We start from the raw sequence: 115,343 nt of genomic DNA, 5'->3' as shown, positions 1-115,343 counted from the left end.
TCGCCGAACGTCTGGCTGTACTGTCCGAGTATGGCATGCATGCCGAATTCAAGGAGTTTGAGGGGGAAGGGCATCTATCCGTGCTGCCGGTCCTCATCAGCAGAGCATTACGGTTTGCCCTTCATCCTGTACAGGAAGGAGATGATCACCATGGAGAGCACAGGCATTAGAGGGAAAGTAGCACTCGTGACCGGTGCCGCCCAAGGAATAGGCGAAGCGGTGGCACGGGCCCTTGCCCGGCAAGGAGCCGTTGTAGCCGCCTGCGACCGGAAGGAAGACGAGCTGCTCCGCCTTGCGGCCGACCTATCCGGCTCAGGCGCTCATGCCGCGGCTTACAAGGCGGATGTGAGCCGCAGTGCCGAGGTTGAAGCGATGGTCGAACGGGTTGAGGATGAGCTCGGACCGATCGAGATTCTCGTCAACGTTGCGGGAGTGCTGCGGGTCGGCGGGGTCGAGTCGCTTACAGACGAGGATTGGCAGGCCCACTTCAACGTCAATACCCACGGCGTATTCTACACGTCACGCTCCGTCGTGAGACGCATGGCGAGCCGTCATTCCGGAGCTATCGTGACGGTAGGCTCGAATGCGTCCAAGGTTCCGCGGTCCCAGATGTCGGCCTATGCCGCCTCCAAGGCGGCGTCCACGATGTTTACGAAATGCCTGGGGCTCGAATATGCACGCCACCATATCCGTTGTAACGTGGTTTCCCCGGGCTCTACGGACACAGAAATGCAGCGTTTGTTATGGATGGATGATCAAGGTGCAAGGCCCATTATCGAGGGGGCGCCGGACTCCTTCCGCCTCGGCATACCGCTTGGCAAAATCGCGCTCCCTTCGGACATTGCGGATGCGGTCATTTTCCTCGTATCCGATCGGGCCGGGCACATGACGATGCAGGACGTATGCGTGGATGGCGGCGCGACGTTGGGATGCTGAGCATTTACGAGTTTTCATGCTTGATGATTTTCTAAATTCAATATACTAGGTAGGCTCATAAGCAGAGAGGAGACTGAAATGTTACACTATGATGCTCCAACCGCAGCGGAGGCTGCGCAACTTATGGAACAATACCAGGTCGGTTCGTCTTTCTTCTTCTCATCACCTCGCAAGACGCTGTTGACGCATGGAGAGTATTCCAGATTGCCGGTTTCCTCGGGGACCGGGCACAGAACGCTGCCGGAACGCGTCCGTGAATTGCTGGAATACGCAAAGCAAGCGGGACGGCCGGATGCCGTTGTTGTTGGCGCCATACCTTTTGACATTCGAAAACCGGCCAGTCTGTTTATTCCGCTTTCGGCCCAGTGGCACGATTCCCTTCTATTCTCTGAAGGCAAGGATCCGGAAATGCCCCGAATTTCCAGTTACAAGGTGCTTTCCGTTCCGGAGCCGCCGGCGTTCGAGAAAGGCGTGAACCGGCTGCTGGACCTCATTTCTCAAAAGAAACTCCATAAAGCGGTGCTTTCCCGAACGCTGGATATCACGCTTCCTCATGCCCTGTCCATTCCACAGATATTGACTCATTTAGCTTATCATCACTCCCATGGCTATACGTTTGCCGTACCGTTGGCACCCGAATCGTCCCACACTTCAAGCCCGGATGCCGTTGCATCCACCCGGACGCTGTTTGGCGCAAGCCCCGAGCTCTTAATTACGAAGAAGGGTTCGCGAATCAAAGGAAATCCATTGGCGGGCTCTGCGGCACGAAGCGCCGATCCCGCTGAAGATCAGCGGCGGGCGGCAGCCCTGCTGTCATCCGCCAAAGACCGATATGAGCATGCCATCGTGATCGATGCCGTGGCATCGGCCTTGCAGCCTTATTGCAGCAAGCTGGAGGTTCCCGCCGAACCTTCGCTCGTACAGACCAAAGCCATGTGGCATCTATCCACCGAAATCAACGGCGTCCTGAAGGATGAATCGGTATCGTCATTGGAGCTTGCCCTGTCCATGCACCCGACGCCGGCAATCTGCGGCACGCCGACCGATGCGGCCCGGGATGCCATACAAGAGATCGAGCCGTTCGATCGCGGCTTCTACTCGGGAGCCGTCGGTTGGTCGGATGCCAACGGGGATGGGGAGTGGGCGGTGACGATTCGCTGCGCGGAAACGGAAGGAACTTTATTGCGGGTGTTCGCAGGCGCAGGAATCGTGACCGGTTCCATAGCGGAGGCGGAGCTGGCCGAGACTTCGGCCAAATTCCGCACGATTCTGGCCGCGATGGGCTTGAATGAACAACAAACAACGATGTTGGAGGAGGAATGAGGAATGTTGGCAGGTTGTAAGGCTTGGCCGGAGGAATTTGCGGCCCGCTACCGGGAGGCAGGCTGCTGGCAGGGCGAAACCTTTGGAGAGCTCTTGCGGAAACAGGCTGCAGCGCATGGGGAACGGGTTGCGGTCGTGTGCGGCGACCGGCACGTAAGCTACGCCGAGCTGGACAACCGGGTGGATCGATTGGCCGCGGGATTTCTTAAGCTCGGCATCAAGGCACGGGAACGGGTTATCGTTCAGCTGCCGAATATCGCTTCATTTTTCGATACGATATTCGCGCTGTTCCGCATCGGGGCGCTTCCCGTCTTCGCTCTGCCCGTTCACCGCCGGAACGAAATCGTATATCTATGCGGCTTTAGCGAAGCCGCCGCGTATATCATTCCCGATATGGAATCGGGCTTCGACTATCGCGACCTGGCGGCTCAGGTTCAGGCATCGGTCCCTTCCCTCCGCCATGTCATCGTAGCCGGCGACCCGGGTCCGGGGGCGTTCGTATCCCTGGACGATTTGTACCTCGATGATTCGGAGTGCTCTTCGTACGGATCAGACGCGGAAGGCCCTGATCCCGGTGATGTCGCGTTTCTCCAGCTGTCGGGCGGGACGACCGGACTGCCGAAGCTCATTCCGCGCACGCATGACGACTATATGTACAGCTTGCGCATGAGCGCCGAAATCTGCTCGCTGGATAAGGATAGCGTTTATTTGGCGGTACTGCCCGTCGCGCATAATTTCCCGCTCAGCTCGCCGGGCGTGCTCGGGACGCTGTATGCCGGAGGCAGGGTTGTTCTTGCCCGGTCAGCGAGTCCGGATGCGGCATTTCCGCTGATCGCTTCCGAGGGCGTCACGATAGCGGCGGTCGTTCCGCCTCTGGCCATGATTTGGCTTGAAGCGGCACCATCCCGTACCGAAGACCTCTCCAATCTGCAGGTGCTGCAGGTAGGCGGGGCCAAATTCAGTGCGGAGGCGGCCCAACGCGTGCAAACGGTGCTGGGATGCAAGCTGCAGCAAGTGTACGGGATGGCGGAAGGCTTGGTGAACTATACCCGGCTGGATGACCCCGAAGACATAACGGTGCATACGCAGGGACGGCCCATGTCCCCTTACGATGAAGTGAAGCTGGTCGATGAGGATGATGTCGTGGTAGCCCCCGGCGAAGTCGGGGAATTGCTGACACGGGGGCCTTATACGATTCGCGGCTACTATAAAGCGGACAAGCATAACGAAAAGGCTTTTACCACGGACGGCTTCTATCGCACAGGTGACCTTGCCAGCATGACGCCTTCAGGTTATCTGGTGATCCAAGGCCGTTCCAAGGATCAAATTAACCGAGGGGGGGACAAGGTTGCGGCCGAAGAGGTGGAGAACCATCTGCTTGCCCATCCCAGCGTGCACGATGCTGCCGTGGTCGCCATGCCGGACGAGTATCTGGGTGAGCGGACCTGCGCCTTCGTTATCGTTCATCATGGCGCGGTTAGCGGCAATGAGCTGAAGGCGTTTCTCAGAAATAGAGGGCTCGCTGCGTACAAAATCCCGGATCGGGTGGAATTTATGGATTCCTTCCCCCACACGGGTGTCGGCAAAGTAAGCAAAAAGCAGCTGCGGGAGCTCGCGGCTCAGAATCAGGACGCACGGCTGAATCTTTCCAAATAACTTTGAAATGAGGAGATATGGATGGCACTTCCTAAGATTTTACCTTATCCCATGCCAGGGGAGACCGACCTGCCCAAGAACAAGGTAGCATGGACGGCGGATCCGAACCGTGCCGTGCTGCTCATCCACGATATGCAGCAATATTTCATCGACGCGTTCACGCCTGATCAATCGCCGGTCGTGGAACTGATCGCCCATATTCAGAAGCTGCGTTCCTGCTGCGCGGAGCTTGGCATTCCCGTGATCTATTCGGCCCAGCCCGGGGGCCAGGCACCGGAGCAGCGCGGCCTGCTGCAGGATTTCTGGGGATCCGGCATCAACGACGGTCCCTACCAGAAAAAGTTCGTGGACGCGGTAGCGCCGTCGGAACGGGATATGCTGTTGACCAAATGGAGGTACAGCGCCTTCCAGAAGACCGATCTCCATGAAATCATGCGCGAGCTAGGCCGCGACCAGCTTATGATCTGCGGGATCTATGCTCATATCGGCTGTCTGTTGACCGCCGGCGAAGCTTTCATGAAAGACATACAGCCGTTCTTCATTGCGGATGCCCTTGCGGATTTCTCGTTAGAGAAGCACCGCCTGGCACTTGTTTATGCAGCGGAACGCTGCGCCGTTACGCTGACCACGGAACGTCTGATCGCTTCGCTGACGCCGGCGCATCACCCCGTCTCGGGTCGTTCCGAAGCTCCAAGCGGAGAGGGAAGACCCGCAGATGCTGAGGAGGAGCAATCGCCGCTGACGCTGCAAACGTTGCGAGAGAACGTAGCGGAAATGCTGCAGGAACGGCCGTCGAGCATCGGCGAGGATGACCATTTGATTGAATACTGGGGACTGGATTCCATTCGCATCATGAGTTTGGCCGAGCGCTTCCGGCGCGAGGGCTTGGATATCAGCTTTGTGGAGTTGGCCGAGCAGCCGACACTGGCAGGCTGGTGGGGATTGCTGTCGGACAGGCAGAACGTGCGCGTGTCACCGCCCAATTATGATTACTATACGGTGTAAAAGGAGGGAATTCGTATGTTTGAGCAAAAGAGGGAGCGCTGGTCCCTGTCCGGAGCGCAGCTGGGAATTTGGTATGCCCAGCAGCTGGACCCCGACAATCCGATATTCAACACGGCAGAATGCATTGAGATTCGAGGACCTGTAGATCCGGTTCTCTTCGAGAAGGCTTTGCGCCAAGTGGTGGGGGAGGCCGATGCTCTGTTTGCCCGCTTCGGCGAAGATGCGGACGGTCCTTGGCAGTCGATCGAACCGTCTCCTGACTGGCCTCTATGCGTGATGGATGTCAGCGGGATGGAGGATCCTCATCTTGCTGCCCAAACCTGGATGGAGCATGACCTTGCCCAAGCTATCGATCTAAGCCGAGGACCGCTGTTTACGGAGGCGCTGTTCAAGCTCGCCGCCGATCGCTACTATTGGTACCAACGCATTCATCATATCGCGATCGACGGATTCGGCGTATCGCTTCTGCTGCAAAAAGTTTCCGAGGTCTACACGGACTTAACGGGCGGGGGCGCTTCCGGCATAGGCGCGTTCGGCAGGTTCCGGACGATCCTGGAAGAAGATGCGTCCTACCGTATGTCGCAGCAGCTCGGCTCGGATCGCCAATTCTGGCTGCAGCGCTTTGCCGATGAGCCGGAGGTGGTCAGCTTAGGGGGACAGGCACAGCGTTCGGCAAGGAGCTTCCTGCGCCGTTCGGCGCAGCTTCCGGCCTCTTCAATGCAACGCTTGCAGGCGGCAGCGCAAGCTGCAGGGACAAGCTGGCCGGATGTGATTGCGGCTGCCGCCGCTCTATATGTCCATCGTATAACAGGCGCCGAGGAGGTTGTGCTTGGATTGCCGGTGATGTGCCGCCTAGGCTCGTCATCCATCCGCATTCCGGGCATGGTCATGAATTTGCTGCCGCTCCGGGTGCGCGTTAGGCCCGATATGACCCTGATCGACCTGCTGCGGCAGGTCGCACGGGAGAACCGCGAAATCAAGCGGCATCAGCGGTACAGGCATCAGGACATCCGGCGTGATCTCAAGCTGCTTGCGGACAACCGCAGGTTATTCGGACCGCTCGTGAATGTGATGCCTTTTGCGGAGGAATTGAATGTTGGCGGTTTCCGAGGCAGCGTCCGCAATCTTGCGTCCGGTCCCGTGGATGATTTGACGATGAACGTGTACGGCGGATTGGGCGGGCACGGGCTGAGAATCGACATGGATGCCAATCCGATGATTTACGGCGCAGCGGAGTTAGAGTCCCATTTACAACGCTATTTGTATCTGCTGGACAGCCTTGCCGAAGCGGAGCCGAATGATCCCGTCGGGGGCTTGGTCTTTATTTTGCCGGACGAACGCGAGAAGGCGCTTGTTCGGTGGAACGATACGACCCGCGCGTTGCCGCAGCTGAGCGTACCGCAATTATTTGAGGAGCAGGCTGCGCGTACGCCGCAGGCGGAAGCGGTCATATGCGAAGGGTTATCCCTTTGTTACGAGGACCTGAACAGGCGGGCGAATCGCCTGGCCCGCTTGCTGATTGCCCGGGAAATAGGGCCTGAGCGAATCGTTGCTCTTTCGCTGCCACGGTCGGTGGATATGCTTGTTGCCATCCTCGCCGTGCATAAGGCCGGGGCGGCATACTTGCCATTGGATCCGGACTATCCGGATGAACGGATCGCTTATATGCTTGCCGATGCCAACCCGGCATGCTTGATAACGACCCGGCAGCTGTCTGAACATTTCGCGTCTGTCATGGAAGATAAGGGCGTAATCCTGTTGGATGCCCCGGCTACCCTTCAGCGATTGGAGCAGCAGGCCTTTCATAATCCTGTCGATGCTGATCGCGTACGTCCGCTGCTGCCGCTTCACCCGTCCTACGTTATTTATACTTCCGGATCAACCGGCCGACCCAAGGGGGTCATGCTCACGTTCGAAGGCCTAGCCAATCTGCTGTCGGATATGCGCGAACGTTTGGGCATCGGGGAGCGGGACCGCTGGCTGTCGGTCACCACGATGTCATTCGATATCTCGGTCATGGAGATGCTGCTGCCCCTGGCATGCGGTTCGACGCTCGACATCGTGATGCGGGATACCATTCTCGACGCAGCGGCGCTCATACGCCGAATTCGGGAGACGAGAACCACCATCATGCAGGCGACCCCGACGTTATGGCAGTCGATTGTCGCTTGCCGCCCAGGGAAATTTGAGCGTCTCAAAGTCATTACCGGGGGCGAGGCGCTGCCTGTCAGTCTTAAGCTTGCGCTTCAGGACCTGAACTGCGAAGTGAACAATCAATATGGTCCGACGGAGACAACGATTTATTCGACGGCGGCAAAACTCGATCAAGCACCAGAAAAGCCATCCATCGGAGGACCGCTGTGGAATACGAGACTGTATGTGCTCGATTCTTCGCTCTCACCGGTTCCGCCAGGCGTAACGGGCGAGCTGTATATTGCGGGCTTGGGGCTTGGCCGGGGGTACTTGGGAAGACCCGACTTGACGGCGGATCGGTTTGTCGCCGATCCTTACGGCCCCCCGGGCTCCCGGATGTATCGAACAGGCGACCTTGCCCGCTGGCAGGAGAACGGCTGGATCGATTATTTGGGACGCGCCGACCATCAGATCAAGCTGCGCGGCTTCCGGATCGAGACCGGCGAGATCGAGTCCGTGCTTGTGGCTCATCCGGCAGTGGAGCAGGCCTTTGTCATGGTTCGCGAGGATCGGGTCGGAGATCGCCGGCTTGTGGCTTATATCGTTCCGTCGTCAGACTGGCCACATCCCATCGATTCGGCAGATTTACGGAGTTATGCCGCAGAGAAACTGGCGGAGTATATGGTGCCGTCTGTCATCGCAGCCCTTGAAGCGCTGCCGCTCACGCCGAACAAGAAGGTGGATCGCAAAGCGCTTCCCGTGCCTGATGTCCGGCTGGCGGCCGGGCGTATGCCGCGAACGCCGCAAGAGGAGATGCTTTGCACGATTTTTGGTGAGGTGCTGGGCTTGCCGAGGGTTACCATCGACGATGATTTCTTCGAGCTTGGCGGTCATTCCCTGTTAGCCGGCCGGGTCATGGTCCGTATCCGGGAAGCATTCGGCGCAGAGCTAAGCATTGGCAGCCTGTTCGAAGCGTCAACGGCCGCGAGTCTCGTCAAACGGCTCGATCATGCGCAAGCAGCCAGAGAGGCCGTGCGTCCCGCGGCAAGATACGAGCGCTTGCCGTTGTCGTTTGCGCAGCAGCGGTTATGGTTTTTATATCGGTTGGAGGGTCCGAGCCCAACCTATAATATTCCTCTTGTGGCCCGTTTGTCGGGTGACCTCGATCTGGCATCGCTGCGTATGGCACTGTGGGATGTAGTGGCTCGGCATGAGTCGCTGCGCACGGTGTATCCTGAAAACGACGGGGCTTCGTATCAGCGCATTTTGGATGCCGAGAGGGCCCGGCCGGAGCTAATGGTAACCGAGATCCGCGAAGCGGAGCTTGCGGATCGATTGGCCGATGCCGTCAGGTACCGTTTCGAGCTTGCAGCCGAAACTTCCCTTCGGGCAGAGCTATTCAAGCTGGGCGATCAAGAGTTTGTCCTGCTGTTGCTGCTGCATCATATCGCTGGAGACGGCTGGTCGCTTATCCCGTTGGCGCGGGATCTAGCGGATGCCTACGCGGCAAGGTGCCTGGGGAGTGAGCCGACATGGACTCCGTTACCGGTACAATATGCGGATTATGCCATGTGGCAGCAGAAGCTGTTTGGCCGCTCGGGCGACGAGAACAGCCTGATGGATCGCCAGCTGGCATATTGGACCGAAGCGCTGTCCGGCTTGCCGGAGCAATTGGAGCTGCCTACCGACTTTTCACGGCCCGCCGTGGCCAGCTATCAGGGCGGCAGCGTGCCGTTTTCGATATCCCGTGAGCTGCATCTGCAGTTGAATGGGCTCGCGCAGAGCAACAGGGCGACGTTATTCATGGTATTTCAGTCCGCGATGGCTGCGCTGTTTACGAAGCTGGGTGCAGGTACGGACATTCCGATCGGTAGCCCCGTATCGGGTCGGAATGACGACAATCTGGATCATTTAATCGGTTTCTTCATCAATACCCTTGTGTTTCGCGTGGATACGTCGAACGATCCGACGTTCGATGAGCTGCTGCGACGGGTGCGGGAAAAGAGCTTGGCAGCCTTCGAGCATCAGGACGTGCCGTTCGAGCGGCTTGTCGAGACATTGAACCCTCCGCGTTCCCGGGCGAGACACCCACTCTTTCAAGTGATGCTGGTGCTGCAGAACACGCCGGAAACTTCGCTTGAGCTTCCGGGAATCAGCTCGAAGCTCCAGCTGCAAAGCGTGGGCACGGCGAAGTTCGACTTAACCTTCGAACTGACCGAGCGGCGGGATCAAAACGGCGAGCCGGCCGGAGTGGACGGCCTCATAGAATTCAGCTCGGATTTGTTCGAGCGCGGCACGGCGGAAGCGATGGCGGAACGATACGTGCGCGTATTGGAAAGTGCTGTCGTTGAACCAAGTAAATCCATCAGCAAACTGGATATTCTAACCGTGGATGAACGGGAGGATATTCGTCAACAATGGAGCGCGCCGCTGCCAGTCACCGAGCAGGCAACCTTGTCCGAGCGGTTTGAAGCGCAGGTCAGCCGCTCGCCTCAATCGGTCGCGATTGTCCATGACGGCCAGTCTCTGAGTTATGAGGAGCTGAACGAACGCGCCAACCGGCTTGCCCATTTCTTGATTGCCTCCGGCGTCGGTACGGAGCAGATCGTAGCTCTAGCACTGCCGCGTTCGGTGGATATGGTCGTCGGCATTCTGGCCGTGCTTAAAGCGGGAGCCGCTTACCTGCCTCTGGATCCGGAGTATCCGGAGGATCGATTGGCTTACATGATGGAGGATGCTTGTCCGGTATGCGTCATGACGAGCGTTCACGTGATGGATCAGCTGCCGAGTTTCGGACGATGGCTGCGCGTTGTCATCGATGGACCTGAAGAGGCTATGCAATGGCAGCGTTATTCCAAGGAGAATCCAAGCGACCGTGAGCGTCTTGGAGGGCTTATGCCGCAGAATGCCGCTTATATCATTTATACCTCCGGTTCCACCGGCAAACCGAAGGGCGTGCTGGTGCCGCATCAGAATGTCGTCAGGCTATTCGATTCCACCCGGCATTGGTTCCAGTTTAATGAAACCGATGTATGGACTTTATTCCATTCGTATGCCTTCGATTTCTCGGTGTGGGAAATATGGGGGCCGCTCTTGTCCGGCGGCCGGCTCGTCGTGGTTCCGCATACGGTCAGCCGTTCGCCTGAAGAGATGTTAGGCTTGCTGGTCCGGGAAGGCGTGACCGTGCTGAATCAGACGCCGTCGGCGTTCTATCCGTTGATTCAGGTGGATCGGGAGCAGCCGGAGACGGGGCGGCAGTTGTCGCTAAGGCACGTTGTGTTTGGAGGCGAAGCCTTGGAGCTTGGCCGGCTTACGGATTGGTATCGGCGCCATGCCGACGATGCCCCGCGTCTGATCAACATGTACGGCATAACGGAAACGACCGTGCATGTCAGCTACATGGAGCTGAACCGAAACCTGGCGCTGCCGGGAGCCGGCAGCCTGATCGGCGAAGCGATCCCGGATCTGCGGGTGTACGTGCTCGATGACCGGCTTCAGCCCGTTCCGTATGGCGTCATCGGGGAAATGTATGTCGCCGGCGCAGGATTGGCACGCGGGTACTGGGGACGTCCCGACCTTACCGCCGACCGGTTCGTGGCGGACCTATACGGCCCGCCGGGGACAAGAATGTACCGAACCGGCGATTTGGCGAGACGTTTTGCCGACGGCACGCTGGATTATTTGGGACGGTCCGACCATCAGGTGAAGATACGCGGCTTCCGGATCGAGCTTGGCGAAATCGAATCGGTCCTCGTGCGTCATGAGGCACTCTCGCAGGCGGCTGTCATCGTGCGTGAGGATCAGCCCGGAGACCAGCGGCTTGCGGCTTATGTCGTCGGCAATCCCGGCGAGTCGCCTTCGGGTACGGAGCTGCGCCGTTATGCCGCCTCGCTGCTTCCTGATTACATGGTTCCTTGGGCCTTCGTCATGATGGACAAGCTGCCGCTTACGCCTAACGGAAAGCTGGATCGCAAAGCGCTGCCGGCCCCCGATATGTCGCCGGATGCGGATGGGCGCAATCCGCGAACTCCGCAGGAGGAGGTGTTATGCGAGCTGTTTGCCGAAATACTCGGCGCCAAGCGGGTCGGCATCGATGACAGCTTCTTCGAGCTCGGCGGTCACTCTTTGTTGGCGGTCCGGCTCATCAGCCGGGTTCGCGAAGCGCTCGGCAAAGAATTGAGCATTGCAGCATTATTCGAAGCACCGACGGTAGCGGGGCTAGTCGACAAACTTGAGATGGGCGGCGGGAAAAGCGCGCTGCAGGTCGTGCTTCCGCTTCGGTCGCATGGAGATCAAACCCCGCTGTTCTGCGTGCATCCGGCAGGAGGATTAAGCTGGTGCTACGCCGGTTTGATGAAGCATCTCGGCATGAATTATCCGATTTACGGCTTGCAGGCAAGGGGCATTGCCCATCCGGAGGAGCTGCCGGGATCACTGGAAGTGATGACGGCAGACTACATCGGCCATATCCGCTCCCTACAGCCAGCGGGGCCATATCGGCTGCTCGGCTGGTCCTTGGGCGGCAATGTCGCTCAGTCGATTGCGGTACAGCTGCAGGAAGCGGGTGAAGACATTGAATTGCTCGCTATACTGGATGCTTATCCGAGCCATTATTTGCCGATCAAGGAGAAACCCGACGAAGACGAGGCTTTGACCGCGCTGCTGGCGCTTGGAGGCTTCGACAGGGAGAGCATTGAAGCGGGGCTTGGAGACGCGCCGTTAACCATTGCAGCTGCCCTTGAACTGCTGCGTAACGAGAGCAGCGCGCTCTCGTCCCTTGAGGAAGAAACGATCATGAATCTGAAGACGACCTATGAAAATTCGGTTCAACTGCTAAAGGCTTACGTTCCGAAGCGGTTTGAGGGAGATATGTTATTCTTCCACTCCACGATCATCCCGGATTGGTTTGACCCCATCGACCCGGAGATGTGGGAGCCTTACGTGGGCGGCACAATCGAGCGGCACGATATCGAATGCCGTCATAAGGATTTATGCCAGCCGGGACCTCTGGATGAGATCGGCAAGACTATTCTAAACAAGCTTGAAGAAATGGCATCTAAAACAGAGACGACGAGGGACAGGAGGGAACTGATCTATGACCAATCCATTTGAGCAAGCCGACGGCAAGTTTCTTGTACTGATGAACCATGAGGGCCAATATTCGCTCTGGCCGGCGTTCGCGGCTATTCCGGCCGGCTGGAACCAGGTTCTGGGACTTAGCACGCGGGAGGAATGCGTCGCCTATATCAACGAGAACTGGGTCGATTTACGGCCGCGGAGCTTGTATGCCGATGCGGGAGCAAATCCGGAACCTGGACCATGAGCCATGGGCTGAATCCAAAAAAAGTAGTATGCATCGTCTATGTGGCCGCGATGTTTGTGGTTGCCATGGACGCCACCGTGCTGAACGTGGCGCTTCAGACGATCAGCAGGGAGCTTGAAGTGCCCCCTGCGGCTTCAGGCGTGCTGAATGTCGGTTATTTGGTCAGCTTGGCCATCGTTCTGCCGATGGCGGGCTGGCTTGGCGATACATGGGGAACGAAGCGTACGTTCCTCCTGGCACTGGGCCTTTTCACCGGAGCATCCGTATTGTGCAGCTTTGCAAACAGCTTGGCAGCGTTGACGCTTTTTCGCGTGATCCAAGGCATCGGCGGCGGCTTGCTGACCCCTGTCGGCATGGCGATGCTGTTCCGCATGTTCCCGCCGCAGGAGCGCGCGAAAATCTCTCGGGCGCTCATCCTGCCTATCGCGATTGCGCCTGCAATCGGCCCGGTTGTGAGCGGGCTGCTTCTTGAATATTTGACGTGGCGGTGGATCTTCTTCGTGAGCTTGCCGGTCGGCATTCCCGCTCTCGTGTTCGGTTTATTCTGGCTGAGTGAGCATCGGGAGCCGGATGCCGGCAAGCTGGACGTGCCGGGCCTGCTGCTGTCCGCACCGGGGCTTGCCCTGCTGATGTACGCTTTGAGCCAGGGGCCGCTGCACGGGTGGGACGCCCCGCAGGTATGGGGCGCCGGCCTGGCCGGCATCCTGCTGCTTACTGCTCTGGTGAAGGTGGAGCTAAGGACTGCGAAACCGCTGCTGGATTTGCGGCTGCTGGGCAATCGCTTGTTCCGAACGTCGGGTTTCATCGCGATGTGTGCATCAGCAGGTCTGCTGGGCATGCTCTACGTATTTCCCTTAATGTATCAGAACGCCCTCCACGTTTCCGCCTTGGATACGGGGCTGACGACGTTTCCCGAAGCCATCGGGCTGATGGTTGCCTCGCAGCTCGTACCCAGGACATATCCAAGGATGGGCCCTAGGCGAGTGATCATCATGGGATTTGCGGTTACCGCGCTGATTTTTATTATGCTCAGCATGGTGGACGCCGGGACGAATCCGTGGTTTATTCGGGCCCTGCTGTTTGGCGTCGGCATTTTCCTTGGTCAGACCGTGGGATCCGTTCAGATCGCTGCCTTCGCCACCATCCCGCCTGCTTCGATGGGGCGCGCTTCCACCTGGTTTACGGTGCAGAACAGGCTTGGTCCCGCCATAGGGCTGGCTGTTCTATCAGGCATCTTGGCTGTCGTTGGAACGGAGACCGTAAATGCGGCGGGGGAGATGGGGCCGAATCTGACGGCATATCGAGCAGCATTGCTTGGGGCCGCTGGCTTCCTGCTCATCGGTGCAGGCGCGGCGTTATGGATACGGGATGCCGATGCGGCGTCCACGATTCGCAAACCCGCCACAATACCAGCCAAGGAACAGGCGGCTCCAGCCGAGAAATAATCGTGCTAAATATCCGGATGCCATAGACGAGATCCCCTTGGATTTAGTGGAAATACGCTTAGTTTTCGGCGATGGCCGGATGGCCGTAAAAGCATTTCAAATGAAAAAGGGGCTGTACTCCTGCATGCTGGTGCAGAAGAGTACAGTCCCTTTTTACGAAATGAATCAGCAAGCACGCAATCGTCTGCTAATTTGATCTATTGGCCTTATCGTAGGCTCAATGTAATTTAAAATCGTATCCGTTGTATCGACAGTCTTTCTCCGTTCGCCACTTTATGAGGGATTAGAAAGGGGCGTTACTTGGGATTGCGCAGGCCCTTGGGCAGGTGATTCTTGAGCTGGCCGCCGCTGGCTTTGCCCCAGCCGAGGGGGAGTCCGTCCGTAGTCACCAAAGTCCAGCCCCGATATTCGGAAGGAATAGAGAGCACCTCTCCCCGCAAATAAGCAGCCGTTTCGGCAGAATCTGAAGGCAGATCCCAGCTTCTGGCGGCTTGGCCTGGGTTCAAGGACATGGCAAGGGCATGAGTCGGCTCGATCCGATTCTTCTTCAGGTGGGCCAGATGAAGGCCGGCGCGCGGCATCTTCAGCCCCTTCAGCTGCTTATCGTGCCAAGGGACGCTCTCGCTGACCGGCAGCCAATATAATTCTTCGCCGAACAATATCGGCGTGCCGCCGCCAAGCTCAAAGCCGGGGAGGTCCTGTTTCGCCCAGTCTTGAAAGTCGGCCAGGGCGGAAAGCGCAGGAGCCTGTTTGCCGCCCCGGTTTGATTTGGCCTGAGCCTTACCGCTGTTAGTAAAGGTCTCTTGATCGTCGCTGTAAGCCTCGGCCGCCGGCGTTTTGACCAAGATGGCAACAAAATGCCCCTCGCCCCGCTCCAAATGTGGCCATAAGCGCTTCATTTGCTGCAGTTCCAAATCGGGATACTGCGAGAGAATGCGCTCGATCATCTCCTCATTTTCCGCCGTGTTGAACGTACAGGTGGAATACGCCAACGTTCCGCCTGGCTTGAGCATCCGGTAAGCCTCCTGGACAATGTCCCACTGCCGCGCAACGCACAGATCCACGTGTTCAGGCGACCATTCGGCAATCGCAGCGGCATCCTTTCGAAACATGCCTTCACCGGAGCATGGCGCATCTAGCATGATCCGGTCAAAGCAGGCAACGAAACGGCGGGATAGCTGATCCGGCGCCGCACTCGTAACAACGGTATTCGTAATTCCCATACGTTCCACGTTCTCGGCCAGAATGCGCGCCCGTTCGGGGTGGATCTCGTTGGAGACGAGCAGTCCCCGGCCCATCATGTTCGAGGCGATATGGCTTGTCTTGCCGCCGGGAGCCGCTGCAAGATCCAGGATGGTCTCCCCGGGCTGAGGATTCAGCAGTTCCACCGCGGACATTGCCGAGGGCTCCTGAATATAATATAGTCCGGCGGCATGATAAGGGTGCTTGCCTGGACGAACGCTTTCATCATAATAGTATCCGGTATCACACCAGGGCACAGGCGTCAGCCGGAAGTTCCGGATGAGTTTTTTGACGCTGTCTGCGGCATGAACCGCTTTCAGCCGGTTAAGACGCAGCCCATGGGTGCGGGGCGAATCGTAGCTGTCCCAAAAGTCACACGAGGCATCCCCAAGAATTTCGTTTATGCTGGTGACGAAACCGACAGGCAATAGTTCCTTTCCCATTCGTTGATAGCTCCTTCTTTAGAATAAGGTTCATGTTGCTGCGTTAAGGCAGTTAATCCCTGTTCAGAGCTCATTTCTTCTTTAGTCTCTAAGGAATCGGTCATTAGTTTATCACGTTGCCGCAGGGGGAGTAAAGAAATGTCAAGCAAAAAAAAGACCGCCCCTTCATATCGTGGGCAGTCCGCGCCAGTGTTATCCGGCGGATTCCGTTGGTTCGGTGGATGAGGTTTTGAGGGACCGGTAATCGGATACCTTGTTTTTGCCGGTCGTCTTGGAATGATACATGGCTTTGTCCGCCTGTTTCATCAGTTCATCGCCGCGAACGCCTTTGCGCAGAACGCTGTATCCGATGCTGATGGTTACGATGCTCTCGCTCGCCACTCGGGCTCGGATCTTCTCGGCGACCTGCGCGGGTTTGGCTTTGCGGTCAACGACCAAGGCGACCAATTCCTCGCCGCCATACCGGCCCGTAATTCCGATGCCTTCAAGCTCTTCCTCCATGATGGCGGCGACCTGCTTCAGCACTTCATCGGCTCTGGCGTGTCCCTGGGTATCATTCAGCTTCTTGAAATTGTCGATGTCGCAGAAGATGGCGGATATCTTCAGCTCCTGTGCCGCGTAATGGTCCAAATGCTTCATAAAGTGCCTGCGGTTGTAAAGCCCGGTTAATCCGTCCGTAATGGCGGACCGGTAAATGGACTGCATCAGCTCCACGATGCGCCTGAACAGAATGAAGAACACGATGCTGTAAAAGAGCACAGGCAGCGCGAGCGCCAGTCCCTGAAGCGCAGGCGACAGGCTGCCGGAATAGGTATGTACCGCTTGCAGAATCGTCCAGATGACGTAAACGGCAAGCCCGAGCGCGTATTTGATCGGCTGTCCGATCCGCGGGGTCACTTGTGTGTAGGCCAGGTAGAGCGCAGCGAGCTGCAGCACGTCAAAATATATGCTTTGCCATATCGGGTCAAGGGTGTATGGAAGGAATGAGGGAAGCATGAATGGAAGCATAAGCAGTGCGGCCGACAACAAGGGAAGCCAATAATGCATGGTTTTGATTTTGCGGTACAGCATGACAACCGAGATGTTCAGCAGAACGAACGAAAATAGCTGGATGAAACGCAGAACGTCCGACTCCGGTGAGAAAACAGGTTTTCCCGTCCATGCCGAATGGATGTTCAGACCCTCGTATGTCATAATGAAGAAGAAAGCTGCCGCCATATATATGTAAGCATTCTTGCGTTGCTTGCTGTACATAAAGAGACACATGATCAGCATCATGAGAGCGATATAAGCTCCGCATACGGCAAATATGGTGGGTAGTGGAGAAGTGGACCAGTAGTTCAATTCATAAGACAAATCGATTCACTCCTAAATAGGGATAGGTTTCCTTTGCATGAAACATATGTTCTAATATATCATATCGAAAAAGAATCTGAAAAGAGATTTAGAGAAAGGGGGATCCCCATGAAACTTCTTCAGGCGTTATTCTTCCCTCCTGAACAGCCGGGCGGCGTCTCGTCCATGATTCCATATTTGCAGGAGCGCTTTCACTCCTCCCGCTGGGAGATGGAGATGTTCTGGCTGCCTAAGCGGATCCGCAACAAAGGCCAGGAGGATCCGGCATTCCACACGTTTGATTGGAGAGAGTTCGAAGGGAGCCCGATCGTGGCCAAATACCTTCAAACCTACCGGGATTATCTGTGGTGGACCCGTCTGCGCATTCAAAAGCCTTATGATCTTATCCATAGTCATCATCCGATCGCAGGCATGTCGATGAAAGCCGTATTCCCCGAGGTGCCGCTCATCCAAACCGTGCACTCCAGTTACGAGCGCGAGCTGATCCTCAACGGAAGAATCAAGGAGGGAGGGCTGGAACACAGGTTCCTGGTGTCTTTGTACAAGGAGCTAGAGCATATCAGCGACCGACTGCTGACCGTGTCGAACTCCTTCAAGGCGTATATGTCTCCCTACGTGAACACGCCCGAATCGATCGGCGTCATCCATAACGGATTCGATGATAAGAGATTCAAGCCCGTTCCCCATGAAAATGCGGTGCCTCAGCTGATTACGGTATGCCGTCTGGTGCCAGCAAAAGGATTGGATATTCTGCTCCAGGCCTGCGCGGAACTGAAACGGAAGGGATATGATTACGTCCTTCATATTATCGGCGACGGACCTTCCCGCCAGGAGCTCGAGGAGATGGCCAAAACGCTGGGCATCTACCAGGAGACGATTTTTTACGGCTACACGCTGCATCCGGAGGAGTTCATGCCGTTCTTTGACATCTTTGTCCTGCCTTCGAGAGCAGAGGCGTTCGGATCGGTGTTCGCGGAAGCGGCGCTCAGCTGTCTCGCCTTGGTAGGGACCGACGTCGGCGGCATCGCCGAGCAGATTGAGGACGGGGTCAACGGTTTGCTTGTACCGCCTGAAGATCCGATGGCGCTCAGCGTGGCGCTCGAGAAGGTCATCAGCGATCCGCTCTATCGTTACGAGCTAGCCCGGACCGCTTCGGATAAGGCAAAGAACCAATACTCCTTGTCCAGATCCGTGAACGAACTGAAAAAAATGTATTTAAAATTTCAACCCCAGATAGAGAGTTAGGGATCGGTTATGGCTTCTTTTCGATTTATTCACGCTGCTGATTTGCATCTGGACAGTCCGTTTATCGGAATCAGCGGACTCGATGAGGATCTGCGGTCCTTCGTTCAGGAATCGACCTTCCGTGCGCTGGAGCGGCTTGTGCAGCTCGCCATCGGGGAGCAGGTTGATTTTATCGTCATCAGCGGAGACGTCTACGACAGCTCCAACATTTCGCTGCGGGCCCAGCTTCGCTTCCTGGATTCCCTCAACCGCTTGGGGCGGGAAGGGATCGCGGTTTATGTGATTCACGGCAATCATGATCCGCTCGACAGCACGAAGCTGTCCATGACGCTTCCCTCCCATGTCCATGTCTTTGGGGCAGAGCCTGCAGCCGTAACGGCTGTTCGCCGTTCGGACCATCAAGAAGTGGCGGTCATCGCCGGCATGTCGTACCCGACCTCGAAGGTCACGGATAATATTGCGATCCGCTATCCTGCTCCCTCACCGGGGCTCTATCATATCGGACTTCTGCATGCGAACGTGGACGGAGATCCCCAGCACGAAACCTATGCTCCCTGTACGAAAAGGGAGCTGGTTCAGGCCGGGTTCCACTACTGGGCGCTGGGGCATATCCACTCCCGCCGCACCCTGCAGGAATCTCCTTATATTGTGTACCCGGGCAATATCCAGGGACGCCATGTCCGGGAGACGGGCCCGAAGGGATGTTATGTCGTCGATGTGGACGGCAGCTTCAACACGAAGCTCAGCTTCCATGAGCTCGATTCGATGCGATGGAACATCGTTGAAGCGCCTATCGATGCTTGCCGGGACGTCGACGAATGGCGACGCTCCCTGGAGTCCATCCTCACCGAAACAGCCAGAGCGAACGCGGATCGGCTAAGCATGATCCGCGTTCGGATTACGGGACGAAGTCCGGTTCATCGTCAGCTGGAGGGCGGATACGTGCTGGACGAGCTGCTGACCGATCTGCGGAGAAGAGAGGCCTCAAAGGGCAAGACATGCGGCTATCGGGGCTGCGTCTGGATCGAGAGCTTCTCGCTTCAATCCGGGGATGCGATCGATACGGAGAGGCTTCTGGCGGAGGACAGCTTTACGGGGGACTTGCTTCGTCTTATCCGGAAGGAGCAGGAACGAATTCATGATCCGGACGGGGTTGTTGCTAAGGGGTTGGAGCCTCTTATGGAACATGCGGAGATCCGCTCGTTGCTTGACGAGACGAGTCCGGAGGAAATGCTGGATTGGGTTCGCAGGGCGGAGGAGCTGACTTTAGGGTTATTGCTGCGAGGCCGTTCGCGGGAGGAAGGTGCCGGAAGATGAGGCTGGAACGGATGAACATACAAGGTTTCGGAGCCGTCCGGGACATGAGCATTTCCATCGATGCCCCTGTAACCGTGCTGTATGGACCGAATGAAGCGGGGAAGAGCACGGTCCTGCATTTTATCAGCGCCATGCTCTACGGGTTTCCGGGCAAGGGCTCGCCGGCGGAACGCGGAGAGCCCTCCGGGGAAGGTGTTCACGGAGGCGAGCTGCGTTTTCTTGATAAGGAGGGGATACCTTGGGTGGTCCGGCGCTATAACCGGTCCAGGGACGGGGATGCCGCCTCCGGCAAGGGCGAACGTGTACATATTCATAAACAAGCGGATAACGGGCTCGTGATCGAGCTCGGGCAGCAGGAGCTGGAACAATACGCCTTGGGCGGCGTGTCCAGGGACATGTTTCGCCAGCTGTTTGCCATCTCGTTAAGCGAGCTGCAGGAAATCCGCAGTCTCCAGTCCGCCGAGATGAGCGGCTACCTGTTCCATGCCGGGATCGGCGGCGGAGCCAACATCCTGGAGGCCGAACGCAAGCTGTCCCAAGAGATGGACAAGCTGTATAAGCCTCGCGGGAAGGTACAGCAGACCGCCAAGCTGCTGCAGTCCATAGAGGATTTAAGAACCCGGGTTGCAGATAGCCGGGCTTACGTATCCCGCTATAACGAGGTCGTAAGCTCCATTCTGGATATAGAGCGCCGTTTAAACTTGCTGGAGCAGGAAGGTGCCAGGGCTGGCGAGGATTTATCGCTGCTTCGCAAAGCGCTGGAGATCCGTCCGGCTTGGCTGGAATGGCAAGAGGCCGGGGTGGAATTGAAGGACCTGATGGACAGCAGCCATTTTCCCCCGGATGGAATGCCCCGTTATGACAAGATGCTGGAGGAAGAGCGGGTCCTCCTTGCCCAGTCCATCCGCGTTGAGCAGGCGATCGAGGATGCGGAGGATAAGCTGGCGGCTCTACCCGTGAACGATTTCTTGGAACAATACGGCGAGCGGATTGAGGAGCTGTGGGCAAAACGAAGTCTACATGAAGCCGGGAACCGCGAGCTTGCCGAGCTAACGGCCGAATATAAAGCTCAGGAAAACCGGCTGGAGCAGCTGCTCCGGGATATCGATCCGGCATGGACCCGGCAAGAGCTGCTGTCGTTGCCGGTGTCCGCCTCAGACCGTGAGGAGGTACGGCGGATCGGTGCTGCCTTTGCCGGGTACGATCGCCGGATGGAGGCGCTGTTCATTGAACAGCGCGGGGCCCAGCGCTCGGCGGCTGCAGCCGAATCGGCGCTGCGGGAAGCAAGGCGGCAGCTGCGCGAGGAGTCGGAGAGGGGCCAGGAGGCCTTTGCGATGATTAAGCCTGCTGTGCCGCAGGAGACGGCTGCGTTGTGGAATCAGCTGCAGCTGGAAATCGAGCGTTGGCGCGAGCGCAGACTGTCCGGTGCCGGGCCCGTGCCTGCTTCGACACGCCGGCCGGGGAGAGGACGACTCCCCCGGATGTATGCGGGGCTGCTATCGGGCATGGCGGTCATGACGCTGCTGCTTGCAGCCGTGTTGTTATGGACGGGAGCCGCGGAAGCCGCCGTGGTCTCGGGCATCGTGATGCTGCTTGGTATGGGATATATCTACTGGGGCGCTCAACGCGGGCGCGAGATTCAGGATGAAGCTTCGGAAGGCACTTCCATGCTGGACGGTCAGGGAACGGAACATGTGGACCATCTTTACTCCAGTCTGGTCTCAGCTCCCTATGCCGCGGCAACAGGGAGCACGATTCCGGGCAGCCGAAGGGATCGAAGTGCTGCATTGACTCGTGACCCCCTCATGGTGGAGGCGAGAATGCGCGAGCTTCGGTCCGTGATGGAGGGCTGGCAAGCCTGGCGTCAGCGGCTCGATCGATTGACGTCTGATTGTGCGGCGGCTGAGGAGAAGTCTGCCCTGCAAGCAGCTGAATTAAAAACGATCCACGGCGCCATCGAGCAGGAAGAGAAGCGGTATTTGGAGCTGGAACGGCAGTGGGAGTCCTGGCTGATGTCCCGGTCACTCCCGCAGAGTCTGTCGCCTGACGTGATGCTGGATGTATTCGTGAAGGTTGAGCAGGGACAGGAGCTGATCCGGCAGCAAAAGTCGCTTGGTCTGAAAATGGATATCCTGTTAAGAGAGGCAGAGGATTATATCGTCCAATGCCATGAGATCACGGCGGCGGATCCAGATGCCGACTCTGACGGCAGCCGAAATCCGGGCGTGGCTGAACTTAGCGGCATCCATTCCCGATGGAAGGCGTACCAAGAGGATTCAAGGCAGCGTAAAGTCCTATCCGAGCGAATCCAGGAGCTGCGTAAAGAGGCGGCAGCGATGGAAGAGGAGCGGGAAGGGCTGCGGCAGCGCAAAGCGGCCTTAATCGCATCGTCCCGATCGGCGGACGAGGAAACCTTTCTTCGCATGGGAGCTGCTGCCAAGCGTCGGGAGGAGCTTGTCCGCACGATCCGCCATCATGAAATTACCATGTTCAGCGGGTGGGACGAGACGGGCCGCAGGCAGCTGGTGCAGCTGCTTGAGCTCACCGATGCTGCCGAGCTCGAAGCTCAGTGCGTCGAGAAGGAGGAGGCCGCATCGGCCGCGCACCGTCTTCGAGACGAGCTCCAGGAACGGCGCGGGCGGCTGCTTCAGGAGAGGGAGTCGCTGGAATCGGCGGGTAACCAGGATTCCGCCCTGCAGCAGCTCGAGGAGCACCGATCCGCCCTGCGGGAACTCGTGTCCCAATATGCGGTGCGTTCGATGGCCTCCGAGTTTATCAAACGCACTCGGCGCATGTATGAGGAAGAGAAACAGCCGCAGGTGCTGCAGCTGGCTTCCCGGTACTTCTCGATGCTGACCGGCGGTATGTACAGCCGGGTTGTGATGCGCCTGGGAGACCAGATCCTGCTGGCTGAACGCCCGACGGGTGAGCTGGTGGAGAGCAGCCGATTGAGCCGGGGAACGGCGGAGCAGCTATATTTGGCCATGCGGCTCGGTTTGATCCAATCGATGCCGCATGCGGCGGGGCTGCCGCTGCTGCTTGATGATCTGTTCGTTAATTTCGACGGCGATCGGCTGCGGCATGCGCTCGGGGCTATCTCGGAACTGTCCCGTAATCGGCAGGTTGTCATGATGACGTGTCATCGACATGTCGCCGAGCAGACGATGGAACTCATACCGGATGCACGGCTCATCCCGATGCAGCCATAAGATAGGGCTCCCCAAAGGCAGGCGTTACGCACCTTTGGGAGAGCCCTTTTATTTACCCCTGATTTCAGGTGTTCCGAATAAAGTCAGCCGGAGCACCCAGAGCAGGCACAATCCCCCGAACATCGGATAGAGCAGAGAGAGCAGGGAGCTGAAGCCGAACTGGCTGAAGAAATAACAGAACACCATGATGCCAAGGGTGATCACTCTCGGGGAGAGCGAGGTTCGCTGCTGAACCTGGAGGGTGATGCCGTAAATATTGGCAACGAAGGTGCTGAAAATTTCAAGGAAGATCAGGATGAGATAGATGATCTGTACGAACCAGCCCAGCTGGTTGGCGATGCTGCCCATCGGAATCTCGTATTGGCTAATGCCGGGCATATGGGCGGACATCGCAAAATGCGCCGCCATTAGCATAAACCCTACGCCCGTTCCTCCAATGATGCCCCCCCAGGTTACGGTTCGCGCGCTTTCGGTCTGGCTGCCGAGCGGGACCAGCACCGGCATCGCCATCACCAGGTTAAAGGCGGTGTAGAGCAGCGGCGCAAGCCAAACCGAAGGCAGGCTGTGGTCGGTGGTCAAGGTTAAGAAACGGGTGGCGCCCGGGGACTGAAGCGTTTGAGAGATCACCGCCACCGATAAGGTCAGCATCATGGGCACGACGAGACTGTTCATCGTCATGATGGACTGGATGCCTTTTCTGAGAATAAAAAAAGTCCCGATCATCGTGACAAACAATCCGGTCTGATAACTCAAATTCAGATGCTCCACAAACACAGATCCGGCACCGGCAAGCATGATGCTGTTCACCCCGAGCAGAATGACAAACATGAAGAGGCTGATCCAGACGCCGGCTTTCTCGCCAAACAGGAATTTGTTCAAATCCTCAAAGGATTTGGCTCCGATCCGCCTGGATATTGTCATGATTTTCGTGCCGAGCCAAATGAATAATCCCGTCGTAAGCACAATGGTCAGTGTAGCCCAGTGGCCGTACTGGGTAAAGAATTGAAGGATTTCCCGGCCGGTAGCAAAGCCCGCGCCAACGACGGTTCCGATATATGTAAAGGCGATCTGTAAAACACGCATAAAATTACGCAAGCCTCGCGTCCCCCCTTGAAAGTTAATCGTTCTGCATAGTACAAGGTATGCTTGGCTGAGCCGGGACATGACTTTAACTTGTCCAAGGCCTGCGTCTGGAGGGGATTTGGAGGCATAGCGCCAAGCAGCGGAAAGCTATGTCAGGAATTGTGACGGGAACTAGCAAGTTAAATGACGGAGCATCCGTTTGTACTTGCCGTACAGGGAGGAATATGTTACTTTTACGACAAAGGAATCATGGGAGGTCTTTGGGATGGATTGGTTAAAGGAGCGGATTGTTAAAGAAGGCGTCGTGTTGTCGGATCAGGTGCTGAAGCTGGATGCCCTGCTGACGCATCAGGTTGATCCGGCATTGATTATGGACATGGGCCGGGAATTTGCGGCGAGATTTAAAGAGAGCGGCGTGACCAAGGTCGTTACGCTGGAATCCTCCGGCATATCGGTTGCCTTTGCCGCAGCGCTTGAATTGGGAGTCCCCATGATATTCGCCCGGCGCAAAAAAACGCTGCTCGCCGATCCAGACGCCTTATGCGAGCGTGTGCCGTCTTTCACCAAAGGCATTGTCACGGATATCATGGTGTCGCGCCAGTTTATCGGCGAGGGCGATAAAGTGCTCTTCATCGATGACATTATTGCAAACGGAGACGCCGCGAGAGGGCTGATCAAAATCATTGATCGGGCCGGGGCGGAATTAATCGGGCTTGGCGTCGTGATCGAAAAGAGTTTCCAAGCCGGGGCGAGAACGCTGCGGGAACAGCATGTTCACGTGGAATCGCTTGTCACCATATCGTCGCTTGAGGATGGGAAGATTTCGTTCAGCTAAAACTAAGGGGCTCCTTAGGCTTGTCTTCGATCGCTTGTCACGGGCTGGGTCTTAGGTCATGAACGGTTGTACCCTAGTCTAAGCGAAGAGAAAAAATGGTAATTTGAAGTAAATGATAATGGGATTTCCGCCTAAAATCTCAACTAAATCTTTTCGCCTCCGTGATTTTCGCTTATAATAAAGAGGTAGGCAAGAGAGAGGAGGCAGCACCATGGGGAAACAACCTGTAACCGAGCCGTTTTTGATTGAGAAGCTGTATGAAGCGAAGGTACATTTTGAACGTGCTTTGGATTGTAAACATACGGAGTTTGATGATCTATATCCCTATATGATTGAACATCCTCAGTTCTTCTGGTACAAACGCTATGTTGCCTGGTCAGAACTGCTGACGATTGCCGGATTGTGCGAGGAGGTTTCCTTCGAATGGAAGGAACAGTTTACGCCTCAGCAGGTCGAATATATCGAGAAGCGCGTCATGTCTTCCACCGTGCTGGATTATTGGTACGAGAAGAATGACAGCATCGAGCCGGCTCAGCGTTAATGGGTATATAGAACATCTCTTAATCGGGATGTTTGTCGATATCGCAACGCATTCAAAAGACCTAAATGATCTCATTTAGGTCTTTTTTTGCACAGTAAGTGATGAAGGAGGAATGGCGATGATCAGCGATGAAAGACTCAATGAGCTGCGGCTCTCCGGCGAACTGGTCCGGGTTGTGCGGGATGGGCTGGAGACCAATGATATTATAGGGTTCGTCGTAGCCTGGGACCCGGAGCAGGTTATCATCCGCCGCAGAAACCGGCGGGTCGTTAAACTGGATCGGCGCTACAGCTACCAGCTCAAAAAAGAGCCAAGAGTCAGCCCGGTCGAAGAATAAGCATAGATCTCGAATTCGTCGGACAACTTAACCTCGGAACTATTTTTTCGGGAAGAGGTGCTTTTGGTTATGGAAATGTCCAATGACAAGGTCTCGGCATACAAAAATGAAATTCAGAATTTGAAGCAGAGCATGCCGGACATGGCAGAAGCGTATCATCAGTTCACCGGCGTTTGCTTTCAGGATGGCGAGCTGGATGCGAGAACGAAGCAGCTGATCGCGCTGGGGATCGGATTGTTTGCCAACAATGAGCTGTGTACCTTCTACCATATGGAGGAGGCCCGTGCCAAGGGAGCCTCGGATGCTCAGATCATGGAGGCCGTAGCCGTGGCGTCTGCCGCCAGCGCGGGACATGCTCTCTCGCAGGGACTGACCCGCGTGCAGCATAACCTTCATTGATGTGTATGATAAAAATAACCGTCTCCCCCGCAGCGCTTGTTCAGTCGGGGAGGCGGTTATTCTTTCGTTTAAGGCACAGCGATGCTAGCGCGCGAAAGTAAAGCAGCGGCAGGAGGTTGGGCTTGCTCGGTGGACTCGCTCTCAGGCGGAACGAGCCCGAGATAGGCTCGCATGCGATCCATCATCTCCTCACGGAAGGATGGCCATAGAATGTTCATCGACCCAATGTATCCCCGACAGGCATATCGTGCCTGAATCCCGTCCTGGCTTTGCCCGATGTCATAAACCTTGATCGCCCGCTTGGTGAATTCCTGCTTCACCTCACGAAGGAGCACTGCGGCACGTTTGGCGCCGTTTCCCACAACCTCTACGTACAACTGAGGGGTTTTGAAAACCCCGCTCTCCTGTATGATACGGCAATCCCGCTCAAACACCTTATGAATGAACATCAGCAGCAGGTAACTCTTGATCAATGCCCGTTCTTCCGTTGTAACAGCCTGTATGGCCATCAACATCACCGCCTTTATATAGAAAATGGATATTGAATGAGAACTTATGTTCTTATTTTAACCGAAAACAAGGTTTTTAATCAAGTTCAAAAAAAGTGTTGACTCGATTTATTTAGCGTGATATTATATATCTTGTCGCCGCTGATAAGAGCTTGGCTCGAAGGTGGACAACATACATGCGGTCGTGGCGGAATTGGCAGACGCGCACGGTTCAGGTCCGTGTGGGCTTACCCCCGTGGAGGTTCGAGTCCTCTCGACCGCATCTAATGAGAAAGCTCGTAAACTGTTCTTGCAGTTTGCGAGCTTTTTTGCTTTGGGATTCTCTGGGACAGGATGAATGACTTAAACAAATACGAAGCATTCGCGTATTATATTAAATATTGATATGAATAGTTGAAAGAAGGGATTGCCTTGCCAGCCAAGTCATGGAGTCTCCAAGAACAGCTTGCCGCCTATGCTTGGCTGCAAGCATTGGGAACGAATATCGCCGCTCTGGGTCAAACGAAAATGCTGTCCAAAAGAAAGAAGCAGCAGGATGAAGGACAAAGGCTCTCCATCCTAGGGAACGCGATGCAATCGATCGCCAATGCGGCTCAGGCCGAAATTACCGCGGAGCTGCGCGGCACGGCAACGAATAAGAAAGCCAACGATCTTACGGTGGCCGGCAATCTTCTGCAATCCGTCGGAAATGCGCTGCAGGTGATTGCGGGAGCGGAGGATTCCTGATTAAACCTCCTTTTGGCTTTCGAACGAATCTGAGACGCAACTGAAAAAATACGAACAAGACGTTTTCCCAGCGACCCGGAAGCGTCTTGTTTTAATTTCTTGTGCCGGCCCCCATGCGGAATACAATCATTTATGCCTGTAATTACATATTTGAATAGCTTTTCTCAAACAATACGGTTAGGTAAGGCTATCATGATGATGAGTGGAAAGGGGCGTAGCAATGCGGGAAAGATATAGAAAATCGATGATCTTGCTGTGTTTGGTATGGGGGATCTTGAGCGGAGCACAGATCGGGTACGGGGCGGGGGTGGTTAATGCTGCTGATTCGTTCAACCATGATACCCGAAACGTGCACGAAGAATCCGGTCACGGCAGATCCGCGCAGGAAAAGAAGCCGAATAAGCTGGCCGTCATTATCGATGATTTTGGCAATGATCAGAAAGGGACCGAGGAAATGCTCAATCTGCCTGTCAAAATCACGGTAGCCGTGATGCCGTTTTTGCCGACGAGCAAGAAAGATGCCGAGGCCGCGCACCAGCAAGGGCATGACGTCATTATTCATATGCCCATGGAGCCTAAGCAGGGCCGGTCTTCCTGGCTTGGACCGGGTGCTATCTTAAGTTCGCTCACCGATGAGGAAATTCGTAAACGCATGGAGGAGGCAATCGATTCGGTTCCTTATGCCGTTGGGATTAATAATCACATGGGCTCCAAGGTTACCGGGGATGAACGGGTCATGTCCATCGTGCTCGACGTTTGTAGGGAGAGAGGGCTGTTTTTCGTCGACAGCAAAACGAATTACTACAGCGTGGTCGGCAAACTGGCAGCATCGATGGGAATGCCGTCCATCGCCAACGATATCTTCCTGGATGACGTTCATACCGTACAGCATGTGAGCAAGCAGCTGCAGACCGCGGCGCAGCATGCGGTAGAGAGAACTTCCTGCATTGCAATCGGCCATGTTGGCGTATATGGAATCCGAACGGCAGAGGCGCTGAAAGGCACGATCCCGGAACTGCAAAAAAAAGTGGAGTTCGTCGGGATCAGCGATCTCGTCAGGGAGCACTCAAGCTGGCGGCCTGATCCGCTGCGCTCGTATTAGATCTTCCTTGAGCACCCGAAACAGGTCCGGAATCGAGTGACGAGACCGGTGGAAGGTTCAACCGTTAAGATCAGCCGAGACCGGGTTTGAATATAAAACGAACGGCCTTCCGCGCAAGAGTCCCGGTGATTCCGAGTTTCATGCTTGGAAGGCTGTTTATATGCTGCGCTCCTCCGTTTTATCGGATGCGGGCTTCGGTGAGTTTGAATTGACCTACCAGCTGCTGCATCGATTTCGCTATGGCTTCGACATTGCCTGAGGTGTACCTTACGCTTTCGATTTCCTGCGACAGCTCCTGCACTTTGCTCTCCACATCCTTGGAAATCTTTCGGTTCTCCTTGCTGACCGAAGCGATTTTCTCCATCAGCTGAACCACTTCATCTACGGCCTGGTGCTTGCGCAGATCGTCTTCGGCTGCGGCGGCAAGCAGCTCGGAAGCCGCGGAAACCAGCAGATTTCCTTCTTCCACGACCCGGGTCCCTTCCTTCATCGATAGCACGGCGTGCTGGGCGTCCTGATAGATATGGCCGATAATCCGGTGGACCTCTTCCGTGGACTGTCTGGTCAGTTCGGACAGCTTGCGGATTTCGGTTGCAACGACGGCAAAACCTTGTCCGTGTTCTCCGACCCGTGCCGCTTCAATGGAAGCATTCAGGGCCAGCAAATGGGTTTGGGAGGATATTTGTTCGATCGCGTGCAGGACGCCTGTAACTTCCTGAACGGTTCCCATGAACGTGCGGATGGTCTGATTTGTTTCCTCGACTTTCGCAGAAATATGAGACATCTTGTCTCCGATCCGGACGACTTCATTCTTCGCCACATCAATCTGCTCATTCGCTTGGCGTTCCAGCTGGCGGAGCGTCTCCCGCATCCGTTCCGCGCTGTCCTTCACGGCATCGATATCCTGCAGCTGGCTGCGCATGCTGCGGATCATCTCGCTAATGTTGCTGCTGACACGCTGTGCGGAAGTAACGGTGACGGCGGTGGTGTCGTTCATTACCTGTTGGCTGGAGGAAACATCGCCTGCCGTCAACTTCACCTGCATCATGATGCTTTCCAGCGAATCGATCATATTGTTGATCCATTTGGCTAATTCGCGCGTTTCATCCTGATCGAATTGGCGGGGGTCCAGCCGCTGCGTCAGATCTCCGCTGCCTTCGGCATTCATGCGGATGAAGCGGTTGAGGCTGCGTAGACGATCCGCGATTCGCCCGATTTCTTTACGGCCGACCAGGGAAGAGGTGAGAAGGCCGGTGACCAAGCAGGCTAATCCTCCCGCCGTGGCTGCGAATGCCGGAGATAAATAAAGAGCCGTAATAAAAACAATGACAGCCGTCAGGAGGCTCGAGACAAGGGTAGACAAGCCGTGGAGCTTAGCGTGTCTGAAGCGGATGCCGCGAATGCGGTAAACCTCTTCGAGATCGCCTTCGCACATCATCCCCCAAACATCCGGACAGTGGGGCAGGCGGAACGTCACGCCTTTGCCGATTACCGGGATGTGGCGGTAATCGGAATAACCGGGGAAGTCCACGAACAGATTGCTTCCGTTCGCGATGGTGTTGGCTACGCCTGGATGAAGCTGACCCGTTGCCGGGTCGGTGAACATCAGCTCCAGCTCCGTATGTTCGTGAACCGATACGGTCCCCCAGTCGGTCGTGACGCCGTCCTTCAGGTTCTCGCCGTGCGTGAAGGTCCGGTCTTCAAAGCGGCTTCTGGAAAGGGCCGTGCCCGGAGCAATATGCCGATTCATCTCGGGCTTGGCCATGAATATATAGTTGTCGCCGGAATCGGGATAGACGTGGCCGGATTCCCGTTGAATTATATCCCCGATCACGTCGTTTGGCACCCGGCCGCACAGGATGCCGGCGAACGTATCGTCGACGTAAAGGGCATTCATGAACAGCAGCGTCATTTTGTCGTGAAAAGCAGAGGAGCGGGGACCGATAGTGAACGTGACGGGATCCGCATACGGCCCGAAGAGCAATTTACCGGTATCCGAGCCGGCGAGATGAATGATTGCGTGGCCCAATGGACTGCTCTTGCTGTAGCTGGTTCCAACGTGCGAAGCGTATGTAGAGTACGTGACCTCACCCGAAGGGTTCAGCAAGAATAATTCCGTGAAATCGGCAGCGCGCGAGTACAAAGCGGAGAAGAGCTGCTCCTGGTTCAATGGGCTTGTAGAGAAGGGATGAGGATGCTCGCTGCCGACTGTTGAACCATGGGTCTTGTCCTTGTTCAGCTGCTCCTTCAATCGGTCCAGATGTCCCCAATATTCATGGCTCCAGGAGAACAGCAGCTCCTTGCGCGTCTCGGCAATGCCTTCGAATATGTCCTCGATGTCTTCCTTCAAATTACGATTCAGACGCCATGAAATCCAAAGCGGAAGTCCTTGGCGATACCCAAGCCAGTCAAACATACGATCTCCCCCAATTCCCATTCGATTCATCTATCTTAATTTATGTTAGATATACTATCATAATTTTCGGAAAAATCTAGTAAATATTTCGAAAAAAATGATGCTTTTTTCATATTGATGTTAGTTTTTATAACATAAAAATGGGTTTAAAGGCCTGGAATCAGGATTCTGTAGGCCAGACGCCCAACAAAAAAACAGCTCCTATTTAAAGAGCTGTTAAATAACTGATAATCCCGTCAGCGATGGCTTCGGCAATCATCATTTGGCCGTTTCGGCTGGTCAATAATTTCCGGTCCTCCATATTGCTGAGGAAGCCGGTTTCCACGATGACGGCAGGTACTTGGGTTTGATTGAGCAGATAATAAGGCTTGCCTACGATGATGCCATTGTTGCTGCGATATACCAAATTCAATTGTTCTTGAATGGTTTCCGCGAGCAAGGTGCTTCGGCCCTCGGATTGATGCAGTACGATGCCGCCGCGCTTGGACGCATTTTTCCCCCAATTCACGTGAACGCTGACTACCAGCTTGGTCGGGATTTCGCTGCTGAGCTGCTTGCGCTGCGACAGATCGCGGCGATGCCTGGAGGAGGTTCGATGCCAGCGGTTATCGTCGCTTAGCGCGTAATCGGCGTCGCGATTCAGCACGGCATGATAGCCTTCCTTGCGCAGCAGCATGAACAGTCTGCGTGAAATGGCCAGATTGATATCTTTTTCGAGAATGTCCCCATACGACGTTCCGCCGTCGATTCCGCCATGGCCCACATCGATCAGCACGACATCATGTGCAAATGGGTGGAGGTGCCTAAGATGTGATTGGTCGATTTCCCGTCCTGAGGAATGGGTTGATTCCGGCGTTACGGAAAGCTGGGCTGCCGGCATCACTTTCGGATGAACGGCATGTGCTGGAAGCTTCAGGGCTTGCTTCTTTACTGGGCTTGCTTCCGTGACAGAACCGGGGAGTACCAGCGTCAAGAGAAGCAAACATACGCCTGCTGACTTAATCATGATGGATTCCTTCTTTCACGTAAAAATTTCGGCTTTATTAGAATGTGCATTAGGCAGAAAAATCATGCCGTTAAACAGGAGTCTAGAATCGGTCGGAATGGAGCACACTGATACTGGGACGTGGATAAACCATAAGGAGTTGATTCGTATGGCAAGCGGAGATGAATTGATCAAATATATTACCGAGCGCGTGGTTAACTATATAGATACGCCTAAGGAAGTTCGGCGCAAGGCGAAGGTGAAGGAATCCTGGACCACAAGGTGGTTCGGCATGATTCCGTTCTCCATGTCGCTGTGGAAAGACGACGTATCCTCCAAGCGCAAAAAAAGGCAAAAGTAAAGCTGCTGCTGTTCATTTGCCGTATGTTCCTTAATGGAGTCAGCTATTGTAGGCGTGCGCACGGCACCCTGTACAGCCGGATGCCAGACTTGGGGCATGTTTTTGCATGGTATTGGCTGGCAGTCGACGCTAGGAAGTACGCACTGAAAAAAACCATGTGAAACGATGAAGGACGCGGGCCCTGATAAGGGCCGCGTCCTTTTGTCCGTCTGGGATGCTGAAGGAATGAGGGCTTATGGTTGGTTCGCATGAATGACGGACTTGTTAGCCCGCTTACTTGCACTTTCGCGTCATTTGGGTTGAGCATAGAACTGGCCTTGTCCGATCAAGCGGGATGCCGGCAGGAAGCGGAGGGTATCCGTGTTACGCAATGGAACCGACACATAGAGCGCTGCAGGATGCTTCCGAATCCCTGTCGACCAGCGGTGCCACCCGTTTAAGGTAAAAGGAGCTCCGTATGCGGCATTGCTTTTTTTGGATTTGAATATCAGGCTGGAGTGCTCCTGCAGTAGATTCCGCAGATCGGTACTGCTTCGGGCCGTCAGATTGCTTGAGGTCAGCCACAGCAGATTATCGTAAGGATCCCGGGAATCGCCGGCTGCAATGGTTGGCGCACCGGCAATCCAGCGAGCGGATGAAGTTACCAATCCCTTGCTTGCCGCCGGCATCGAAGCCGATACCGGCTTGACCGCCGTCGTTGTCTGCTGGAGTTCATCCGGAAGGACTTCGCTATTCAGTGCACTGATATAAACCGGCTTCTTACCGGGAAGCTGAACCTGCCAGACAGGGGATACGTCATACAGCTTGCACACGCTGCTTCCCTTCGGCAAAGATCCACCGGCCTTCAGAAATCCCTCGGCCGCAAGCCGTTCATTCAGCGGTGCTTGACTGTAGGGAAGGGTGGAGCCGATCCCGTATTCGCTCAAGATATATCCACCGTCTTCTCCTGCGCTGATAATCATGTAGCCCTGAGGCAGTCCCTGATCGGAAATCGTGACCAGCCATCCGTGCGTGCCCGGACCGAGGGGGGTGAATTCCAGCTCTGCTCCGTCCCAGGCAGTAAATGGCGCATGCACCGATAGTTGATCCACGGTCTGTTCTGCATAGTCCACCAAACTTTCCGGTACTTGAGCCTGGATGCTGCTGTAGGCGAGGCTGGACTGGACTGCAAGCAGAGCGTCTGCCGCACGGACGCCGCTCGCAGGATTGGGGTTGTCTGCTTCACGAGCAGCAGCCATGCCTGCCTGCGGGTGGATCGTGCTGAACCACAGCAGTGCCGTTACGATGAAGGAGGCAGACCACCTTCGATATTGGATAAAGCGTTTGTTGTCGATTGATTTAGGTTTGCGCATGTTGTCCTTGTCATCCTGGTAATGGGGTTCCATGTTCCACAGCTTCAAATGTTTAACCGCCTTTCCTTGGCCCTTACGCGCCATGGATGTGATGGAATCATCATATCGGACAAGCTCTGCAAAGGCTGTTGCAAGCTGTCGCGGCAGGGGAAGGGAGAATGGTTCTTTTTTTGCCTGCTTTTGTAGAGAGGCGTCATGAAGACGCGCCCACGGGCGAACACAGATGAAACAGACCGCAGGTTATGGCGGACAGGCTCACTTTCGGCTCGTACTGCCACTGCATTTCCGACCGGCGGTTCTTGTACTGCTCCTCGATCTGCGCCTTTTTCTCTTCGTCCTGCTCTTTGAGCAATTCCTCGTAGTAGCCGTCGATGACCATGAGTTCGTCTTTGAGGCGTTCCCTAGCCTTCGCCGCCCAATCGTAATCCAGCTTGCTCAGCTTGTTGATCAGATGATTCTCCAGGGCAGCTGCGGCCTGCTCCAGGGTGAGAGCCGCCGGTCTGACGTGAACGCTCTCCGGAAGGCGAGGAGTCAATTCGCGCCCATTCAGAATGGCAGGGAAGTCTTCGGTAATCGAGCGGCCGGACAGCGAGATTCCGAGAAAAAACAATTCCTCCCGCTTCAGATCGCAGCTGAACTCCACCTTGAAGCAGACGCCCAGCCACTGCTCATAAGGCGTGGAACGGCCCCTGGGACGCGGTTCGGCATCCCGCTGCTGGAACAGATACACGCATTTGCCCTCTTCGCGGGAGGCATTCCAAATCTGGGCGAGCCGGCTGCTGCCGTAACCGATATTCTCCCGCTGAATGCGGCCTGGCCCCAAGATCGGCAGTACCGGGGCGTTCCCGTAATAGCGCGCCAGCAGCGGATCCTGCGCGGGTGCGTTGAGCTGGGTTTTGGCTTTGGCTTCTTCGGCCTTGGCGAGCCGTTCGTCGTATTTTTCCGGATCAAACACGAAGTTGAACGACAGCGTTTCGGCGGGAGCTCCGGTACGTTCCACGAACCCCCAGTAATAGGGGCGGTTGGTGAGCATTTTGTCGGCCTGCGGCGACAGTTTCACGGTGACATGCTCAGGCGATTTTTCGATGACGGTGCATTCGGTGGCTTCCAAATAGGCCATGAAGTGCTGCTGCACCTCCTGCGGCGTCATGGTCATATTAGGCTTCTTCCTCTCTGAGAGTTTCTTCGGCCGTGCTTTCCAGCTCGATGTCCTGCTTGATATGGTGAATGGAGTCGCCCAATGTGCTGATGCGCTGGCGGATTTCATCATCATTGCCGGACTCCAGCATGATTTTGTACAGGCTCTTCTCGATCGATTCCTTCTTCTCGAAGCGCTCCAAGATAACGTCCAGCCCGCCGATGACCATCTCAAACATGTTGATCTTCTCGTGCAGCAGGTTCAGGATATGCTCCTCGATGGTTCCCGAAGTCGACAGGTTGTAGATCTTCACGTCATTGGTTTGGCCGAGACGATGCACGCGTCCGATCCGCTGCTCGACCCGCATGGGGTTCCAGGGCAGGTCAAAGTTGATCATATGGTGGCAGAATTGCAGGTTGATGCCTTCGCCGCCGGCTTCCGTCGCGATCATGACCTGCGCCTTGCCGCGGAAAAGATCCATCATCCAGTCCTTCTTGCCGCGGTTCATGCCGCCCCGGTACGGGACGGAAATCAGCCCGTGATCGCGAAAATAATTGAGCAAGTATTCCTGCGTGGCCCGATATTCCGTGAAGACGATGACCTTCTCGTTCATTTGCTGAATGAGCTCGATGGCTTTTTCCGCCTTGGTGTTAGCTTTGATGGCCTTGATGAGATAGACCAGTTCCCAGATTTTATCGCGCAGCGGAGAGTCCTCCGGCAGCTTCTTGGACAGATTAACAAGGGTTACGAAGACGGCATCCCGGCTGCTGCATACTTCCCGCTGCAGGGTGACGAGCGACAGCATACTGCTTAAATTTCCCCCAGCTGCCTGATACTGATCTTTGACGAAGGACGTAACGCCGTCGTATAATGACTGTTCTTCAGGCGAAAGGCTGAGTCCCACGTTGCGGACGGACCGCTTCGTGAACTTCACTTCCCCCTCGCCCCGGCGGTTGCGGATCATGACCTTGGACAGCTCATCCTTGAGCTGGTCCTGGTTCTTCGGTCTTCGTTTATCCACGACAAAATTAGCGGCAAACTGTCCTTGGCCGCCAAGCTGGCCCGGTTTCAGCAGCGTGATGAGATTGAAGAGCTCGCTGAGATCGTTCTGCACCGGCGTGGCGGTGAGCAGGAGACAGTATTTTTTGCGCAGCTTTTGGATGAATTGATAATTGGATGTTTTCTTGTTCTTGAGCTTGTGCGCTTCATCGATGATGAGCATGTCGTATTCCTCGTTCAGCAGAAGCTCCTGATGCGGATCGCGCTTGGCCGTATCCATGGAGGCGACAACGATGTCATTGCCCCAGGAGTACGCTTTTTTCTGCGCGACCGCGGGAATGCCGAACTTGGAGTTCAGCTCGCGGACCCATTGCAGCACCAGGGAAGCAGGTACGAGAATCAGCACTTTGGATACCAGTCCGCGCACGATGTATTCTTTTAAAATAAGACCGGCTTCAATCGTCTTGCCAAGTCCCACCTCATCCGCCAGAATGGCTCTGCCCGACATCTCGAACAAAACGCGTCTTGCGGTATCGGTCTGATGGGGGAGTGGGGATAAACCGCCAAGGTGCTTGAGGCACTGCAGTTCTTCAAAGCTTGTAACGAGGCGCGATTTCTCGCCCTCAACGGCAAGCTGGGCCAGACGATAGTCACCCCAAGGACCTCCTTTGTCCAGTCGGCCAGAGAGATCGTCAAACCAAGAACGGTCGATCTGCAATGGAACGGGAAGGCGCGGGTCGAAAATCATGCCTGAGTCGGCAGATGGCTGTTGGTTCATGTCGATCTCCTCCTGTGATGAAAGATTCCGGGCCAGCGGTGTATATGTAGTATGGACGAAAAAAGAAGTCTTCATAACCTTGCACGGATTCGGGAGCCGCGGAATACCCTATAGAGCGCACGGCTGCTGGAATTGGATATTTTCATCCTTTTTTTTCATAGGGATCAGCGAAAAAGAGAGCGAGAGGAAGAAAGCGGAAGCTTGCGCGCGGGAGCTTGGAACTGTCGGCTTAATTTTCACATTATCGGCATAGTTAACCTATATATAGTGTAGTATAATGAATAAACAGCACTATATGTGGTGTATATAGTGGTTTTAGATGTTTGACCGGCTACATAACAGGTTATGTTGTTGGTGAGCACATACTTGGGAATCTTTTTAATTTTATATCTTATATAGGAGGTAGTTGCACTTGAGTACGATGCAGAATCAGCGGCTGGAAGGTTTAAGCGAGAAGATCTTTTTGGACCGGTATGCCTGGAAGGATGCGGACACCAACAACGCCAAGGTCGGCGACGTGGTGCTCGTGCTGACGAAGGATGATCCTAAATTTCCGACCAAGGAAGTTGGCGAAATCGTGAAACGCGAAGGCCGCAAGGTCACCGTAAAGACACGGAAGGGCGAGCTTGTGGAGTCGGATGTGGAGAAGCTGACGTTAACCATCGAGAAAACGCCGGAAGAAATGTGGGATCGACTCGCAGCCGCCATGTCATCGGTTGAGGCAACGCCGGAACTGCAGGAAGAGTGGCGCGGGAAGTTCCGCGAGATTCTGGATGATTGGAAGCTGGTGCCGGGCGGACGGATTGCGGCCGGAGCGGGTGCAAGCGATGAATTGACGCTGTTCAACTGTTACGTCATTCCTTCCCCGAAGGACAGCCGGGGCGGCATCATGGAAACCCTGAGCGAGATGACCGAGATTATGGCGCGCGGCGGCGGTGTCGGCATCAACTTGTCTTCCCTTCGTCCTCGGCGCGCGATCGTCAGAGGTGTGAACGGGTCCTCCAGCGGTGCGGTATCGTGGGGAGGATTGTTCAGTTATACGACAGGCCTGATCGAGCAGGGCGGAAGCCGCCGCGGGGCGCTCATGCTGATGATCAACGATTGGCACCCGGACGTGGAGGATTTCATTACGGTGAAGCAGACGATGGGACAAGTCACGAACGCGAACCTGTCGGTATGCGTCAGCAACGATTTCATGAAAGCCGTGAAGGAAGATCTGGACTGGGAGCTCGTGTTCCCGGACACCACCGATCCCGATTACGATGAGCTGTGGGACGGCGATTTGGATAAATGGAAGAAGGCCGGACGCAGCATCATTCCATATAAAACGGTTAAAGCACGCGAGGTATGGCACACCATTATCGAGTCCGCATGGAAATCGGCAGAGCCGGGCGTCGTCTTCATGGAATACTACAACCAGATGTCCAACAGCTGGTATTTCAACCCGATCATCTGTACCAACCCTTGCGGCGAGCAGGGACTTCCGGGCTGGGGCGTATGCAACCTGTCCGCGATGAACCTGTCGAAGTTCTACGATGAAGCGAATCATGACGTCGCATGGGATGAGCTGGCTACGACGACGCGTTACTCCGTGCGTTTCCTGGATAATGTCATCGACCGGACGCCTTACCATTTCGAAGAAAACGAATTAAACCAGAAAAAAGAGCGCCGCGTAGGCCTCGGAACGATGGGTCTGGCCGAGCTGATGATCAAGCTGAACATCCGTTACGGCAGCCCGGAATCGCTGGAGTTCCTGGATAAGCTGTATGGCTTCATCGCGCGCGAAGCGTATCTTGCATCCGCGGATATTGCCGAGGAGAAGGGCTCGTTCCAGGCATTCGATGCCGAACTGTATCTGCAAAGCGGCTTCATGAAAAATATGGCCGAGGTGTATCCGGAAGTTGCCGAAGCGGTCCGCAAAAAAGGGGCCCGCAACGTTACCGTCATTACCCAAGCACCGACAGGCAGCACGGGTACGATGGTTGGAACGTCGACGGGCATCGAGCCGTACTTTGCCTTCAAATACTTCCGTCAAAGCCGTCTCGGCTTCGACGAGCAGTTCGTGCCGATTGCTCAGGATTGGCTGGACAGCCATCCGGGCGAAGAGCTTCCGGACTATTACGTCACGGCGATGAGTCTCTCCGCCGAGGATCACATCCGCGTGCAGGCGGCGATTCAGCGCTGGGTGGACAGCTCCATCTCGAAGACGGCGAACTGTCCGGCGGACTTCACGGTTGAAGATACGAAACGCCTGTATGAGCTGGCATTCGATCTGGGATGCAAAGGCGTAACGATCTACCGCGACGGCAGCCGCGACGTGCAGGTGCTGCAGACGGAGAAAAAAGAAGACAAAGCCGCCGAAGCGACGACAGCTTCTACCGCGGAAACGGCGCTGGAGCAAAGCGCGGCAGGCCAAGCCGCTGAGGAAACGGCGAGCGTGGAGCCGGCTGCTGGAAGCGTGGCTGTAACAGCCTCGCCGAGCAAGAGCGGACTGGATAAACAATACAAGAAGCGTCCGCAAGTGCTGCGCGGCGCAACCTATAAAATGAACACGCCGTTCGGCATGGCGTACATCACAATCAATGATCTGGACGGCATTCCAAGCGAAATCTTCCTGAACGTCGGCAAAGCCGGATCGGATGTGTTCGCGATGGCGGAAGCCCTGGGCCGCGTATGCTCCCTGTTCCTCCGTTACGGGGACCACGGCAACAAGGTGGAGCTGCTGATCAAGCACCTCAAGGGCATCGGCGGCACCGGCGCGATCGGCTTCGGCGCGAACCGCGTCGAGTCCATCGCCGACGCCGTGGCGAAGGCGCTCGAGACGCACGTGGCCAACAACGCCGAGGCGGATCATGACCATGATCCGGCACCGGTTGCAGCCACGATGGCGCCTGCCGATGCAGGCGAAGCCGAGGCAACGGCAGCCGCGGGCAACGGCGGACATGGCGCGCATGCAGGCGGCAGCATGTCGCTGGATCTGTGCCCGTCCTGCGGCGGGGCGTCCTTGATTAACATCGAGGGATGCAAGACGTGCGGGAACTGCGGGTATAGTAAGTGCTCTTAAGGAAGTCGTAGGGAAGAGTTAAACTACACCCACGCAAGTCAACGAATACGATAGTTCAATAAAACAGCGGCAGTCTAGGACATTATTTTCTCGTCCATGGCTGCCGCTGTTTCCATAATTAGAGCATGGAATAAAACGCTTACACCATTCGTAATGTATATATTAAACATATTGAATGAAATGTGGTGATTCGGTTGAGCTCTACGGATAGAATGCCTTTGTATCAGAGGGTTCAAGAGTATATACGCGAGTTGATATCGTCGCAGGTACTGAAGGTTGGAGACCGTATACCTACGGAAAAGGAACTCATGGAGCGCTTTGGAGTAAGCAAGATTACGGTCGTTAATGCCCTGGCCGGCTTGGTTAACGAAAAAATCATAACCAGGGTGCCCGGAAAGGGGACTTTTGTAAGCGAGCCCGAATCTCAAATGCCGGCCACTCCTCCGATAAGTGCCGTAAAACCTGTCCATAAAACTAGCGGAGCAATGGGGACACGGTTGATAGGGCTCATTATGCCCAGCATTTATGATTATTTTACGATTCGACTTATACAAGGTATACAGCAAGCGCTGAATGAGAACGATTACCGCTGCGTTATCTATTTATCAGAGGGCGATATTGATAAGGAAAAAGAGGCGATCCAGACATGCAGTAACATCGGAGTGGAAGGGTTATTGATTTTCCCGGTGGACGAGGAATTATTCAACGAGGAAATATTAAGCATGAAATTTGCGGGGTTTCCGTTTGTTCTCATTGACCGTTACCTTCCGGGGGTGGAAACTCACTATATCGCATCGGACGGCAGGCTTGGCGCTAACATGGCGGTAAATTACCTGTGGGAACTGGGGCATCGTGAAATCGCCATCTGCTCCGATTCGCCCATACAAACCGTAACCGTTCAAGAACGGATCGATGGATATATGAATGCCTTCAAGGAAAAGGGAGCACTCATTAACCCTGCCCACATCGTAACCGGTTTTGAAATCGGAAGCCTTGAGCAAGCTGAAACCCATCCATTGTACCGCTATATCAAAAATCGAATGGCAACGGCTTATATTACGCTTAACGGAATTCTTGGAGTAAAAATCTATCAGATTGCGCGTCAAGCCGGATTGAAGGTGCCTGAGGACATATCCATCATCAGTTTTGACGATCCGACTTCCATCATCGAAGGATACGGCGCGTTCACGCATGTTAAACAATTTGAACGAGACATGGGCTACCGTGCGGCTTATACGCTGCTAGAGGTCATTAACAGTGATGACGGGCAAGACGGAAAATACTTTAAAACCCTAGTGGAGCCGGAATTGGTCATTGGCGAGACGACGGGAAAAAACGTTGCATCCACTTTCTGATACCCACACCCGCTTCTTCCTATATATGCAACCTAATAACGAGTCCGATGCGCTTTCTATCGGAGCCTGACAATGGAGAGCGATGGCTGCACGGACTCTTTTACTAGGTCAACCACTCATGAAATCCTCCCCCCATAATATTCCCAAAATCAATTCGATAAAGAAATCCAGCAGAAGCTCTTCAAACCCTACCACAGGTCGCTACATCTCAGAATATTACTTTTTATCAGACCATTTCATAAGGATATATTGAATATAATGTATCCTTGCCAAGGAATAAAAACACCTAAAAGAAGGTTGGGGATAGGGGCTTTTGCCCCGTTTATCTATAACTTAAGGTTACTTTTTAACCAAATGAGGAAATTGTGGAATGATTCCTACACCATATTGAATATATTTAAACTATAAAATTGAAACCGCTTGCAATGGAGGAGGGGGAGACAGTCGCTATATACCGTACGACGAAGATGTAGGAGGTGTTCGGAGAATGGTACCAAAGGGTGCTCTTATCCCTGGATTTGAACAATTAAAAAAGAATAAGAAACTAACTAGAATATGGTATTTCAGGCACATATACTTATTTTTGCTTCCTGCTATTATCTGGTTCCTGGTGTTTGCTTACTATCCGATGTACGGCATTATCATCGCATTCAAAGACTACAAATTCAATTTGGGGATATTGGGGAGTCCGTGGGCAGGATTTAAATATTTCGAGCAGTTTTTAAACGATTCCAGTTTTTATGATGTGCTCCGAAATACGTTATCCATTAGTGCCCTTAAACTTATTTTCGGATTTCCAGCTCCCTTGATCCTAGCCTTAATGCTCAATGCCGTCATGCACAAAAAAATCAAACGAGTGTTTCAAACGATTTCCTATCTGCCGCACTTCGTTTCGTGGGTCGTTGTCGTTACCTTGCTTCAAAAAATCCTGTCTCCGAACGTAGGGCTTATCAATGACATTCGGTACCAAATGGGTTTGGATCCCATCTTTTTTATGGGAAAGCCGGAATTATTCTATCCATTGGTCCTCATATCCGACATCTGGAAAGGTGTAGGCTGGGGTTCGATCATTTATTTAGCCGCGTTAACGAATATCGATCCACACTTGTATGAAGCTGCGGAAATCGACGGGGCTGGAAGGTGGAGCAAACTATTCAAGATCACGCTTCCATGTCTTACGCCAACGATCGCCATATTGCTTATTTTCTCACTCAGCGGAATACTGAACGCGGGTTTTGACCAAATCTGGCTGATGCAGTCCCCGGCAACCTTAAGCGTCTCGGAGATTTTAGACACTTATGTCTTAAAAACAGGCCTCCAACAGGGGCAATTAGCATATTCCACGGCCATCGGTTTATTCAAATCTGCGATCTCGCTGCTGCTCATTGTTGCTGTCAATAATATATCCAGACGCGTGAGTAACGTATCGTTATGGTAATCAGCTAGCACTGAAGATAAGGAGGTGTGTGTTATGGGTGCAAGTAGGCTGTCGCCGGCAGACAAAATGTATATGACGCTTAACTATGCGGTGCTGCTTTTATTCTGCGCTACGGCGCTATATCCATTTATCTATTTTCTAGCCCTGTCTTTCAATGACGGCTACGATGCGATGAAGGGGGGAATCTATTTTTTCCCTAGAGTGTTTACATTAGAAAACTATGCAAAAGCTTTTAGCAACACTTTGATCCTAAATTCCTTCTATATTTCCATTACCCGAACCCTTGTGGTTACGGTTGCCTCCGTATTTTTGACGGCCTTATTAGCCTACGCCCTTTCGCGGAAAGGTTTGCCGGGAAGAAAATACATCGTATTCTTCTTTTTCTTCACCACGTTGTTCAGCGGCGGACTGATTCCGACGTTCATTCTGTTCCGGCAAATCCACATCCTGGATACGTTTTGGGTGCTGGTGCTGCCGTCCCTATATAACTTTTTCAATGCGATTATCATGAAAACCTTCTTCGACGGGATCCCTGAAGGTCTGTCGGAATCGGCCCGAATCGACGGGGCAAGCGAGTTGTCGGTATTTGCAAGAATCATTCTGCCTCTATCGATGCCGGTGCTTGCTACCATTGCCTTGTTTGTCGGGGTGGGCGTGTGGAATGACTGGTTTACCGGTCAGTTTTTCATACAGAATGAAAAGCTGCAGCCTGCCGCTACGTTTCTTAACAAGATGATCAGCGAAGCGTCTTTCCAGTCGATGACGTCGTCGTCGGGAAATAGCGGATCCGCCATTCAAAACATGACCGAGACGCAGATGGAATTGCGAGGAGTAACGCCGGAAGCGTTGCGGATGACGTTCGTCATCATTATAACGACCCCGATCATCTGTGTGTATCCATTTCTCCAGAAATATTTTGTGAAAGGCGTATTGGTAGGTTCTCTTAAGGAGTAGTCGGTATAAAAGGCTATGCCTTTTATATAAAAAAACTTCCAATGGAAGGGGATTGTAGGATGAGGAAGAACAAGCGCAGGAGTGTTCTTGGCATGACACTAATCGCTTTACTGCTTTTAGCAACCATGACGGCATGTACGGGAAAAGGCGGAGGGGAGGATGCAGGTACGGTTGACACGGGTCCGAAGGAGCAAGGTACTGAAGAAATAAAACCGGTGACCTTGTCTTTCCTCAGTGCTTGGAACGGTGGCGGAGCCGGTTTCCCGCAGGACCAGGAGAATAATCCCGTAGCCGGGCAGATCAGGGAAAAAACCGGGGTCACGTTGAAACTGGAATCCATCACGACAAGCGAAGTAGAAAAGCTAAACACCATTTTTGCTTCCGGTACGGTTCCGGATATCGTTAACGCACCTTTCTGGTCTACGACAGGAGGAGAAGGACAAGTCATCAAGAAGGCGGCCATGGAAGGACAGCTTCTGGATTTAACCCCTTATCTCGATAAATACCCGAATATTAAAAGACTTGTGACTACCGGAATCGCGAAGGATTTTGCCGAGTTCGATCTCAATAGTCCCGAATTTGAAGGCAAGACGTATCTCATTCCTACGGAGACCCCGGACGGTACCCCTGAGAGCATTCATAATTGGAATTACGGCCTTTTTGCCAGAGGAGATATCCTGAAAGCTTTAAACGTAAAAGCGGAGGATATTGATACGCAAGAAGAACTAGTCGATCTATTGATCAAGATCAGAGACGGCGGTTTCAAGGATATTGGCGGGAAGCCGGTCATCCCTGCCGGAACGATGTGGAATGGATGGGATTACGGCCAATTCCTTGCCGGGTGGACGGATTACACGATTTCGGACTACCGTGAAGTGGATGGAAAACTGATTCACTGGACGCAGTCCAAGGATCATGAAGCTAGATTGTTATACATGAGGAAGTTATTAACGGAAGGTTTGTTTGATCTTGAAGCCTTCAACAATACGAGTACAACAGCGAATGAAAAGCTGACGACGGGCAAGCTTGCCGTATTCGGAGCCCAGCCTATGTTAGCGGATTTACAAAAAACGCTGTATAAAACGAATCCGGAAATGCAATATGAATTACTCGGACCGATGAAGAATAAGAGCGGAGAGATTCGAACGCAAGTGGAAAAACCCGGCCGTTCCGGATTCCCTGCCCTTTTCTTAAGCGCTAACATCAAAGATCCCGATGCGGCCTTGCGGTACATTGATTATGTCAACAGCGAAGAAGGCCGATTGCTTGCGTATTTCGGGATCGAAGGAACGCACTACAACATGGAGAACGGGATACCTCAATGGATTCCGGATGTGAAAAAACAATTCGATGAAAACCCGGATCTGAAGAGAGACGCAGGGCTCAATTATCTTCCAGGCAGGTTCATCGGGGCATTCTCCAATGAAGTCACTTGGCCTACGCCCGAAGATCAGAAAACGGAGTGGCAAAAGCTGGAGGAGAGCTTCTCGGCAAGATTGCCGATCAAAATCATAGACAAGGTAAGCGCCAGCTACCTTGCAAGAGAGTGGCCTAAATATCAGGAATATATCGATAAAACCAGCAGTTTGAATTTCGATGAGGAATTTAAGAAAGCGTTTTTTGCAGGGTCAGATGAAGAAGCTCTCAATATGCTTCATAGCGTTCAAGAAAAATTCAGAGCGGCCGGCGTGGAAGAAATGGCGGAGTTCGTGGCTCAAAAAGCTGCAGAACGAGATGATGTCGGGTTCTAGTAAAGGAAGTTTATCCAATATGGGATGGTGTCACTGCCATCCCGAATATTTCATGAATATTAGGTCAATCGCAAGAGAGGGGACAACTCATGTTAAACCCGGTCGTTTCAGCAGGCGCCTTCACTGAACTCGATAAGTTTATGTTCGAATCGTGGGGTTATTTTGTCATTCCGAATGTGCTGTCGAAAGAGGAGGTCAAAGAATGCCTGCAGGCATCCATTCGACTTCATGAAGCGGCAGGTACAGTCGGTTGGGGTCAAGTCGGCAGAGGGTATGAGTCTGAACACGCTCTTGAAAACTTAATGGATCATCCATCGGTTTTACCGAAGATAAGGGGTTTACTTGGCGATCGATTCATTATGCAGTCCGGGTGGAATACGATGCAGCCGGCGAGGGGGAGGATGGGGGGCTGGCATCAAGACGGATCCAGCGCTTTCGATTTTAGGAATCTGGGGTACCCAGTCCCCCTTATTCAGCTCCGTGCTTCATTTTTATTGACCGATCAGGAAGAACCCGGCATGGGGAATATGGAGCTCATTCCAGGCAGCCACCGCAGTCTCGTTCCACTACCGGATTCGATCCGGACAGCAAATTCGGGTACGCCGATCAGCCATGTGATATGTGCATCTGCAGGATCAGTCCTGGTGTTTCACAACGCCGTGTGGCATCGGGCGCACGAACATAATTGGGATTACGACCGCTATACCATGCATTACATCTATAGCCCTCCGTGGGTAAAGCCCTCGGACCGTTTTCATAACGATGTCAACTTTATGCAAAGAACTACGCCTGTGCGAAGAGCTTTAATGGGGGATTTTTCAAGGCCTGATGCGCCATTTGGAGCAAGTTATACGCCACCTCCCTTTGAAGAAAACTAAAATCTTGAAAAAAATATAAACGATGACGGAGGGGAAACGCATGTTGAACGTTGCGATGTTAAGTAAGTGGCATGTGCATGCAGATGATTATGCAAGAAGGTTGCAATCTCACGGTAACGTTAAACTCACCGCGGTCTGGGACGAACAGCCTGAACGGGGAAGCGAATGGGCTGCCCGATTGGGAACGGATTTTGAAGCGGATTTGGATACGCTGCTTGAGCGGGAAGACATCGATGGCGTCGTGGTGGATGCCCCTACAAGCATGCACGCTGACGTCATGGTAGCTGCCGCTGAGGCCGGCAAACACATCTTTACCGAGAAAGCCATGGCTCTTACCGTAGAAGAATGTAATCGGATTTCTGCAGCGGTACGCAAAGCAGGCGTCAAGTTCTGCATTTCATTTCCGGCTCGCACAAGGCCTCACCAATTGTTTGCGAAGCAGCTGATCGATGACCATGTATTAGGGGACGTGACGCTTTTGCGCATTCGGAACGGCCACGACGGCGCATTGAACAATTGGCTCCCGGAATACTGGTACGATGAGAAGCAAACCGGCGGCGGAGCGATGATGGATTTGGGATGTCATCCGATGTACTTAGCCAGTTGGATGTTGGGTCAGCCCAAACGAATCACCTCCATGTTTCATTATTTCACCCATCGTGCAGTGGAAGATAATGCGCAGTGCTCCATTGAGTTCGTCAACAATGCGGTCGCACTGGTCGAAACAAGCCTTGTGACGTACAGAACCCCTTCTGCACTTGAGATTTACGGTACGGAGGGCACCTTGATGATCTCAGATGATACCGTTAGAGTCCTCTCGAAGAAGCTCGATTCCCCTTTTTCCGGATGGATCTCACCCACTCAACTCCCTAAAGAGCAGCCGCTTCCGATCATCCAATGGGCGGATGCCTTGATTCATGACAAGCCGATGCCCTTCGGATTAGAAGAGGGAACGAAATTGACGGAGCTATTGGAAGCGGCATACATCGCTCATAAGGAAAACCGAACGGTAGAGTTCAAATAACGCGAGGGAGGGAATTCCATGAGAACCGTAAAAGTAGGGATCATCGGTTGCGGAATGATTGCGAACGGCAAACATATGCCGTGTTTGTCCAAGGTAGACAACGTACAGATGGTGGCCTTCTGCGACTTGAAGCCGGAAAGAGCCGAGGAAGCCGCGAAAAAATACGGCACGCCTGAAGCAAAGGTGTTTACTAATTACATCGATCTGCTTGCCATGGAAGAGATTGAGGTCGTGCATGTGCTAACACCGAACAGCTCGCACGCGACGATTTCCATTGATGCGCTCGAGAGCGGCAAACATGTCATGTGCGAAAAACCAATGGCGGTCACAGGTGCGGAGGCCAAAGCGATGTACGAAGCCCACTTGCGAACAGGCAAGAAGCTTACCGTCGGATACCAGAATCGTTCCAACGCCAAAAGCCAGCTGTTAAAAAAGATGATTGCCGATGGGGAACTTGGAGATATCTATTTTGCAAAAGCGGTCGCTACCCGAAGAAGAGGCGTTCCGACATGGGGCGTGTTTCTGGATAAAGAGAAACAGGGTGGCGGTCCCATGATCGATATTGGAACCCACTCCCTGGATCTGATCCTATGGTTGATGGATAACTATGAGCCGGAGAGCGTCGTCGGCAGTGTCTTCCATAAACTGAAGTATACCGAAAATGCCGCGAACGAATGGGGGGCCTGGGATCCAAACGAATTCGAGGTAGAAGATTCGGCCTTCGGGTATGTGAAATTTAAAAACGGAGCGACGGTCATCATTGAAACCAGTTGGGCCCTTAACATTGCGGAAGGTGGCGGCAACCTGCTGTGCGGAACGAAGGGAGGAGCGGATTTTGCTAAAAATGAACTGCGGATCAATGGCGAGAGGGACGGGAGCTTGTTCCTGAATAAAATCGAGGTGAATCCGAATGCACGAGAACAATTCAGGGGAGAAGAGTTGACCGATTTCGAGTATGAAGCCAAACAATGGATTCACAGTATCGTGAACGATACCGAACCCTTGGTTAAACCGAGGGAAGCGATGATTGTTTCACAAATATTAGAGGCCGTGTATATATCCGCAGAAACAGGAAAAACCGTTTATTTTGATAAAGAATAAAGACCAGGAGATTTCCGCGAAGGCGGGGATCTCCTTTTTTACGTACGTCCAGGATATCTGGATGGTGGTTAACCTTTTGGAACCGCCGAATGCAGACTTGCATGTACGGTAGTGGTGAGAGCTACTCGAATTTCGAAGGAGGTACGTTGTAATATTTCTTGAACGCTTTCGAAAATGTGAACGGATCGGGATAACCGAGGAAGCCGGCGATCTGTTGGATCGTATATTTTTTTTCGTATAGATAATCTCTTGCTCGGTTCATTTTGATTTGGGAAATATATTGCCCTGGCGTGATGCCCACGGTTTTTTTGAAATAGGAGATAAAATACTTCTCGGAGACGCCGGCAATTGTCGCGAGCTCGTTCATCCGAATGGTACGCTGCAAGTTCGCATCCACGTATTGGAATACGTCCTGCAGGACATCCAGGCTTCCCTCTGTTTTTCTCGGCTTCCTGCCGTTCAGAAATTTGCCGGCGTAGGCACCTTGCCCGTGAAGCTCGAGAATCTTAGCCATCACGACGAGAAGAGAGGCTTTTAAGTAGAGTTGGTTTCCCGACGTACCGCTGCCTTGCTTCAACCGACGATAGGCCTTGGTGAACAGCGCTGCCTCTTCCCGGATCAGGTCGCCCGCCACAATACCCGGGAGTTGAAACTCGCCCAAAATTCGCTGCTGTTCTCCGATGCCGAAATCGAAATGTATGTATAAGAATCGGCAAACATCCCCGGTCGTCGAAGCGATATAGGGCATATCGGGGTAAAAAAACACCACGTCTCCCGGGACAGCCGTATGTTCGAACCCGTCGATGGTGATCTTCACCGAGCCCGATTGAATGAACCAGAGATCGTAATCGGGATGCGACTTGTGTTCGATCCAGCCCGGATCATGAGCTTGTTCTGAATAAGAGCTCATCCGGAGGCTAATATACTCCGAGAGTTCGTTGATTATACTCATGTTCATTTTCTTGGCGCACATTGAATATCCACTGTCTCCTCTACCGTATGACATTCTTTAGTTTAAGCAAGTATACTAAAGAATTTATGAGATGTGAATAATCATACTATATGACATGTTTTGAAAACTATCGTACATTCCGCTTTCCGGCCACTCTCCTATAATGGACTTATATCCTATGAGGAGGGTTATTCATGAATGGTTCCAACATGCAGCAGCCGAAGGTGGTCGTCATCGGGGCAGGCAGCCTTTTTTTCGGTCGTCAGTCCATATGGCAGATGGTCCACTCCCCTTACCTGAATCGGGGAACGCTTGCTTTGGTGGATACGGATGAGGAAAGGCTGTCGAAAATGGTGAGACTTGCCGAGATGGTGGCCAGGGAGAACAACGTCTCCTTGAAGGTGGAGGGCTCGACGGACCGAAGACAGGTGCTTCCCGGGGCCGACTTCGTTGTACTTAGCTTCGCCGAACAATCGGTGAAATATCGGGGCATCGATTGCCAAGTGTCTTTGAAATACGGCATCCGCATGTGCTCCGGAGATACGATTGGACCGGGCGGGATATTCCGAGCGATGCGGGAGCTGCCGGTCATTATGGAATGCGTCAAAGACATCGAGGAGTTGTGCCCTGACGCTTGGGTGATCAACTATATTAACCCATCTACCGTCCATGGTATCGCATTACACCGATATGCGCCGAAGCTAAAATCGTTCGCGCTGTGCGACAGCCATCATATGCCGCATAAGAAGGCCTATTATGCCGTGCGGGCCGGCATTATCGGAGACAGAAGCGAGTTTACCGAGGAGATTGACCGGAAGTTCGACTTCCGCGTCGCCGGCGTCAATCATTTCACTTGGCTGCTGAAAGCGGAGTTCGAAGGAAAGAATGTCATGCCTGCGATTGCGGAGGCCATGCGCAAGGCAGCTGGCGAAGAGAACAACGGCGGCGACCACGGCGCAAAAGCGCTTCATAACGACGCCATCACGTATGAACTGTACGACATTTTCGGGTACATTCCTACCTGCACGGCCCATACAAAGGAGTATGTCCGGTACTGGCAGGCTCTCGGCAAGACGCGGGACTCCATTCCGCCGTTATCGATTTGGGAGACGGAGGACCGATATCAGCGTCACGACGAGATGTGGCGCCAGGTGGACGATTTCCTCTCGGGGAACATTCCGATTGCCGATTACATGAGCACCTTCGGCCCGGATCATGCGACGGACATTATCGAAAATATGGTAGGAAATCTGGGGAAGCGGTTCTTCATCAATACACTCAACCGCGGGGCGGTAACGAACATGAGCGACGACTCGTTCCTGGAGCTCCTGTGCGACGTAAGCATGGAAGGGGCAAAGCCGGTCCACGTAGGCGAAATGCCGCGGGGAATTCGAGGCATGCAGGAGCTTGTGCTGGATACGCATGAGCTTACGGCTGAGGCGGTCGTGGAACAGAGCTACGAGAAGCTGAGGAGAGCGATGATGACGGATCCGCTCGTGAATTCCATCAGCGACGCGGACCAGATCATCAAAGAACTGCTGGTACTGGAGCGTGAGATGATCCCGGACGCTTGGTACGAAGATTGACCTGAACTTAAAGTTTACGCGGAGTACATCAAGACCCCGGTTATAAGGAAGCCTTTCGTTCTAAGTGAAGCATTTGCTCTCAGGTTTCCGCCGAAGCTAAAGAAGCGGAGCGATAAGACCACAAGATTCCCTTACCAGGAATCATGTGGTCTTTGGTTTTGATACTGTCGAATTGCGTGGAGCCGGCACGCCATAAGTGGCAGCTTTATTTGCTTGCCCTGCCCGGAATTTTGTTTCTTTATGATTTCAGGTGTTCGAATTTTATAAAATTGCGTGAGCCTAAGATGGATGAAATTTAACATTGAGGACTTGGACTGGAAAACTGCTCTGCCATTGTTAACGGTAAGGGGGCAAAGCAGAAAGAAGTTCTTTAATACAAATCCTAATTACTCGATGTACATTAAATCTGATATGGGAATATTCGAACTTGTACATCTTGAACATAAGAACGGCAAGGAAATAGATACATACGACAGTCAACTATATCCTAAACCAAAAATAATTCTTGAGTGAAGAAAACCAGCCGTTTCTAATAGAGATTCGGCTGTTTTTTCATGGGGTGGAACGTTATTCACGGGTTAGTGGATGTTCTAATTGGGCGACAAACGTATTGCCGTATTTGTCGGAGTCATCCTCAAATAGCAACCCCTGCAATAACTCAAAAAGACATAATATGAACAAACAGAAACGGACTAGTCACGCTAGTCCGTTTCATTTCTGCTTGTATGTATCCAAGTTCCAGTAGAATCAAAAGGCTTCATTCCTTTTCGACAGGAAATCAAGTCAAGTACTATTTGATTGAATTCATGAGGTGTCTCGACAAAGGGGAGGTGGCCACAGTCTTGCATGGTTATTTTAGATGAACGTTCTATTCGTTTATGTATAGTTTCGACAGCCTGTTGTTAACTCCATGATTTCACAATCATACTTTACAGTAAATTTATGCTCCCTTAATCGAGTTATCAAGGATTATTAGACTATTTAGTCTAACTTAAATATAATATAGTATTTGCTAAGCGACGAACGATAAGCATATAAAGACTCGGTTTATAGAATAAAAGTGGAGATTTACACTAAGAGGGGGAGACTGGCGAATGAAAAAATCACTACTTCAATGGGTTATTACGCTATCGGCAGTATACTGTATAGGACATATCTTATTTGATTTTAAAGAAACGCGATGGATGAGGATCCTTACCGGGGCAGTTGAAATATCCTTCTTTGGAAGCATACTTCTCTATATATATTTGAAAAAGCGAGAGGATAAGACGGCACCTTCAACGAAACCGAAAAAGTAACCCTGCTGCTTAACTGCAGTCAGGCTATGGTGGCAACCGAGACGCCTTTTCCGCTGCGCAGGACAATCACTGGCAGAGCAGCGAAAGATGGTATATCAGCTTAAGGGGTAAATACTTGGCGTAGCCTATCCAGAGTAAAGGGTGAAAGAGTATCCCGTATCGCATTTCGCTTTTTATGGCGTGATTGATCTCGAAGTAAGAAAGACAAGTGATCGATGAAATAAAGAAATGATATGGTTCTCAGTAATTTTTACCCGTTAGGAAAAATAAGGATAAAGGAGAAGGAGGGATTAACAATTTTATGATGAACAGATTGTAACGAACGGAGGGATTATGATGATGGTAGCTGTTATAGGAAGTGCAGCTTTTTTCGCTGCATCCGTATTATATATTTTTCTTGCATTAGGATTTCCCTATGGAGAGTTTGCCATGGGAGGTAAGTATAGAATTATGCCGACCAACATGAGATATATGTGTGCCTTTTCCGTATTGATTCAATGGTTTGCCATATTAATCCTTTTACAAACAGCACGACTTGTCCCTTTGTTGTTTTCAAGTGGAATTACAAGAGGAATTTGTTTCTTCTTTGCAGTCTATTTATCCATAAATTCCGTATTGAATGCGTTCTCTAAAAGTAAAAAAGAGAAGTACATAGCTACACCGTTATCCGTGATTACCGCAATATGTTTTTGGATTACAGCTTTTCTTGGATAGTCTTAGCCTGAAAAACAATGACTTAACTGAAATTGATACATTTCTTGACCGGGGGTTTAACAAATGAAGCACGAAAAATCTTTACATGCGTATCTTCAGGAATCAGAATATATCAATTATTCTAATATTCAAATTCAAGAGCTCATAAGGTCGTTTAAACAAGATACTGAAATGGAACGGATAAAGGCAGTGTTCGAATATGTTCGTGATGAGATCGATCATTCATATGATGTAAAAAAACAGGAAGTAACAAGACGAGCTTCCGAAGTTCTAGAGAAAAGGCATGGAATTTGTTATGCCAAGTCGCATTTGCTCGCGGCTTTATTAAGAGGAATGGATATTCCCGCGGGTATTTGTTACCAGAGATTAACGCTATTTGACAAACCAGAAGACGGATACTGTATTCATGCTCTAAATTCCGTATATTTAAAAGACCTAGGCAAATGGGTCAGAATAGATGCAAGAGGTAACAAGGAAGGGATAAATGCTCAATTCTCCATTGAAGAAGAACAACTAGCATTTCCGATCCGAGTAGAGTACGGAGAAATAGACTATTCAACAAATTATTATGAACCCCATCCAGATATTATTAAAACACTGGAAGAAAACAATAACTGTATACAGATGTATCAGAAAGGTTTACCAGAAGAATTGAGCGTTTGAATCGAAGACGATAACAACCTCAGTTAACAAAGCATTCACGCATTGCTGAAGAAAATTTATAAACTCTGACGTCAGGAGAGAAAGCACATATGGGCAAGAAGAAAAAAACCTTACCGAAAAATTTTGATGAGCTAATTAATGCAGGCGATATATCCGCATTAAAAGAGGTATTTACCCGATGCGAAGTGGATGCCCGTGGCGGTTACAGTAAATCAACAGCCTTGAGCTTTTACCAAGTACCGAATGAATTGGTTCGCTGGCTCGTGGAACAGGGTGCTGATATAAATGCTAGAGACAATTACGGAGCAACGCCTCTGCACAAACATGCCATGAGTTGGTGTGGTCATACGGAGCTGCTGCTTGATTTGGGTGCAGATCTAGAAGCCGTTGATTATCAGAACGAGACACCTTTGTTTGCCGCCGCAAGTTCATTTAAACCAAAAGCGGTTCAGACGTTGGTTGCCAAAGGCGCAAATATCAACGCAATAAATAAGATGAGACAGACTCCATTAGAAAAAGCTTTGGCCATGTGCAGGAACGCGGATATTGTCAATATGGCGGAAGCTGCCGATATTTTGCTTAACGCTGGAACAACTGTAACGCCGGAGATGCAGGACTCTATTAAGCGAATCGGAAACAACTTTGAATTTCACAGAGAAGGTTTTAATAAAGAGTATTTGAATCAAACCGATGAGGCACTTTTACGTCTATATGAGTTATTTGATGTTCCACGAGTAGAGAAGCGAAAGACGCATGACGGCGCCTCTTCGATAACAGTATCAGCAAAGGGATGGCAGGCGCAACATCACGAACTCTGGAATTTACTCATTCCTTCAAAAGGACATGCGAAAACCGTACAGGGTGAGGTTATCCGGATTACGGGTAAAGTGTCATACGAAATTTTAGATAACGGCGGTATGAACTGGGATCAGCAATATCGTAAAATGCTCAATCGTTTGATACATTACTTTAGCTTGGGTACACCATTAGATCCCGCTTCACTTCAGGAGGCAGGAATATTAGCGAAAGAACTTCACAACGGAAATGGCAGCGATGAACCTGCGAGACTGTGCGAGCTGGCAGTGCATTGGGTCCTCAGCAATCCGAATCCTATTACTCTGGAGCAGCCTGACTATAGACGATAACGAAAAAGGGGATATTATTTAAATTTAATACATGAAGAAGTCAGTTCAGGCAGACAACTCTGCATCACCTAAACGCATGGCAGCCAGTTGCTCTGCTCCTTTAAGGGGTTAGGATTCGTAAATACGAGAACGTTATAGGATATCCGTAAAATATTAAAGAAAGGGAGTTTTTTATGGAGCTTCAAGAAATCAAACAAAAATTAGAAGTAACCAGAGTCGAATTACTCGGAATTCTTGACGGTTTGAGTGGAGATCAATTAAACCAACAGAAAGACTTAAACAGTTGGAGTATTAGTCAGGTTTGTCAGCACCTTTTTAAAACAGAGGAATTATATGTCGTAGCTATAAAGAAAGGGTTAAAGAGCAAAGAAGATTCATTTATAGAAAATAAATCAGTAGAATTTCTACTTGATAGAAGTCAAAAGCTAGAAGCTCCTGACATTGCTAAACCAACGGATGAATTTTTAGAATATGAAGAGATCATTGAGAAACTAAACAATTCAAGACAGAAGTTACTTGAACTATTAAATACAGTAGAAGACGAGTCAGTGCTGAGCAGAAGACATTTTATACACCCAGTCTTTAAAGAGATGTTATTAATTGAATGGGTTAAGTCACTGTACTTACATGAACAAAGGCATATTAATCAAATAAATGAAATTATAGATAGACTTAAGTAAATAAGCTGCATATTCGAAAAAAGGTGGATACAACCTATAGTTGGACGTCGTGAATACATTAACGTTAGCTGAAATAACAAAAACTTAAAAGAAAGGGGTTACCTTTAATGTTATATACATTAGGACAAAAAATCGGAGAAGGTGGATGCTCTGAGGTTTTCGAAGTAGGGAATAATAGAATCATAAAACTAGCCAAAGAGAATACAAGTTTCGAAGCTTTAAGAAGAGAGTATTTGAATAATTGCATCGCTTGGGAATGTGGACTCCCTATTCCTCAGCCTTTTGAGTTAACGAAAATGAGTGGAAGACCGGGGATTGTATTCGAACATATTACAGGTGAAACTATGATGGAGCGTTTTTTTAATCAGGTTATCGTTAGCCAGAACAACGAAGTTAAACAAGCCGACGTTCAGCTTACAGCTCAACTACTATTTCGCGTTCACCAAGCATTAGCTGAAGGTAAGGAATTGCCTTGCCAGAAAAGCATAATAAAATCAAACATCTTGAGTGTTCATTACCTGAGTGCCAGTGAAAAAGAGAGCGCAATTTCCTTATTAGAATCGCTAGAAACGAAACAATGCCTGTGTCATGGGGATCCAAATCCACGCAACGTAATCGTTAAGGATGACGGAGAAGCAATCTTGTTAGACTGGATGAATGCAACCATAGGGAATCCTGAAGCGGATATTGCTGAGTATATTGTAATGATTCGATATGCCGTATTGCCGTCCTCCTTTCCCGAGGAAACTAGAGATATGTTTGATTCGATTCGTGAGGATCTAATTGACCTATTTATAGACGAATACTATAGACTCTCTGGGATTTCTTATGATGATGTAGTGCCTTGGATAATACCGATTTTAGCAAGGAAATTGTCTGCTGATGCCATATCTGATGTTGAGAAGAAGAAGCTAGTTGCAGAGATAAGAAGAACCTTAGGGAAACAGAAAAATCGAGTGTAGGCAATTCTTTCACGCTGGGGGCCATCCGGCCCTCGGTCCGGCAGAGGGTTTTCGAGAACCCTGATAACAGATTGCCCCGTCTTATTCAAGTAATCCCTTACTTATTTTCGTAATGAGATACCTGCTTATTTCTACCCATAGCCAGCTGTAGAAAAGCGAGAACACATAAACGATAGAGATCGTACTTAGGCTAACTGTAGATGAAACTGCAGGGCCCAGAACAGGAAATCGAAAAACGTAAAGCAACAAAAGGATTCCCGCCCACAAAGAAAACGATCCGGCAATCACGGCCGGCAAGCGTAATTTCAAATATAACAGCGAACCGCCAATCCCAAGCCCCAATAAACCTGTCGTGAATGGAAAAACGATCAGTTCGCTTGGTTGGATAATAAAGAGAAGCAGCATCGCGAGCAAATAGGCGGTCAGACCGGAACCGACGGAAAGGATCGTACATAACACAATGGGGGCTGTGGCGAGGGGACTAATCAAGTAGCCTATCCCTGGCAATAAGCCTCCCATGGATTGAAAAATAGCGGATAACGAGGCAAGAAAAGCGACCGTAATCATTTTTCTTGTGGCAAATCGTGCCGCTCCATAACGGGTGTGAATCTCTGAAGCTTCTGCACTTACAGGCTTTAGCCAGTAATTTTTCATGGAATTCATCGTTCAAAACCTTCTCCTTTCAACAGCATATGGATCAGTAGCAGAGCCAGCGCAGAAAGGATCGTCATCCAATCGCGCCAACTATACTGTAAACGACGTGCCCGGATTATATTTCCCGGTAAGTAACAGCGAGCGTCCATCGCGAGAGCCAGTTGGTTCGCACGGCGAAGCACGGCAACGAACAGAGCAACGAGAAGCTGGAGAAGAGATTGTGTTGTGGTTCGAAGACCTTCGCCTTTATAACACGCGTGTTTCACTTTTTGCGATTTCAACATGGAGTCGGTTTCATCGATAAAGAGCGGAATAAACCGGAAGGCCACCGAGATCATAAATACGAAATTCTGAACCGGAAATCGAACGAGAGTAAGCGGGCGTAGGATGGCCTCTAGACCGTCTGCCAGCTTGGTCGGAGGGGTTGTTGCATTGAGCGCTATAGCCGTTGTTATAAAAAAAATGAGCTTGCAAGGCAGGAGAATTGCATTTTTAAGATCGCCTAACAGCATGTGGAAACAAAACAGCGTGAGCAGTAGGGGGAGCAAACCAAGCAAACCGTTCCATAAATAAGCTAGAGGCAATCGGGCGGCGAGAACCAACAACAATCCAACGATTGCATAGAAAACCACGCTGAGAAGATCATTTGAGATGGTAACCAAAGATAAATATGTCGCTGTAAAGATAAGTTTTGAACGAGGATCCAAGTCTTGCACAAAAGAGCGCGTGTTCATAGACGGCCCGAAAGACAGCAGCTTCAACCATTGCATGTCACAGTTCCTCCCTAGAGAGAGTTGTGATGAATGATATCAATTGCTCCTCTTTATATACACCTTCGAGCAGTTTGTTGGCGGACCGTTCTTCGAGTGAATCTATAAAACGGAGCAGGGGCGTTTTCACAAAACCGATTCGCTCCAACTGCTGCCAGTGATCCCGAATGTTACAAGGGTGGAAATCCGCGTATAATTGACCATGGTCCAACACGAGAATCCGATCAGCGTATTCGAGGGCCTCTTCAAGCCGATGAGTCATGTAGAGAACCGTCATTTTTCTCTCATTATGAACTTGCTTTATATACGATAACACTCTGCTCCGTTCCCAGTTATCCAGGCCTGCTGTCGGTTCGTCCAGAATGAGAATTTTCGGTTCTGTAACGAGCACCCCTGCCAGTGCGATCCGCCTTAATTCACCGCCGCTGATTTGAAAAGGCGACCGGTCTTTGAACTGCCAAAAGCACAACCCTACGGCTTCCATCGTCTGTTTCACTTGCTCGGCAACCCAATCCCGCCTCGTGCTTAGTCGATGTAGTCTGGCTCCGATATGGTTGAAAACCGTATCCTCTATGACTTGGTGCTCGGGGAATTGGAACAAGAATCCGATTGTTTTCCAAAGGCGGAGGCGGTCGGACTTTTTATGGACTCGGTAAGGTCCGATCCGTATTACCCCTGATTGAGGGAGGATCAGGCCTCCCATCAACTGTCCCAATGTGGTTTTTCCGCTCCCGGTCGGTCCCATAATCGCCATGAACTGCCCTGCAGGAACATGCAGCGAGATTCGATCAATGGCTTTTGTATTAAAAGGGGTTCTGGTGGCAAGCATGCAATTGACGTTCTCTAAAACAATATCCATCACTCATCCCCGAATCCAAATTCATTCGTAGCAGGTACATTCAGCCCTTTTTGCTTGGCAAGATCACGCATTCGAACAGAAAACGGAGGGAGAAGGCCGGAGTCCGTAAAAACGCAAGAATTTGCCGCCGCTTCTTGGGGCGTTCCATCGAACCGGATCTTGCCTTTTTGCATCACAACAAGACGATCGGCAGTGAAAATCTCTTCGACCTCATGGGTCACCTGGATAAGCGTGTATCCGTTACGATGCAGTTCGGACATAATCTCATGAATTTGCCGGGCGCTATGGGGATCGAGCATGGAAGTGGACTCGTCAACAATGATCACTTTGGGCTCCATGGCCAGAACTCCGGCAATCGCGAGCTTTTGTTTTTCCCCGCCGGATAGAAAATATGGAGGACGATCTTTCAGTTCATAGAGCCCAAGCAATTGCAAGACGGATCGGCACCGGGATTCTGCTTCTTCCGGGGAAACGCCGATATTATACAAGCCAAAAGCCGTATCCTCCTGCACGGTCATGCCAACAATTTGATTCTCCGCATTGGGGAACACCATACCCACAGTTTGACGAATATCCCATAAGTTCCGATGGTCGCATGTTTTCTTTCCGTAAACGGCGACTTCTCCCAATGTAGGTTGGAGCAGGCCGTTAATCAATCGAACTAACGTTGATTTTCCGGAACCGTTACCACCCACGATCGTTAGCCATTCTCCTTCATCAAGGGTTAGATTGATTTCCCGAAGTGTCCAATCCTGGCGCGAATCGTACTGGAACCATACGTTATTGAACGAAACAACGTTTGCCATTATTCTGGCCGGATTTGGTTCGTTATGAATCATGGAATAATTTCAAAAACGGTACCTTGGTTAGCATCAGCCACTTTCATCGAGCCATAAACCCCTAAATAGAGTCTGGTTTGATTCAGATTCGTTCCCAGACTAACATAATACGCGGATTGAGACCCAAACGGATCATCGGTTTCAATAACATGAAAATCATTTAGCTTACCATCCGTACTTACCTTGGTGTAAGCTAAGACCCCTCTAACGGGAAGTTGAGATTCAGCCCCTCGAGCCAGATCGGTAAACACAACGTTTCCCGATAGAGAGGGGATTCCACATCCCATATAGGGCTGCACTCCTGTAAGTGCAGTTGCTCTAAACTTATCGGTTCGGGAATCTTCATGAAAATAACTTGTCAGAGGCTGAAGACGCCGTACGGAAGTTCTTACGGCTTCCTCGTAATAAGCAATGGTTTTCTCGTTCAAAGCCGGATTTGCAGAGCAGCCGGTTATGATCGAGGTCGGAAAAGCACCTTCCCACCCGCGCCAGCCCAAGTTAATAAATCCTTCATGGTCAGGTTCCGTTTTCATTAAAGAAGCTTGTATAAGCTGAGTAACCGGTATCGGTTTATAATGAACGAACGAAAAAATCGACTCTACGAGATCCTGTCCGACATTTCCTACGTATTTGATATACTGATTGTAAAACCTTTGAAATGAAATGCCGGGTATATTGCGAATGCCTTTGGCGATTACCGTAAGCGTTTCCTGAATGGGTACGGGCAGTTCATTAAAACGCGTAACTACGGGCGGATTATCGATATACGAATTCTTAACGACATCAATTTCGATGATTTTACCTGCGATTTCCATATCGTCTTGGCTTAAATTGAACGGATCATAGCCTGATCCGCCATCACCGGTTGTCAAAACAAGCTTTCCTGTTTCAGGGGAAAAGTTTAGGCTATTGACACCGTTATGATTTAAAAATGGCCTTCTGATATTAAGTAACGTCCGCCTTTTGTGAGGTTGGCCATTCGATTGGAGAATCCATTCTTCGACTGTATCGATATGATCGTATTGATGTTCTCTATTTGCCCACTTTAGGTTTAAGGTGCTAGCATCGCACGGGTTAGGCTTAAAAGATTCAGGAGGAGCACCTGGAAGGGCCCCTGGACCTTGGGTTCCAGCTGCTGAATAATGGAGATAAAACAGACGATTATAATAAAATTGGGGATGAAATGCCAGCCCTAGCAGTCCCCGTTCATCATATCCGCCGCTAGAACCCCCTAGTTTCAGGACTCGCGGACGAATATCTAAGAAAGTCTCTATAACTCCGTTTCCTATGTAAAAGATCTCTCCTACCTGAGTCGCAATAAATAATCTTTCGATGGAGTCGCCCGGAAGAATCGTTGTTTTCAACACAGTGGGTAAATTTAGCTTGCTAACAATGGGCCGTAAACTAACTTTAACTTTCGTCAATTCACTTAACCCTCCTTTTATGGCTTTCTTGTATAAGCTTATGATTAGAACCGGTTTTTATTCCGGAGGAGCGGTTAGTAGAGTCCATATAATTGTGCACTATGGTCCATGAAAAAAAGACGAGCAATGATAAAAATCCTCGGAGAAATATGAGCGCAAAACTATAGCAGCACATCCTTTCTTTTAAGGAGAGATGTGCTGCCAATGTAGAAAAATGTAGTATATATTCCTATTCACTTAATCCAGCACATTTCGTCATACTCTCTCTATATTTACCGGGAGTAATGCCTTCGACCTTCTTAAAAACCCGAATGAAAACAGTATCGCTTGTATAACCGACCATCTTGGCAATCTGTGCGTTGGTCAGTCCAGAATCCGACATCAGTTTCTTAGCGTGATCCATGCGTACGACAGTCAGGTAGTCGTTGAAGTTCTGTCCACTCACTCTTTTAAAAAATTGTGAAATATATTGCGGCGTGATCTGCAAATGCTCAGACACTAAATTCAAGCTCATATTTGGATCGGCGTAATTCGCTTGAATGCAGGTTTGAATTTGCAGCAGGAGCTGTTCATTGTGATCGCTTCGTTCCAGTTTGAACGATTCGGCGGCCGATACATACAGGTCCTTCGCTTTTTCAAACATTTCGTCGGTTGTTTTACAGGAAAGCAGGAAACGCACAGGGTGGATGTCACCTTCTGTAAGCTTCCGGTAGGCCAGCGTATCCGAATCAGATGCCAGTATACGCAGCAGGGTACCGGCAAGACTGAATAATAGGCATCTCCCAAGCTCCGGAGTGATGGATTCGTCGCGAAAATTTCGATCGAACAGCTGTGTAAGCAGTTGGACCACTTGCTCTGTATCGCCGCTTCGAATACAGTTGATTAACTGCAGCTCGGTTTCGACGGGGTAATAATACTGCAGCTTTTTCTGGCGAATGTCATGGTAGTAAAAGGTCGATAGCTGCCCATTGACCATCCTGTACTCCAAGGCGGCAGCCGCTTCCAAATAGGCTTCTCCAATCTGATGCTGGCCCTTATGAACGCCGCTTATGGCTATGCTGATTTCCAGCTTGAACCTAGTCTCCAGCATGCGATGCAATCCGGATGCGATGTCCTTCACCCGGCAAGTCGGATGATCCATCTGATCCGGCATTAGATTAACGAGCAGGGCCAGCCGGTCTTTCTCCAAGTCGATCGTATGTATCGTATGGCCTTCATAGACTGTATCTTCAGCCAGATTGGAGATGATAAATCGCACCAATGCCCATTGTTTTTCACTTTGGTTCGGTGCGAACCGGGTCATGTCGTCCACTTGAACGAGAATGACAATAAAATGAGGAAACGGAAAATGGATGCCCATAAATTCCAGCGATTGTTTCATTTGCTCTGGAGGCTCAAAGTAGCCTTGAAGCACACGATGTAAATAGTTAGAACGCAGAATGGGCAGTTGTTGAGTCAGTTTGTTTTTAATATGTCTTTCCTCGTCCCAGGAAATTTTCATCATTTCCAGGATGTAGTCAAATTCATTCACAGCCGGTTTACGTGGATGAGACTTTCCGGCCTGAATCGCCTCTATCATTCTTTTGATTGGAAAATAGTTTCGATACGCGATTCCATATGCAGCCGCGCTCCCCGCAAGGATACATAGCAAGAGAAGCCACAGCGCAAGTTGCTCCATTTGTTTCACTTTCTGCAAATATACATTCAAAGGCATCACAGCAATATAGTACCATCCGACTTGTCCCGAGGTTGTGAATGATACCGTTACATCTTGACCGTTCAGATTGTAATTGCGTAAACCGGAGTTCGACTTCAGTTCATTCAATATCGAGTTTGATAACGGACTTGCACCAGGGGTACTGCTGATGAGTTCATGATTTTGGTTCACGATATAAACGGAACTCCCGTTTGCGGACTCAATTTGTCGTGTCATTTCGTGAATCTTGGTTTCATCAATCAGAACCGTAAGATTCCCTTTCATATTGGATGTTTCTTCGACCGGCAACGATTGCATAAAGGTAATCACTTGCATGGGGTCATCCTTCAGGTAGCCGTTTCGTTGTAAGGTGGAGGACGGCAGGTAGGTTTGACTATGATAGCTCTTCATCTGCTTAAGCCATTCTTCATAGGTCAGATGTTCAAAGCGATAATATTTATCATAAAAATTGTGAGAATCGGTTACGAGATTCGGTTTGATCACAGAATCGCTTCGGTCCAAAAAAATATAGAAATCGTACACAAAATCCTTGGTCATTCTCGAATGCATTGTTAAATAATCTCTTGTAAACTGGACCAAATGATACCGTTCTGACAAGTCTTTGATTTCCGTATCTAATAAATAACGCAGCTTCGGATTGAGTATAATCTGATGGGATAACTGTTCAATTTCTTTGAAATGGCTGTCTATATTGAGACGCATCTGCTCCAACATGCCGAGATTGGACCGTTCCGCATTGGATTTCATGATATGTTCAATATTGGTATAGAACACAAACCAAATCAGGATGGGAAGCAGGAGCAGAAGACAATTGGATACGAGCATCCTGATGAACAGGCTTCTTCTTCGGCTCTCGGCATTCTTTCTTCGAATGATTGATAACATGGCGATCACTCCTAATATAGAAAAGCTTGCTCAGTCCCATATATTTCGGGAAGAGCAAGCTTGCTCCCTTCATTGGATGACCGATTCGTGTGATGATCATTCTTTTAACGCACCGATCAGGACACCGTGCACAAAATACTTTTGCAGAAACGGGTATAGGCATAATATCGGAAGTGTAGAGATGATAATCGTCGCATATTTGATCGTGATCCCGATGTCCAGCCGGTCTGTGGCTGCTGCGCCGGTCGTCATGCTGTCCGTACTGTTCGAGATCAGAATTTCACGGAGCACTAACTGCAAGGGAAATAACTCCCGATCACGCAAATAAATCAATGCGCTAAAGTATGAATTCCAATGTCCCACTGCATACCACAAAACCATGACGGCAATAACAGGCATCGAAAGAGGAACAATGATTCGGCTCATAATGATCCAATCATTGGCCCCGTCGATCCGCGCGGATTCCTCCAAACTAACGGGTACCGCTTGAAAGGCGGTCCGCATAATGATCAAGTTAAATGAACTGATAGCCCCGGGCAAGAGAAGAGCCCAAGGCGTATCCAGCATGCCGAGACTGTTCACCAGCAGAAAGGTTGGAATGAGGCCCCCATTGAACACCATCGTGATCACGATGATGAGCATGATGGAATTGTTGAAATAGACGTTGCGGCGAGAAAGGGCATAGGCACCGAGCGTTGTCATGATTAGGTTGATGATTGTGCCGCCAGCGACATAGAAGAGGGTGTTCCGGTAACCGGTCAGAATCATGGGATTATCCATGACGGCTTTATACGCATCCAGATTAAACCCGGTAGGGAAAAACAGCATGCCGCGAAATCGGGCGATTTCTGCAGGATCGCTTAAAGATGCGAATAATACGTACAGGAACGGATAAAGCGTGACGAAGCAAAGCAGGAGCATGAAGCATGTATTGACGACGGAAAATATCGATTCACCCAGGCTGCGTTTGTGAAACATACCGTTCCTCCCTTACCACAATTTATGTTCACTCACTCGTTTGCTAATGGAATTGGCGAGTACAATCAGAATGAAGCTGATGACCGAATTGAATAGCCCAACGGCAGCGGTATAACCGAAATCGGCTCCCAGTATACCTTTCCTGAATACATAGGTAGAGATGACATCGGCCGTCTCATAGGTCATCGGATTGTACATCAAAATAATTTTCTCGCTCCCAACGGAAAGCATGGATCCCATGTTGAGAATGAGCAATATCACAATGGTCGGCATGATCCCGGGCAGGGTAATATGCAAGGTCTGTTTCCATCGTCCCGCTCCGTCAATCCGGGCCGCATCATAGAGCGTCGGATCAATGTTGGCTATGGCGGCGAGATAGATAATAGAGCCCCATCCGATTCCCTGCCAGACGCCGGAAGAGACGTACATGAAGCGAAACCACCCCGGCTCCTGCATGAAGGCAATCGGTTCAAGTCCGATCATGCCAAGAAGTTGATTCACCAGACCGTCGCGGGCAAAGAAATCGATCATCATCCCGACTACAACGACGATGGAGATAAAGTGCGGGAGATAGCTTATCGTCTGGACGATCCGTTTAAAAAAGCTCCTGCGAATCTCATTAAGCAATAAGGCAAGTATGATCGAAGCGGGGAACGCAAACAGCAATTCATAGATATTGATCAGCAAGGTGTTCCGAATCAGTCTCCAAAAATAGTAGTTTCCAAAAAAACTTTCAAAATGATCGAAACCCATCCATGGACTTCCCCAAATTCCGTCGGCAAGTCCGTAATCTTTAAAAGCGATTTGCAGACCATACATGGGTCCGTAATGAAAAACGATGTAGTAGGCAACGACGGGCAGCAGGATAAGATAAATGTAGCGGTTCCGAATGATGTCCTTTTTTATCATGCTCCATTTCTTCTCTGCCCGGTTCCCCGTTGTCGTCTTCACAATGTTTCTCTGTACATTAGGCATGGTTTACTCCTTCTTTGAATACTGGAGAACGGCAAGCTGCAAGCTTTCCGTCTCCAGTGTAGTAGGCCTGTTATCGGTCGTTGTAGCGTTCCAATCCGGATTGCTGCATTTGAATTGCCTCGTCGATACCCATGCTTTTCAGGGTAGCGACATACTCATCGAACTTATCCAGCGATTCTGCGCCCATAATGAATTTAACGATCATTTCATTTTTATACGTATCGATATCGTTCATGATCGAGGCATATCGGCTATTGTTTTCCCGGGCGATGGTGATCGGAGGCATTCTTTTTTCATTCGAAGGTTCTGCCCAGACGGTTAAAGCTTCTTGCTGCTCCGGTCTGGCCGCATATTGCTCCATATAGCGTACATCCTGCAAGAAAGGACCGGCATCAGCGGACAAGACATGCTTTTTAACGGATTGGGCAAGCGGCAATCCTTCCGGATTGTTCATGACGGAGTCCGTATACTTCGGATAACCGTTATCCATCGTATAGGATACGCCTTCTTTACCGAAGTTCATGATCATTCGTCCTTCTTCACTATAGAAGTAATCGAAGAATTTTACAGTTTCAGCAACGTGCTTGTTGCTTCCGGTTATAGCAGTGAATATGCCTACAATTTGATTGTCCATTTGACCGAATATCGGTTTATCGCCAGATTGCAATGTCGGATAGGGTGTGGCAACAAGCTTGAATTGCGGTTCCTTGGACTCCATTAAATCCATAAACCTGCCCATCCCTCCGCCTACAGCCATAACAGCCGCACCGACCTGATTGCCGGTTATTTTGGCATCGTACATTTTGCTGTCATTGGCTGCAAAGTCTTTGTCCAGCAAGCCCTCATTGTACCAACGGTTCATGGTTGTAAGGTATTGCTTATATTCGGGTTGAACGGGGCCATATTTGACCGTATTTCCTTCGTGATAGAAGCCGTTCGGGATGCCAAAAGCGCCAGTAAAAGCAAGCTCGCCTGCTCCCATCATGATCGGAATTTCATCCGCCTTTCCGTTTCCGTTGGGATCTTGTTCCTTAAACGCTTTCAAAACGGTATACCATTCGTCGATGGTTCTAGGAGTAGGCAAATCCAACTTGTCCAACCAATCTTTACGTATAACCGGGCCGGAGTGGGTTTGCAGTTTTCTCACGGGGCGGATGAATGGGAAACCGATAATATCGCCATCGTCCGTCGAAGCCTGTCTTCTCCATTCCGGGTTTTCGTCCAGCAGCTTTTTGAAGTTAGGCGAATCGTCCAAATAGTCGTTTAATGGAATGATTTTACCATCCTTAATCGCTTTTTGAGCGCCTCCCGGATAATTATTCCACGTATACTCAACGACATCGGGCAGCGATTTCGAGGCCATCATCAAGTTGAATTGTTCGCCAGCTTGGCCTTGGGCCGGGTGTTGGTAATCGATTTTGACACCGGTTTTATTTTCGATTTCTTGAATAGCGGTAATCTCACCATAGCTTTTCATAATAGCGGCTGCGTCGGAATGCATCTGTTTCCAATACGATAAGTTGCTCAAAGGTTGGGTGAACTCTGTGGATTCCGTACTCCCCTTTGGCATTTCCTCACTGCTGCAGCCGACAATCGCTGTGGCAGCCAGTCCCAGACATGTTATAACAGGTATAAGCTTTTTGATGATGTTCCTGCTCATCTGCATAAACCGTAGTTCCTCCTCCATTTTGATGTGCTTTTGACATATTCAGCATAAAGGATGGTTGTTTTTTCCGGAATCATATAAAATCAGGAAAGGGTTGCCATTATTAAGATCAGGCACTGGCGAATATAAAACTGAATCGACCATATTAAAGATTGTCCCTTCTACAGTGGGGAGAGATTGCAAATCTTTGGGGCTAAGCAGCGAGCCGCAAGCCCCCAGCCAATCTTCGCATAGTTCCATCAAGTTAAAGCCGGAGATGTGCCATAAACAAAAAACACGGGTGAAAGGAGGTGCACGCTAGATGGTGCTCCCCGTGATCTTCTGTTGGATGCTCGGACGGCTTGCTATGCAAGTAAGGAGGGGAAGAAAATGACATTTGTTTATTTAATGACCAATCAGAAACCGTTAAATAATGAAATTATTAAGAGTCATGTGAAGTATTTAAGAGGCCTCGAATCACAAGGCAAACTTATGCTCTGTGGCCCTTTTTCGGATTATCCTGGAGGAATGGTCATCATTCAAGCAGAGGATTTAATTGAAGCAACAGACATTGCAAATTCTGACCCATTTATTGCATCGGGGTGCAAATCATATGAAATCAGGACGCTAAAGCTGGCCAACGAAAAAAATAATTATTTACTTTAAGCTATGATACATCTTGCAATTCAACTGTTAGGAAATTCCCGAAAAACAGAAAGGACAAAAAATGATCTATAGAAGAAAAACTTATATAGTTGAACCGTCATTTTTAGAAGAGTTTAATCAATTATTTAACGAGATATTACTGCCGTCTCAGTTAAAGTATGGCGCTAGATTAATTGGACGGTGGATGTTCGATAGAGATGAAAACAATACTGAGGTATTCGCTATATGGGAGTATGACAGTTATGAAGATTATGAAAGAATAGAAAGCCAGATCAAATCTGATCAAGAACATGTAATGAAAGTACAGCATCGTTTTGATCAAATTGGTAGAGACCGATTGAAACAGGTGCTTAAGGAAGATATTAGACAGGAATTTGTGAAAAGCACAGTACCTAGAGAAAAAACAATATTAGATTAGTTAAAATAAGAGTAAATCGAGGTGCTGAAGTGTATTTTCTCCAAATGTCGGGTTTTCCGGGCTCTGGAAAATCAACGCTTGCTAGACGAATTGCAAATATAACTGGGGCTGTCATTGTTGACCATGATATATCTAAAACGGCAATATTAAAGTCAGCAGAAGGACTTGATATTGAAATGAACCATCTTGGCAAAATTGCATACACGGTTGATTGGGATTTGGTCGAGTTTTATTTATCGCAAGGTCATGATGTTATATTTGATGCTCCTTGTTTATATTCGGAGATGCTGGATCATGGATTGCGATTAGCAAGTAAGTATGAAGCTCAATACAAATATATAGAATGTTACCTCAACGATTACAAGGAAATTTGTAACAGACTTCAAAATCGAAAACGAATGATAAGCCAAATAGCGGAGACGACTGAAGAATCATTTATATCTGGTTTAAATGAAAGTAAACGACCATTAGATATAAAGTGTCTGACTATTGATTCTTCGCAATCCATTGAGAGTTACTTAAATAATGTCTTGGATTATCTAAAGGAAAAATGAAGTCTTATAGGATTTATTGAGAATCAAGTAAGATAAAAACAAAAGTAAGGGGAATCAACCATGCCTTACACTAAACCCGTAATCATTGAACCATACTTTGATAAACCTGAATGGATTACGGATGAAGTTATTCGAGAAGAGTTTATCTGTTTATCTTCTGAATCGAATGAGCAAGATGTGGAATTATTTCTGATTCTTCTATTTGGTTATAATCATATCAATATAGAACAGTCATTTCTTTTATCTTTTAATGAATTATTGGAGCAAGAAGGAGTCGCGATATCAGGGGGGATTGCTTTTTTTGAAGATGAGAGCAAATATATTTTACCGAGTTGTTGCTGTGGTTTAGAAGATTTCTCTGAGGTGATAGATACAATTAAAAATAAACAAAGCCCGTGGATGGGACATGATCCTGCACCAGGTATTACATACAGTAATGATCAAGTGCGTGTTTGGCCTGATGATCCGGAAATCACCGATAGTAATGTTAATAAGCCCATACTGTATTCGTATAAAGAACTAATAGATAGTCTTGAAAAAACTCGAAAAGAAATGCAGGGATTTATTGAAGGCCCATTATATGAATGGATTAACAAGAGAGACAAAGAGATTGCCAACACGATGAGAGATCGGATGAAGCAATGGATTATGAAATAAAAAGCAGATTTTAAAGCGAGAACGGTGATCAAGACAACGTATTGCTCCGTAAGCCGCTTATGCTAACAACTAAAAGAAAAGAGCACTCCGCAAGATCTAAGATCTTCTGGAATGCCCCTTAGAATGTACTCTCTGCAAACTTCAGTTTATATTTTGCATTTTCGCAGGCGATGGTGCCGCACTGGCTGACTTCCGCTTGGCCAGATCCATCTTACGCTGCAGCATGCCGAGCACGATATCCGCAACGATTGCCAGCACCGCGGCAGGAATGGCGCCTGCAAAAATCCGCAGGGAGTTGTTGCTGTTTAGTCCAGCGTAAATTTCTCGTCCCAGCCCGCCTCCTCCCACGAGGGGAGCGATCGTTACCACGCCGATGGCAATAACGGCCGCGATACGCAGGCCCGACATGATGTACGTCAGCGCCAGCGGAAAACGTACTTTCACGAGCATTTGGAGAGGGCTCATCCCGATACCTTTTCCCGATTCCAGATAGCTGGGATCCACCTGTTTTAACCCCACGTACGTATTCCGCGCGATTGGATTCAGGGAATACAGGAAGAGTCCCACCATGACCGTTGTCGTTCCGAGTCCCATCCATAACATGAGAACCACGAGCATGGCTAAGCTTGGTACCACCTGTAGGATATTGGTGATAAACAAAATGATCTTGGCCGCCCATTTACTCTTAGAGCAGAGAATGCCAAGCGGCACGCCGACGATGAATGCCAGCCCCAGCCCGATAACCACCATCGTAATATGCTGGATGAAATACTCCCAGAGCAATTCTTGATTTCGTGATATATACGACAAAAAGTCGGAAAATGTTAAATGTTCGCTTTCCATGCTTACCCTCCTTTAGCTTTTCAAGAAGCCCTGCTCTTTCAAATACGCGATCGCGACTTCCCGCTCGCTTTTCTTCTCAATGTCCACCTGATAATTAAGCGATATCATCGTATCTGCATCCAGATGACCGATTAAAGGCGCTATCGTATCCTCAATTTCAGGATGCTTCTTCAAAAGGTCCGAACGCAATACCGGACTTGCATCATAGGGAGGGAAGAATTGCTGGTCATCCTGAAGCGTCTGCAACTGGTAGGCTTTCAGCCGGGAATCCGTGGAATAGGCCAACACGATATCCACCTGCTCATTGGCTACCGCGCTATAGACCAGGCTGATCTCCATGGGGAAGACCTGACCGAATTTGATGTCATATGCTTTGGAGAATGCCGGATATCCATCCGTGCTTCTCTCCAGCCAAGTCGTATCTACCCCAAGCTTCATGGAGGCCATGTCTTTTTTGACATCGGAAATTTTGGCGTACCCGTTGGCTTCCGCAAGATCCTTTCTTACCGTGAATGCGTAGGTGTTCTCGAAACCCAGCGGATTCATCCAGGTGAACCCGAAGTGTTCCTGGAATCCCTCCTGTGCCTCCTTCAAGACTTTATCGCGGTCTTTGGTGCCGCTGATCGGGAAATGGTTGTTGAAAATCTCACCGGTATATAGCGTCGCCATCTGAACGTCGTTTCGTTTCATCGCATTGATGACCAATGAACTAGATGCCAGATCCGGAATAACATCGACTTTCAGATCGGTTTGGTCTTCAATCAGCGCTTTATACATTTCGGCAATAATCTTGGTTTCGGTATAGGTTTGCGTCCCGATGGTAAGGTCGCTTTGAATTCCGCATGCGGAGGTAATAGCGGCAAGAGCCATCAGGCAGATTAACATCGGCATCCTTTTCAGCTTGTTCAGTTTCATCACGCCTTCCTTATTCCGTCCGGCTTGCTGTATACGGTTGAAGTTACTCATATCGCAGCGTCCCGGGTTTGATTCTGATGGTAGTGCTTGCTCAGCCAGCCCTCCAGCAGACCAAGCAGTCCGTCAGCTACAAGCGCCAACAGAATTGCACCGATGCCACCGATGAATATCATCTCGGGTTTGTTAACCCCAAGTCCAGATACGATGAGCTGGCCTAAACCGCCAGCACCGATCAGGGAAGCCAGGGTTGCCCAGCTGATGATATACACGGTCGTAATGCGGACACCGGACATGATGTAAGGAAGCGATAGGGGAAGCTGAATTTTCAAAATCGTTTGGGCGGTGCTGTATCCCATTCCCCTGGCCGAATTGAGCACGCCTTTATCCACGGAGTGAAAACCGTCATAGGTATTCCGCAGAATAGGCATCAGGGAATACAGAAACAATGCGAGTATGGCCGGCTTCATGCCGATCCCAAGCAGCGGAATCAGAATCGCCAGGAGCGCCAGGCTCGGTACCGTCTGAAACAGATTCGCAACGAAAAAGACGATGCTGTTCAACCAGCCGACCCGGTTGTAGACCAGCAGGATTCCGATCGGTACGGCAATCACGGTCCCGAGCAGCACGGCAGAGAACGAGAGGACCAGATGCTCCTGCAAAGCCTTCAGAATATCCGGATAACGATCCGTGATGAAGCTCCAAAATGCATTCATATCACTCACCCTCTCCGTTCAGCACCGGAGGAACCATCGTCGGATAGACTTCGGCCAGATGTTTAACCACACTGCCTCTTGTGATTAATCCGAGGAACCGGTTATTGCTGTCTACGACAGGGAGGTTGCTGAGCTGATGGCTGTCCATAATCTCGATGGCCTGCGGAAGCGTGCTTCCCGAAGCTACGGAAAAACGGACCGGATGCATCACATCCGCGACGGTTTTGCCTTCTTCGCCGTATTGGTCGAGTACCCGGTAGATCGAAACCGCGCCTTGAAGCTGACGGTTACGGTCCACGATCAGCAGCGAATCGACCCGCTTCATTTCCATCATCTTGATGGCTTCAGCCAATCCCCGGCTCGGGAATGCCGTGACCGGATTCGTAATCATCACTTCATCCACAAGCGGAATTTCATAGGCGCTTTCATTCTCATTTTGCAGACGTTTCGAACCGATAAAATCACGCACAAAATCATTTGCGGGATGCCGTAATATGCTGTCCGGTCTACCCGTTTGAACCACTTCGCCATCTTTCATCAGAACGATGGTATCCGCGATTTTAATAGCTTCATCCATATCATGCGTCACAAAAATAATGGTCTTATTGAGCTCCTGCTGAAGCCGGATCAGCTCATCCTGAAGCTGCTCCCGGCTGATGGGATCCAGTGCGGAGAACGGCTCGTCCATCAGGATGATATCGGGTTCAGCCGCAAGCGCCCGCACGACGCCTACGCGCTGCTGTTGCCCGCCGCTTAGCTCGGATGGATAGCGAGTGCCATAAATGGTGTGATCCAGTCCGACCATGTCCAACAATTCATTTACTTTTTGATCTGTTTTGTCTTTATCCCACTTCTTCAGACGCGGAACCACGCCCGCGTTCTTGGAGATATTCATATGCGGAAATAAACCAACGCTTTGAATGACATAGCCGATATTGCGCCGCAGTTCAACCGGATTCAATCTGGAGATATCCTGACCGTCAATCAGAACTTTGCCCGAGGATGGCGTATTGAGCGCGTTGATCAGCTTCATGGTTGTTGATTTGCCGCAGCCGCTCGGACCGATGAGGACGGTAATTTCCCCTTTTTTGAATTCGAGATTAATGTCCTTCAGCGCGTGAAAGCCATTATCATAAACCTTGTTCACATGCTCCAGTACTATCATTCAATCGCCCCTTTGCAAGCAGTATCCATATTATGCGGAGCATTTGGCATATCATCCATCGGGGACCCAAAAAAGAGTTGAGGAAAAGTATATTGCTGAGTAGGGAAGGCGGCAGCCTCGTTATGTAGAAACAGAAATGAAGCTAAGCAAGTTAGCTCTAAAAGAAATCAAAATGGAATAGGATTAAGCGCATCATCAAGGGGTGGAGAAAAACCAAGAGGAAACCCTGAGGGTATTAACAATTTAAGTCGGCAATCTTTGATAAGGCATAGACTTTCATGCCCCAAATTCCACCTTTATATGCATATTAGCGTTCTAAGCGGTGTGCAATCCCTTATTACATCCATCCGAAGGAAGTATTCCAAGCCTTTTAGCCCCTATTCGTATATAAGGATCATTTGTGTCTTCATCCATGAATCCTGATATACCTGTGAGAATCAAGCAGCTACGCCACTGCTTCTCTCAGCCCAAATGGATATATGCAAAATGCGTTGGCAGGCAACGAGTCCTTGTTGAGTAGGACCGTATAACTGCTACGGTGCAATAATATGTTTTATACATTTACCCACTTTGTCAAGGGATGAAACATGTACATAGAACGATTTTGAAGATTTGGTGCCTCGGGGCCAGAAGCGATACGGAAGGAAAGAGATATCCTACCCATGACTGGGAGTATTTACGAAGAGCGCGAATATACGTAATATGGAGGTACTGAAGAAGTGCGGAGAAAAGATGTTAGCTGAAAAATCACCTGAAGCCGGAGAGGATGGAAACAATGAAAGTAGAAATTTTAACGATGCCCTCGTTTTGGAAAACGGAAATGAGACAAAAATATTATCAACTTCAAGAGGACAATCGTAAGTTGGTTATTCTGTTCCCCGGAAAAAACTATCCCTGTGACAAGCCCATTCTACATTTTGCTGGAGCTTCCGCGATTCAAAGTGGTTATGACTTAATGGTGCTTGAATATGGATATCAAGCCGCGAGAACGGATTTGGATATTCATGATCTGCAAAGAGTAATAGAAGAGTGCCACGAAACGGTTCAACGAATCATAAGCAAGTATAAAGAGATTGTTTTTATTAGTAAGAGCATAGGCACAATCGTTGCTGGAGAAGTTCATGAAAAACTTGACACTCCTATAAAACATCTATTTTTGACGCCGATTAAAGACACCATCCCCTATATCAACAGGTTTAAGGGACTTGTGGTTTATGGTTCAAAGGATGAAGTGTTTCATCATGAACTTGCAGACCAAATTAAACTAGACAAGGCCACAGAGGTCATCGAAATTCCTAATGCCAACCATTCTTTAGAGACCGATCATGCTCCGGAAAGTGTTGAGATTCTAAGCAAACTGGTAGGGATATATATGAATTTTCTGAATGAAGGTAGAGGGTGATTCTCATTAAGATCTCGCAATCTTTTAATTCTGAAAAAATCGCAATGCTGAATAAGGAAGTTCATGAAAATCATGTCTCGCTCTATCCGGAGAACGTATTTATGAAATCATATCGATCCGTGTACATTCATCAATTAGGAATAATGAAAGTGCACCGAAATAAAGGAATTGGACGACTCTTAATGAACTTTATTAATAACTTTGCCAAAGAGAATGGAATAAACAAAATACAATTAGATTATTGGTCGGACAATGAAAGTGCTAGTCAATTCTATATAAAAAATGGTTTTAAGAGCTATCGAAATTATCTGTATAAGGAAGTAGATTCCATGTAATGACCCAAACCATGTAAGGAGAACAACATGCCTCAATTCCCCCTATTAGAAACAGAAAGATTGGTATTAAGACAAATTATACCAGAGGATGCTAGAGACATCTTTCATTATTTCTCTATGGACACCGTTACGAAATTTTATGATGTGGAGAGTTTTACGCATATTGAACAAGCAGATGAACTGATTCGTAGATGGAATCATAGGTTTGAAAACAATCAGGCCATTCGCTGGGGAATCGCTTTACGGTCGGAAAGCAGAGTCATTGGAACATGCGGATATCATGGTTGGATGAAACATCACTATAAAGCTGAGATTGGATATGAGCTGGCACCAGAATATTGGCGGCAAGGTTACATGACGGAGGCGATTCAGAAGATCATGGAGTTCGGCTTTAACCATCTTGGGTTAAACCGGATTGAAGCATTCGTAGAGCCAGAGAATACGGCATCAAGAAAGTTGCTGGAGAAGCTGGGATTAAATGAAGAAGGGACATTGAAGCAGCATTTTTATTGGAGGAATCAATTTGTTGATACGGTCATCTACGCATTACTTAAAAGAGATTATCAAGCGCGTTAAGTAGTGGTTTGATGCAGCAGCGATTTATGTTGTTTACACGATGTGGAAGTGAAGGAATCCCAATTTATATAAGGAGGCTGCGGGGAAATGAGCGTACTTAAGAAATTAAGAAATGACTATGTCATTTGGCATGCCAACCGGGTTAAGTTACCTGAACGCACACCGGGCAACATCGTCAGAACAAAAGCTGTTTTTTCCGGGAAGGTGCAGAAGGTAGGGTTTCGCTTGGAAATATATTGCATCGCTCGAAGAATGAATTTAACGGGATGGGTGAGAAATTTACAGGATGGAAGTGTGGAAGCGGAATTTCAAGGGGAAGCGTCACAAATTGATTTTCTGGTCCATTGCATGCGTTCATTGAAACGGGCGTCCGTACAGAAGGTGACGGTAGCTGATCTGCCTATTAAAGAGGAAGAAGAAAGCTTTGTGATCGCAGAATAAAATCCATATAGCAAGCCCCCGGATTCATCATGGGGAAGGATTTCATGATCGGTAGTTGCATTGCGGAAAGAGGATGGAACCTATGAGGTAATGCCCGAACCTCTTGTCCAAGGACCGTGCTGTTGGCATCGCCGGCAGGCGGTCTTTTTTTATTGAATGGAATTTGGCGCTGCGGGACCGTTTTATAGTAAGCTGATATCAGTATGAATGTATAACTTGGGAACTGTGAGGACATGAAGATGACAAAGAAGCTGTATTACGAATCCGCTTATACCCGGGAGTGGGAGACACGAATCACGCGGAAGCTGGAACGGGAGGACGGGACCTACCTGGTACTGGAAGAGACGGCCTTTTATCCGCATGGCGGAGGACAACCCTGTGATCTCGGGTGGATCGATAAAATCCGTGTTCTTGATGTCGTTCAGGAGGACGGAGAGATACTGCATAAAATCGATCGTTTACCGGAGAGGGAAGAGGTAACCTGCCGGTTGGATTGGGACAGAAGGTTCGACCATATGCAGCATCATAGCGGTCAGCACCTGCTGTCCGCCATGTGTCTGCAGGTATGCGAGGCGGAGACGCTCAGCTTCCACCTGGGTCAGGATTATGCCACCATCGATATCGCCCGATCGGATCTGCCTCAGCATCAGCTGATGATGCTGGAGCTGGAAGTCAACGACCAGATTTACCTTAATCGACAGGTAACGAACTATGTTGTGAGCCGGGAGCAGGCGGCCGCCCTGCCGCTGGTGAAGCAGCCGAAGGTAACCGACGATATTCGGATCGTTGAAATCGAAGGTATCGAATATAACGCATGCGGCGGCACCCATGTCTCGGCAACGGGTGAGATCGGGATGATCAAGCTGCTGAGAGCAGAGAAGCAGAAGGGACAAATGCGTCTTTATTTTAAGTGCGGGTATCGGGCGTTGAAAGAATTTAATGCCGGAATGGAGATTCTCGGAAGCCTGTCAGCCAGGTTCAATACGGCAAAGGAAGAGATTCTGGACCGGATTGCCAAATGGGATCAGGAGCAGAAGCAGCTCCAGGCTGAATTGAACGCAGTGAAGGCCGAGAATGACGCTTACCTGGCCGGGAAGCTGTTGGCTGAGCGCCAAGGCAGACTGGTCAAACATGTTTTTGCAGACAAGCCGATGAAGGATATGCAGAACTTGGCGGCCAAGCTTACCGAACAAGCCGAGGTTATCGTGCTTTTCGCGTCCAACGCGGACCATAAGGTGGTTCTCGCTCAAGGAGGAGAGAGCGGGCCTGCCTGCGGTGCTTTTTTCAAACAGCATCTGGCGGATTATCGAGGAAAAGGCGGAGGCAGCGATAAGATTGCCCAAGCTGGCTTTAGCACCGTGGAGGATGCCATGGCATTTTACCGGTTTACGGCGCAGTCATTAGGTCAGCCAGAGGAGGAGTAAGCGATCCGATTAGCCGTTCCTCTGCAGTATGCTTGATGCAATGTCGAGCATGTACGGAAATGCACAGATGCAGTGAACACGGGATTCAGTTCGGCTAGCGAACAGAAGGCACCCTCGGGGCTCGGCTTTCATTGATGAAGGCAGGGCCCCGTCCTGTTTTGAGTTCTCTTTGCTTCAGTCAGAAAGCTCAATGCAATTAAGGACTTCTGTCTTTTGCCCGGGTACTTAGTGGATACCAATATAATGATCTGTATCCTATGCCGTCATCTTTTTTTGAGTCCGGGTCAAGAATACGATGCACGTGAGCAAAACAACGGCTAATGCGATCCACTGCGAAGTAGCGAGAGCACCGAACTGGCCTCGGATGATATCGCCTCTGAAAAATTCGATAATAAATCTCCCTAAACTATAAAGTATGAGATAAAGACCTGCTACTAGGCCGTTAGGTCTTTTTCTTCTAGCAATATAGATCAGCAAGAAAAAAATAGAAAAGCTGAATACGCTCTCTAATATTTGCGTAGGAATGAGTTTGACATCATTCGGGGCAAGCTCGGAATCGTGAAACGTAATTCCAAACCAACCCTCCGTTTCTTCACCATAGCAGCAACCGGCGAGGAGGCAGCCGATTCTTCCAAAGCCCTGCGCTAATGCAAGGGAGGGCACAAAAAGGTCAAGGTACTTTAGAAAGTTTATCTTTTTCTTCTTACAATAGGCATAACCGACCCCAATCCCCCCGATAATTCCACCGTACACCACGAATCCTTCCGAAAAATTCAGAACCATCGAGGGATCCTGGATGATATGGTTCATTTGAGTGATCCAAAATAAAAGCTTAGCGCCGACCAATCCGCCTAATAAGCTCCAGAAAGTCAGAGAGGAAACATGGGATAGTTCTACTTGTCTAGAAGCTGCTCTATAAGCAACAACCTTATAAGCGATAAGGATTCCGATTGCGATCATCAATCCATAGCCGTAAATGGTCAGAGGTCCGATATGAATGAGTTCATTGTGCATATGTTCATCTCCTATTTGATAAATTCTTCCGTCTAAACGCGATTGCGATTGAACTACACATTGTAGTGTAATCATTCAAAAAAAAGGGATTATGAATCCCCGCCCAACATGAGGAGCAGCAAAATGGAACAGGATCTCAGAAAAGGCTTCAGCAGGGCTAACGGAACATGGACCCCTCGATCAGGCTCAAGAACCTGCATGACCCGGTACTCCAATGTCGTATTCGCAAAATGCACGGCTGTCTCATACCGCTGAAGCTTACCGAGTTTAGCTAATTGTAATAAGACGCTGCCTAAATACTGCTCCGTACCCATCTGCCGGATGGCGTAGCGGTCAGCAAACAGCTCTTGCCACGTCTGATAGTAGCGAAGAATCGGTTTAACGATCGGCAAATATCCAAAGGCGTCTGCCAGCAAGGCCGAAAAAAACATTTTTAATCCATCGTGATTGCGGCAGTGATATCGTTCATGCAGTAAAATCGCCTTTATTTCCTTGTCAGTAAACATCTCTAGAACGGTAGTGGATACGACAATTTTCGGTCGCAGAAGACCCATCGTCAGAGCCACAAAGGCATCGTCCTGTACAACGATGATTTCCGTGCCCCAGTCGCGGTATTTGTAATTGAGGCGCTTGGTTAATTTGTCGTGCCTGTTGGCACGGAAGTGCCTTAACCATTTTTGCGATAAAACCAACTGCCGGGTACTTCTCCAAATGATCTGACCAAGGGTATACGCAATGACAATGTCGATTAAGGCGTAATTCAGTACGGGGCCTTGAACCACTCCGTTTCGAATCTGGTATGTAATGAGCATTCCCATATGTACCATGACAACAGCTACGAATGCGATCATCAGCGCGTAGGCACATTTTAGCCGAATGGTAGGATTCATTGCTTTTTCCCGCGTTTGATATCGTTTAATTTACGCTCCAGCTTTGCGATCACCTCGGGATCGACATCATCCAGCGCATCGATCATGTGGTTCACGACCAAGCTCCCATACTCTTGAATGAGTCCCTGCGACACTTCTTTCGTCTGTTCCGTGAGAAACTGCTCCCTCGACTGCAGCGGGCTGAACTTGGCTGCCCGTGTCCGGCCGGTTCCCGTCATTGCCTTTGTCAGCAGGCCTTTATCCAGAAGACGATTCATGACGGTCATCACCGTATTGATCGAGATCGGGCTCTCCTGATTCAGGATCGACTGCACTTCCTTGATACTCAGTGCCTCCGAAGACCAGAGAATATCCATAATTCTTGACTCCAGTGGTCCAAAAAATCGATTCAGGCCCTCGCCCTCGATATTCATTTTCTTAATCTTCATTCCTAACTCACCCCATACTACACATCGTAGTATGGTTATGGATAAAAGTCAACTTCCCTTCGTTCACCGCATACCTGAGTGATCATAGCTTTTCCCTCTGTTCGTTCTGTAGTGTATCAGCGCTGCATTGGTGACTGAAAACGTCCGTGACAAAAGGTTTTTTGCCGTGCAGTCGAGAATAGAAGAACTAGGAGAAGTTCAATGAGGTTTAATTTAAAGCAAAGGGCGATTACGAATGGTAGAATTTCCGATGATTGAAACCAATAGACTGTTCATGCGAGAATTAACACTTGATGATGCTGTATCCATATACAGGCACTTTTCTTACCCCGAAGTCACAAAATTTATGGATATCGAAGCATGTATAGACATACATGAAGCAGTAGACATTATTACGTTTCATATCCGTGATTCGGGCTGCAGGTACGGGCTGTTCGGAAAAGACAAGAACGAACTCATTGGAACATGTGGGTTTCATTGTTGGATAAAGGACGAAGAAGAAACAAGAGCTGAGATCGGTTTTGATCTATCCCCGGATTATTGGGGGAAAGGATTCATGCAAGAGGCTTTGCATGAACTGATTCCGATAGGGTTTAATTTGATGAAACTTGATTGTATCGAAGCAACAACGGAAATTGAAAACGTTCAATCACAAAGGTTATTAGAGAAGATGGGATTCACTAAAGAGCCTGATTTAAAGGATCGTTTGATGTATTTTACATTATATAAAAATCGAACATAGACGGATGATTCAGGAGGAGATAGAGTGACCGAAAGATTTCAGTTGAAAAACGTTGGAGTTGAGGATCCTTCATACGAAAGCGGCATGTCGGGGTTTGGGTATCTTGCGTTGTTCCAATGTAATGTCGAATACCGTTTCAGCACGGAAGACATGAGTGTGAAGGAAGCGGAAATTTACATTCAAGACGTGCTGAATCAGCTGCCGGCTGAAACCGTACATGAAATATGCAAGAAAGCATGCGAGTGGAAAGACCTCAAAATGTCCAGCGATACGGCTGATTATCCTCCCGGGTTAGGTGAGGTGTATGGAGCGGATATTTTGGAGTTTATGTCTGTAGGGCAAGTTGATCTTTATCGAAATCCTTATGATCGAAACGATCATGCTTTCGGAGCCATCCTGGGTGGAGGAGCAGAGTGGGACTCTGAAAATGGCATGGAAATTGTGATACGGGGCAGTGAGGTTCTAGAGGTGCGTGAGTATTTAGGTTATGGCGCAGACGCCATTTGGAGCGAAACCGACGAAAGTGAATAAGAAAGAGCGGTGCATCGGCGCCAGCGATTTTTAAATCGTTTAGGATTTTGACATCCTATAACAAGGTGTATGCGCTGATAGAAAGCAAGCAGACGAAACAAAGAGCCGACCTTAGTTTGAGATAGACCGCTAAGGCTGGCTCTGCAATAAGGATTTATGAAGTTACCTGGAATCCCCAATAAACGACTTATTTTTCACAAGCGATTAAATCTTTATCTCGATCAAGTTTCTTATTCGCATTATACAATTCTTTTGAAACATGAGGCTTATGTTTGGTTTTACCACCTTTGTTTTTTGCAGAGGATGATTGGGCAACTCCGCCTTTATAATCCTTTCTTAGCTCTGTACAGTTTTTATAGGACTTCGCTTTTGCAGCTGCATTAACAGAAGTAACATTTAGAGCCAACAATAAAAAAGAACTTTCTTCATCATTTAAGTTTCCCACCTTAGAAATAATGAATATATGTTAACTGGAATTTATTACCTGTTCAACTGTTGTTTTGAGAACTCTTATTAATTTGGTGATAGAGGTGGAAGATGGGGAAGGTGTGTAAAACCGAGAACGTCACAAGTGTTGGTTATCATCCTACGTTATATACAAAGCCGATTCTAATTCATAAAGATGAAATTACAATCCTGGTTTAAGGGGGCTAAGCCATTGTCCGAACTGGTCAGGCAAGCGGTTTTTATAGATAGGGACGGAACTCTTGGAGGAACCGATCGGGTTGTTCTGCCCGGTGAATTTGAGCTTTATCCGAAGGTAAAGGATTCGATTCAATCTCTCAGAGCCGCTGGCATGCTTGTTTGTTCGTTTACGAATCAACCTGGAATTGCTCGTGGCGAAGCAACGATGGGAGAATTCGAGTCGGAATTGTCAGCCTTTGGTTTTGACAAGATCTATCTTTGTGCGCATGAGCATGGAGCGGGTTGTGAATGTAGAAAGCCATCCGCAGGGTTGCTGTTAAAAGCCGCAGAAGACAATCATCTGGACTTAGCCAAGTGTTATGTCATAGGGGACAGGTGGACGGATATGGTGGCTGCCAAAGAAGCCGGCTGCAAGAAAGCGTTAGTGATGACGGGGGCCGGAGCCAAGGAACTGGAAAAATATAATAACCACGAGTACTTCGGCAAATGGAAAGATGCGTATCCTGATTTTATCGCTACAGACTTGAATGAAGCCGTGACATGGATATTGGAAGGGGGAGTAAATAAATGAATCCAGCCAAGCATTTTGTGTCTGCCGCTGCCATCGTAATCAATGAAAAGGACGAGATTTTGCTCAATAAAGGACCGCAGCGAGGATGGAAGATGCCTGGGGGTGTCGTGGAGATCGGAGAATCTCCCGAACAAGCTGCGATTAGGGAAACGAAGGAAGAATCAGGGGTCGATATAGAAATCATGCAATTTTGCGGCATCTTCCATAATGTGAAAGACAGTATATGCAATACATTGTTTCTGGCCAAGCCCGTTGGAGGAGTCCCGATTATAACCGAAGAGAGTTTGGAGACTGGTTTTTTTCCAATCGAAGAAGCACTGCAGATGGTTAACTTTATGAACTTCCGGGAGCGAATTGAAATGTGTTTAAACCCGGCAGCACATCCGATCTATGTCGAGTTCTAGAAATGTACAAGAAAGGTTTGTGTTAGGATGCTATATGATTTGCAAGGTGAAGGGAATATGTCAACGATCGTGGGCATGTTATATGGCGCTGTCAGAGAGAACAGTGAGCGGCTAAAGTCCATAACCGAGGGCATGTCGCAAGAGGAGGTTGATTATAAGGGACCTGGTGGTCATTATAATAGCGCCGCTCAATTAATAAAACATATCACGTACGTCGATCTGAATTGGGTTTATCGGATCAAAGGAGTGGCGCTGTCTCCGTCGTTAAAGGACGAGTACGGCCCGATGATCGATGAACATAACAAGCTGCCGATGGTCAGAGGGATCTCTTTGGACACGCTCCTATCTAAATATGAAGTTGTATTCAATTTGCTGAAAGATGTTTGTTCGCAGTTAACGGATGCGGATCTGGAACACATCGTTACATTTGGACACGAGGATGAAAAGCAAGCCACCCTTCGCTGGGGCTTGTGGCATATGGCCGACCATAACCGTTATCATCAGGCCCATATTAATCAGCTTAGAAAGTGGTACTCCGAGCAAAGGAGGGGAATGGAACATGAGTAGAAGGATAATTTCCATGCTTGTATTTTCCTTGAGTTTGCTATCGCTGCTTATTTCGATGAAGTTATTTTGGAATATGGGTATTTTTGTGGATGAATACGGTTTGAGCCCTGACATTGTGAATGGCGGAGACTTCTGGCTTCTGATGGATTGGTTAAGATTAGGATTATTATTCTTAGTATGCATTATATCCGGCGTGAGCGTTTTTAAAAGCTATAATGAATAAACTGGGTTAGCTCCCCCCTATGAAAGGACATAAAACCATGATGACGCATAAAGAAATGATACATATCGTGCAGACCCAGCTGGCGATTGATCTGAATTGTACGGTGGATGACTTAAACGGGGAAAAAGACCGCGTGATTTTTGTAGACGCCAGAGAGAATCCAGGGCGGAGACCGTATCCGAGAAATGAACGTTATTTCGAAATTTTGTCGATGGGCAAATCCATTGTGGTGTCGGCTACGCCGGAACGGCTGGCGATTGCCAAAACGTTTATGCAAGGGAAAGACAGGGATACGATGTTTTCGCTGCCGTTTATTAGAGGAATTTATTTGCATTTTCTCCCGGATCTAGAGAGAATCCAGCCGATGCCGCCACCGGCCGGTTTTTCCTATGAAGTGGTGGAGGAAAATGAGATTTCAAGGCTCATGGAGCTTGAGGGATTGGAGGATGCCATTGTAACCGACCCGGGGCGTCCGTATCAGACGGTATTGGCCGTAATCGCCAAGTACAATGGCAGGATTGTTGGCTTGGCAGGGGCTTGTAACGTGTGTGCCGCGATGTGGCAAATCGGAATCGAGGTACTACCTGAATTTCGCCAAATGGGATTGGCGTCTTATCTTGTAAACCGATTAACGTTCGAGGTATTACATTGCGGACGCGTGCCGACTTATGATGTAATCTCTAGCAATATCGCCTCCCAAAGAGTGGGTTACCGAGTGGGGTATTACCCGGCGTTCGTGACGGATTGGCGAGTTGATTTTAGGGATTTCGAGTCTAACTAAACGAATATTCAAAAAAATATTTATCGAAGGGGGCGTACGCCAAATGAAGATTGTCGAACTCAATAGAATGAATTTAGTAGGAATAAGAGTAGTATGCCCTGGCGACCAGTATGTCTATGAGATTCCAAAGGCTTCTGTCGTACTTAAGGAAAGGCTGAATGAGATTTCTGGCGTTGTACAACCAGCAAGATTGATTGGGGCATTCTTCGTTGAGGATATAACGGAAGAGGAGGATGGTTACTGGGTATGTGTTGAAGTGAATGACATAACGGAAGTTCCAGAAGGGATGGTATCTGTAGTAGTTCCGAAACAAAAATATGCGGTCCAACGACATAAGGGACCTAATTATGAAGTTAGAAATACATATGAAGAACTCCACAACAGGATAAAAGAAAATAAACATGAAAGATTGCTAAGATCCTGGCATCTGGAGATTTCAGATGAATGGGGACATGGGGATGTCAATCATATTGAAGTAGACTTGTATGACACCATTAAATAGATTTAACAGCTAATTGCGCCTTCCATAACATGCTGATATAATTTTGCGTATGAAATGGGATTGGGGGTTACACCGATGGCAATGCTGAATTGCTCATTAGCTAGGAAGTCCTCATGCAAAGCCTGATCTGGGGCGATACTTTGCGTGGGGTGCGATAGGATGAATTCGATCGCCCAAACTTAACTTTATCGTTTCTAATAACAGGCTTTGCACCTTATTGAACTTTGAATAAGAATAAGGGGCTGAAAGCTATGAGTACGACATTTATTAGAAACCACCAGTTTAACGTGATTAAAAAACAATCGGAATTCCTTCTGAAGACGTTGCGAACCGTTGCGGATCGACGCGTTCTGGAAACCGTCAGGTTCAGTTCGGTTGCCAACATCATGGATGCCTTTCCTTCGCTGACCGAGGATCAGAAGCGGATGCTGGGCGAAGTCTCTACATTCGAGAAGGCTGAGGATTTCGAGCGGTATCTGAACAACTTGGAACCTTATCTGGAGTCTTTTCCGACGATTACGCCAAAACAGATTCAGAAGTTATTTCCTAAAAATAAGAAATTGAAATTACCGGATCTGACCTCGATCGATTTTCGATACGTAACCTATTTGGGCTGGGTGGATATTGCCAGCAACAGGTTATTTATCGTATATCCGTTCGAAGGACGCTTCATCGGGATCGAGGGGAGGATCACGCCGACCAACAAGAAAGGGTACTGCCTCTTCTGCAATCGGCATCAAGAGCTCGCTTTGTTCTCGGTCAAGACCAAGCCGTCCGGTGCTTCGGCGGATAATCTTTCTGCCATAAGCCATTATGTTTGTCTGGAGAGCCAAGGCTGCAATCACAGCATTACCGACACGGCGGCCCTGGAGAAGTTCATTCTCTCGGCCAGCAAATAACAAATTAGAAATAGGCTGCCCTTCGAGGCAGCCTATTTAGGTTTTCGTCAGCATTACTCCTTCACATACTCCACCGAGTAAATATGCGTCCTCGTTAGATCAATGACCTCTTTAATGAATTCCTCCTGCGATTCCCTGAAATCGTTTCGGATCCAGTTCAGAATCAACCCATGAAAGCCGTAGGCGGTGTACCGCTTGAAGTAATCCATGTTCACCGGAATCTGGTTAATCGTTTCGAATATAAATCGTTCCTGATAGATCTTTACGATCGTTTGAGGGAATTCCGTATGCAATCCCGGCAAGGTGTCCTCGTATTTGATCAGCTCAAAAAAATCGCGGTGCTCGTAAATGTAGGCCACGATATTAAAGGACGGGGCGTTGAGGTTCGCCGTATACACTTTGTGTCCCGGTATGTAGGGCTTGCCCACCGATTCTTCCAAGCCCTGGAGTTTGGAAGCGAGCACATCGTCGGCTAATTCGATTTTGTCCTGGTAATGGACATAGAAGGTGCTGCGGTTATAAGCAGCCTTATCCACGATGTCTTTCACCGTTACAGCATGATATCCCTTCTCTTTTACAAGTTGAATAAAGGCGGATTTCAGATGTTCTTTCGTCCGATTTCTTCGTGCCGATGTCACGATTTGTTCATGATTCACGGAAAGAGCGCCTCCCAAAAAAGACAGTTTGGTTCCAAGTGTTGACTAAATCGACATTTCATCACAGGTTAATGATTGTTAAATGTGAACAGAATAGTACAATTGAATTGTAAACAAAATAGTACTAAATTTAATATCTTAATTTAATTGTAATCAGTATAGTACTATTTTAATCCATTATACGGGGGTATCCAAGATGGGAAAATTACAAAACAAGGTTGCTGTAATTACCGGTGGTGCATCCGGCATCGGTGCGGCGACCGCGCGTCTTTTCGTTGAAGAAGGAGCCAAAGTGGTGCTTGTTGATCTCAATGAGGACAAAGGCAAGGCGTTTGAAGCCGAACTGAAGGCGCTTCATCACGAGGCGTTGTTCGTTAAAGCGAATATTACCAGTGAGGAAGAAGTAGCCAATATCTTCAAGCAAGCGACTGAAGCTTTTGGCAAAGTGGATGTTGTTTTTAACAACGCCGGCATCGGGCGGGTTCATTCTTCGCACGATCTAGAGTACTCCGAGTGGCGAAACACCGTAAACGTGGACTTGGACGGCGTATTCCTGGTCGCCCGGGAAGCTATCCGTGAAATGTTAAAAGCAGGCGGAGGCACGATCGTTAATACCGCATCCATGTACGGTTGGGTCGGCTCGCCCGGTTCAGCGGCTTATAACGCCGCTAAAGGAGGAGTCATTAACTTGACGCGTTCCCTGGCATTGGAGTATGCCGAGCACCATATTCGGATCAATGCGCTGTGCCCGGGCTTTATCGACACACCAATCATTCCGGAGGAGAGCAAGCAAGCGTTGGCAGCGGCCACGCCGATGAAGCGTTTGGGACAAGCCGATGAAATGGCAAAGGCTGTTCTGTTCATGGCTTCGGATGACTCCTCGTTCATGACGGGGAATACCTTGACGGTTGACGGTGGATATACAGCCCAATAATGGGGAAATTAGACGTACAGAGAAGCATGACATCTTTATAGGAGGCATACACCATGAGCAAATTTGATGGAAAAGTGATTGTGATTACTGGCGCAGCAGGCGGGATCGGAACGGCAGCCGCCCAAAAACTGGCGGAACAGGGGGCCAAGCTTGCGCTGGTCGATCTGAACCTGGAAGCCGTCCAACAAGTGATTTCCGATTTGGGCCTGGACGATTCCAGCTCAATTGCGCTGCAGGCTAATGTCGCCAAAGAAGAGGAAGTCAAAGCGTATGTGGATGCAACGGTCGAGAAATTCGGTAAAATCGACGGCTTTTTCAATAATGCGGGGATCGAAGGGATCACTGCCAATGTAGAGGACTATCCGACCGAAACTTTTGAAATGGTCTTCAATGTCAACGTCAAGGGGGCTTTCCTTGGACTGAAATACGTGGTTCCCGTCATGAAAAAGCAAGGATACGGCAGCATCGTGAATACCTCCTCCGGCGCTGGTCTTATCGGTTCGCCCGGATTTGTCGGATACAATAGCTCCAAGCATGCCGTGATCGGCATGACGAAAGTGGTTGCGCTAGAAGCGGCTCCGTTCGGCGTGAGAGTGAATGCCGTAGCGCCTGGCGTGATCAACACCCGCATGATGCGCCAAATCGAGAAAAATACCGTTCCTGAGGATGCCGAAGGTGCAAGAAAAGCATTCGGCGCCGCCGTTCCGCTCGGACGATACGGGGAAGCGGAAGAGGTAGCGAACGTAGCCGTTTTCTTGCTATCCGACGATGCGTCCTATGTAACGCAATCCATTTATACCGTGGATGGCGGTCAAATCAACCAATAAGTTTACAGCACCAGACAGCCAAGATATTAATAAAAATAAACAAACGAGCCTATAAAAACGTTATAAATTGAGTTATACTGAGGTAAGAATAAGTAAGGAGCCGTGCTGGAACACGACTCCTAAGCACAATAACTGCATAAAGAGCAGTCGGCCGCTAAGTGGTGGTCGAAATAGACCGTTACCTTAGGCAGGGCGGTCTATTTCTTTTTCATGTAGGTAAGAAGCGCCAAAATGAACATACCGAACATGAACATTAAGGAAAGTGCGTCTTTGACCTCCATGGGCTTCACCTCCCTTCCGGGAGACTAGCCGACCGCCCTTTTAGCCGTATATTGTACTAGGGAAATTATAGCATAACGAAGAATAATAAAAACGAATAAATAATATCAGAGAGTAAGGCATAACAGAATAATCAGACAACAATAGACCCGGCCTAAGATATTAGTTATCTAAGACCGGGTCACTTCGTAGACGAGGGAACGTTATGTGAAATGATCCCACTACAACAAAGCGAAGGTGTGACTTTTTTGCAGAATGGAAGGATCCCGAAACTGAAATGCGCAGCTAATTGGAATTAGAAAGGGGATATGAAATGACGGAGATCAGCCAAGTCCATATGGAAGACCTGTGGTCGGTTCGAAGAGAACGCTTAGGCAACCGATGGTTAATCGGCGTTCAGAATGAGCTTCCGCAATCCTATGAGGACGAACAGCGCTTGTTTGCAACCCTTAGATCCAGAAGAGACGAAATACAGCATCAAACTGTGGATCCGAATACGTATATGGTTATCCATGATGACGGATCGAGGATGACGGTAGCCTTGATGGTAAGTCGTATCGGGGAGATCCCGGAGGGCATGGTATCGTTGAATCTTCCGGAAGAGGAATACGAGGTTTTCCGGTTTGAGGAGAAACATATTTGTTCATTCTGGCAGTATTTCTGCGAAACCGATCATCGGAGCAAATATGGCGTTAATGCCGCGAAGGCAAGATTTGAAACCTTTAACGACACCTTGCAGCCGAATGGCGTAACGGAAATTTATTATCCGAAAGAATAGGAAGGATGCCCGAACATGTATCATTGATGACAGAAGCCGTGAAGGGAGGAAGGAATATGCGAGCCACTGAAGATATCATGCAGGTATGGAGGAAGTTCAACGATTTTCCGATGGAAACCTTAACGAAAGCCTGGCACAGCTTAATAGACCCTGAATGCAAACAACGAACAACGGATGTCATGAAAGAGCATCGGGCATTATATGGAACGTCGGGCAATTGTTTTGATTTGGCGATTTGGTTAATCGATGAATTCAGACAGAACAAACGCCCCTGTTATGGAGTGCTAACGGAGCATTTGCATGTCGCCGTGGTCGCCGTCAACGAAGAGGGCAATAAATATTTCTGCGATCTTGGAGATCAATGGATTGAGCCCATTTTGTTGGAACCGGGTCATGAAGCGTATACGGAAGAATTTGTCGATGGTTTCTTTCCAGGTTCACGGATTAAACTGAACACCCGAGCGAACCGTCTCTTGGTAACCTACGGAAGACCAAACGGGAAGGAAAGCAGCCAAACATTCGACTTGACGCCCGTATCCGATGAGGCATTGATCATCGCCGGGCAAAAAACGCAGCGCCTGTTCAGCTATCCGCTTGTAGAAAAGCGGATTTTTACGGATCAAGAGGTTCTCCATTGGGAATTCGATCATTACGAAAGCTTCCTAAGTTCCAAGGAAGGCAGAATAACGGAGCCTCAGCTGAAGGATATCGGGGAATGGGCAGAACGAATACATACGATGAGCGGGATCCATGAAGATGTCGTCATACGGGCATTGGAAGTCTACTCGAAGAAGTCTTCGCATCCTTAACGCTGGACTTTTAACACCTTAGGTCTGGTGAGAACGTTACATCCAAAAGGAATAAACAGCTATTGCCGTGCGGCCCCAAGGGATTTTCCCTGGCTAGGGCTTGCCGGCAATAGTCCGTTTCGTTTTCCTTATGGATTTCGATTTCTTCGATAAGGCTGGCTTCAAAGGAAGATTGCATCAATCTTAAGCTACATCGGTTCGATCCACTTTGTTAAAAGCAAGATAGCCAAGGATTAGGCCAAGCAGGCAGAGAACAATCGGGATGGCGACGAATTGGAACAAGCTGGACGAGCTTCCCCCGTCGGACACCGATGCGTTAATCAAGAATCCAATAATGACAGCTGAAGTAATCGTGGAAGGCGCCGATTTTTTTCTCATGCCAAACGATAACGGAATGAGGCTGATGCCGGCCATCATAAAGGCGTTTAGCACCGTGGCCGGAACAGCGGCCATCATGGCTGCGACAGGAATAGGCGCGTCAAATAAACCGATCATCGGATTCAAGAGGTACGTTAACAGATGGATGATGAACGTGGTTATGATGATGCTGAAAAAACAGAACCCAAACACAATCGTCAACTTGGCTTAAATGATTTTCTTTCGCTGCAGCGGGTAGGTGAACAACACTTGGATCATGCTGCTCTTGTATTCGTCAATCACTAAACGGGACAGAATAACGCTCGAGAAAATGATATAGGTGATTCGAATCAAAACACCTGATAACGATATGAAATCTGCATAACTCATGGGTTCGTTTTCCCCTTTGGAACCCAGCGCCATCAGCGTAACGGCGGCGAAAATAGCCGCAATGCAAATGGCTATTCCCTTGAAATATCCGGGCAGGTTATTCTTCTGCCATTCCAGCTGTATCAATTTAAGCATAGCGTTTGCCTCCATGAACGAGATTGATGAAATACGCCTCCAACGACCCGGCATGCTGTCCCCGGATGTCCGCCATCTTTACTTCCGTTAACAATTGCCCCTGATGAATAATGCCGATCGTATCGGCAACCGATTCGATTTCCGACACGATATGGCTCGATATGAGAATGGTGGTTCCGTAGTTCTTCTTGAATAGCAGTAAGAGCTCCCGAATATCCTTAATTCCGATCGGATCCAGTCCGTTGATCGGTTCATCGAGAATGAGGATGTCCGGTTTCGTCACAATGGCCCGTGCAATCCCTAACCGCTGCTTCATTCCTAGCGAGAATTCATGGATTTTCTTCTTCCCGACTCCGTGAAGGCCTACGATCTCCAGCGCTTCCTTAATCGCAGGCTTATTGTGATATCCGATGTATCTGCAATGAAGATCCAAGTTGGCTTCGGCCGTAAGCCGGTCGTAAAACACGGGATATTCAATAATGCTGCCTATTCTCTTTAGGTATTGAACGGATGTGGGGAGAACCGGTTGATCGAATACTCGGATTTCACCGGAAGACGGTTTGACCAGGTTTAAGATCATTTTCATAATGGTGGTTTTCCCGGCACCGTTCGGACCCAAAAATCCGTAAATTTCCCCTCTTCGGACGTTCATATTGACGTTCGTAATGGTTTCTGTACCCTTGTATACCTTGCTTACTTGATGGATTTGAATCATGGTTTCCACTCTGATTTCCTCCCGCTCTCTGATTGATGTGCTTCACTTAGCTTAAGGAACGAAAGTAAAAATAAAGTAAACGGAGCGGAAAAAACTCGTAACATTTGACATAGCCTAAGCTCGTAAACGATTAAATAAGGTAAGATAGAAATACATGTTCAGGATTAGTTTGAAACGAGGGAAGGATAGCAAATGGAATCTGCAACCATATTGGTCGTCGATGACGAGATTGGTATTTTGAAGTTATTGGAGATTACGCTCCGAAAAGAAAACTTTACGCATATTGACACGGTCTCATCCGGAAAAGGCGCACTGCAGCGCGTCAAAGAAAAATCATATGACATGATCCTGCTTGATATTATGCTCCCGGATCTAAGCGGTTTTGAACTGTGCACGGAGATCCGGAAACATACGAATGCGCCAATCATTTTCATCAGCGCGCGCTCTACCGACTTCGACAAGTTAACGGGGCTAGGCATCGGCGGGGACGATTATATTACAAAGCCATTTAATCCATTGGAGGTCATTGCCCGAATCAAGGCGATTCTTCGCAGGCAAAGGATCATGGAGAACGCACTTCAACAAAACACGGCATACGATTACGGGCACCTCTCATATCATCCGGAATCGGCAACGTTAATCGTGAAGGGCCAACCTGTAGATTGCACGGCCAAGGAGCTGGAGCTGCTGCATTTCTTCTTCAAGCATCCGAATCATATCTTCACAACGGCTCAGCTTTATGAGCTGGTATGGGGGAATGACGTGTTCGGGGAAGAAAAAACGGTCACGATCCATATCTCCAAGCTGCGCAAAAAGATAGGCGATGATACCCGCAAACCCGCAATTATTGTGAATTTAAGAGGAATCGGTTATAAATTCATCCCCCCAAATGAGGCACTGGCATGCGAATAAAAACTCGATTCACGATACATTTGGCGTTAGGGCTCATCCTGTGGCTTCTTGGAACGGGTATGCTGCTTGTTATTCTGCTTGAAGGCATTCTTCCCATGCTGGGTATTCATATCACTGTGGATAATGAAGGACTTATTGTAGGAGTGATCTTCGGAGCCAGCACGCTGTTATGCATAGCTGTGTTCGGATGGTATTTTGGCGGCCCGATCGGATTCATTATGACCTGGATTCAACAGCTTTCGAAAGATGATTACAAGCAGCCTGCCGATTTGTCCAAAATCGTTATTCGAAAAGGAAAACTGCGCATGCGTTACCGCCTCTATCAGGAGGTGCTCCAGCATCTTCAGTCCTTAGGCAGTATCCTGCAAGCGAACGAAGCGGAGAGAACCCGAATCGAACAGGCGAAACAGGAATGGATCGCGGGGATATCCCATGATTTGAAAACGCCTCTAACCTATATTAAGGGCTATTCGGCTCTCTTATTGAATGAGCAGTACGAATGGTCGAAGGAAGAGGCGATCTCTTTCATCCGGGAAATGGACGATAAAGGGAAGCATATGGAGGAATTGATTCAGGATTTAAGCCTCGTTACGCAGCTCAACCGGGCTGATGGCGCGCTGCCGTTACAGAAGGCGAATCAGGATATCGTCGAGTTCACCAAAAGGGTGGTAGCCGATATCAGCAACAATCCGCAGGCAAGCAACTACCCTTTGCATTTTCAAACGGATTTGTCTGCGATGTACGTGGATTTTGATGCGAAATACATGCAGCGCATCCTGCAAAATATCATGATGAACTCTATACTTCATAATCCGGAGTTTACGGAGATTTTCGTCCGGATCACGGACGCAGAAGAGTTTGCCGCCATCCGCATTACGGACAATGGCATAGGCATGACGGCCGACACGGTAGCGCATCTGTTCCAGCAATATTACCGCGGGACCACGACGGATGCTGCTTCTGAGGGCACCGGACTGGGAATGGCCATCGTCTACAAGCTGATTCAAGCCCATAACGGCACCATCACAGTCGAGAGCCTGCCTTCGCAAGGAGCAACGTTTACGATTCGATTGCCGAAAGAAGGAGGGAGACATGGATGAAGAAACTACCGACGATTCGATTAGAAAGGCTGATTTTGCGGCCGTTCAGTTTAGAGGATGCAAAAGTTGTACAGGAACTGGCTGGCGATAAGTATATAGCAGAAACGACGTTATATATACCGCACCCATACAAGGATGGGATGGCAGAACAATGGATAGAGTCCCATCTTGCTAATTTCAATGAAGATCGATCCCTTGAGCTAGCTATTGTACATAAAGAAGAGAATTACGTAATTGGCGCAATCAGTATAGGCTGCAACCGAAATTTTGATCATGGTGAGCTTGGATATTGGGTTGGGAGAAAATACAACAATCATGGCTATTGTACGGAAGCGGCAAAAGGGATCGTAACATATGCGTTTGAAGAAATGCGTTTAAACCGCATTTTTGCACGTCATTTGGGGAATAATCCTGCTTCGGGTAAGGTCATGCAAAAGCTAGGAATGAAGTATGAAGGACTGTTAAGACAACATGTTAAAAAGTGGGACGAATATGAAGACCTTGTGCATTATGGTCTGTTGAGGGAAGAGTTTCTATCAGAGAATAGCTAAGGACTCTGGTTGAAATCAAAAACTGGATCAGCGGCACATCCGAAAAACAAACGATTTAACGGGGATTATTGTCTTTTACCATTCTATAACTCTGGCAATATACTATATCATTCCCAGCTAAGGAGTGATATAGATGGCAAATCGTGATGTGCGTCTTGCGCTTTGGTCAGGTACTAATTTTTCCGTTCGTCGGATTCTCTTCAGACGAGGAGGCGTTGCGGTTCGTGACCTCGGAGCATTTCGGTTTAACAACGTTCTTTCGAGTTTTCGGCTCCGCAATGTAGTGGAGCGCTCTGAAGTAACGCTTGTATTGTTCTCGGGAATTAACTTTCAGGGATCGTTCCGTGTGTTTAGAGGAAGCCAAAACGTAGCGAACTTGGAAAACTTTAATTTCAACAACGTGACATCTTCGTTCATTGTGGTTGGACGCAACCTTACGGACGCGGAAATAACCCGAATTCAAAGCACGGCCAGACCGCCTCAAGACATCCTCGTCATAAGACAATAAGATAAGAGTAGCAATATTAGAAAAATCAGGAGCACAAATCAAAAAGCGGCTCATCCCTCATTAGGGGATGAGCCGCTTTTTATTTTTCAGATAACAACGGTATTGACAACGGAACGCGGCATGATATTATATTACCGACAGACAGTCGGTCTAGGGAAGGAGGGGGAGCATGCGAATCGTAAAAAAAGCGGAGGAACGCAAGAATGAAATCCTTGACGCGGCGGATGTCCTTTTCGGTCAGAAGGGCTTTGACGGCACAAGCACCAACGATATTCTCGAAAAGGTCGGCATTGCGCGCGGGACATTGTATCATCACTTCAAGTCGAAGGAGGATATCATGGATGCGCTGATTGACCGGTATGCCGTCCGATTGTTGGATCGGGCACAGGCCATTGCCTTGGACAAGCGCATACCCGTAATCGAACGCATCATTCGTGTTGTGATGGCGCTGAACATAAGCGACGATGGCGAGAGCAGCAAGGAAATCATGGAGCATATTCACAAGCCTCAGAATGCGCTCATGCATCAAAAGATACATAAGGTCATTATTAACGGTGTTCCGCCGATCCTGACGGACATCATCCGCGAAGGCATCGAGCAGGGGCTGTTCAGCACGCCGTACCCGTATGAATGCATGGAAATGGTGGTGATCTATGCGAATACCGTTTTTGATGAAGATTTGGTTACGATGACGGACGAGGAGCGAGGGCAGCGAGTTCTGGCCTTTGTTTGCAACGTCGAGAGGCTGCTCGGCGCAGAAAGCGGAAGCCTGATGGACGTTATGGGGATGTTTGGTGGAGGAGATGAAAGCGGCCAAGCATGAATCAGCGGGAAAGTTCATCAGCAGGGGCGACGGCAGAGAAGCAGTCCTTTCTCCTCATCATCTTAGGTAAGCTGTTATGGTTGACATCGTTTAAAATGCTTGAACACAGGGGGGCCTTATGTATTTCAGAATCATCCGAAGGGATATATCCAAAAGCAAATGGATCACGTTGATGACCGTAATCTTCGTTGCGGCTGCAGCGATGCTGGTTTCGCTCGCAGCCGTGCTCATTTTAAATTTATCCGGAGCGGTACATACACTCATGATGCAGGCAAAAACCCCGCATTTTATGCAAATGCATTCGGGTGACATTGATACGGCGCGGCTAGCAGCCTTTGCCAAGCAGCAAGGCAATGTGGAAGATTATCAGGTAGTTGAATTTCTCAACATAGACGGCGCACGGATTACGTTAGGAGAGCACACGCTTGCGAATAGCGTCCAGGATAACGGATTCAGCCTACAGAGCAAGAAATTCGACTATCTGCTTGATCTTAATGGAAACATCATTCACGCAGAAGACGGCGAATTATATGTGCCCTTAAGCTATATGAGGGACGGCACGGCCAAGGTTGGCGACATGGCGGTGATCAACGGGACTGCATTTACCGTTGCGGGATTCCTACGCGATTCGCAGATGAATTCCACGCTCTCCGCCTCCAAGCGATTTCTGGTCAGCGCAAAGGATTACGCGGAAATCAGAAATCTTGGCAGTATGGAGTATCTGATTGAATTCAGACTGAAGGATTTATCGGAGCTAGGCGCATTTGAAGCAGACTACGCTTCCGCGGGTCTTGAAGCGAACGGACCTACGGTTACCTATAAGCTGTTCCAAATGATGAACGCCCTTTCCGACGGGATGATGATCGGCGTTATCCTTCTCGTTAGCATTCTTGTCGTAGCGATATCTCTGATGTGCATACGCTTTACCCTCTTAGCCAAAATCGAAGACGATTATCGTGAAATCGGCGTCATGAAAGCGATAGGGCTGCGTGTTTCCGATATGAAAAAGATCTATCTCGCGAAATATGCTGCGATTACCGCGGCAGGCAGTATTCTCGGCTTTGCGCTTTCGGTGCCTTTCAAAGGATTGCTTCTTGAGAACATACGTCTCTACATGGGAGAAAGCAGCCATGCTTCTTATGCCTTGCCGTTCGGACTCTTCGGCATACTGCTTGTCTTCCTAGCGATCATCGCCTATGTAAGCAGAGTTCTGAATCGCTTTCGGACCATATCGGCTTCAGAAGCGATACGCTTTGGCACTTCACCCGAGAAAAACACGGGCGCCGGACGCTTTAATCTGAGCGCAAACAGGCTGTTTAGCACCAATGTTTTTCTCGGGATCAAAGACGTTCTCGCCAGGAAAAGACTTTACGCTACAAGCCTGACGGTCATAGTGATCTCGGCATTTATCATGATCGTACCGCAGAACCTGCACAACACGATCTCGTCCAAAAGCTTTATTCAATATATGGGCATCGGGAGCTACGACATGCGGGTTGACATTCAGCAGACCGGGCAAATGTCGGAAAAAACGGCCGAGATTTTACAAACGATGAACAACGACCCTGCCATTACAAAGACAGCCGTCCTTACAACCAAAACATTCAAAATCAAAGCGGGAGACGGGACGGAGGAAAATATCAAAATCGAGCTTGGGGACCATAAGGTATTCCCTATAGCATATGCCAAGGGCAAAGCACCCGCAGAAGGAGAAATTGCGCTTTCGGCGATAAACGCCGATGAGTTGGGCAAAAAGGTCGGCGATGTCATCACGGTGGTGATCGAGGGGAAGGCGAAAGCCCTCATGGTAAGCGGCATCTACTCCGACATTACCAACGGCGGCAAAACCGCAAAGGCAGTATTCACCGATGATACGGCGGACACGATGTGGAGCATCGTCTGCGCTGAGCTAACCGATCAAACGCTTGTCCGTGAGAAGGTCTCCGCCTATGCGGAGAGGTTCGATTATGCAAAGATCTCGGGCATTGACGACTTTGTATCGCAGACGTTCGGCTCAACCATAAGCTCCGCCAAAACGGCCTCCAACGCTGCCGTTACGGTTGCGCTGATGATAGCGGTTCTCGTTACCTTGCTGTTTATGAAAATGCTGGTTGCCAAGGACCGGCATGCGATTGCCGTCATGAAAGCCTTTGGCTTTACGAACTCGGATATGAAGGTGCAGTATGTCTCGCGTTCGGTATTTGTTCTGATTGTCGGCATCATGGTTGGAACGCTTCTGGCCAACACGGTCGGTGAGATGCTTGCAGGTGCCGCAATTTCCTCGTTTGGAGCGTCGACATTTCATTTTGCGATCGATCCGCTTTCGGCGTATCTGTTCAGCCCCATGTTGATGATCGGCTCGGTGCTTATCGCAACCGTGATCGGCGTTTCTGGAGCGGGACGAATCAAAATATCCGAACATATGAAGGAGTAACCTATGAAGAAGTTGATTATCTGTGATGATATCGTAAAATCTTTCGGCGAAGGTGATGACCGGCGCCGTGTTCTGGACGGCGTGTCCGCCTACATTCACGAGGGCGAGTTCGTTTCGGTTATGGGGCCTTCGGGTTCGGGAAAATCAACGTTCATGTTTGCATTGAGCGGGACGGATGGCGTGAATGGCGGAACGGTCTTGTTTGACGGCAAGGATTTATCGGCAGCCTCGGAGAATGAGCTATCAGATATACGGAGGACCCATATGGGGTTTGTCTTCCAGCAGCCAACGATGCTGAAAAACCTCAATATCCTCGATAATATCATTCTTCCATCCATGCGGGACCAACGAAAAAACGTTGCATCCATAACGAAAAAAGCAAGAGCTCTTATGAACAGGGTGGGAATCGCAGAGCTGGAAAAGCGAGACATCGCTCAGGTTTCGGGAGGACAGCTTCAGCGTGCGGGAATCTGCCGGGCGCTGATGAACAGCCCGAGAATCATTTTTGGCGATGAGCCTACGGGCGCGCTCAACTCCAAATCCGCGCAGGAAATCATGGACATTTTCTTCGAAATCAACGCGGAAGGCACGGCGGTCATGCTTGTAACACATGACGCTAACGTGGCGGCCCGGACGGAGCGCATTATGTTTATGCGCGACGGGAATATGGTCAGTGAACTCAAGCTTCCCAAGTACGACGGAACGGATATGGATCGCAGGGTTGAGAATGTGAGGGCGAAAATGCTGGAGATCGGAATATAATGTATAATGATGGAAAAATAAAAAAACGCTTCAAACGAATTCTTCACTTGATCAGTCATTGAAATGATAGATAAAACATGGAAATGGCGGTGTTAATCGATGTTTGAACAGTCAAAGCATTTGGTTGCTGTTTCAGCTTTAGTGAAGAATAGAGACGGACATGTGCTGATGGTTCGGACGCATTTGCGTTCGGATACGTGGGAACTCCCTGGAGGCTTCGTTGATGCCGGGGAGCCGCTGGATCAAGCGGTGTGCCGGGAGTTTCTGGAGGAGACGGGCGTGGTTATACGCCCTTTAGGCATTTCAGGAGTCTACTACAATGAGAGGCTGCACGTGTTGTCCGTCGTTTTTCATGCGGAATACGTCAGCGGAGAAATAACCATTCAACCGGAAGAAATTGTGGAAGCGAAATTCGTAGACTTGGTAGATACCAACCTGGATGAATACATACAAAGGCCCCACATTCAATCGCGCACGCTGGACGCCATCCGTGCAGAGCGTTCGGTCCCTTATGAGACTTGGGATTTGACCCCCCCTCAGTATAAGCTGCTGTCCAGATTGGACGGGAAACCGCTGAATGCCAAAACGGCATTTTTACTCACGGGGAAGCCGAGAACGGGCAAAACGACCATGATCAAGAAACTCATACATCTCGTCGGCCCTGATCTTTGCGGCGGTTTTTATACGGAGGAAATAACGAAGGCAGGCGATCGAATCGGTTTCAGATGCGTGGCTGTTGATGGAGAAAGCGTAGAGATTGCGAATGTGGAAAGTCCCAGCCATATTCGAGTTGGCAGGTACGGCGTCGATGTTGAGAAATTCGAGGATTTTGCTATTCATAAATTAAGGGAAGCCTTGTCCTCCAAGAAAATCATCGTCATTGACGAACTGGGATTTATGCAAATGCTGTCTGCCTCTTTTCTAAGCATGGTACAAGAGATAATTAGTAATCGCCGGATTGTTCTAGGAACGATACCCGTCGATAGTCACCCTGAAATAGATACAATTAAATATCGGAAGGAAGTCGGCATCATCAGCTTGAACGAATTCAATCGTGATGTGATGCCGGAATTATTGATAAAGGATATTTTGAAGGCATTGGAGGGATGAGGGACATGCGGATAGAGGATATCTTCTCGGATCTGCCAACGTTAGAAACAGGCCGAACGATTTTAAGAAAATTAAGAAGCGAGGACGAGCCGGATATCTTTCGTTACGGATCAGATGATGAGGTATCGAGATATACCTCCTGGCCGACGCATCAAACGATGGAAGATACCCGCCATTATCTAAACAAGGTGATGCAAAAATACGACCATCATGCCGTGGCCCCGTGGGGGATCGTGGACAAAGAAACCGGAAGGGTCATCGGAACTTCAGGATTTATGGCTTGGAACGTTCATCATGACAAAGCAGAACTGGGATATGCCTTGTCCAAGGATTATTGGAATCGTGGTTACATGACCGAAGTGATCAGGACCATCATCTCTTATGGATTTGAACGAATGAAGCTGGTTAGAATCGAAGCCAGCTGTCTACCGTCAAACCTAGGATCAGCCAGAGTGATGGAAAAGGCCGGCATGACCTTTGAGGGAATCATAAGACAGTCGATATTCGTGAAAGGCAAACATGAAGATCTGAAATTATATTCCATTGTCGTGGATGACTACCGGAATCAGAACCAGATCCGTTAACGGGGCTTGGCCGGATAACGGTCATCGCAATAATCCCTTGGTGCATGCACGAAGGGATTTTTACATGAATGGTCGACAGCCTGGAACGATTACTTCGCGGATACCCCGGCATACATGTTTCGGTACACGGCCGGGGTGAGGTTCTCGAATCTTTTGAATGTTTTGATGAAATAGCCCGTGTCGCAAAAGCCTAGATCATCGCTCACTTGATGGATCGGCGAATCGGTGGATTCCAGCAACTGCTTGGCCCATTCAATCTTAAGCCGGGCGATGAAGACGGAGAAATTCTCCCCAGTTTCTTTCGTAAAGATACGGCTGAAATAGCTGGGGCTGATATGGCACAGCTTGGCCATCTCCTTCAGGCTGAAATTTTCATGCTTGTGCGCAAAAATATAGTCAAACGCGGGCTGAAGCACCGGATTGGAAGAGGCAAACCGCCCAGCGCCATTCTTCAATTTGGTGTCGATCAGCGCTCCTGACAGCTCCTGCTGGATGGATTGAATGCTGCGGACCGCGCGATCGGACTCGTTCAGCGTTTCAACGGACGCTGGCGCGTTCATGCTAGACGTGAGCACTTTTTTGTACATATCCACCGTGGTATGCTTTTGAATGGCTTCCTCCACGATATACGTGCTCAATTGCAGCAGCAGATCCACGCACCTCGTTACTTCCTCGTATGACAGGACTGGCAGGGCGTTGTAATCCCCTTCGAGTTCCTTGAACTTCCGGTTGGACTCCACATTGGGCGGCCGGGACACGATCTGCTCCAGCATCGGCGCGTCAGGCTCCCGGAGCTTGAGCTGTCCGGCCATGATCGCGCCAAGATATTGGTTGTCGATGATGATCGGAATGGCGATATCGATAACGTTAAAATGGCACAGATAGATGTATGGTTTGTTCTGGCGAACCGCTTCAATGCCGGCTCGCGCATCGCATTTTTGGCAATACTGCGAGAGATGGCCATCCTGGCGCACGCCTTGGCAGAAAGGCTGGCAGTAGCTGTGCTTGGTCACGGGAACGCCCTTGTAATCGACCGTTAGGATCGCCATTTTGGTCACAAGCGATAAGGAATCCTGCAGCTTCTCCCATTTCTCCAAATCTATGATTTCTTCTAAATCGAACCGGGATTTGGACATGACGACATTCTCCTATGAACGTAATAGAAACTCTATATAATTATAGCGAATGATTCTACTAAAGGACAAGATAATACAATTTGCCATCAAGATGACAAAAAAACACGATAAGAAAACGCTTTATTCCGATCTCATTGTTTCATGCTTCCCAAATGAGCACAATCTATAATAAAACATATAGTCAATTTAGGAGGAATGAAAAATGAGAAGGGCGTTTATCAGTCCGACAAAATATGTGCAAGGTGAGAACGAGCTGTTGAATCTGGGGTATTTCGTCAAGACATTCGGAGATTCCGCGCTGCTGATCGCCCATCCCGATGACGTTGCCCGAGTGAAGGACAAGCTGGACGCAACGAAACAGAAATTTAATATAACGCTCGTTGAAAGCGGCTTCCGCGGGGAATGCTCCCGGGAGGAGGTGAGCAGATTGCAGGCATTGGCCAAGGAGCATCAATGTGCCTGCACGATCGGCCTCGGCGGAGGCAAAGCGATTGATACGGCAAAATGCGTAGCCGAAGGCGAGGCACTGATTATCGTTCCGACGATTGCGGCAACGGATGCACCGACAAGCCATTCGGCGGTTCTTTATACCCCCGAAGGCGAATTCGACGATTATGCTTATTTTAAGCAAAGCCCAAGCGTCGTCATGATCGATACGACGGTTATTGCCAAAGCGCCGACCAGATTCCTTGTTGCTGGAATGGGGGACGCGCTCTCGACCTATTTCGAAGCAAGAGCGACGGCTCAATCGTATTCCAATGTCAATGCCGGTTTGCCGTGCGGCGGCGAGGCCAAGGGAACGATCACCGCGTTTGGACTTGCCAAGCTATGCTATGACACCCTGCTCGAGAACGGATATCGAGCGAAACTGGCCTGCGATCAGAACATCGTGACGCCTGCGCTGGAGAATATCGTCGAGACGAATATTCTGTTATCGGGATTGGGCTTCGAGAGCGGCGGTTTGGCAGCGATTCATGCGATTCATAACGGCTTGACGGCTTTGGAAGGAACGCACCATTATTATCACGGCGAGAAGGTAGCCTTCAGCACGATTGCCCAATTGGTGCTTGAGAATGCGGAACAGGACGAAATGAAGGAAGTGCTGGATTTCTGTCTGTCGATCGGTCTTCCCGTATGCCTGGCGGACATCGGCATAGAGCATGTCACTTACGAGGAATTGCTTGAGGTTGCCAAGAAGGCATGCATTGCCGAGGAATCCATTCATTCGATGCCGTTCCCGATTTCGGAGGAAGCGGTCGCATCGGCCATTATGGCGGCTGACCAGTTGGGCCGTCAATATAAATCAAGCAAGGAGGTCTAAGATGAAGAAAATCATGAACAAACCGGAAACCCTGGTTCGGGAAATGTGCAATGGGTTGGTACTGGCGCATCCCGAGCTGGCGTTCGACCCAAAATACAAAGTAATTTCCAAAAAAGAGATCAATCAAGGAAAAGTCACCCTGATCAGCGGCGGCGGAAGCGGGCACGAACCGGCCCATGCCGGATTTGTGGGAACCGGGATGCTGGATGCGGCGGTGTGCGGGGACGTATTTGCTTCCCCATCCCAAATCCAGGTGTACCAAGCGATCCGCAGCTCCGCCAGCGATAAGGGGACGCTGCTTATTATCAAGAACTACAGCGGCGACATCATGAACTTCAAGAATGCAGCCCATCTCGCAGGCGAAGACGGCATTGAAGTGGATTACGTCAAGGTAGACGATGACATCGCCGTGGAAGACAGCCTCTACACGGTAGGGAGAAGAGGCGTTGCCGGAACGGTGCTCGTTCATAAGGTGGCCGGAGCGGCCGCCGAAGCGGGGCTGTCCCTGCCGGAAGTGAAAGAAGCGGCGCAGCATGCGATCAACCATGTCCGCAGCATCGGCTTCGCGTTTACCTCCTGCACCGTTCCCGCAAAGGGAACCCCGACGTTTCAGATCGAGGATGGCGAGATGGAATATGGCGTCGGCATTCACGGCGAACCGGGAATCCGCAGGGAGAAAGCCGTTTCTGCGGATGAGCTGGCGCAGCGGATGGTTACGTCTTTGCTGGACAACCTGGAGCTGGATGATGCTTTGGAAGCCGAAGTTGCCGTACTAATCAACGGATTTGGCGGGACGCCGCTGCAGGAGCTGTATTTACTGAACAATTCCGTAATACGTGAATTGACGGCCCGAAACAAGCGGGTATTCAAAGGATTTGTCGGCAACTATATGACCAGCATCGATATGGCCGGCGCATCGGTAACGATCATGAAGCTGGACGAGACGCTCAAGAAGTGGCTGTCTGCGCCATGCGATACGCCTGCACTATCAGTTAAGGGATCGTTCCAGCCAGTAAACTTTACCGAGGTTGTTCATAAACAGAAGTCAGGGAATGCGGTATCGTACAAAAACAATACGGATGCTGCAGCAGCGGTGATTAAGAACAACCGGTTATCCTTGCAAAATATCGTGTATCTGATCGATCAGATGAGCGAGGTCATCATCGAGAACGAGGTGCCGTTCTGCGAGCTCGACGCTCATGCCGGAGACGGCGATTTCGGGATGAGCGTCGCCAAGGGCTTCAAGCAGCTCAAATCGGAGTGGAACGATCTGCTTACCCATCACCATCGTGATATCGGCGATTTCCTCGACGCCTGCTCAATGATCATTATGGAGCACTGCGGCGGGGCTTCAGGACCGATCTGGGGATCGGCGTTCCGAGCCGCAAGCAAATATGCAGGGCAGAAGCAGGAGCTGTCCGTTCATGAGGTCGCGGAGATGATGCAGGCCGTCGTCAAAGGAATTCAGGATACGGGTGAAAGGTCCTTCGGAAGAGGAGCCGTCGTCGGCGACAAGACGCTGATTGATGCGCTCGTGCCGTTCGCGGATGCATGGACGCAGAGTGGAGAGCAAGGCGAAGACATGAAGCCGGCAGCGGTCAAAGCGGCCGAAGCAGCGGTGCTCGGCGCGCAGAAGACGGCGGATATCGTTGCCCGGATGGGTAGAGCGGGCACGGTAGGCGAACGCAGCATCGGATACCCGGATGCGGGCGCGTATGCGCTCGGGGTTATTTTCACCGAGCTGGCTAAAGTGATGAAGTAATTCCGAAACAAGAAGCAGCAACAATAAGCGAAATGTGTGGCGTCATAATTATTGAGAAGATTTTTCAAATTAGTGAGAAAAAAATTCATAATTAATGATAAATGTATTTTTATGCACCGTTATACATTGGCTAGTTATGTGGAAATTGTGCTAGCGATACCTGAAGCTTTTTTTGACTGTTGTGATTTTTCAATCTGAGTAAGAACAGTGCCATTTTTCTTGAAAAATTATTTCATTTGACTTGAGAAATTTGTACGGATTCTAATAAATGCATATGTATTCAATGTTCTCAATGTTCAAACTAAAATGGGCAAAAAACTTCAAAAAAACAATGATATAGGAGCGGGGTGTTCTCATATTAAGTTGAATGCATTATCATCCCGCTCAAACTTTCATTACCACGCTATTACATCAATGAAATTATGAAGCAAATTGAAGCGACATGAACTTTACACCACGTACACGGCAACATGAAATTTTTGTTGCCGTGTGTTTTTATGTACATAAATATATAAGGTTTTTCACGTGGTGAGATCAGGCATGCGGGATCGGACTGAATATATGAGGCATCCCGAAGGTCCGGCGATACTACGCTTGAATCAGATGAAAAAAGTACAATCCAACCCCGGTGTCCGCTGATGGCATGTTTTTAATCTCTTGTGTAAATGTAATGGGGTTAATCAAACATGATTTTTAGCGTTACAGCACCTGTAATTGTTTTAACTGGCAGAATACTTATGAGAGTAGGGGAACACAATGCGAATCAAGGAACTTCGAGTGAGTAACTTTAGGAACTTTGATGAAGAAGTTCTGATTGTGCCAAAAGTAGTAAACGGTATGGACATGGTGGTGCTTGTTGGTGAAAACAACGCAGGCAAAACTAGTATTTTGACTATCCTCCATTATCTCTTTAATCCTGAGAGATCTATAAGGACATTAGAGTTTCAGGAAACTGATTTTTACGACCTAGACAAGCCCATAAGAGTTGAAGTCACATTCTCAGACCTAAGCGATGAATTAAGAGCGCACTTTATTGGAATCGTCGACAGTGAGGAAATGGATGGAAAGGAACAGTGGTTCTTGCCTCTTGTCTTCACCTGCGTGTTTGATAAACAAACCAAAGAAAGCGAGCCTTCCTTAGTTTATGGAAGACAGCCTGAGCGCTCTGTGAACTTTAGCGAAAAGCGGCTTATCTCGTTTTACTACCAAGACGCGCTCAGAGATTATCGAGCAATAAAGTCTAATAAAGGGAGCATGTTCGGGCGAATTCTCAAGCAGATCGATATATCGGCTGAAGAACAAGTTATTCTTGATAAACTGGATGAAGCGGGAGATTCACTTAAAGACAATATCGATATCGGTGAATTTATAGGGGGCGTCACGAAGGTTACACGCAAAATTATTGATCTTCCGGATGTGAGTGACCTCCTGCGGCTGACTGTTGCCGCCTCATCGACGGTGGATATCAAAAAGAATATTCAGTTGCAACTTAAGCATGTAGCAATGATTGATTACGATTCAAAAGATAGTAAACACGATAAAGAACTTGATCAAATCAAAGAGATTACGGATAACATATTTGAATTGCCAAGGCATGTGGATATGGGAGATATCGAAGGCTATGTCTGCCTGCATGCCCCAATCGCAGAGCTGATCAGTTTCCTTGAGGAATCGCTGCCCCCGTGAACGAATTGATGAGGTGTTCTCGGATCTGAAAGGTGCCTTAAACCGTTTCGACGGGGATAAGGCAGGCCAAATTAAGGCGCTTCGCAAGATGTCAGCTGAGCTCTCAGAATGCGTTTCGATCGTAGAAAGTGTACAAGAGGCTGATCTCGAAGTTCGTAAAGCACTCGCTGGTGGTTTCCGCAAGATAAAAGGGCGGACAACAGGCAGACTGATCGGGGAACGATTCTCGGAGTATTTCCCCAGAGAATTCCTCGAAAACACACTTGATCTTGTGATTTCATTGGCGGGCTACAATACTAATGAATCGGATGTGGATACCAACGATGAAATGTCTTGAAGGTCTTAACCCCCAACAATTAGAGGCAGTTCGTTTTTTTGATCGAAACTCTATGGTGTTCGCTGGTCCTGGTACGGGCAAAACGCGTGTGATTACAAGTCGAATCGCCTACATGCTTGAATCAGGCAGGTTGCCTGAGGCGAAACGAGTACTTGCAATCACCTTCACTAATAAGGCAGCTAATGAAATGAGCTCGAGAGTTGCTTCCTTTGGGGTAAATCAAAAACGAGTTAGAATCGGCACTTTTCATAACTTCTGCATGTGGGTGCTGAAAGCTTACGGGGATAAAATTAAAATGAGTCGGGATTTTACATTCTTAACTCCGAATCAGCAACTCCAACACGTTCATCAAACGCTGCACCTTCTTATGATTTACATGGTGACCGCGGTTCACTAACTCATCTCGAATACGGCGATAACCGTAACGCCCCTGATGTTCCTCGTAAATCGCTTGAATAACGTCCTTTAACTCAGAATCTTTGTCCGGCATACCGAATGTATTCACCCAGTAGTAATACGTGCTACGAGGGATATCTGCGAGCTGCAGAAGTGCTTTCACCGAAAATTCGTTCCTTAGTTCATAGACTACTTGCGCTTTGTCTTGTTTGGTGATTTTTCCTTGTTTTGAACTAAGGTGTTCAACTTTTTTAAATAAGCATTCTCCATACGCAAAAGTTCTATCTCTTTTTGTAAAGCCTCTACAGACCCCTCTACAGGCTTTTGATCATTCAGTTGTTTTGGATCCTTTTTCATGGATGAACGCCCCTTTTTCTTTGGTTGTAGGGCGTCTATTCCGTGTAATTCTAAGCTTCTTTGCCAGCTTAGAATGGTACTATGACTGGCAATATTAAATACTGCAGCTGTCTCTCTAATAGACGTCCCGTGTTCTTTCATATGATTAAGTACGTCTAGTTTATCCTGTACGGAATACGGTGTATAGCGCTTTTTAAAGACCTCTTCACCATGGTGCTCATATTGTCTAATCCAATGTAATAGGACAGTATGATGAAGTCCTATTGATTTCGCAATCGATTTCATGCTTTCTGATCCATTTTGATAACGTATAACCGCTTGTAATTTTTCGTCCGGACTAAAATTAGCCATAGAAAAAACTGCACCTCCAATGTTAGATGGTGTCTAACAATTGGGGTGCAGTTCATTGGACGGGTGGTCATGATTTTTATGTAGTCAAAATTGTGTCATGAAAACCTAGGGTTTTAGGTCGATTATATTTATCGAGAACGCGTTCGATATTGAGATGAGATATTATTTAGACAGAGGGAGAAGATAGGATGGAATTTGTTTGGTATCTAGTTCTTATTTTTAATTTACAGCCGTGGGGAAGACTGATAAAAAGTCCCCCACGGTTAAATCTCTTTCCTTGCTGGATTATGAATTTAGTAAGACGGATCCGTATAGACCCCAGACATACCTAAACCATCAAATACTCGACTATATTTGGAGAATGTAAGGTACTTAGTGCTTGTCGGTGTTTCTTGGTATCTTCCACCGAAAACTCCTTCGATTCTTGCATAGTTCTTAGTCCCGTTATGTGCCAGTGAGTAAACCAAAGCCCCACTATCACCAGGAAGAAGTGAGCTATTATTTTGTGTAAGAACCATGTCCGTGGGTCCACCGATTAAGTCATAGTTAGTAATCGTAATCCTTAAGGATCCGTAGCTATTCCCTACTCCTGAAACAGCATGAATGTAAACATAATCCCCTACCTCCCGATGAATACCAGAATAATCCGTAGTACCAATTGTCATCGTATTACCGTTCAAATAATAGCTTGGATTAACCCCGCTAACATACTCGATGAACCCGGCATCAAACAATGAATTATCTGAGAAAACAGCGTTACTCATTTTACCAATGGAGGATGATCCATCAGATACGTCATACCAAGTCCGGTTTCCACAATGTCCCGCCGTTACCCCAACGTCCTTTAAATTTGCTCTGCCGTTAAAGGATAATGAACAAAAATTCGTGCTTGCTGTTGATTGCATATCAATTTGTTCTCCGGGATACATATTATAGGCTAACGGTTCGTAAACCGCTTTCTCTTCGTTTACTTTCCAGTGGATAATATCAGAATTCCCCTCTTTTAAAATAGCTGCTTCATTTGCTTTATTAGGTTGAGTAGTAGTAATGGCTAAAACACGATTGTTTTCAATATCTAGTCCAACGCCTTGCAAATCAAAGGCTTTAGCCGATTGGGACAGACTGTTTTTCACAGCTTCCAGTTGCTTTTCTGAATATTGTACTTGTTTAATCTCAAAAGTATCCGGAAAATCACTTAATTTCCGAATTTCCAACTCTATTTCAGGGGTTACTTCGGTTAATAGAAAATATTTTTGGCCTTCAATAGAGGTATAGGTTCCCCCATAAATATCACTATAATTTGTTTGCAAATAGATAGAGATTTCTCCATGATCCTCATCCCGTTTAGTTTTCTCAGGATTACTTTCTTCAAAAGGAATAACTGACTTAATGGCGTTTGGAGGCGCGGGGCCAAGGTCTACTTTAATTTCCCCTCTTTCATTGCTTTCCAGATTACTTGAGACAGATACTTGTTTGGTTTCAGAAAAAGCCGTTCCTGTTATCAAAAAGAACGATGAGACAATTATTATAAATGATGACAATTTTCTCTTCACAACCTCAATCCCTTCAATAAATTTTTGGCTCTATTTATAGAACGCATAAACCTCGTGATAGGTTAACCATTTATTGAAATTTTTTTTGTTGTTAGCATTTACTGTAAATTCACTTACTATCAGAGGATCCGTTTTTTTAACATTTCGGTTTTTAATTTTTATCTTCATATCTTTTAACTTCTATCGCTATAGCTTGAGGCGGGCTCGTAAGCAAAGTAGTTGGAGCTGTTACCGTAACTCTCTCACCAATTTCTAGATCCTCGTATAATTTAATATCTGTTATGTGGTAATAAATAACATCGTCTGGATTATCATTATTTAAATAGTCGGACAACTCATTATTGGCTGCGTCATTTTTAGATATATTTCGTACGACCGCAATCATAGGTGTGTTATCATCGTTAATTACCTTATCAAAAATAAAGTCACCTTTCTCTACCTTGGATTGATTGCAACCAATGATTGTGCAACATAGTAATATCGTTATTAATGTTTTGGCTTTTTTCATTTCTGTTCCTCCTAATTCATAGTTTGGATTAGTCTCATTGATGTACCTGAACTCACTTCACAGAAATTATTACATTGCTTAGTCTTAAGTTATTGCTGTAGCAAGATGTGGAGGTTGAAACGCTTTTGATAGTTGTAGATGTTAATTCCCAAAATGAATAGCCATAAGTCCCTTCCCATGACAGATCCATCTAAACTCAATGCAGGAAATAAATAAAATTGGATATAAAGGATTAAAATGTATATAATAATATATAATTTATAAAGACAATGTAATCTATAACATGAAAGGGGCATTAAGATTATGACTGTTACAAGATTTAGAAACTTCCCATTCATCATCAGATTAGTTTCTTTATTATCAGTTTTTACTGGTTTTTTGTACCTACCTTATTTTCTAAATTTAGGATTACCGATATCTCTCGGTCCAGAAATAACTCAAGCCACGATGGCTACAGAAAAGTGGGCATTATTTGCTGTTTTTGGTGGTTTCGGATTATTTGCCGGTTCTTTCTTATATAATTTATCACAAAGCCAACGTTATAAACGCTTTATTTTAGGAATCACGCTTTTTTCCATGTTATTACTAATTTTAGCGCAATTACCTCCACTATTTTTGTGGTTTTATGTGGGAAGTGCAGATTTCTCGTCGACAAGTTTACTGGGGCTTTTTTTACATTTAATATTGTTAGTTCTTGCTTTCTGGGGAGGCATAGCTACAATGCTTGCTTTTGGTAAAACAAACGTCACTTCCTAAGTAACAAAAACCTTTATATTTATCGAGATGCTCTATAATCATTCTCCCTTCCGTAATTAACAAAGTAACTGATCTAGAAAAATAATTAACAAGGCGATCACTCTCACAGAGCGATCGCCTTGTTAATTTCGTAACTTTTATAAGATTGGTATTGCTCTTAATTTCTTGTATTCTCCAGTTTCCAGTAAAGGCCATTCGGCTGAATTCCTTCTGTCCCGATTTCAACGGAGAAAATATTAGCTTCTGAATCTCTAGCTTTTTTTAAATCATCACTACTTGCTTGACCTTCGATTTCGATAAAGCCTTTGAAATCAAGATTTTGATTTTCTACTATTTGTTTTAGAACATCTTCATTAAGACCATTAAGTGCAATTGTAACTCTATCCCCTTTTTCATTAAATGCACGAGCATAAAATACAGAAGAACTAAGTTGGTTCTGCTCATTCATAGTAGTGACTTCTTCAAGAGTTAAAGGTTTGTTAAAAGTAATTTTATACTTGTATTCTTGATCTACAGCGGATGATAAGACACTATCGGCCAGACTTATATATGAAGCAATGTCATCTGCAGTCTTCAGACCTTTATAGGAAGGGCTCACAACCTGTCCCTCGGAGTCATTACTCTGAAGCTCAATTTGATTCAATATTTCCATTTTTTCGTCCCAGGTTGGTATGTAAGACTGATCTAACATCAAAGTTGACATTGTCGATAAATCATTCCAGTAATGACCTGCCAATGAATCTGTAGAGTTTGGAATAGTATTGAAATCTCCACCTGGAAATAATGGAGAGCCACTCATAGACGAATAAGCAATCATGTAAGGGTTACTGGAACCAGACTTTGACCATGAAGCATAAAAATTATAATCGACCAAATCTTGAATTTCAGCTTTCCCGACTGCTACAACCTCAATTTCATCAACTTTTCCATCTGAATTATCATCCTCGAAATCGAACTTAGGATCAGGTAAGTTACTTGAGGCACCGCCACCAGAATCAAGAGCGCTCTTTCCATTATCCCTAAAATCAAAGGTAGGGTAATTTGCCACCCATGACATATAGTCAACTTGGCTAGCAGACCACCAAAAATCCAACTCGTTATATGCTAGAGTGGATGAAATTTTTTCAGCTGTAAAAGTTCCGGAAATAGGTTTGTCCCAATTTGTCAATGTATTATTGGTCCAAGTTTTTGTTGCGGCAAATGCACTTGTAGAAAAAGCAGAGAACGAAAGTGCCACTACTGCTAAACATGTTACGAATTTTTTACTAGTTAAAGTCAAACTACTCACTCCTTGTAAGCGTTATATTAGTATACATAAAATTACTTTAATACTAACTTCCCCCTCCTTTTTTAAGTTTTTTAAGTGTCCCTTACAGCTACTTTAATGCGGTGTACAATAATATAACGATTATAATTACAAATTCTTACTAAAATACATAAATTTATTTCAAAATTTGATATTTTATGGGGGAGTTTAAATGAGCATACAAATCAAGACTTCAATCAACGAGGAGAAAAGGGGTACAGACATTTCTCCAGAAGAAAAGGTCTACCGATTGTATTATCACTATTTGTATAGATACATTGTTCCACTGATGAAGGATCATTCGTCGATAGAGGATATTATTCATGATTCATTTATTAAAATTATGAACCATTGGCCAAGAGGAACCGTTCCAGATATAGCTTGGATAAAAAGAGTCGTGAGAAACACTGCGTTAGATCACTATAGAAAACTTAAAAAAGTTCAGATTTTCTATGACGCTGAACAGGTAAATACAATAAAGGAATTAGACAGCCACATAAACACATTAGATAGAATTGAAGAGAAAATAAAAAAAGAATTGTTACATCAAACGATAAATGAGTTAAAAAGAGACTATAGAGATTTAATCAAATTATTTTATTTTCAAGGAAAATCCTATAAAGAAATTTCTCAGGAACTTAAATTGTCGGAACAAGTGATTACTCAACGGCTATTTAGAGCAAGAAAAAAGCTATATCATAGTTTTTCGAAAAAATGGTAAAAACTACGGGGGGTACCATCGAAAAAGGCGATCAATGAAGTAGTAAGTGCCTTTCACAATGGCCAAAAAGTTGCTTTTCATTGTGGGGGAGGTAAAGGAAGAACAGGAACCGTTGCTATTGGAACTTTGCTAGCCCCAGGAGAGGCCCAAACCATTGCCGAAGCTGTGGAAATGGCCAAGAGCATTCGAATTATTATTCAAATAAAGCCGACCCAAAGGGAATCCCTCGAAAAGATATTTGAAGCCAGCCTAGTCTTATGATAGCCACCTGTCAACAAGTTACTTATACGGAAAATAGAATCAACTACTAATGTTAAATGACATATGTATAAAAGTTGACTTTTGTGACGATACTTCTAATATTAAAAAGTATTTGGGAGGTAAATAAAGTGAATGATATAATTTATGAGAAAACTCGTGGTCTTATTTTGGACTTCTTGCAATAGTAACGAAAAGTTTTGCTTTGTTATAGCTGCTTCTGGAACGGAAACGGGGAATACCTTTTTGAAAAAATACTGTGAAGATAATACAAGAGCTTTATATATGGATCTACCGTCCTTAGAGTTAAAATCTCCTAATCCATATTAAAATGTATACTTCAGACATTAGGAGTTCCTAATGTTAATAGAACGACTTCACAATTATATGAATATTTAGAGATTGTCCTAAGTAATAAGGACATTTCTCTTCTGATAATTGATGACATTCAGCAAATTAAATTTAGCAGACACAGTTTTGAGGTTTTTGAATTTTTAAGATTCCTTTCAGAGAAATTTAGTGTGAAATTTGTTTGTGCAGGTAACGAAATTCCTGAGTTTTCATCAGAAGTCGCTAGATATAGTAGGATTCAAAAAGTAGTGTAAAACAAGCTAAGTGTCAGACCTCGATCAGTTATCGAGGTCTTTTTTTGTGCATTAATCGTATTGGAGACTAATTGTATACACTAAATACATTAATTTGTATATTTATTCAGTTCCTCGATTGCTGATATTCTCATCAATTATGAATTTTAATACGATTATTCTTGTTTTCTTAATAGTCCTTCTCAATAATTATGAAAACGCCTCTTGATATATTAGTGTTTTTACAGTGCTTTCTCTCAAAAATTATGACGCCACACAGCGAAACAGTATCCAGTATAAAAACCACCAATTAAAGTTGGTGGTTTTTTTATTTGGATTGCTCAAAGCTCAAGTTCTTGCCCCAAAGCTCACCCTGGTTGACGAGCTCAAAGCAAACTACTGCATAGCAGAACTAGAGTTTTGCTGGCAACTCCATTCTCCTCCTGCTTGCTATCTTAATTCTGTCCGTTCTTGTCTCGTACGAGTTAACGCATATTCGGTGTTCGTAGGCCATGTTCACACAACGCTTGATGGAGCACAATATGTAACATATGAATCCTAATAACAGGTTCATATGTTACACATACTCCGCATCATATAAGAGCAAAAATCGCGGAGATTCGGATGAAAAATAAAGGACAGCAGCGGGATTTCGCCGGACTGACGGATGACAATGCACATCTTACACATTTACGATGTCATGCTGTCTTCTCTACACTTTGGAATGTAAGCGTTACCTGTTTATCACTGAAACGTGATGTACGTGAGTGAACCAGATAACCTGACATGAATCGAGATGTAAGAAAGGAGGGGAAACATGAAGGGAAGAAGACTGCTTGCTGTGATATCCGGAAGACGTTCCATCCAACGCGAAACGAAGCCGCCTAATCCAGGTGTAAACCAAACGTCTCTTGGTAAACGAATCAGGGTGAACTGGGAGCTCTATCTGTTCTTGGTGCCGGCCTTACTGTATTTCCTTGTATTTCACTATGCGCCGATGTACGGCATCCAGATTGCCTTTAAGAACTTTATCCCCAGCAAAGGAATCATGGACAGCCCATGGGTGGGCTTCGATCATTTCGAGCGTTTCTTCAATTCCTACTATTTCTGGGATCTGCTCTGGAATACGTTCAGCCTCAGCTTCTACGAGCTGATCATCGGGTTTCCGCTGCCGATCATCCTGGCGCTCACTTTCAACGAAATCCGGACGGGTCCCTTCAAGAAAATCGTCCAGACCGTTACGTATGCGCCTCATTTTATATCCGTTGTTGTCATGGCGGGTATGATTATTACCTTCTTATCGCCGTCCACAGGCATCCTGATCCAATTGATCAAATGGATGGGCATCGATGCGCCGAACTTTCTGTCGGATCCGGCGTGGTTCAAGACCGTGTACGTTCTGTCCGGGGTCTGGCAAAGCACCGGATGGGGGACCATTATCTATCTGGCCGCGCTGTCCGGGGTCGATCCCCAGCAGCATGAAGCCGCGATTGTGGATGGCGCCAGTCGTTTCAAACGATTGCTGCACATCAACCTCCCGGCCATACTCCCAACGATCACCATTTTGTTGATTTTGAACATGGGCAACATTCTTACGATTGGCTTTGAAAAAATACTGCTGCTGCAGAACTCGCTGAATATGGAATCTTCCGATGTCATTTCAACTTATGTTTACCGGACCGGTCTGGTCGACGCGCAGTACAGCTTCTCGACAGCCGTTGGCCTGTTCAACTCCGTGATCAACGTCATTCTATTGGTAACGGTCAACCGGATTGCCAGACGCACCAGCGAGAACAGCCTATGGTAGAAAGGAGGGAAGTGCATTGGTTACCGCGATGAAGGAATCGAAGTGGGACAAGATTTTTCTCGGCAGCGTTTATATCTATTTATGCATCGCTCTAATTGTTGTTCTGTATCCGCTCGTATATATTCTCAGCGCATCGATCAGCAGCCCGCAGCAGGTGAATTCCGGTGCGATGTGGCTGTTTCCCAAGGAGATTACCTGGGCCGGATACCAGCTGGTCTTCGAAAACCCGAAGATTTGGAACGGATACCTGAACACGATCGTTTATACTGGGATAGGAACGCTGTTGAACCTGGCCGTGACACTGCCTGCAGCCTATGCGCTCAGCAGGTCGGATTTGGTCGGTCGTCAACTGTTCTTGGGATTTATTCTGTTCACGATGTTTTTTACCGGAGGTCTTGTGCCAACATATCTCGTCGTCCGGAATTTGGGACTGATCAACACGATGGGGGCGCTCATTCTTCCCGTAGCCGCATCGGTATGGAATATCATCGTTGCCCGGACGTTCTTCCAGACGACGATTCCCAAGGAACTGCAGGAAGCGGCATATATGGACGGCTGTACCAACCTGAAGCTGTTCGTCCGCATTATTCTGCCGCTGTCCGCGCCGATTATTGCAGTCATGGCATTATTTTACGGGGTCAGTCACTGGAACAGCTATTTTCCGGCTCTGATCTATCTCAACGATGAGAGCAAGTATCCTCTGCAGATGGTGCTGCGGCAGATTCTGGTTCTTCAGGAAATGACGGCGGAGACGACCGGCGCCGGGATCAGCGGGGATGCTGCCAGGGCCATGAATTCCAAAGCCGAAACGGCATCATTGATTAAATACGGGGTTATCGTTGTATCTACGCTGCCGATTGTGGCTCTCTATCCTTTTTTACAGCGATACTTTGTCCAAGGGGTCATGATCGGCTCTGTAAAAGGATAATGAAAGCGTTTTATAAGATATGAGCTTGAATATACAAAGGGAGGAAACATGGATGAAGATGACAAGCAAACCTTGGAAGCTGGTGTTGACGGGGCTGACAG

The 115,343-nt window shown here is 48.8% G+C and carries 109 protein-coding genes, 1 tRNA gene and 2 pseudogenes (2 of these 112 running past the window's edge); 76 read left to right on the top strand and 36 right to left on the bottom strand.

The window, feature by feature from the left end:
* From M1D70_RS22440 to M1D70_RS22405, 8 genes are all read left to right on the top strand, one after another.
* Positions 1–170: the 3' portion of an alpha/beta hydrolase gene (locus M1D70_RS22440; protein WP_456288001.1), read on the top strand. Its footprint begins 703 nt before the window's first position; only the last 170 of its 873 coding nucleotides appear in the window; its start codon lies beyond the left edge, outside the window; it ends in the stop codon at positions 168–170.
* On the top strand, positions 151–936 hold the full coding sequence (locus M1D70_RS22435; RefSeq protein ID WP_009594793.1) for a 2,3-dihydro-2,3-dihydroxybenzoate dehydrogenase: 786 nt from the start codon (positions 151–153) through the stop codon (positions 934–936). Before M1D70_RS22440 ends, M1D70_RS22435 begins: the two co-directional genes overlap by 20 nt.
* Before the next feature lie 78 nt (positions 937–1,014).
* On the top strand, positions 1,015–2,259 hold the full coding sequence (gene dhbC, locus M1D70_RS22430; protein ID WP_456288000.1) for an isochorismate synthase DhbC: 1,245 nt from the start codon (positions 1,015–1,017) through the stop codon (positions 2,257–2,259).
* A gap of 3 nt (positions 2,260–2,262) precedes the next feature.
* Positions 2,263–3,915 (top strand): (2,3-dihydroxybenzoyl)adenylate synthase, encoded by a 1,653-nt coding sequence (locus tag M1D70_RS22425; protein ID WP_456287999.1) that lies wholly within the window; start codon positions 2,263–2,265, stop codon positions 3,913–3,915.
* 21 nt (positions 3,916–3,936) lie between these two features.
* On the top strand, positions 3,937–4,920 hold the full coding sequence (locus tag M1D70_RS22420; RefSeq protein WP_456287998.1) for an isochorismatase family protein: 984 nt from the start codon (positions 3,937–3,939) through the stop codon (positions 4,918–4,920).
* A gap of 15 nt (positions 4,921–4,935) precedes the next feature.
* Complete coding sequence (locus M1D70_RS22415; protein ID WP_456287997.1) at positions 4,936–12,165, top strand: amino acid adenylation domain-containing protein; 7,230 nt, start codon at positions 4,936–4,938, stop codon at positions 12,163–12,165.
* Positions 12,149–12,376 (top strand): MbtH family protein, encoded by a 228-nt coding sequence (locus tag M1D70_RS22410; RefSeq protein WP_009594789.1) that lies wholly within the window; start codon positions 12,149–12,151, stop codon positions 12,374–12,376. The genes M1D70_RS22415 and M1D70_RS22410 overlap by 17 nt, the downstream gene beginning before the upstream one ends.
* A complete protein-coding gene (locus M1D70_RS22405; protein ID WP_456287996.1) occupies positions 12,373–13,821 on the top strand; it encodes an MDR family MFS transporter in 1,449 nt (482 codons plus the stop codon). Before M1D70_RS22410 ends, M1D70_RS22405 begins: the two co-directional genes overlap by 4 nt.
* 296 nt (positions 13,822–14,117) lie before the next feature.
* Here M1D70_RS22405 and M1D70_RS22400 read toward each other — a convergent pair whose 3' ends face one another.
* Together M1D70_RS22400 and M1D70_RS22395 are read right to left on the bottom strand one after the other, a co-directional pair.
* On the bottom strand, positions 14,118–15,506 hold the full coding sequence (locus M1D70_RS22400) for an RsmF rRNA methyltransferase first C-terminal domain-containing protein (protein WP_456287995.1): 1,389 nt from the start codon (positions 15,504–15,506) through the stop codon (positions 14,118–14,120).
* Between the two features lie 192 nt (positions 15,507–15,698).
* The gene (locus tag M1D70_RS22395) at positions 15,699–16,862 is read right to left on the bottom strand and encodes a GGDEF domain-containing protein (RefSeq protein WP_009594845.1); all 1,164 of its coding nucleotides are present in this window, start codon (positions 16,860–16,862) and stop codon (positions 15,699–15,701) included.
* Between the two features lie 108 nt (positions 16,863–16,970).
* Between M1D70_RS22395 and M1D70_RS22390 the strand changes: the two genes are divergently transcribed.
* The 3 genes from M1D70_RS22390 to M1D70_RS22380 are packed head-to-tail and all read left to right on the top strand — an operon-like array spanning position 16,971 to position 22,633.
* Positions 16,971–18,107 carry a glycosyltransferase family 4 protein gene (locus tag M1D70_RS22390; protein ID WP_456287994.1) on the top strand — a complete coding sequence of 379 codons (1,137 nt, stop codon included), beginning with the start codon at positions 16,971–16,973 and terminating at the stop codon, positions 18,105–18,107.
* Between the two features lie 9 nt (positions 18,108–18,116).
* A complete protein-coding gene (locus tag M1D70_RS22385) occupies positions 18,117–19,424 on the top strand; it encodes a metallophosphoesterase family protein (protein ID WP_456287993.1) in 1,308 nt (435 codons plus the stop codon).
* Between the two features lie 44 nt (positions 19,425–19,468).
* Positions 19,469–22,633 carry an AAA family ATPase gene (locus tag M1D70_RS22380; RefSeq protein WP_456287992.1) on the top strand — a complete coding sequence of 1,055 codons (3,165 nt, stop codon included), beginning with the start codon at positions 19,469–19,471 and terminating at the stop codon, positions 22,631–22,633.
* A gap of 48 nt (positions 22,634–22,681) precedes the next feature.
* Here M1D70_RS22380 and M1D70_RS22375 read toward each other — a convergent pair whose 3' ends face one another.
* Positions 22,682–23,728 carry a YkvI family membrane protein gene (locus tag M1D70_RS22375; protein WP_009594806.1) on the bottom strand — a complete coding sequence of 349 codons (1,047 nt, stop codon included), beginning with the start codon at positions 23,726–23,728 and terminating at the stop codon, positions 22,682–22,684.
* A 253-nt stretch (positions 23,729–23,981) separates the two neighbouring features.
* Between M1D70_RS22375 and M1D70_RS22370 the strand changes: the two genes are divergently transcribed.
* From M1D70_RS22370 to M1D70_RS22355, 4 genes are all read left to right on the top strand, one after another.
* The gene (locus M1D70_RS22370) at positions 23,982–24,551 is read left to right on the top strand and encodes a xanthine phosphoribosyltransferase (RefSeq protein WP_009594853.1); all 570 of its coding nucleotides are present in this window, start codon (positions 23,982–23,984) and stop codon (positions 24,549–24,551) included.
* Between the two features lie 211 nt (positions 24,552–24,762).
* On the top strand, positions 24,763–25,092 hold the full coding sequence (locus M1D70_RS22365) for a hypothetical protein (RefSeq protein ID WP_456287991.1): 330 nt from the start codon (positions 24,763–24,765) through the stop codon (positions 25,090–25,092).
* 118 nt (positions 25,093–25,210) lie between these two features.
* Complete coding sequence (locus M1D70_RS22360) at positions 25,211–25,429, top strand: hypothetical protein (RefSeq protein WP_009594842.1); 219 nt, start codon at positions 25,211–25,213, stop codon at positions 25,427–25,429.
* A gap of 69 nt (positions 25,430–25,498) precedes the next feature.
* Positions 25,499–25,828, top strand: a complete 330-nt coding sequence (locus M1D70_RS22355) for a carboxymuconolactone decarboxylase family protein (protein WP_009594838.1) — start codon at positions 25,499–25,501, stop codon at positions 25,826–25,828.
* Between the two features lie 68 nt (positions 25,829–25,896).
* Here M1D70_RS22355 and M1D70_RS22350 read toward each other — a convergent pair whose 3' ends face one another.
* Positions 25,897–26,337 carry a hypothetical protein gene (locus M1D70_RS22350; protein ID WP_009594815.1) on the bottom strand — a complete coding sequence of 147 codons (441 nt, stop codon included), beginning with the start codon at positions 26,335–26,337 and terminating at the stop codon, positions 25,897–25,899.
* A 178-nt stretch (positions 26,338–26,515) separates the two neighbouring features.
* Here M1D70_RS22350 and M1D70_RS22345 point away from each other — a divergent pair.
* The 3 genes from M1D70_RS22345 (at position 26,516) to M1D70_RS22335 (ending at position 28,165) form a co-directional block, all read left to right on the top strand.
* Positions 26,516–26,599, top strand: a tRNA-Leu gene (locus tag M1D70_RS22345).
* Positions 26,600–26,748: 149 nt separating this feature from the next.
* Positions 26,749–27,063: a DUF6944 family repetitive protein gene (locus tag M1D70_RS22340; RefSeq protein WP_433940902.1), complete on the top strand. Its 315-nt coding sequence runs from the start codon at positions 26,749–26,751 to the stop codon at positions 27,061–27,063.
* Positions 27,064–27,283: 220 nt separating this feature from the next.
* Positions 27,284–28,165, top strand: coding sequence for a divergent polysaccharide deacetylase family protein (locus M1D70_RS22335; RefSeq protein WP_456287990.1), 882 nt, complete (start codon positions 27,284–27,286; stop codon positions 28,163–28,165).
* A 178-nt stretch (positions 28,166–28,343) separates the two neighbouring features.
* Here M1D70_RS22335 and M1D70_RS22330 read toward each other — a convergent pair whose 3' ends face one another.
* Together M1D70_RS22330 and M1D70_RS22325 are read right to left on the bottom strand one after the other, a co-directional pair.
* Positions 28,344–30,581, bottom strand: coding sequence for a methyl-accepting chemotaxis protein (locus M1D70_RS22330; RefSeq protein ID WP_456290483.1), 2,238 nt, complete (start codon positions 30,579–30,581; stop codon positions 28,344–28,346).
* 205 nt (positions 30,582–30,786) lie between these two features.
* On the bottom strand, positions 30,787–31,587 hold the full coding sequence (locus tag M1D70_RS22325; RefSeq protein WP_456287989.1) for an N-acetylmuramoyl-L-alanine amidase: 801 nt from the start codon (positions 31,585–31,587) through the stop codon (positions 30,787–30,789).
* 148 nt (positions 31,588–31,735) lie between these two features.
* Here M1D70_RS22325 and M1D70_RS22320 point away from each other — a divergent pair, with 148 nt between their 5' ends.
* Positions 31,736–31,927: a YqzE family protein gene (locus tag M1D70_RS22320; RefSeq protein WP_009594854.1), complete on the top strand. Its 192-nt coding sequence runs from the start codon at positions 31,736–31,738 to the stop codon at positions 31,925–31,927.
* 290 nt (positions 31,928–32,217) lie between these two features.
* Here M1D70_RS22320 and M1D70_RS22315 read toward each other — a convergent pair whose 3' ends face one another.
* The 3 genes from M1D70_RS22315 to M1D70_RS22305 all read right to left on the bottom strand — a co-directional run bounded on the left by M1D70_RS22315 (position 32,218) and on the right by M1D70_RS22305 (position 36,194).
* Positions 32,218–33,363 carry a hypothetical protein gene (locus M1D70_RS22315; RefSeq protein ID WP_456287988.1) on the bottom strand — a complete coding sequence of 382 codons (1,146 nt, stop codon included), beginning with the start codon at positions 33,361–33,363 and terminating at the stop codon, positions 32,218–32,220.
* Between the two features lie 109 nt (positions 33,364–33,472).
* Positions 33,473–34,435 (bottom strand): YqhG family protein, encoded by a 963-nt coding sequence (locus tag M1D70_RS22310; RefSeq protein WP_456287987.1) that lies wholly within the window; start codon positions 34,433–34,435, stop codon positions 33,473–33,475.
* A gap of 1 nt (position 34,436) precedes the next feature.
* Positions 34,437–36,194, bottom strand: a complete 1,758-nt coding sequence (locus M1D70_RS22305) for a DEAD/DEAH box helicase (RefSeq protein WP_456287986.1) — start codon at positions 36,192–36,194, stop codon at positions 34,437–34,439.
* 421 nt (positions 36,195–36,615) lie between these two features.
* On the opposite strand from M1D70_RS22305, the gene M1D70_RS22300 reads away from it, so the two are divergent.
* The 8 genes from M1D70_RS22300 (at position 36,616) to M1D70_RS22265 (ending at position 47,759) form a co-directional block, all read left to right on the top strand.
* Positions 36,616–39,258 (top strand): adenosylcobalamin-dependent ribonucleoside-diphosphate reductase, encoded by a 2,643-nt coding sequence (locus tag M1D70_RS22300; protein ID WP_456290482.1) that lies wholly within the window; start codon positions 36,616–36,618, stop codon positions 39,256–39,258.
* A 212-nt stretch (positions 39,259–39,470) separates the two neighbouring features.
* Positions 39,471–40,613: a GntR family transcriptional regulator gene (locus M1D70_RS22295; RefSeq protein ID WP_083829907.1), complete on the top strand. Its 1,143-nt coding sequence runs from the start codon at positions 39,471–39,473 to the stop codon at positions 40,611–40,613.
* Positions 40,614–41,196: 583 nt separating this feature from the next.
* The gene (locus M1D70_RS22290; protein ID WP_456287985.1) at positions 41,197–42,051 is read left to right on the top strand and encodes an ABC transporter permease; all 855 of its coding nucleotides are present in this window, start codon (positions 41,197–41,199) and stop codon (positions 42,049–42,051) included.
* A 33-nt stretch (positions 42,052–42,084) separates the two neighbouring features.
* Entirely contained in the window at positions 42,085–43,005 is a 921-nt protein-coding gene (locus M1D70_RS22285; protein ID WP_009589795.1) for a carbohydrate ABC transporter permease, read from the top strand.
* Between the two features lie 59 nt (positions 43,006–43,064).
* On the top strand, positions 43,065–44,756 hold the full coding sequence (locus M1D70_RS22280; protein ID WP_456287984.1) for an extracellular solute-binding protein: 1,692 nt from the start codon (positions 43,065–43,067) through the stop codon (positions 44,754–44,756).
* A gap of 89 nt (positions 44,757–44,845) precedes the next feature.
* A complete protein-coding gene (locus tag M1D70_RS22275; RefSeq protein ID WP_456287983.1) occupies positions 44,846–45,634 on the top strand; it encodes a phytanoyl-CoA dioxygenase family protein in 789 nt (262 codons plus the stop codon).
* A gap of 40 nt (positions 45,635–45,674) precedes the next feature.
* On the top strand, positions 45,675–46,658 hold the full coding sequence (locus M1D70_RS22270; protein ID WP_456287982.1) for a Gfo/Idh/MocA family protein: 984 nt from the start codon (positions 45,675–45,677) through the stop codon (positions 46,656–46,658).
* Between the two features lie 18 nt (positions 46,659–46,676).
* Positions 46,677–47,759, top strand: coding sequence for a Gfo/Idh/MocA family protein (locus M1D70_RS22265; RefSeq protein WP_456287981.1), 1,083 nt, complete (start codon positions 46,677–46,679; stop codon positions 47,757–47,759).
* Positions 47,760–47,880: 121 nt separating this feature from the next.
* On the opposite strand, the gene M1D70_RS22260 is transcribed toward M1D70_RS22265, so the two are convergent.
* Positions 47,881–48,732 (bottom strand): helix-turn-helix domain-containing protein, encoded by an 852-nt coding sequence (locus M1D70_RS22260; RefSeq protein WP_009589822.1) that lies wholly within the window; start codon positions 48,730–48,732, stop codon positions 47,881–47,883.
* Positions 48,733–48,905: 173 nt separating this feature from the next.
* Between M1D70_RS22260 and M1D70_RS22255 the strand changes: the two genes are divergently transcribed.
* The 6 genes from M1D70_RS22255 (at position 48,906) to M1D70_RS22230 (ending at position 55,759) form a co-directional block, all read left to right on the top strand.
* Positions 48,906–50,297, top strand: coding sequence for a family 4 glycosyl hydrolase (locus tag M1D70_RS22255; RefSeq protein WP_456287980.1), 1,392 nt, complete (start codon positions 48,906–48,908; stop codon positions 50,295–50,297).
* Between the two features lie 1,634 nt (positions 50,298–51,931).
* Entirely contained in the window at positions 51,932–52,309 is a 378-nt protein-coding gene (locus M1D70_RS22250; protein WP_456287979.1) for a hypothetical protein, read from the top strand.
* 63 nt (positions 52,310–52,372) lie between these two features.
* A complete protein-coding gene (locus tag M1D70_RS22245; protein ID WP_456287978.1) occupies positions 52,373–52,972 on the top strand; it encodes a transglutaminase-like domain-containing protein in 600 nt (199 codons plus the stop codon).
* A gap of 89 nt (positions 52,973–53,061) precedes the next feature.
* Positions 53,062–54,117: an ankyrin repeat domain-containing protein gene (locus M1D70_RS22240; protein WP_456287977.1), complete on the top strand. Its 1,056-nt coding sequence runs from the start codon at positions 53,062–53,064 to the stop codon at positions 54,115–54,117.
* 173 nt (positions 54,118–54,290) lie between these two features.
* Entirely contained in the window at positions 54,291–54,797 is a 507-nt protein-coding gene (locus M1D70_RS22235) for a DinB family protein (RefSeq protein ID WP_456287976.1), read from the top strand.
* 107 nt (positions 54,798–54,904) lie between these two features.
* Entirely contained in the window at positions 54,905–55,759 is an 855-nt protein-coding gene (locus M1D70_RS22230) for a phosphotransferase family protein (RefSeq protein ID WP_009589921.1), read from the top strand.
* An 81-nt stretch (positions 55,760–55,840) separates the two neighbouring features.
* Here M1D70_RS22230 and M1D70_RS22225 read toward each other — a convergent pair whose 3' ends face one another.
* From M1D70_RS22225 to M1D70_RS22185, 9 genes are all read right to left on the bottom strand, one after another.
* On the bottom strand, positions 55,841–56,422 hold the full coding sequence (locus tag M1D70_RS22225; RefSeq protein ID WP_456287975.1) for a hypothetical protein: 582 nt from the start codon (positions 56,420–56,422) through the stop codon (positions 55,841–55,843).
* Positions 56,419–57,183 (bottom strand): energy-coupling factor transporter transmembrane component T family protein, encoded by a 765-nt coding sequence (locus M1D70_RS22220; RefSeq protein WP_456287974.1) that lies wholly within the window; start codon positions 57,181–57,183, stop codon positions 56,419–56,421. Before M1D70_RS22220 ends, M1D70_RS22225 begins: the two co-directional genes overlap by 4 nt.
* A gap of 1 nt (position 57,184) precedes the next feature.
* Positions 57,185–58,012, bottom strand: a complete 828-nt coding sequence (locus M1D70_RS22215) for an ATP-binding cassette domain-containing protein (RefSeq protein WP_456287973.1) — start codon at positions 58,010–58,012, stop codon at positions 57,185–57,187.
* 29 nt (positions 58,013–58,041) lie between these two features.
* A complete protein-coding gene (locus M1D70_RS22210) occupies positions 58,042–58,848 on the bottom strand; it encodes an ATP-binding cassette domain-containing protein (RefSeq protein WP_456287972.1) in 807 nt (268 codons plus the stop codon).
* 29 nt (positions 58,849–58,877) lie between these two features.
* Positions 58,878–60,305 (bottom strand): PQQ-dependent sugar dehydrogenase, encoded by a 1,428-nt coding sequence (locus tag M1D70_RS22205; RefSeq protein ID WP_456287971.1) that lies wholly within the window; start codon positions 60,303–60,305, stop codon positions 58,878–58,880.
* 229 nt (positions 60,306–60,534) lie between these two features.
* Complete coding sequence (locus tag M1D70_RS22200) at positions 60,535–62,907, bottom strand: AraC family transcriptional regulator (protein ID WP_009589909.1); 2,373 nt, start codon at positions 62,905–62,907, stop codon at positions 60,535–60,537.
* A gap of 96 nt (positions 62,908–63,003) precedes the next feature.
* Complete coding sequence (locus tag M1D70_RS22195; protein WP_009589956.1) at positions 63,004–63,885, bottom strand: carbohydrate ABC transporter permease; 882 nt, start codon at positions 63,883–63,885, stop codon at positions 63,004–63,006.
* Positions 63,886–63,897: 12 nt separating this feature from the next.
* Complete coding sequence (locus M1D70_RS22190; protein WP_009589850.1) at positions 63,898–64,860, bottom strand: ABC transporter permease; 963 nt, start codon at positions 64,858–64,860, stop codon at positions 63,898–63,900.
* Between the two features lie 70 nt (positions 64,861–64,930).
* The gene (locus M1D70_RS22185) at positions 64,931–66,526 is read right to left on the bottom strand and encodes an extracellular solute-binding protein (RefSeq protein ID WP_456287970.1); all 1,596 of its coding nucleotides are present in this window, start codon (positions 66,524–66,526) and stop codon (positions 64,931–64,933) included.
* Positions 66,527–66,895: 369 nt separating this feature from the next.
* Between M1D70_RS22185 and M1D70_RS22180 the strand changes: the two genes are divergently transcribed.
* The 4 genes from M1D70_RS22180 to M1D70_RS22165 all read left to right on the top strand — a co-directional run bounded on the left by M1D70_RS22180 (position 66,896) and on the right by M1D70_RS22165 (position 68,800).
* Positions 66,896–67,171: a YciI family protein gene (locus M1D70_RS22180; protein ID WP_456287969.1), complete on the top strand. Its 276-nt coding sequence runs from the start codon at positions 66,896–66,898 to the stop codon at positions 67,169–67,171.
* Positions 67,172–67,232: 61 nt separating this feature from the next.
* Positions 67,233–67,589 (top strand): NIPSNAP family protein, encoded by a 357-nt coding sequence (locus M1D70_RS22175; RefSeq protein ID WP_433940869.1) that lies wholly within the window; start codon positions 67,233–67,235, stop codon positions 67,587–67,589.
* A 29-nt stretch (positions 67,590–67,618) separates the two neighbouring features.
* A complete protein-coding gene (locus M1D70_RS22170) occupies positions 67,619–68,143 on the top strand; it encodes an AAA family ATPase (protein ID WP_456287968.1) in 525 nt (174 codons plus the stop codon).
* A gap of 60 nt (positions 68,144–68,203) precedes the next feature.
* Positions 68,204–68,800, top strand: coding sequence for a hypothetical protein (locus M1D70_RS22165; protein ID WP_456287967.1), 597 nt, complete (start codon positions 68,204–68,206; stop codon positions 68,798–68,800).
* Positions 68,801–68,941: 141 nt separating this feature from the next.
* On the opposite strand, the gene M1D70_RS22160 is transcribed toward M1D70_RS22165, so the two are convergent.
* Genes M1D70_RS22160 through M1D70_RS22145 form a run of 4 tightly spaced genes read right to left on the bottom strand, consistent with a single transcriptional unit; the run spans position 68,942 to position 72,436 of the window.
* Entirely contained in the window at positions 68,942–69,643 is a 702-nt protein-coding gene (locus M1D70_RS22160) for an ABC transporter permease (RefSeq protein ID WP_456287966.1), read from the bottom strand.
* A gap of 12 nt (positions 69,644–69,655) precedes the next feature.
* Complete coding sequence (locus tag M1D70_RS22155; RefSeq protein ID WP_083829906.1) at positions 69,656–70,609, bottom strand: glycine betaine ABC transporter substrate-binding protein; 954 nt, start codon at positions 70,607–70,609, stop codon at positions 69,656–69,658.
* Positions 70,606–71,271, bottom strand: a complete 666-nt coding sequence (locus tag M1D70_RS22150; RefSeq protein ID WP_009589947.1) for an ABC transporter permease — start codon at positions 71,269–71,271, stop codon at positions 70,606–70,608. Before M1D70_RS22150 ends, M1D70_RS22155 begins: the two co-directional genes overlap by 4 nt.
* Before the next feature lies 1 nt (position 71,272).
* Positions 71,273–72,436: an ABC transporter ATP-binding protein gene (locus M1D70_RS22145; protein ID WP_009589871.1), complete on the bottom strand. Its 1,164-nt coding sequence runs from the start codon at positions 72,434–72,436 to the stop codon at positions 71,273–71,275.
* A gap of 775 nt (positions 72,437–73,211) precedes the next feature.
* Here M1D70_RS22145 and M1D70_RS22140 point away from each other — a divergent pair.
* The 5 genes from M1D70_RS22140 to M1D70_RS22120 all read left to right on the top strand — a co-directional run bounded on the left by M1D70_RS22140 (position 73,212) and on the right by M1D70_RS22120 (position 76,614).
* Positions 73,212–73,838 carry an alpha/beta hydrolase gene (locus M1D70_RS22140; RefSeq protein ID WP_456287965.1) on the top strand — a complete coding sequence of 209 codons (627 nt, stop codon included), beginning with the start codon at positions 73,212–73,214 and terminating at the stop codon, positions 73,836–73,838.
* A 44-nt stretch (positions 73,839–73,882) separates the two neighbouring features.
* Entirely contained in the window at positions 73,883–74,173 is a 291-nt protein-coding gene (locus M1D70_RS22135) for a GNAT family N-acetyltransferase (protein ID WP_456290481.1), read from the top strand.
* 27 nt (positions 74,174–74,200) lie between these two features.
* Complete coding sequence (locus M1D70_RS22130) at positions 74,201–74,749, top strand: GNAT family N-acetyltransferase (protein ID WP_456287964.1); 549 nt, start codon at positions 74,201–74,203, stop codon at positions 74,747–74,749.
* An 87-nt stretch (positions 74,750–74,836) separates the two neighbouring features.
* Positions 74,837–75,190, top strand: a complete 354-nt coding sequence (locus tag M1D70_RS22125) for an acylphosphatase (protein WP_009589964.1) — start codon at positions 74,837–74,839, stop codon at positions 75,188–75,190.
* 239 nt (positions 75,191–75,429) lie between these two features.
* Complete coding sequence (locus M1D70_RS22120; RefSeq protein WP_456287963.1) at positions 75,430–76,614, top strand: alanyl-tRNA editing protein; 1,185 nt, start codon at positions 75,430–75,432, stop codon at positions 76,612–76,614.
* Positions 76,615–76,869: 255 nt separating this feature from the next.
* Here the strand turns inward: M1D70_RS22120 and M1D70_RS22115 are convergent, their stop codons facing one another.
* From M1D70_RS22115 to M1D70_RS22105, 3 genes are all read right to left on the bottom strand, one after another.
* Positions 76,870–77,628 (bottom strand): prolipoprotein diacylglyceryl transferase, encoded by a 759-nt coding sequence (locus M1D70_RS22115; RefSeq protein ID WP_009589827.1) that lies wholly within the window; start codon positions 77,626–77,628, stop codon positions 76,870–76,872.
* 89 nt (positions 77,629–77,717) lie between these two features.
* Positions 77,718–78,479, bottom strand: a complete 762-nt coding sequence (locus tag M1D70_RS22110; RefSeq protein ID WP_456287962.1) for a M56 family metallopeptidase — start codon at positions 78,477–78,479, stop codon at positions 77,718–77,720.
* A 35-nt stretch (positions 78,480–78,514) separates the two neighbouring features.
* A complete protein-coding gene (locus M1D70_RS22105; protein WP_036664254.1) occupies positions 78,515–78,946 on the bottom strand; it encodes a BlaI/MecI/CopY family transcriptional regulator in 432 nt (143 codons plus the stop codon).
* A 274-nt stretch (positions 78,947–79,220) separates the two neighbouring features.
* On the opposite strand from M1D70_RS22105, the gene M1D70_RS22100 reads away from it, so the two are divergent.
* Positions 79,221–79,688 carry a GNAT family N-acetyltransferase gene (locus M1D70_RS22100; protein ID WP_456287961.1) on the top strand — a complete coding sequence of 156 codons (468 nt, stop codon included), beginning with the start codon at positions 79,221–79,223 and terminating at the stop codon, positions 79,686–79,688.
* Between the two features lie 24 nt (positions 79,689–79,712).
* Positions 79,713–80,219, top strand: coding sequence for a DUF6985 domain-containing protein (locus M1D70_RS22095; protein WP_456287960.1), 507 nt, complete (start codon positions 79,713–79,715; stop codon positions 80,217–80,219).
* A gap of 187 nt (positions 80,220–80,406) precedes the next feature.
* On the opposite strand, the gene M1D70_RS22090 is transcribed toward M1D70_RS22095, so the two are convergent.
* Positions 80,407–80,628: an excalibur calcium-binding domain-containing protein gene (locus M1D70_RS22090; protein WP_340967932.1), complete on the bottom strand. Its 222-nt coding sequence runs from the start codon at positions 80,626–80,628 to the stop codon at positions 80,407–80,409.
* A gap of 249 nt (positions 80,629–80,877) precedes the next feature.
* Here M1D70_RS22090 and M1D70_RS22085 point away from each other — a divergent pair, with 249 nt between their 5' ends.
* The 7 genes from M1D70_RS22085 to M1D70_RS22055 all read left to right on the top strand — a co-directional run bounded on the left by M1D70_RS22085 (position 80,878) and on the right by M1D70_RS22055 (position 84,811).
* Positions 80,878–81,435, top strand: a complete 558-nt coding sequence (locus M1D70_RS22085) for an HAD-IIIA family hydrolase (protein ID WP_456287959.1) — start codon at positions 80,878–80,880, stop codon at positions 81,433–81,435.
* Positions 81,432–81,839: an NUDIX hydrolase gene (locus tag M1D70_RS22080; protein WP_456287958.1), complete on the top strand. Its 408-nt coding sequence runs from the start codon at positions 81,432–81,434 to the stop codon at positions 81,837–81,839. The genes M1D70_RS22085 and M1D70_RS22080 overlap by 4 nt, the downstream gene beginning before the upstream one ends.
* 27 nt (positions 81,840–81,866) lie before the next feature.
* Positions 81,867–82,406: a DinB family protein gene (locus M1D70_RS22075; protein ID WP_456287957.1), complete on the top strand. Its 540-nt coding sequence runs from the start codon at positions 81,867–81,869 to the stop codon at positions 82,404–82,406.
* Positions 82,399–82,629 (top strand): hypothetical protein, encoded by a 231-nt coding sequence (locus M1D70_RS22070; protein WP_456287956.1) that lies wholly within the window; start codon positions 82,399–82,401, stop codon positions 82,627–82,629. Before M1D70_RS22075 ends, M1D70_RS22070 begins: the two co-directional genes overlap by 8 nt.
* A 19-nt stretch (positions 82,630–82,648) precedes the next feature.
* A complete protein-coding gene (locus M1D70_RS22065; protein ID WP_456287955.1) occupies positions 82,649–83,410 on the top strand; it encodes a GNAT family N-acetyltransferase in 762 nt (253 codons plus the stop codon).
* Between the two features lie 43 nt (positions 83,411–83,453).
* Positions 83,454–83,912: a GyrI-like domain-containing protein gene (locus M1D70_RS22060; RefSeq protein ID WP_456287954.1), complete on the top strand. Its 459-nt coding sequence runs from the start codon at positions 83,454–83,456 to the stop codon at positions 83,910–83,912.
* A gap of 251 nt (positions 83,913–84,163) precedes the next feature.
* Positions 84,164–84,811: a FusB/FusC family EF-G-binding protein gene (locus M1D70_RS22055; RefSeq protein WP_009590020.1), complete on the top strand. Its 648-nt coding sequence runs from the start codon at positions 84,164–84,166 to the stop codon at positions 84,809–84,811.
* 53 nt (positions 84,812–84,864) lie between these two features.
* Here M1D70_RS22055 and M1D70_RS22050 read toward each other — a convergent pair whose 3' ends face one another.
* A complete protein-coding gene (locus M1D70_RS22050; protein ID WP_009589778.1) occupies positions 84,865–85,467 on the bottom strand; it encodes a TetR/AcrR family transcriptional regulator in 603 nt (200 codons plus the stop codon).
* Positions 85,468–85,663: 196 nt separating this feature from the next.
* Here M1D70_RS22050 and M1D70_RS22045 point away from each other — a divergent pair, with 196 nt between their 5' ends.
* Positions 85,664–86,401 carry an SDR family NAD(P)-dependent oxidoreductase gene (locus tag M1D70_RS22045; RefSeq protein WP_009590004.1) on the top strand — a complete coding sequence of 246 codons (738 nt, stop codon included), beginning with the start codon at positions 85,664–85,666 and terminating at the stop codon, positions 86,399–86,401.
* Between the two features lie 53 nt (positions 86,402–86,454).
* Positions 86,455–87,228, top strand: coding sequence for an SDR family NAD(P)-dependent oxidoreductase (locus M1D70_RS22040; RefSeq protein ID WP_456287953.1), 774 nt, complete (start codon positions 86,455–86,457; stop codon positions 87,226–87,228).
* Between the two features lie 197 nt (positions 87,229–87,425).
* On the opposite strand, the gene M1D70_RS22035 is transcribed toward M1D70_RS22040, so the two are convergent.
* A complete protein-coding gene (locus M1D70_RS22035; protein ID WP_229716897.1) occupies positions 87,426–87,476 on the bottom strand; it encodes a putative holin-like toxin in 51 nt (16 codons plus the stop codon).
* Positions 87,477–87,820: 344 nt separating this feature from the next.
* Between M1D70_RS22035 and M1D70_RS22030 the strand changes: the two genes are divergently transcribed.
* Complete coding sequence (locus tag M1D70_RS22030) at positions 87,821–88,285, top strand: GyrI-like domain-containing protein (protein WP_009589945.1); 465 nt, start codon at positions 87,821–87,823, stop codon at positions 88,283–88,285.
* A gap of 56 nt (positions 88,286–88,341) precedes the next feature.
* Positions 88,342–89,094 (top strand): hypothetical protein, encoded by a 753-nt coding sequence (locus M1D70_RS22025; RefSeq protein ID WP_456287952.1) that lies wholly within the window; start codon positions 88,342–88,344, stop codon positions 89,092–89,094.
* 183 nt (positions 89,095–89,277) lie between these two features.
* Here M1D70_RS22025 and M1D70_RS22020 read toward each other — a convergent pair.
* Both M1D70_RS22020 and M1D70_RS22015 read right to left on the bottom strand, forming a co-directional pair.
* Positions 89,278–89,976 (bottom strand): annotated as a pseudogene (locus M1D70_RS22020) (ABC transporter permease).
* Positions 89,969–90,691, bottom strand: a complete 723-nt coding sequence (locus M1D70_RS22015) for an ABC transporter ATP-binding protein (RefSeq protein WP_254663999.1) — start codon at positions 90,689–90,691, stop codon at positions 89,969–89,971. Before M1D70_RS22015 ends, M1D70_RS22020 begins: the two are co-directional and overlap by 8 nt.
* Before the next feature lie 192 nt (positions 90,692–90,883).
* On the opposite strand from M1D70_RS22015, the gene M1D70_RS22010 reads away from it, so the two are divergent.
* The 9 genes from M1D70_RS22010 to M1D70_RS21970 all read left to right on the top strand — a co-directional run bounded on the left by M1D70_RS22010 (position 90,884) and on the right by M1D70_RS21970 (position 99,475).
* Positions 90,884–91,603, top strand: a complete 720-nt coding sequence (locus M1D70_RS22010; RefSeq protein WP_456287951.1) for a response regulator transcription factor — start codon at positions 90,884–90,886, stop codon at positions 91,601–91,603.
* A complete protein-coding gene (locus M1D70_RS22005; RefSeq protein ID WP_456287950.1) occupies positions 91,594–92,703 on the top strand; it encodes a sensor histidine kinase in 1,110 nt (369 codons plus the stop codon). Before M1D70_RS22010 ends, M1D70_RS22005 begins: the two co-directional genes overlap by 10 nt.
* Positions 92,700–93,254, top strand: coding sequence for a GNAT family N-acetyltransferase (locus tag M1D70_RS22000; RefSeq protein ID WP_009589989.1), 555 nt, complete (start codon positions 92,700–92,702; stop codon positions 93,252–93,254). Before M1D70_RS22005 ends, M1D70_RS22000 begins: the two co-directional genes overlap by 4 nt.
* A 133-nt stretch (positions 93,255–93,387) precedes the next feature.
* Positions 93,388–93,762: a hypothetical protein gene (locus M1D70_RS21995; protein WP_036671114.1), complete on the top strand. Its 375-nt coding sequence runs from the start codon at positions 93,388–93,390 to the stop codon at positions 93,760–93,762.
* A 169-nt stretch (positions 93,763–93,931) separates the two neighbouring features.
* Positions 93,932–94,585, top strand: a complete 654-nt coding sequence (locus M1D70_RS21990) for a TetR/AcrR family transcriptional regulator (protein WP_009589926.1) — start codon at positions 93,932–93,934, stop codon at positions 94,583–94,585.
* A 118-nt stretch (positions 94,586–94,703) separates the two neighbouring features.
* Positions 94,704–97,019 carry an ABC transporter permease gene (locus M1D70_RS21985; protein ID WP_456287949.1) on the top strand — a complete coding sequence of 772 codons (2,316 nt, stop codon included), beginning with the start codon at positions 94,704–94,706 and terminating at the stop codon, positions 97,017–97,019.
* A gap of 3 nt (positions 97,020–97,022) precedes the next feature.
* Positions 97,023–97,781, top strand: coding sequence for an ABC transporter ATP-binding protein (locus M1D70_RS21980; RefSeq protein WP_009589999.1), 759 nt, complete (start codon positions 97,023–97,025; stop codon positions 97,779–97,781).
* A gap of 141 nt (positions 97,782–97,922) precedes the next feature.
* Complete coding sequence (locus tag M1D70_RS21975; protein WP_456287948.1) at positions 97,923–98,891, top strand: nucleoside-triphosphatase; 969 nt, start codon at positions 97,923–97,925, stop codon at positions 98,889–98,891.
* A 5-nt stretch (positions 98,892–98,896) separates the two neighbouring features.
* Positions 98,897–99,475 carry a GNAT family N-acetyltransferase gene (locus M1D70_RS21970; RefSeq protein WP_009589780.1) on the top strand — a complete coding sequence of 193 codons (579 nt, stop codon included), beginning with the start codon at positions 98,897–98,899 and terminating at the stop codon, positions 99,473–99,475.
* Between the two features lie 89 nt (positions 99,476–99,564).
* Here the strand turns inward: M1D70_RS21970 and M1D70_RS21965 are convergent, their stop codons facing one another.
* Positions 99,565–100,611 carry a PocR ligand-binding domain-containing protein gene (locus M1D70_RS21965; RefSeq protein ID WP_456287947.1) on the bottom strand — a complete coding sequence of 349 codons (1,047 nt, stop codon included), beginning with the start codon at positions 100,609–100,611 and terminating at the stop codon, positions 99,565–99,567.
* A 202-nt stretch (positions 100,612–100,813) separates the two neighbouring features.
* On the opposite strand from M1D70_RS21965, the gene M1D70_RS21960 reads away from it, so the two are divergent.
* From M1D70_RS21960 to M1D70_RS21940, 5 genes are all read left to right on the top strand, one after another.
* Positions 100,814–101,932, top strand: a complete 1,119-nt coding sequence (locus M1D70_RS21960) for a glycerol dehydrogenase (protein WP_009589903.1) — start codon at positions 100,814–100,816, stop codon at positions 101,930–101,932.
* A gap of 1 nt (position 101,933) precedes the next feature.
* Entirely contained in the window at positions 101,934–103,694 is a 1,761-nt protein-coding gene (dhaK, locus tag M1D70_RS21955) for a dihydroxyacetone kinase subunit DhaK (protein WP_009589825.1), read from the top strand.
* A gap of 756 nt (positions 103,695–104,450) precedes the next feature.
* Positions 104,451–105,380, top strand: a complete 930-nt coding sequence (locus M1D70_RS21950) for an AAA family ATPase (RefSeq protein WP_433940832.1) — start codon at positions 104,451–104,453, stop codon at positions 105,378–105,380.
* Between the two features lie 13 nt (positions 105,381–105,393).
* Positions 105,394–105,717, top strand: coding sequence for a hypothetical protein (locus tag M1D70_RS21945; RefSeq protein WP_009590015.1), 324 nt, complete (start codon positions 105,394–105,396; stop codon positions 105,715–105,717).
* Positions 105,680–106,114 (top strand): UvrD-helicase domain-containing protein, encoded by a 435-nt coding sequence (locus M1D70_RS21940; protein ID WP_083829905.1) that lies wholly within the window; start codon positions 105,680–105,682, stop codon positions 106,112–106,114. Before M1D70_RS21945 ends, M1D70_RS21940 begins: the two co-directional genes overlap by 38 nt.
* Here M1D70_RS21940 and M1D70_RS21935 read toward each other — a convergent pair.
* The 3 genes and pseudogenes from M1D70_RS21935 to M1D70_RS21925 form a co-directional block, all read right to left on the bottom strand.
* Positions 106,049–106,821, bottom strand: a pseudogene (locus M1D70_RS21935) (helix-turn-helix domain-containing protein); the annotation flags it as partial. The gene M1D70_RS21940 and the pseudogene M1D70_RS21935 sit on opposite strands and share 66 nt — an antisense overlap.
* Before the next feature lie 293 nt (positions 106,822–107,114).
* Positions 107,115–108,374, bottom strand: a complete 1,260-nt coding sequence (locus M1D70_RS21930) for a chymotrypsin family serine protease (protein WP_009589838.1) — start codon at positions 108,372–108,374, stop codon at positions 107,115–107,117.
* A 151-nt stretch (positions 108,375–108,525) separates the two neighbouring features.
* Positions 108,526–108,882 carry a DUF3221 domain-containing protein gene (locus tag M1D70_RS21925; RefSeq protein WP_009590036.1) on the bottom strand — a complete coding sequence of 119 codons (357 nt, stop codon included), beginning with the start codon at positions 108,880–108,882 and terminating at the stop codon, positions 108,526–108,528.
* Positions 108,883–109,185: 303 nt separating this feature from the next.
* Here M1D70_RS21925 and M1D70_RS21920 point away from each other — a divergent pair, with 303 nt between their 5' ends.
* Positions 109,186–109,638 carry a hypothetical protein gene (locus M1D70_RS21920; RefSeq protein ID WP_133120331.1) on the top strand — a complete coding sequence of 151 codons (453 nt, stop codon included), beginning with the start codon at positions 109,186–109,188 and terminating at the stop codon, positions 109,636–109,638.
* Positions 109,639–109,795: 157 nt separating this feature from the next.
* Here M1D70_RS21920 and M1D70_RS21915 read toward each other — a convergent pair whose 3' ends face one another.
* On the bottom strand, positions 109,796–110,917 hold the full coding sequence (locus M1D70_RS21915; protein ID WP_009589800.1) for a hypothetical protein: 1,122 nt from the start codon (positions 110,915–110,917) through the stop codon (positions 109,796–109,798).
* A gap of 199 nt (positions 110,918–111,116) precedes the next feature.
* Here M1D70_RS21915 and M1D70_RS21910 point away from each other — a divergent pair, with 199 nt between their 5' ends.
* The 6 genes from M1D70_RS21910 to M1D70_RS21885 all read left to right on the top strand — a co-directional run.
* Entirely contained in the window at positions 111,117–111,665 is a 549-nt protein-coding gene (locus M1D70_RS21910; protein ID WP_456287946.1) for an RNA polymerase sigma factor, read from the top strand.
* Positions 111,666–111,695: 30 nt separating this feature from the next.
* Positions 111,696–111,926: a protein-tyrosine phosphatase family protein gene (locus M1D70_RS21905; RefSeq protein WP_456290480.1), complete on the top strand. Its 231-nt coding sequence runs from the start codon at positions 111,696–111,698 to the stop codon at positions 111,924–111,926.
* A 320-nt stretch (positions 111,927–112,246) separates the two neighbouring features.
* Entirely contained in the window at positions 112,247–112,528 is a 282-nt protein-coding gene (locus tag M1D70_RS21900) for an AAA family ATPase (protein ID WP_083829904.1), read from the top strand.
* Positions 112,529–113,324: 796 nt separating this feature from the next.
* The gene (locus M1D70_RS21895; protein WP_456287945.1) at positions 113,325–114,314 is read left to right on the top strand and encodes an ABC transporter permease; all 990 of its coding nucleotides are present in this window, start codon (positions 113,325–113,327) and stop codon (positions 114,312–114,314) included.
* A 16-nt stretch (positions 114,315–114,330) separates the two neighbouring features.
* Complete coding sequence (locus tag M1D70_RS21890; RefSeq protein WP_009589981.1) at positions 114,331–115,242, top strand: carbohydrate ABC transporter permease; 912 nt, start codon at positions 114,331–114,333, stop codon at positions 115,240–115,242.
* Positions 115,243–115,294: 52 nt separating this feature from the next.
* Positions 115,295–115,343: the 5' portion of an extracellular solute-binding protein gene (locus M1D70_RS21885; RefSeq protein ID WP_456287944.1), read on the top strand. Its footprint extends 1,568 nt past the window's final position; 49 of the gene's 1,617 nt are visible here — the first part of the coding sequence; the start codon lies at positions 115,295–115,297; its stop codon lies off the right edge, out of view.

It is taken from the genome of Paenibacillus sp. AK002, from assembly GCF_053903045.1.
Note: the sequence above shows the minus strand (reverse complement) of the source record. Positions and strands in the feature narration are given on the sequence as shown.

Bases quoted from the DNA above. Each gene is read 5' to 3' on its own strand.
- M1D70_RS22015 (WP_254663999.1), bottom strand. From the start codon at position 90,691: ATGATTCAAATCCATCAAGTAAGCAAGGTATACAAGGGTACAGAAACC.
- M1D70_RS22080 (WP_456287958.1), top strand. From the start codon at position 81,432: ATGAATCCAGCCAAGCATTTTGTGTCTGCCGCTGCCATCGTAATCAAT.
- M1D70_RS22380 (WP_456287992.1), top strand. From the start codon at position 19,469: ATGAGCATTTCCATCGATGCCCCTGTAACCGTGCTGTATGGACCGAAT.
- M1D70_RS22235 (WP_456287976.1), top strand. From the start codon at position 54,291: ATGGAGCTTCAAGAAATCAAACAAAAATTAGAAGTAACCAGAGTCGAA.
- M1D70_RS22260 (WP_009589822.1), bottom strand. From the start codon at position 48,732: ATGTGCGCCAAGAAAATGAACATGAGTATAATCAACGAACTCTCGGAG.
- M1D70_RS22325 (WP_456287989.1), bottom strand. From the start codon at position 31,587: ATGATTAAGTCAGCAGGCGTATGTTTGCTTCTCTTGACGCTGGTACTC.
- M1D70_RS22200 (WP_009589909.1), bottom strand. From the start codon at position 62,907: ATGTTATCAATCATTCGAAGAAAGAATGCCGAGAGCCGAAGAAGAAGC.
- dhaK (WP_009589825.1), top strand. From the start codon at position 101,934: ATGAAGAAAATCATGAACAAACCGGAAACCCTGGTTCGGGAAATGTGC.
- M1D70_RS22045 (WP_009590004.1), top strand. From the start codon at position 85,664: ATGGGAAAATTACAAAACAAGGTTGCTGTAATTACCGGTGGTGCATCC.
- M1D70_RS22215 (WP_456287973.1), bottom strand. From the start codon at position 58,012: ATGCTTGCCACCAGAACCCCTTTTAATACAAAAGCCATTGATCGAATC.
- M1D70_RS22385 (WP_456287993.1), top strand. From the start codon at position 18,117: ATGGCTTCTTTTCGATTTATTCACGCTGCTGATTTGCATCTGGACAGT.
- M1D70_RS22315 (WP_456287988.1), bottom strand. From the start codon at position 33,363: ATGGCGCGTAAGGGCCAAGGAAAGGCGGTTAAACATTTGAAGCTGTGG.
- M1D70_RS22150 (WP_009589947.1), bottom strand. From the start codon at position 71,271: ATGAATGCATTTTGGAGCTTCATCACGGATCGTTATCCGGATATTCTG.
- M1D70_RS22295 (WP_083829907.1), top strand. From the start codon at position 39,471: ATGCCTTTGTATCAGAGGGTTCAAGAGTATATACGCGAGTTGATATCG.
- M1D70_RS22275 (WP_456287983.1), top strand. From the start codon at position 44,846: ATGTTAAACCCGGTCGTTTCAGCAGGCGCCTTCACTGAACTCGATAAG.
- M1D70_RS22250 (WP_456287979.1), top strand. From the start codon at position 51,932: ATGATGGTAGCTGTTATAGGAAGTGCAGCTTTTTTCGCTGCATCCGTA.
- M1D70_RS22055 (WP_009590020.1), top strand. From the start codon at position 84,164: ATGAGTACGACATTTATTAGAAACCACCAGTTTAACGTGATTAAAAAA.
- M1D70_RS21960 (WP_009589903.1), top strand. From the start codon at position 100,814: ATGAGAAGGGCGTTTATCAGTCCGACAAAATATGTGCAAGGTGAGAAC.
- M1D70_RS22265 (WP_456287981.1), top strand. From the start codon at position 46,677: ATGAGAACCGTAAAAGTAGGGATCATCGGTTGCGGAATGATTGCGAAC.
- M1D70_RS22040 (WP_456287953.1), top strand. From the start codon at position 86,455: ATGAGCAAATTTGATGGAAAAGTGATTGTGATTACTGGCGCAGCAGGC.
- M1D70_RS22125 (WP_009589964.1), top strand. From the start codon at position 74,837: ATGAGCGTACTTAAGAAATTAAGAAATGACTATGTCATTTGGCATGCC.
- M1D70_RS22365 (WP_456287991.1), top strand. From the start codon at position 24,763: ATGGGGAAACAACCTGTAACCGAGCCGTTTTTGATTGAGAAGCTGTAT.
- M1D70_RS21910 (WP_456287946.1), top strand. From the start codon at position 111,117: ATGAGCATACAAATCAAGACTTCAATCAACGAGGAGAAAAGGGGTACA.
- M1D70_RS22330 (WP_456290483.1), bottom strand. From the start codon at position 30,581: ATGTTTGACTGGCTTGGGTATCGCCAAGGACTTCCGCTTTGGATTTCA.
- M1D70_RS22130 (WP_456287964.1), top strand. From the start codon at position 74,201: ATGCCTCAATTCCCCCTATTAGAAACAGAAAGATTGGTATTAAGACAA.
- M1D70_RS21950 (WP_433940832.1), top strand. From the start codon at position 104,451: ATGCGAATCAAGGAACTTCGAGTGAGTAACTTTAGGAACTTTGATGAA.
- M1D70_RS22120 (WP_456287963.1), top strand. From the start codon at position 75,430: ATGACAAAGAAGCTGTATTACGAATCCGCTTATACCCGGGAGTGGGAG.
- M1D70_RS22415 (WP_456287997.1), top strand. From the start codon at position 4,936: ATGTTTGAGCAAAAGAGGGAGCGCTGGTCCCTGTCCGGAGCGCAGCTG.
- M1D70_RS21895 (WP_456287945.1), top strand. From the start codon at position 113,325: ATGAAGGGAAGAAGACTGCTTGCTGTGATATCCGGAAGACGTTCCATC.
- M1D70_RS22305 (WP_456287986.1), bottom strand. From the start codon at position 36,194: ATGAACCAACAGCCATCTGCCGACTCAGGCATGATTTTCGACCCGCGC.
- M1D70_RS22370 (WP_009594853.1), top strand. From the start codon at position 23,982: ATGGATTGGTTAAAGGAGCGGATTGTTAAAGAAGGCGTCGTGTTGTCG.
- M1D70_RS22350 (WP_009594815.1), bottom strand. From the start codon at position 26,337: ATGGCCATACAGGCTGTTACAACGGAAGAACGGGCATTGATCAAGAGT.
- M1D70_RS21980 (WP_009589999.1), top strand. From the start codon at position 97,023: ATGAAGAAGTTGATTATCTGTGATGATATCGTAAAATCTTTCGGCGAA.
- M1D70_RS22075 (WP_456287957.1), top strand. From the start codon at position 81,867: ATGCTATATGATTTGCAAGGTGAAGGGAATATGTCAACGATCGTGGGC.
- M1D70_RS22065 (WP_456287955.1), top strand. From the start codon at position 82,649: ATGAAAGGACATAAAACCATGATGACGCATAAAGAAATGATACATATC.
- M1D70_RS22425 (WP_456287999.1), top strand. From the start codon at position 2,263: ATGTTGGCAGGTTGTAAGGCTTGGCCGGAGGAATTTGCGGCCCGCTAC.
- M1D70_RS22270 (WP_456287982.1), top strand. From the start codon at position 45,675: ATGTTGAACGTTGCGATGTTAAGTAAGTGGCATGTGCATGCAGATGAT.
- M1D70_RS22060 (WP_456287954.1), top strand. From the start codon at position 83,454: ATGAAGATTGTCGAACTCAATAGAATGAATTTAGTAGGAATAAGAGTA.
- M1D70_RS22210 (WP_456287972.1), bottom strand. From the start codon at position 58,848: ATGGCAAACGTTGTTTCGTTCAATAACGTATGGTTCCAGTACGATTCG.
- M1D70_RS22400 (WP_456287995.1), bottom strand. From the start codon at position 15,506: ATGGGAAAGGAACTATTGCCTGTCGGTTTCGTCACCAGCATAAACGAA.
- M1D70_RS22420 (WP_456287998.1), top strand. From the start codon at position 3,937: ATGGCACTTCCTAAGATTTTACCTTATCCCATGCCAGGGGAGACCGAC.
- M1D70_RS22110 (WP_456287962.1), bottom strand. From the start codon at position 78,479: ATGATCGCATTCGTAGCTGTTGTCATGGTACATATGGGAATGCTCATT.
- dhbC (WP_456288000.1), top strand. From the start codon at position 1,015: ATGTTACACTATGATGCTCCAACCGCAGCGGAGGCTGCGCAACTTATG.
- M1D70_RS22025 (WP_456287952.1), top strand. From the start codon at position 88,342: ATGCGAGCCACTGAAGATATCATGCAGGTATGGAGGAAGTTCAACGAT.
- M1D70_RS21925 (WP_009590036.1), bottom strand. From the start codon at position 108,882: ATGAAAAAAGCCAAAACATTAATAACGATATTACTATGTTGCACAATC.
- M1D70_RS22190 (WP_009589850.1), bottom strand. From the start codon at position 64,860: ATGCCTAATGTACAGAGAAACATTGTGAAGACGACAACGGGGAACCGG.
- M1D70_RS22225 (WP_456287975.1), bottom strand. From the start codon at position 56,422: ATGAATTCCATGAAAAATTACTGGCTAAAGCCTGTAAGTGCAGAAGCT.
- M1D70_RS21985 (WP_456287949.1), top strand. From the start codon at position 94,704: ATGTATTTCAGAATCATCCGAAGGGATATATCCAAAAGCAAATGGATC.
- M1D70_RS22115 (WP_009589827.1), bottom strand. From the start codon at position 77,628: ATGCACAATGAACTCATTCATATCGGACCTCTGACCATTTACGGCTAT.
- M1D70_RS22105 (WP_036664254.1), bottom strand. From the start codon at position 78,946: ATGAAGATTAAGAAAATGAATATCGAGGGCGAGGGCCTGAATCGATTT.
- M1D70_RS21990 (WP_009589926.1), top strand. From the start codon at position 93,932: ATGCGAATCGTAAAAAAAGCGGAGGAACGCAAGAATGAAATCCTTGAC.
- M1D70_RS22175 (WP_433940869.1), top strand. From the start codon at position 67,233: ATGATCTATAGAAGAAAAACTTATATAGTTGAACCGTCATTTTTAGAA.
- M1D70_RS22310 (WP_456287987.1), bottom strand. From the start codon at position 34,435: ATGACCATGACGCCGCAGGAGGTGCAGCAGCACTTCATGGCCTATTTG.
- M1D70_RS22160 (WP_456287966.1), bottom strand. From the start codon at position 69,643: ATGGAAAGCGAACATTTAACATTTTCCGACTTTTTGTCGTATATATCA.
- M1D70_RS22070 (WP_456287956.1), top strand. From the start codon at position 82,399: ATGAGTAGAAGGATAATTTCCATGCTTGTATTTTCCTTGAGTTTGCTA.
- M1D70_RS22410 (WP_009594789.1), top strand. From the start codon at position 12,149: ATGACCAATCCATTTGAGCAAGCCGACGGCAAGTTTCTTGTACTGATG.
- M1D70_RS21995 (WP_036671114.1), top strand. From the start codon at position 93,388: ATGGCAAATCGTGATGTGCGTCTTGCGCTTTGGTCAGGTACTAATTTT.
- M1D70_RS22100 (WP_456287961.1), top strand. From the start codon at position 79,221: ATGCGAGAATTAACACTTGATGATGCTGTATCCATATACAGGCACTTT.
- M1D70_RS22280 (WP_456287984.1), top strand. From the start codon at position 43,065: ATGAGGAAGAACAAGCGCAGGAGTGTTCTTGGCATGACACTAATCGCT.
- M1D70_RS22355 (WP_009594838.1), top strand. From the start codon at position 25,499: ATGGAAATGTCCAATGACAAGGTCTCGGCATACAAAAATGAAATTCAG.
- M1D70_RS22180 (WP_456287969.1), top strand. From the start codon at position 66,896: ATGACATTTGTTTATTTAATGACCAATCAGAAACCGTTAAATAATGAA.
- M1D70_RS22155 (WP_083829906.1), bottom strand. From the start codon at position 70,609: ATGAGTAACTTCAACCGTATACAGCAAGCCGGACGGAATAAGGAAGGC.
- M1D70_RS22255 (WP_456287980.1), top strand. From the start codon at position 48,906: ATGAATGGTTCCAACATGCAGCAGCCGAAGGTGGTCGTCATCGGGGCA.
- M1D70_RS22435 (WP_009594793.1), top strand. From the start codon at position 151: ATGGAGAGCACAGGCATTAGAGGGAAAGTAGCACTCGTGACCGGTGCC.
- M1D70_RS22135 (WP_456290481.1), top strand. From the start codon at position 73,883: ATGCTGAATAAGGAAGTTCATGAAAATCATGTCTCGCTCTATCCGGAG.
- M1D70_RS22405 (WP_456287996.1), top strand. From the start codon at position 12,373: ATGAGCCATGGGCTGAATCCAAAAAAAGTAGTATGCATCGTCTATGTG.
- M1D70_RS22030 (WP_009589945.1), top strand. From the start codon at position 87,821: ATGACGGAGATCAGCCAAGTCCATATGGAAGACCTGTGGTCGGTTCGA.
- M1D70_RS21920 (WP_133120331.1), top strand. From the start codon at position 109,186: ATGACTGTTACAAGATTTAGAAACTTCCCATTCATCATCAGATTAGTT.
- M1D70_RS22230 (WP_009589921.1), top strand. From the start codon at position 54,905: ATGTTATATACATTAGGACAAAAAATCGGAGAAGGTGGATGCTCTGAG.
- M1D70_RS22335 (WP_456287990.1), top strand. From the start codon at position 27,284: ATGCGGGAAAGATATAGAAAATCGATGATCTTGCTGTGTTTGGTATGG.
- M1D70_RS22285 (WP_009589795.1), top strand. From the start codon at position 42,085: ATGGGTGCAAGTAGGCTGTCGCCGGCAGACAAAATGTATATGACGCTT.
- M1D70_RS22010 (WP_456287951.1), top strand. From the start codon at position 90,884: ATGGAATCTGCAACCATATTGGTCGTCGATGACGAGATTGGTATTTTG.
- M1D70_RS22320 (WP_009594854.1), top strand. From the start codon at position 31,736: ATGGCAAGCGGAGATGAATTGATCAAATATATTACCGAGCGCGTGGTT.
- M1D70_RS21940 (WP_083829905.1), top strand. From the start codon at position 105,680: ATGAATCGGATGTGGATACCAACGATGAAATGTCTTGAAGGTCTTAAC.
- M1D70_RS22360 (WP_009594842.1), top strand. From the start codon at position 25,211: ATGATCAGCGATGAAAGACTCAATGAGCTGCGGCTCTCCGGCGAACTG.
- M1D70_RS22245 (WP_456287978.1), top strand. From the start codon at position 52,373: ATGAAGCACGAAAAATCTTTACATGCGTATCTTCAGGAATCAGAATAT.
- M1D70_RS22195 (WP_009589956.1), bottom strand. From the start codon at position 63,885: ATGTTTCACAAACGCAGCCTGGGTGAATCGATATTTTCCGTCGTCAAT.
- M1D70_RS22240 (WP_456287977.1), top strand. From the start codon at position 53,062: ATGGGCAAGAAGAAAAAAACCTTACCGAAAAATTTTGATGAGCTAATT.
- M1D70_RS22000 (WP_009589989.1), top strand. From the start codon at position 92,700: ATGAAGAAACTACCGACGATTCGATTAGAAAGGCTGATTTTGCGGCCG.
- M1D70_RS22165 (WP_456287967.1), top strand. From the start codon at position 68,204: ATGCCTTACACTAAACCCGTAATCATTGAACCATACTTTGATAAACCT.
- M1D70_RS22300 (WP_456290482.1), top strand. From the start codon at position 36,616: ATGCAGAATCAGCGGCTGGAAGGTTTAAGCGAGAAGATCTTTTTGGAC.
- M1D70_RS22140 (WP_456287965.1), top strand. From the start codon at position 73,212: ATGAAAGTAGAAATTTTAACGATGCCCTCGTTTTGGAAAACGGAAATG.
- M1D70_RS22390 (WP_456287994.1), top strand. From the start codon at position 16,971: ATGAAACTTCTTCAGGCGTTATTCTTCCCTCCTGAACAGCCGGGCGGC.
- M1D70_RS22005 (WP_456287950.1), top strand. From the start codon at position 91,594: ATGCGAATAAAAACTCGATTCACGATACATTTGGCGTTAGGGCTCATC.
- M1D70_RS22185 (WP_456287970.1), bottom strand. From the start codon at position 66,526: ATGCAGATGAGCAGGAACATCATCAAAAAGCTTATACCTGTTATAACA.
- M1D70_RS21965 (WP_456287947.1), bottom strand. From the start codon at position 100,611: ATGTCCAAATCCCGGTTCGATTTAGAAGAAATCATAGATTTGGAGAAA.
- M1D70_RS22220 (WP_456287974.1), bottom strand. From the start codon at position 57,183: ATGCAATGGTTGAAGCTGCTGTCTTTCGGGCCGTCTATGAACACGCGC.
- M1D70_RS21970 (WP_009589780.1), top strand. From the start codon at position 98,897: ATGCGGATAGAGGATATCTTCTCGGATCTGCCAACGTTAGAAACAGGC.
- M1D70_RS22145 (WP_009589871.1), bottom strand. From the start codon at position 72,436: ATGATAGTACTGGAGCATGTGAACAAGGTTTATGATAATGGCTTTCAC.